General features: G+C 67.0%; 113 protein-coding genes, 2 tRNA genes and 4 pseudogenes (2 of these 119 cut by a window edge). 50 read left to right on the forward strand and 69 right to left on the reverse strand.

Going from position 1 to position 109,698, the window contains the following annotated elements; genetic code table 11:
- A protein-coding gene (locus E8M83_RS03175) for a thioredoxin family protein (protein WP_137171939.1) crosses the window boundary here: on the forward strand, positions 1-48 show its 3' portion. It extends 378 nt beyond the left edge of the window; 48 of the gene's 426 nt are visible here — the last part of the coding sequence; its start codon lies off the left edge, out of view; it ends in the stop codon at positions 46-48.
- Here the strand turns inward: E8M83_RS03175 and E8M83_RS03180 are convergent.
- The 5 genes from E8M83_RS03180 to E8M83_RS03200 form a co-directional block, all read right to left on the reverse strand.
- Entirely contained in the window at positions 45-1,631 is a 1,587-nt protein-coding gene (locus tag E8M83_RS03180; RefSeq protein WP_137171940.1) for a hypothetical protein, read from the reverse strand. The genes E8M83_RS03175 and E8M83_RS03180 overlap by 4 nt on opposite strands.
- A gap of 80 nt (positions 1,632-1,711) precedes the next feature.
- The gene (locus E8M83_RS03185; protein WP_137172066.1) at positions 1,712-3,982 is read right to left on the reverse strand and encodes a molybdopterin cofactor-binding domain-containing protein; all 2,271 of its coding nucleotides are present in this window, start codon (positions 3,980-3,982) and stop codon (positions 1,712-1,714) included.
- A gap of 40 nt (positions 3,983-4,022) precedes the next feature.
- On the reverse strand, positions 4,023-7,166 hold the full coding sequence (locus tag E8M83_RS03190; RefSeq protein ID WP_137171941.1) for an EAL domain-containing protein: 3,144 nt from the start codon (positions 7,164-7,166) through the stop codon (positions 4,023-4,025).
- Positions 7,167-7,339: 173 nt separating this feature from the next.
- Positions 7,340-7,558, reverse strand: a complete 219-nt coding sequence (locus tag E8M83_RS03195) for a DUF1289 domain-containing protein (RefSeq protein WP_137171942.1) — start codon at positions 7,556-7,558, stop codon at positions 7,340-7,342.
- Positions 7,542-8,108 carry a DUF1415 domain-containing protein gene (locus E8M83_RS03200; RefSeq protein ID WP_137171943.1) on the reverse strand — a complete coding sequence of 189 codons (567 nt, stop codon included), beginning with the start codon at positions 8,106-8,108 and terminating at the stop codon, positions 7,542-7,544. The genes E8M83_RS03195 and E8M83_RS03200 overlap by 17 nt, the downstream gene beginning before the upstream one ends.
- 327 nt (positions 8,109-8,435) lie before the next feature.
- Between E8M83_RS03200 and E8M83_RS03205 the strand changes: the two genes are divergently transcribed.
- The 3 genes from E8M83_RS03205 (at position 8,436) to selD (ending at position 12,971) form a co-directional block, all read left to right on the forward strand.
- Positions 8,436-9,788, forward strand: coding sequence for a transglycosylase SLT domain-containing protein (locus E8M83_RS03205; protein ID WP_137171944.1), 1,353 nt, complete (start codon positions 8,436-8,438; stop codon positions 9,786-9,788).
- A 389-nt stretch (positions 9,789-10,177) separates the two neighbouring features.
- Positions 10,178-11,758 (forward strand): DEAD/DEAH box helicase, encoded by a 1,581-nt coding sequence (locus E8M83_RS03210; protein WP_137171945.1) that lies wholly within the window; start codon positions 10,178-10,180, stop codon positions 11,756-11,758.
- 157 nt (positions 11,759-11,915) lie between these two features.
- Entirely contained in the window at positions 11,916-12,971 is a 1,056-nt protein-coding gene (gene selD / locus E8M83_RS03215; protein WP_137171946.1) for a selenide, water dikinase SelD, read from the forward strand.
- 164 nt (positions 12,972-13,135) lie between these two features.
- Here selD and E8M83_RS26180 read toward each other — a convergent pair.
- The 3 genes and pseudogenes from E8M83_RS26180 to nhaR form a co-directional block, all read right to left on the reverse strand.
- Positions 13,136-13,603: pseudogene (locus tag E8M83_RS26180) on the reverse strand (glycoside hydrolase domain-containing protein); the annotation flags it as partial.
- Between the two features lie 14 nt (positions 13,604-13,617).
- Positions 13,618-13,800 (reverse strand): hypothetical protein, encoded by a 183-nt coding sequence (locus tag E8M83_RS03225; protein WP_137171948.1) that lies wholly within the window; start codon positions 13,798-13,800, stop codon positions 13,618-13,620.
- Positions 13,801-13,882: 82 nt separating this feature from the next.
- Complete coding sequence (gene nhaR / locus E8M83_RS03230) at positions 13,883-14,824, reverse strand: transcriptional activator NhaR (RefSeq protein WP_137171949.1); 942 nt, start codon at positions 14,822-14,824, stop codon at positions 13,883-13,885.
- 149 nt (positions 14,825-14,973) lie between these two features.
- On the opposite strand from nhaR, the gene E8M83_RS03235 reads away from it, so the two are divergent.
- Entirely contained in the window at positions 14,974-15,939 is a 966-nt protein-coding gene (locus E8M83_RS03235) for a TerC family protein (RefSeq protein WP_137171950.1), read from the forward strand.
- A 61-nt stretch (positions 15,940-16,000) separates the two neighbouring features.
- Here the strand turns inward: E8M83_RS03235 and E8M83_RS03240 are convergent, their stop codons facing one another.
- Genes E8M83_RS03240 through egtD form a run of 3 tightly spaced genes read right to left on the reverse strand, consistent with a single transcriptional unit; the run spans position 16,001 to position 19,136 of the window.
- Positions 16,001-16,948, reverse strand: coding sequence for a YihY/virulence factor BrkB family protein (locus E8M83_RS03240; RefSeq protein ID WP_137171951.1), 948 nt, complete (start codon positions 16,946-16,948; stop codon positions 16,001-16,003).
- On the reverse strand, positions 16,945-18,171 hold the full coding sequence (egtB, locus tag E8M83_RS03245) for an ergothioneine biosynthesis protein EgtB (RefSeq protein ID WP_137171952.1): 1,227 nt from the start codon (positions 18,169-18,171) through the stop codon (positions 16,945-16,947). Before egtB ends, E8M83_RS03240 begins: the two co-directional genes overlap by 4 nt.
- Positions 18,168-19,136, reverse strand: coding sequence for an L-histidine N(alpha)-methyltransferase (egtD, locus tag E8M83_RS03250; RefSeq protein ID WP_229491403.1), 969 nt, complete (start codon positions 19,134-19,136; stop codon positions 18,168-18,170). Before egtD ends, egtB begins: the two co-directional genes overlap by 4 nt.
- Before the next feature lie 188 nt (positions 19,137-19,324).
- On the opposite strand from egtD, the gene E8M83_RS03255 reads away from it, so the two are divergent.
- The 6 genes from E8M83_RS03255 to E8M83_RS03280 all read left to right on the forward strand — a co-directional run bounded on the left by E8M83_RS03255 (position 19,325) and on the right by E8M83_RS03280 (position 23,818).
- Positions 19,325-20,212, forward strand: a complete 888-nt coding sequence (locus E8M83_RS03255) for a putative selenate ABC transporter substrate-binding protein (RefSeq protein WP_137171954.1) — start codon at positions 19,325-19,327, stop codon at positions 20,210-20,212.
- A gap of 19 nt (positions 20,213-20,231) precedes the next feature.
- Positions 20,232-21,047: a phosphonate ABC transporter ATP-binding protein gene (locus E8M83_RS03260; protein WP_137171955.1), complete on the forward strand. Its 816-nt coding sequence runs from the start codon at positions 20,232-20,234 to the stop codon at positions 21,045-21,047.
- Positions 21,047-21,880, forward strand: coding sequence for an ABC transporter permease (locus tag E8M83_RS03265; RefSeq protein WP_137171956.1), 834 nt, complete (start codon positions 21,047-21,049; stop codon positions 21,878-21,880). The genes E8M83_RS03260 and E8M83_RS03265 overlap by 1 nt, the downstream gene beginning before the upstream one ends.
- Complete coding sequence (gene phnE, locus E8M83_RS03270) at positions 21,877-22,671, forward strand: phosphonate ABC transporter, permease protein PhnE (protein ID WP_137171957.1); 795 nt, start codon at positions 21,877-21,879, stop codon at positions 22,669-22,671. The genes E8M83_RS03265 and phnE overlap by 4 nt, the downstream gene beginning before the upstream one ends.
- Positions 22,672-22,681: 10 nt before the next feature.
- Positions 22,682-23,338, forward strand: a complete 657-nt coding sequence (locus E8M83_RS03275) for an ABC transporter ATP-binding protein (protein ID WP_137171958.1) — start codon at positions 22,682-22,684, stop codon at positions 23,336-23,338.
- Positions 23,339-23,527: 189 nt separating this feature from the next.
- The gene (locus tag E8M83_RS03280) at positions 23,528-23,818 is read left to right on the forward strand and encodes a hypothetical protein (RefSeq protein ID WP_137171959.1); all 291 of its coding nucleotides are present in this window, start codon (positions 23,528-23,530) and stop codon (positions 23,816-23,818) included.
- 16 nt (positions 23,819-23,834) lie between these two features.
- Here the strand turns inward: E8M83_RS03280 and E8M83_RS26515 are convergent, their stop codons facing one another.
- On the reverse strand, positions 23,835-24,332 hold the full coding sequence (locus tag E8M83_RS26515; RefSeq protein WP_170976673.1) for a hypothetical protein: 498 nt from the start codon (positions 24,330-24,332) through the stop codon (positions 23,835-23,837).
- Positions 24,333-24,608: 276 nt separating this feature from the next.
- Here E8M83_RS26515 and E8M83_RS03295 point away from each other — a divergent pair, with 276 nt between their 5' ends.
- The gene (locus E8M83_RS03295) at positions 24,609-25,718 is read left to right on the forward strand and encodes an AI-2E family transporter (protein ID WP_229491404.1); all 1,110 of its coding nucleotides are present in this window, start codon (positions 24,609-24,611) and stop codon (positions 25,716-25,718) included.
- On the opposite strand, the gene E8M83_RS03300 is transcribed toward E8M83_RS03295, so the two are convergent.
- The 6 genes from E8M83_RS03300 to E8M83_RS03325 all read right to left on the reverse strand — a co-directional run bounded on the left by E8M83_RS03300 (position 25,692) and on the right by E8M83_RS03325 (position 31,127).
- A complete protein-coding gene (locus E8M83_RS03300) occupies positions 25,692-26,669 on the reverse strand; it encodes a hypothetical protein (RefSeq protein WP_137171961.1) in 978 nt (325 codons plus the stop codon). The genes E8M83_RS03295 and E8M83_RS03300 overlap by 27 nt on opposite strands.
- A 90-nt stretch (positions 26,670-26,759) precedes the next feature.
- On the reverse strand, positions 26,760-27,944 hold the full coding sequence (locus E8M83_RS03305) for a GGDEF domain-containing protein (protein WP_229491405.1): 1,185 nt from the start codon (positions 27,942-27,944) through the stop codon (positions 26,760-26,762).
- The gene (locus tag E8M83_RS03310) at positions 27,934-28,209 is read right to left on the reverse strand and encodes a hypothetical protein (RefSeq protein WP_137171962.1); all 276 of its coding nucleotides are present in this window, start codon (positions 28,207-28,209) and stop codon (positions 27,934-27,936) included. The genes E8M83_RS03305 and E8M83_RS03310 overlap by 11 nt, the downstream gene beginning before the upstream one ends.
- 90 nt (positions 28,210-28,299) lie before the next feature.
- Positions 28,300-28,932, reverse strand: a complete 633-nt coding sequence (locus E8M83_RS03315) for an exopolysaccharide biosynthesis protein (protein WP_137171963.1) — start codon at positions 28,930-28,932, stop codon at positions 28,300-28,302.
- A gap of 136 nt (positions 28,933-29,068) precedes the next feature.
- A complete protein-coding gene (locus tag E8M83_RS03320) occupies positions 29,069-30,049 on the reverse strand; it encodes a tripartite tricarboxylate transporter substrate-binding protein (RefSeq protein ID WP_137171964.1) in 981 nt (326 codons plus the stop codon).
- A 19-nt stretch (positions 30,050-30,068) separates the two neighbouring features.
- Positions 30,069-31,127 carry a porin gene (locus tag E8M83_RS03325; RefSeq protein WP_137171965.1) on the reverse strand — a complete coding sequence of 353 codons (1,059 nt, stop codon included), beginning with the start codon at positions 31,125-31,127 and terminating at the stop codon, positions 30,069-30,071.
- 124 nt (positions 31,128-31,251) lie between these two features.
- Between E8M83_RS03325 and E8M83_RS03330 the strand changes: the two genes are divergently transcribed.
- From E8M83_RS03330 to E8M83_RS03355, 6 genes are all read left to right on the forward strand, one after another.
- Positions 31,252-31,938, forward strand: coding sequence for a response regulator (locus tag E8M83_RS03330; RefSeq protein WP_137171966.1), 687 nt, complete (start codon positions 31,252-31,254; stop codon positions 31,936-31,938).
- 4 nt (positions 31,939-31,942) lie between these two features.
- Positions 31,943-33,394: a sensor histidine kinase gene (locus tag E8M83_RS03335; RefSeq protein WP_137171967.1), complete on the forward strand. Its 1,452-nt coding sequence runs from the start codon at positions 31,943-31,945 to the stop codon at positions 33,392-33,394.
- Between the two features lie 148 nt (positions 33,395-33,542).
- Positions 33,543-35,078 carry a CitMHS family transporter gene (locus tag E8M83_RS03340; protein ID WP_137171968.1) on the forward strand — a complete coding sequence of 512 codons (1,536 nt, stop codon included), beginning with the start codon at positions 33,543-33,545 and terminating at the stop codon, positions 35,076-35,078.
- A gap of 62 nt (positions 35,079-35,140) precedes the next feature.
- Positions 35,141-35,917, forward strand: coding sequence for a transferase spermidine synthase (locus tag E8M83_RS03345; RefSeq protein WP_137171969.1), 777 nt, complete (start codon positions 35,141-35,143; stop codon positions 35,915-35,917).
- A 154-nt stretch (positions 35,918-36,071) separates the two neighbouring features.
- On the forward strand, positions 36,072-38,876 hold the full coding sequence (locus E8M83_RS03350; protein ID WP_137171970.1) for an EAL domain-containing protein: 2,805 nt from the start codon (positions 36,072-36,074) through the stop codon (positions 38,874-38,876).
- Positions 38,877-39,001: 125 nt separating this feature from the next.
- The gene (locus tag E8M83_RS03355; RefSeq protein ID WP_137171971.1) at positions 39,002-39,223 is read left to right on the forward strand and encodes a hypothetical protein; all 222 of its coding nucleotides are present in this window, start codon (positions 39,002-39,004) and stop codon (positions 39,221-39,223) included.
- Between the two features lie 36 nt (positions 39,224-39,259).
- Here the strand turns inward: E8M83_RS03355 and E8M83_RS03360 are convergent, their stop codons facing one another.
- Positions 39,260-39,631 carry a hypothetical protein gene (locus E8M83_RS03360; protein ID WP_137171972.1) on the reverse strand — a complete coding sequence of 124 codons (372 nt, stop codon included), beginning with the start codon at positions 39,629-39,631 and terminating at the stop codon, positions 39,260-39,262.
- A 59-nt stretch (positions 39,632-39,690) separates the two neighbouring features.
- Positions 39,691-39,831 (reverse strand): hypothetical protein, encoded by a 141-nt coding sequence (locus tag E8M83_RS25865; RefSeq protein ID WP_170976665.1) that lies wholly within the window; start codon positions 39,829-39,831, stop codon positions 39,691-39,693.
- A gap of 186 nt (positions 39,832-40,017) precedes the next feature.
- On the opposite strand from E8M83_RS25865, the gene E8M83_RS03365 reads away from it, so the two are divergent.
- Complete coding sequence (locus E8M83_RS03365; RefSeq protein ID WP_137171973.1) at positions 40,018-40,275, forward strand: hypothetical protein; 258 nt, start codon at positions 40,018-40,020, stop codon at positions 40,273-40,275.
- A 7-nt stretch (positions 40,276-40,282) separates the two neighbouring features.
- On the opposite strand, the gene E8M83_RS03370 is transcribed toward E8M83_RS03365, so the two are convergent.
- Positions 40,283-40,477 (reverse strand): hypothetical protein, encoded by a 195-nt coding sequence (locus tag E8M83_RS03370; protein WP_137171974.1) that lies wholly within the window; start codon positions 40,475-40,477, stop codon positions 40,283-40,285.
- Between the two features lie 150 nt (positions 40,478-40,627).
- Here E8M83_RS03370 and E8M83_RS03375 point away from each other — a divergent pair, with 150 nt between their 5' ends.
- The 3 genes and pseudogenes from E8M83_RS03375 to E8M83_RS26195 all read left to right on the forward strand — a co-directional run bounded on the left by E8M83_RS03375 (position 40,628) and on the right by E8M83_RS26195 (position 42,556).
- Positions 40,628-41,533 (forward strand): alpha/beta hydrolase, encoded by a 906-nt coding sequence (locus E8M83_RS03375; RefSeq protein ID WP_137171975.1) that lies wholly within the window; start codon positions 40,628-40,630, stop codon positions 41,531-41,533.
- A 46-nt stretch (positions 41,534-41,579) separates the two neighbouring features.
- Positions 41,580-41,873 (forward strand): annotated as a pseudogene (locus E8M83_RS26190) (kelch-like protein); the annotation flags it as partial.
- Between the two features lie 89 nt (positions 41,874-41,962).
- Positions 41,963-42,556 (forward strand): kelch repeat-containing protein, encoded by a 594-nt coding sequence (locus E8M83_RS26195; protein ID WP_229491406.1) that lies wholly within the window; start codon positions 41,963-41,965, stop codon positions 42,554-42,556.
- 6 nt (positions 42,557-42,562) lie between these two features.
- Here the strand turns inward: E8M83_RS26195 and E8M83_RS03385 are convergent, their stop codons facing one another.
- Entirely contained in the window at positions 42,563-43,669 is a 1,107-nt protein-coding gene (locus E8M83_RS03385; RefSeq protein WP_137171976.1) for an S-(hydroxymethyl)glutathione dehydrogenase/class III alcohol dehydrogenase, read from the reverse strand.
- Between the two features lie 141 nt (positions 43,670-43,810).
- On the opposite strand from E8M83_RS03385, the gene E8M83_RS03390 reads away from it, so the two are divergent.
- Positions 43,811-44,833 carry a GlxA family transcriptional regulator gene (locus tag E8M83_RS03390; protein WP_137171977.1) on the forward strand — a complete coding sequence of 341 codons (1,023 nt, stop codon included), beginning with the start codon at positions 43,811-43,813 and terminating at the stop codon, positions 44,831-44,833.
- 5 nt (positions 44,834-44,838) lie between these two features.
- On the opposite strand, the gene E8M83_RS03395 is transcribed toward E8M83_RS03390, so the two are convergent.
- The gene (locus E8M83_RS03395; protein WP_137171978.1) at positions 44,839-45,141 is read right to left on the reverse strand and encodes a 2Fe-2S iron-sulfur cluster binding domain-containing protein; all 303 of its coding nucleotides are present in this window, start codon (positions 45,139-45,141) and stop codon (positions 44,839-44,841) included.
- 121 nt (positions 45,142-45,262) lie between these two features.
- Here E8M83_RS03395 and E8M83_RS03400 point away from each other — a divergent pair, with 121 nt between their 5' ends.
- Both E8M83_RS03400 and E8M83_RS03405 read left to right on the forward strand, forming a co-directional pair.
- A complete protein-coding gene (locus E8M83_RS03400) occupies positions 45,263-46,309 on the forward strand; it encodes a L,D-transpeptidase (RefSeq protein ID WP_137171979.1) in 1,047 nt (348 codons plus the stop codon).
- A gap of 42 nt (positions 46,310-46,351) precedes the next feature.
- Complete coding sequence (locus E8M83_RS03405; RefSeq protein ID WP_137171980.1) at positions 46,352-47,047, forward strand: M23 family metallopeptidase; 696 nt, start codon at positions 46,352-46,354, stop codon at positions 47,045-47,047.
- Here E8M83_RS03405 and E8M83_RS03410 read toward each other — a convergent pair.
- From E8M83_RS03410 to E8M83_RS03430, 5 genes are all read right to left on the reverse strand, one after another.
- Positions 47,016-48,854 carry a M4 family metallopeptidase gene (locus tag E8M83_RS03410; protein ID WP_137171981.1) on the reverse strand — a complete coding sequence of 613 codons (1,839 nt, stop codon included), beginning with the start codon at positions 48,852-48,854 and terminating at the stop codon, positions 47,016-47,018. The genes E8M83_RS03405 and E8M83_RS03410 overlap by 32 nt on opposite strands.
- Before the next feature lie 144 nt (positions 48,855-48,998).
- Positions 48,999-49,601 carry a hypothetical protein gene (locus tag E8M83_RS03415; RefSeq protein WP_137171982.1) on the reverse strand — a complete coding sequence of 201 codons (603 nt, stop codon included), beginning with the start codon at positions 49,599-49,601 and terminating at the stop codon, positions 48,999-49,001.
- A 26-nt stretch (positions 49,602-49,627) separates the two neighbouring features.
- Positions 49,628-50,812 carry a zinc-dependent alcohol dehydrogenase gene (locus E8M83_RS03420; protein WP_137171983.1) on the reverse strand — a complete coding sequence of 395 codons (1,185 nt, stop codon included), beginning with the start codon at positions 50,810-50,812 and terminating at the stop codon, positions 49,628-49,630.
- A 177-nt stretch (positions 50,813-50,989) separates the two neighbouring features.
- Entirely contained in the window at positions 50,990-51,871 is an 882-nt protein-coding gene (locus E8M83_RS03425) for a neutral zinc metallopeptidase (protein WP_137171984.1), read from the reverse strand.
- A 26-nt stretch (positions 51,872-51,897) separates the two neighbouring features.
- Positions 51,898-52,080, reverse strand: coding sequence for a hypothetical protein (locus E8M83_RS03430; protein ID WP_137171985.1), 183 nt, complete (start codon positions 52,078-52,080; stop codon positions 51,898-51,900).
- 134 nt (positions 52,081-52,214) lie between these two features.
- On the opposite strand from E8M83_RS03430, the gene E8M83_RS03435 reads away from it, so the two are divergent.
- The gene (locus E8M83_RS03435; RefSeq protein ID WP_137171986.1) at positions 52,215-53,150 is read left to right on the forward strand and encodes a class I SAM-dependent methyltransferase; all 936 of its coding nucleotides are present in this window, start codon (positions 52,215-52,217) and stop codon (positions 53,148-53,150) included.
- Here the strand turns inward: E8M83_RS03435 and E8M83_RS03440 are convergent.
- Together E8M83_RS03440 and E8M83_RS03445 are read right to left on the reverse strand one after the other, a co-directional pair.
- Positions 53,140-54,444, reverse strand: a complete 1,305-nt coding sequence (locus tag E8M83_RS03440) for a winged helix-turn-helix domain-containing protein (RefSeq protein ID WP_170976674.1) — start codon at positions 54,442-54,444, stop codon at positions 53,140-53,142. The two genes, E8M83_RS03435 and E8M83_RS03440, sit on opposite strands and share 11 nt — an antisense overlap.
- A 2-nt stretch (positions 54,445-54,446) precedes the next feature.
- Entirely contained in the window at positions 54,447-54,620 is a 174-nt protein-coding gene (locus tag E8M83_RS03445; protein WP_170976675.1) for a helix-turn-helix domain-containing protein, read from the reverse strand.
- Between E8M83_RS03445 and E8M83_RS03450 the strand changes: the two genes are divergently transcribed.
- A complete protein-coding gene (locus E8M83_RS03450) occupies positions 54,607-54,789 on the forward strand; it encodes a response regulator transcription factor (RefSeq protein ID WP_137171989.1) in 183 nt (60 codons plus the stop codon). The two genes, E8M83_RS03445 and E8M83_RS03450, sit on opposite strands and share 14 nt — an antisense overlap.
- A 19-nt stretch (positions 54,790-54,808) precedes the next feature.
- On the opposite strand, the gene E8M83_RS03455 is transcribed toward E8M83_RS03450, so the two are convergent.
- Together E8M83_RS03455 and E8M83_RS03460 are read right to left on the reverse strand one after the other, a co-directional pair.
- Complete coding sequence (locus tag E8M83_RS03455) at positions 54,809-55,450, reverse strand: N-acetyltransferase (RefSeq protein WP_229491407.1); 642 nt, start codon at positions 55,448-55,450, stop codon at positions 54,809-54,811.
- Entirely contained in the window at positions 55,447-56,307 is an 861-nt protein-coding gene (locus E8M83_RS03460; protein ID WP_137171990.1) for a DUF342 domain-containing protein, read from the reverse strand. Before E8M83_RS03460 ends, E8M83_RS03455 begins: the two co-directional genes overlap by 4 nt.
- Before the next feature lie 200 nt (positions 56,308-56,507).
- On the opposite strand from E8M83_RS03460, the gene E8M83_RS03465 reads away from it, so the two are divergent.
- Together E8M83_RS03465 and E8M83_RS03470 are read left to right on the forward strand one after the other, a co-directional pair.
- The gene (locus E8M83_RS03465; RefSeq protein ID WP_170976676.1) at positions 56,508-58,100 is read left to right on the forward strand and encodes an ATP-binding protein; all 1,593 of its coding nucleotides are present in this window, start codon (positions 56,508-56,510) and stop codon (positions 58,098-58,100) included.
- Positions 58,090-58,698, forward strand: a complete 609-nt coding sequence (locus tag E8M83_RS03470; RefSeq protein ID WP_137171992.1) for a response regulator transcription factor — start codon at positions 58,090-58,092, stop codon at positions 58,696-58,698. The genes E8M83_RS03465 and E8M83_RS03470 overlap by 11 nt, the downstream gene beginning before the upstream one ends.
- A gap of 3 nt (positions 58,699-58,701) precedes the next feature.
- On the opposite strand, the gene rnk is transcribed toward E8M83_RS03470, so the two are convergent.
- From rnk to E8M83_RS03510, 8 genes are all read right to left on the reverse strand, one after another.
- Positions 58,702-59,337, reverse strand: a complete 636-nt coding sequence (rnk, locus tag E8M83_RS26200; protein ID WP_229491408.1) for a nucleoside diphosphate kinase regulator — start codon at positions 59,335-59,337, stop codon at positions 58,702-58,704.
- 367 nt (positions 59,338-59,704) lie between these two features.
- The gene (locus E8M83_RS03480; protein WP_137171993.1) at positions 59,705-59,905 is read right to left on the reverse strand and encodes a hypothetical protein; all 201 of its coding nucleotides are present in this window, start codon (positions 59,903-59,905) and stop codon (positions 59,705-59,707) included.
- A gap of 18 nt (positions 59,906-59,923) precedes the next feature.
- Entirely contained in the window at positions 59,924-61,822 is a 1,899-nt protein-coding gene (locus E8M83_RS03485) for a TonB-dependent siderophore receptor (RefSeq protein WP_170976677.1), read from the reverse strand.
- 172 nt (positions 61,823-61,994) lie between these two features.
- Positions 61,995-62,084: transfer RNA gene (locus tag E8M83_RS03490), tRNA-Ser, on the reverse strand.
- Between the two features lie 86 nt (positions 62,085-62,170).
- Complete coding sequence (locus E8M83_RS03495; RefSeq protein ID WP_137171995.1) at positions 62,171-62,899, reverse strand: MOSC domain-containing protein; 729 nt, start codon at positions 62,897-62,899, stop codon at positions 62,171-62,173.
- Positions 62,900-62,910: 11 nt separating this feature from the next.
- Positions 62,911-63,564, reverse strand: coding sequence for a MarR family winged helix-turn-helix transcriptional regulator (locus E8M83_RS03500; RefSeq protein ID WP_137171996.1), 654 nt, complete (start codon positions 63,562-63,564; stop codon positions 62,911-62,913).
- 45 nt (positions 63,565-63,609) lie between these two features.
- Positions 63,610-65,130 carry a RimK family protein gene (locus tag E8M83_RS03505; protein ID WP_170976678.1) on the reverse strand — a complete coding sequence of 507 codons (1,521 nt, stop codon included), beginning with the start codon at positions 65,128-65,130 and terminating at the stop codon, positions 63,610-63,612.
- A 103-nt stretch (positions 65,131-65,233) separates the two neighbouring features.
- Positions 65,234-65,785, reverse strand: a complete 552-nt coding sequence (locus E8M83_RS03510; RefSeq protein WP_137171998.1) for a GNAT family N-acetyltransferase — start codon at positions 65,783-65,785, stop codon at positions 65,234-65,236.
- A 163-nt stretch (positions 65,786-65,948) separates the two neighbouring features.
- On the opposite strand from E8M83_RS03510, the gene E8M83_RS03515 reads away from it, so the two are divergent.
- Both E8M83_RS03515 and E8M83_RS03520 read left to right on the forward strand, forming a co-directional pair.
- Positions 65,949-66,638, forward strand: coding sequence for a hypothetical protein (locus E8M83_RS03515; RefSeq protein WP_137171999.1), 690 nt, complete (start codon positions 65,949-65,951; stop codon positions 66,636-66,638).
- Positions 66,639-66,643: 5 nt separating this feature from the next.
- Positions 66,644-67,153, forward strand: coding sequence for an N-acetyltransferase (locus E8M83_RS03520; RefSeq protein ID WP_137172000.1), 510 nt, complete (start codon positions 66,644-66,646; stop codon positions 67,151-67,153).
- On the opposite strand, the gene E8M83_RS03525 is transcribed toward E8M83_RS03520, so the two are convergent.
- The 3 genes from E8M83_RS03525 to E8M83_RS03535 all read right to left on the reverse strand — a co-directional run bounded on the left by E8M83_RS03525 (position 67,104) and on the right by E8M83_RS03535 (position 69,024).
- Complete coding sequence (locus tag E8M83_RS03525) at positions 67,104-67,850, reverse strand: hypothetical protein (protein WP_137172001.1); 747 nt, start codon at positions 67,848-67,850, stop codon at positions 67,104-67,106. The two genes, E8M83_RS03520 and E8M83_RS03525, sit on opposite strands and share 50 nt — an antisense overlap.
- 86 nt (positions 67,851-67,936) lie before the next feature.
- Positions 67,937-68,485 (reverse strand): redoxin domain-containing protein, encoded by a 549-nt coding sequence (locus E8M83_RS03530; RefSeq protein WP_137172002.1) that lies wholly within the window; start codon positions 68,483-68,485, stop codon positions 67,937-67,939.
- Entirely contained in the window at positions 68,482-69,024 is a 543-nt protein-coding gene (locus E8M83_RS03535; protein WP_137172003.1) for a carboxymuconolactone decarboxylase family protein, read from the reverse strand. Before E8M83_RS03535 ends, E8M83_RS03530 begins: the two co-directional genes overlap by 4 nt.
- A gap of 389 nt (positions 69,025-69,413) precedes the next feature.
- Here E8M83_RS03535 and E8M83_RS03540 point away from each other — a divergent pair, with 389 nt between their 5' ends.
- Genes E8M83_RS03540 through E8M83_RS03550 form a run of 3 tightly spaced genes read left to right on the forward strand, consistent with a single transcriptional unit; the run spans position 69,414 to position 71,171 of the window.
- Complete coding sequence (locus E8M83_RS03540) at positions 69,414-70,382, forward strand: catalase (protein ID WP_137172004.1); 969 nt, start codon at positions 69,414-69,416, stop codon at positions 70,380-70,382.
- Positions 70,351-70,968: a sigma-70 family RNA polymerase sigma factor gene (locus tag E8M83_RS03545; protein ID WP_170976679.1), complete on the forward strand. Its 618-nt coding sequence runs from the start codon at positions 70,351-70,353 to the stop codon at positions 70,966-70,968. Before E8M83_RS03540 ends, E8M83_RS03545 begins: the two co-directional genes overlap by 32 nt.
- Positions 70,965-71,171: a zf-HC2 domain-containing protein gene (locus E8M83_RS03550; protein ID WP_137172006.1), complete on the forward strand. Its 207-nt coding sequence runs from the start codon at positions 70,965-70,967 to the stop codon at positions 71,169-71,171. The genes E8M83_RS03545 and E8M83_RS03550 overlap by 4 nt, the downstream gene beginning before the upstream one ends.
- On the opposite strand, the gene E8M83_RS03555 is transcribed toward E8M83_RS03550, so the two are convergent.
- Genes E8M83_RS03555 through E8M83_RS03570 form a run of 4 tightly spaced genes read right to left on the reverse strand, consistent with a single transcriptional unit; the run spans position 71,168 to position 74,427 of the window.
- Positions 71,168-71,455: an RNA-binding protein gene (locus tag E8M83_RS03555; protein ID WP_137172007.1), complete on the reverse strand. Its 288-nt coding sequence runs from the start codon at positions 71,453-71,455 to the stop codon at positions 71,168-71,170. The two genes, E8M83_RS03550 and E8M83_RS03555, sit on opposite strands and share 4 nt — an antisense overlap.
- A gap of 14 nt (positions 71,456-71,469) precedes the next feature.
- Positions 71,470-72,243 (reverse strand): enoyl-ACP reductase FabI, encoded by a 774-nt coding sequence (gene fabI, locus E8M83_RS03560; protein WP_137172008.1) that lies wholly within the window; start codon positions 72,241-72,243, stop codon positions 71,470-71,472.
- Positions 72,240-73,436 carry an acetate/propionate family kinase gene (locus tag E8M83_RS03565; RefSeq protein WP_137172009.1) on the reverse strand — a complete coding sequence of 399 codons (1,197 nt, stop codon included), beginning with the start codon at positions 73,434-73,436 and terminating at the stop codon, positions 72,240-72,242. Before E8M83_RS03565 ends, fabI begins: the two co-directional genes overlap by 4 nt.
- 1 nt (position 73,437) lies before the next feature.
- On the reverse strand, positions 73,438-74,427 hold the full coding sequence (locus E8M83_RS03570) for a phosphate acetyltransferase (RefSeq protein WP_373995028.1): 990 nt from the start codon (positions 74,425-74,427) through the stop codon (positions 73,438-73,440).
- A gap of 80 nt (positions 74,428-74,507) precedes the next feature.
- Between E8M83_RS03570 and E8M83_RS03575 the strand changes: the two genes are divergently transcribed.
- Complete coding sequence (locus E8M83_RS03575; RefSeq protein WP_137172011.1) at positions 74,508-75,059, forward strand: isochorismatase family protein; 552 nt, start codon at positions 74,508-74,510, stop codon at positions 75,057-75,059.
- A 36-nt stretch (positions 75,060-75,095) separates the two neighbouring features.
- On the opposite strand, the gene E8M83_RS03580 is transcribed toward E8M83_RS03575, so the two are convergent.
- Positions 75,096-75,467 (reverse strand): helix-turn-helix transcriptional regulator, encoded by a 372-nt coding sequence (locus E8M83_RS03580; RefSeq protein WP_137172070.1) that lies wholly within the window; start codon positions 75,465-75,467, stop codon positions 75,096-75,098.
- 153 nt (positions 75,468-75,620) lie between these two features.
- On the opposite strand from E8M83_RS03580, the pseudogene E8M83_RS26205 reads away from it, so the two are divergent.
- From E8M83_RS26205 to E8M83_RS03605, 6 genes and pseudogenes are all read left to right on the forward strand, one after another.
- Positions 75,621-75,860: pseudogene (locus E8M83_RS26205) on the forward strand (ArsR/SmtB family transcription factor); the annotation flags it as partial.
- A gap of 108 nt (positions 75,861-75,968) precedes the next feature.
- Positions 75,969-76,451 (forward strand): arsenate reductase ArsC, encoded by a 483-nt coding sequence (locus tag E8M83_RS26210; protein WP_267874173.1) that lies wholly within the window; start codon positions 75,969-75,971, stop codon positions 76,449-76,451.
- Positions 76,452-76,480: 29 nt separating this feature from the next.
- Positions 76,481-76,960: an arsenate reductase ArsC gene (locus E8M83_RS03590; protein ID WP_137172013.1), complete on the forward strand. Its 480-nt coding sequence runs from the start codon at positions 76,481-76,483 to the stop codon at positions 76,958-76,960.
- 68 nt (positions 76,961-77,028) lie between these two features.
- Complete coding sequence (locus tag E8M83_RS03595) at positions 77,029-78,309, forward strand: arsenic transporter (RefSeq protein WP_137172014.1); 1,281 nt, start codon at positions 77,029-77,031, stop codon at positions 78,307-78,309.
- Between the two features lie 54 nt (positions 78,310-78,363).
- Positions 78,364-79,080 carry an arsenical resistance protein ArsH gene (arsH, locus tag E8M83_RS03600; RefSeq protein ID WP_137172015.1) on the forward strand — a complete coding sequence of 239 codons (717 nt, stop codon included), beginning with the start codon at positions 78,364-78,366 and terminating at the stop codon, positions 79,078-79,080.
- A gap of 74 nt (positions 79,081-79,154) precedes the next feature.
- Positions 79,155-79,652 carry an arsinothricin resistance N-acetyltransferase ArsN1 family B gene (locus tag E8M83_RS03605; protein ID WP_137172071.1) on the forward strand — a complete coding sequence of 166 codons (498 nt, stop codon included), beginning with the start codon at positions 79,155-79,157 and terminating at the stop codon, positions 79,650-79,652.
- 31 nt (positions 79,653-79,683) lie between these two features.
- Here E8M83_RS03605 and E8M83_RS26420 read toward each other — a convergent pair.
- From E8M83_RS26420 to E8M83_RS03630, 5 genes and pseudogenes are all read right to left on the reverse strand, one after another.
- Positions 79,684-79,929, reverse strand: a pseudogene (locus E8M83_RS26420) (Na+/H+ antiporter NhaA); the annotation flags it as partial.
- A gap of 48 nt (positions 79,930-79,977) precedes the next feature.
- Positions 79,978-80,994: a glycosyltransferase family 9 protein gene (locus E8M83_RS03615; protein ID WP_170976680.1), complete on the reverse strand. Its 1,017-nt coding sequence runs from the start codon at positions 80,992-80,994 to the stop codon at positions 79,978-79,980.
- Between the two features lie 67 nt (positions 80,995-81,061).
- Complete coding sequence (locus E8M83_RS03620; RefSeq protein ID WP_137172018.1) at positions 81,062-82,072, reverse strand: hypothetical protein; 1,011 nt, start codon at positions 82,070-82,072, stop codon at positions 81,062-81,064.
- The gene (locus E8M83_RS03625) at positions 82,069-83,328 is read right to left on the reverse strand and encodes an FAD-dependent oxidoreductase (protein WP_170976681.1); all 1,260 of its coding nucleotides are present in this window, start codon (positions 83,326-83,328) and stop codon (positions 82,069-82,071) included. Before E8M83_RS03625 ends, E8M83_RS03620 begins: the two co-directional genes overlap by 4 nt.
- A 52-nt stretch (positions 83,329-83,380) precedes the next feature.
- Positions 83,381-84,115 (reverse strand): DJ-1/PfpI family protein, encoded by a 735-nt coding sequence (locus tag E8M83_RS03630; RefSeq protein WP_206077423.1) that lies wholly within the window; start codon positions 84,113-84,115, stop codon positions 83,381-83,383.
- Positions 84,116-84,353: 238 nt separating this feature from the next.
- Between E8M83_RS03630 and E8M83_RS03635 the strand changes: the two genes are divergently transcribed.
- Positions 84,354-84,914 (forward strand): Rrf2 family transcriptional regulator, encoded by a 561-nt coding sequence (locus tag E8M83_RS03635; protein WP_137172021.1) that lies wholly within the window; start codon positions 84,354-84,356, stop codon positions 84,912-84,914.
- A 167-nt stretch (positions 84,915-85,081) separates the two neighbouring features.
- Here the strand turns inward: E8M83_RS03635 and E8M83_RS03640 are convergent.
- The 6 genes from E8M83_RS03640 to E8M83_RS03665 all read right to left on the reverse strand — a co-directional run bounded on the left by E8M83_RS03640 (position 85,082) and on the right by E8M83_RS03665 (position 91,629).
- Positions 85,082-85,171: transfer RNA gene (locus tag E8M83_RS03640), tRNA-Ser, on the reverse strand.
- Between the two features lie 110 nt (positions 85,172-85,281).
- The gene (gene serS, locus E8M83_RS03645; protein ID WP_137172022.1) at positions 85,282-86,577 is read right to left on the reverse strand and encodes a serine--tRNA ligase; all 1,296 of its coding nucleotides are present in this window, start codon (positions 86,575-86,577) and stop codon (positions 85,282-85,284) included.
- Positions 86,578-86,704: 127 nt separating this feature from the next.
- The gene (locus tag E8M83_RS03650) at positions 86,705-86,884 is read right to left on the reverse strand and encodes a hypothetical protein (RefSeq protein ID WP_137172023.1); all 180 of its coding nucleotides are present in this window, start codon (positions 86,882-86,884) and stop codon (positions 86,705-86,707) included.
- Between the two features lie 215 nt (positions 86,885-87,099).
- Positions 87,100-88,422 carry a replication-associated recombination protein A gene (locus E8M83_RS03655; RefSeq protein WP_137172024.1) on the reverse strand — a complete coding sequence of 441 codons (1,323 nt, stop codon included), beginning with the start codon at positions 88,420-88,422 and terminating at the stop codon, positions 87,100-87,102.
- Positions 88,423-88,513: 91 nt separating this feature from the next.
- Positions 88,514-89,152, reverse strand: coding sequence for an outer membrane lipoprotein chaperone LolA (gene lolA, locus E8M83_RS03660; protein ID WP_137172025.1), 639 nt, complete (start codon positions 89,150-89,152; stop codon positions 88,514-88,516).
- A gap of 17 nt (positions 89,153-89,169) precedes the next feature.
- Positions 89,170-91,629 carry a DNA translocase FtsK gene (locus tag E8M83_RS03665; protein WP_137172026.1) on the reverse strand — a complete coding sequence of 820 codons (2,460 nt, stop codon included), beginning with the start codon at positions 91,627-91,629 and terminating at the stop codon, positions 89,170-89,172.
- 208 nt (positions 91,630-91,837) lie between these two features.
- On the opposite strand from E8M83_RS03665, the gene trxB reads away from it, so the two are divergent.
- The 3 genes from trxB to E8M83_RS03680 all read left to right on the forward strand — a co-directional run bounded on the left by trxB (position 91,838) and on the right by E8M83_RS03680 (position 95,867).
- A complete protein-coding gene (gene trxB / locus E8M83_RS03670; protein ID WP_137172027.1) occupies positions 91,838-92,806 on the forward strand; it encodes a thioredoxin-disulfide reductase in 969 nt (322 codons plus the stop codon).
- A 24-nt stretch (positions 92,807-92,830) separates the two neighbouring features.
- Positions 92,831-93,511 (forward strand): Smr/MutS family protein, encoded by a 681-nt coding sequence (locus E8M83_RS03675; protein ID WP_137172028.1) that lies wholly within the window; start codon positions 92,831-92,833, stop codon positions 93,509-93,511.
- Between the two features lie 163 nt (positions 93,512-93,674).
- Positions 93,675-95,867 (forward strand): ATP-binding protein, encoded by a 2,193-nt coding sequence (locus E8M83_RS03680; RefSeq protein WP_137172029.1) that lies wholly within the window; start codon positions 93,675-93,677, stop codon positions 95,865-95,867.
- Here E8M83_RS03680 and E8M83_RS03685 read toward each other — a convergent pair.
- The gene (locus tag E8M83_RS03685; RefSeq protein WP_137172030.1) at positions 95,836-96,888 is read right to left on the reverse strand and encodes a DUF1176 domain-containing protein; all 1,053 of its coding nucleotides are present in this window, start codon (positions 96,886-96,888) and stop codon (positions 95,836-95,838) included. The genes E8M83_RS03680 and E8M83_RS03685 overlap by 32 nt on opposite strands.
- A 103-nt stretch (positions 96,889-96,991) precedes the next feature.
- On the opposite strand from E8M83_RS03685, the gene E8M83_RS03690 reads away from it, so the two are divergent.
- Positions 96,992-97,597 (forward strand): trimeric intracellular cation channel family protein, encoded by a 606-nt coding sequence (locus E8M83_RS03690; RefSeq protein WP_137172031.1) that lies wholly within the window; start codon positions 96,992-96,994, stop codon positions 97,595-97,597.
- A 204-nt stretch (positions 97,598-97,801) separates the two neighbouring features.
- Positions 97,802-98,305 carry a hypothetical protein gene (locus tag E8M83_RS03695; RefSeq protein ID WP_137172032.1) on the forward strand — a complete coding sequence of 168 codons (504 nt, stop codon included), beginning with the start codon at positions 97,802-97,804 and terminating at the stop codon, positions 98,303-98,305.
- A 219-nt stretch (positions 98,306-98,524) separates the two neighbouring features.
- Here E8M83_RS03695 and E8M83_RS03700 read toward each other — a convergent pair whose 3' ends face one another.
- Both E8M83_RS03700 and E8M83_RS03705 read right to left on the reverse strand, forming a co-directional pair.
- Positions 98,525-98,863 (reverse strand): P-II family nitrogen regulator, encoded by a 339-nt coding sequence (locus E8M83_RS03700; protein ID WP_078032232.1) that lies wholly within the window; start codon positions 98,861-98,863, stop codon positions 98,525-98,527.
- A 21-nt stretch (positions 98,864-98,884) separates the two neighbouring features.
- Positions 98,885-100,957: an NAD(+) synthase gene (locus tag E8M83_RS03705; protein WP_137172033.1), complete on the reverse strand. Its 2,073-nt coding sequence runs from the start codon at positions 100,955-100,957 to the stop codon at positions 98,885-98,887.
- Between the two features lie 62 nt (positions 100,958-101,019).
- Between E8M83_RS03705 and E8M83_RS03710 the strand changes: the two genes are divergently transcribed.
- The 3 genes from E8M83_RS03710 (at position 101,020) to E8M83_RS03715 (ending at position 105,251) form a co-directional block, all read left to right on the forward strand.
- Complete coding sequence (locus tag E8M83_RS03710) at positions 101,020-102,183, forward strand: GNAT family N-acetyltransferase (RefSeq protein ID WP_137172034.1); 1,164 nt, start codon at positions 101,020-101,022, stop codon at positions 102,181-102,183.
- A 102-nt stretch (positions 102,184-102,285) separates the two neighbouring features.
- The gene (locus E8M83_RS25875; RefSeq protein WP_170976682.1) at positions 102,286-103,122 is read left to right on the forward strand and encodes a hypothetical protein; all 837 of its coding nucleotides are present in this window, start codon (positions 102,286-102,288) and stop codon (positions 103,120-103,122) included.
- Positions 103,119-105,251, forward strand: coding sequence for a triple tyrosine motif-containing protein (locus E8M83_RS03715; protein ID WP_170976683.1), 2,133 nt, complete (start codon positions 103,119-103,121; stop codon positions 105,249-105,251). Before E8M83_RS25875 ends, E8M83_RS03715 begins: the two co-directional genes overlap by 4 nt.
- Here E8M83_RS03715 and E8M83_RS26425 read toward each other — a convergent pair.
- From E8M83_RS26425 to mdcC, 7 genes are all read right to left on the reverse strand, one after another.
- Positions 105,248-105,376, reverse strand: a complete 129-nt coding sequence (locus tag E8M83_RS26425; protein ID WP_267874172.1) for a hypothetical protein — start codon at positions 105,374-105,376, stop codon at positions 105,248-105,250. The genes E8M83_RS03715 and E8M83_RS26425 overlap by 4 nt on opposite strands.
- 129 nt (positions 105,377-105,505) lie before the next feature.
- Positions 105,506-106,435 carry an ACP S-malonyltransferase gene (locus E8M83_RS03720; RefSeq protein ID WP_137172036.1) on the reverse strand — a complete coding sequence of 310 codons (930 nt, stop codon included), beginning with the start codon at positions 106,433-106,435 and terminating at the stop codon, positions 105,506-105,508.
- Position 106,436: 1 nt separating this feature from the next.
- Positions 106,437-107,324 (reverse strand): triphosphoribosyl-dephospho-CoA synthase MdcB, encoded by an 888-nt coding sequence (mdcB, locus tag E8M83_RS03725; protein ID WP_137172037.1) that lies wholly within the window; start codon positions 107,322-107,324, stop codon positions 106,437-106,439.
- On the reverse strand, positions 107,312-107,992 hold the full coding sequence (gene mdcG / locus E8M83_RS03730; RefSeq protein WP_137172038.1) for a malonate decarboxylase holo-[acyl-carrier-protein] synthase: 681 nt from the start codon (positions 107,990-107,992) through the stop codon (positions 107,312-107,314). The genes mdcB and mdcG overlap by 13 nt, the downstream gene beginning before the upstream one ends.
- Entirely contained in the window at positions 107,976-108,692 is a 717-nt protein-coding gene (locus E8M83_RS03735; protein WP_137172072.1) for a biotin-independent malonate decarboxylase subunit gamma, read from the reverse strand. Before E8M83_RS03735 ends, mdcG begins: the two co-directional genes overlap by 17 nt.
- Positions 108,692-109,600 carry a biotin-independent malonate decarboxylase subunit beta gene (locus E8M83_RS03740; protein WP_137172039.1) on the reverse strand — a complete coding sequence of 303 codons (909 nt, stop codon included), beginning with the start codon at positions 109,598-109,600 and terminating at the stop codon, positions 108,692-108,694. The genes E8M83_RS03735 and E8M83_RS03740 overlap by 1 nt, the downstream gene beginning before the upstream one ends.
- On the reverse strand, positions 109,597-109,698 hold the end of the coding sequence (gene mdcC, locus E8M83_RS03745) for a malonate decarboxylase acyl carrier protein (protein WP_137172040.1). Its footprint extends 213 nt past the window's final position; the window shows 102 of its 315 coding nt (coding positions 214-315); the start codon falls outside the window, past its right edge — the gene reads right to left on this strand; it ends in the stop codon at positions 109,597-109,599. The genes E8M83_RS03740 and mdcC overlap by 4 nt, the downstream gene beginning before the upstream one ends.

Consider the following 109,698-nt stretch of genomic DNA (forward strand, 5'->3'; position numbering starts at 1 on the left):
TGGCAGGAGGAGTGCAATCTGCGCGTGTTGTTGCGCGGGCCGGATTAATCGCCCGCCCGGGGTGCGAACGACACCAGCGCCTCGAAGTAGCGATTCAGCGCGTCAAACAGTTTCAACGACACGGCCTCGAAGCGCACCTGCTGCTCCCCCTCGAAGGCCTGGTCGGTCCACCCGTCCACGCCGCCGAACGAGTCGGCGCTCGACACTGCCGCCAGCCCGAATACGCGATCCCCTCCCCATTCGAATGGCGCGAACATCTGCGTGAACAGTTGCAACAAAACCAGCATGTCGGGCTCCCAGTCCACATCTGGCGATTCCAGCACAGTCAGGTCCAGCGGGCCGGGGTCGATGGCATGCATGGCCAGGTGGCGGGCAGCGCCAAGCACACGATCGTAAGGCGAGTCGACACGCCATGCAAAATCGCGCGCTTGCGTCAGTGCGTCGATGAACTGCTGCCGCGCCTGCGCCATCGGCATCGCTGCCGGGGACGGCACCGGGTCAACGGCAGGATCCTGGACGAACAGCGTCCAAGGTACATCGACCTCGCGGATGGTCCAGCCGAGATCGTGCTGCAGCCGTTCATCGAATTCGAGCCAGCGCCGCTCCTTGTCGTTCGGTCCGAAGATGTCGGCCAGGTCGTCGGGAATGCGCGGCTGGATGCCCCGTTCCTCGCACTCCAGGCGCACCAGCTCGATCAGGACCTCGCTCACGCGCGCGACTTCACGATCCGGCAACCTGGACAGGAAGCGCGGCCAGTCATGGGCTGCGATGCGTGGAAAGTCGTCGAGCTCGTCGATGTCACCGAGTTTTTCCACCAGCAGTTTGTGGCTCGCGGCAATCCGCCAGATCCTGCCAGCGAAATCTTGCGCCTTGATCAACCCTAGCAGGGCCGCTGCAGTGACCTCATCTTCGTCATACGCTTCCAGCCATGCTGTAAATTCCAGCTCATCGTCGACCGGCGTCGTTTTTTCGATATGGTGCACGAGTGCCGGGGGAATCACGAAGCTTTTCCCGTGGGTGAGCGCGTCGGCCTGGATACCCCGAAAGACCTGCTGCCCAATGGCGTCCCAGTCCTGCTCCCCCTCGGACGACAATAAATAGGATGGCAGGTCGGACGCCGCGAGTGCAGCCCGATCGCCATCTGCGCGATACGCATCGATCACTTCCAGCACGCCAGGCACGAAAAAACCCGGCTCGCCTTGCCTGTTGAGCAGTTCAAGAAAGATCGATGCGGTAAGCGACAGGCGCGGCCCGGGTACCGTTCCCTGCACATGCACGGAGCCGCCAACCGCGGTATCGATGCGCATCTGGAACGGCAGGCCGTCGGCAAACCCGGTCAGCATCTGCCGCACGCGATCCCCGCCTTCCATGCCGCGTCCCGCCCCGGCTGAACCAGCCTGTACGGCGACCGATACCGATGTCACACCGTTCGCTCGCTGTTCCTGGATCCATTGGCGCAATGCAATCGACTCCCCAGCGCGCCCGGTGCCGGCTGTACCAATGCCGCGCTGGACCTCGATCTGGTCAAGCGCACAAGCCTGCGCCAGCAGCGCGCATGCTTCGTCGAAGCGGCGCTCCTCGACGACCAGCAGCCCTGGCACGAATATGACAAAAAAGCGCTTGGCATTCATGGCGGTCTCCCTGATGGCGATGCCAGAGTGTGGGGCAACGCCGTCACCCACCTGAAGACCTGCCGCAATGGTGCGCTAATTCAGCCCAATTTCAAAGGCAGGCTGCGCAGCCGCTGCCCCGTCAACCTGAACACCGCCGCCGCCACCGCGGGCGCCACCGGCGGCACGGCCGGCTCGCCCACCCCTTCCGGATGCGCGCTGCTCGGCACCACGATGGTTTCCACCACCGGCGCCTGGTTAAACCGCAGCAGCGGATAATCCCCGAAGTTCGACTGCACGATCCTGCAGCCCTCCACCGTGATCTCGCCGGCCAACGCCGCCGACAGCCCGAACACCACGCTCGATTCCACCTGCTGGGCCACGATGTTCGGATTGACGACCAGGCCGCAATCGATCGCACACACCACGCGGTGCACGCGGATCTGGCCGTCCTCGATCGACACTTCCGCCACCTGGGCCACCGTGCTGCCGAAGGAACGGTGCAGCGCCACGCCGTGGGCGCGCCCTTCCGGCGCCTGGCCGGCACGTTCGATCGCCGCATCCAGCACCGCCAGCGCGCGCGGATGCGCCGCCAGCAGCTTGCGCCGCAAAGCCACCGGATCCTGCCCGGCGGCGTGCGCCACCTCGTCCAGGAACGACTCCTTGAAGAAGGCATTGTGCGAATGCCCGACCGAGCGCCAGTAGCCGATCGGCACCGCGCTATCGACAGTCACATGGGCCACGCGCTGGTTGGGGATCGCGTACTGGTGGTCGTACTCGCCCTCGGCGGTGGTCTTGTCCGGCCCCACGCCCGGCAAGCCCAGGCTGCGCTTGAAGTACTGGTGGCCGATGGCGCCGCTGGCCGACTTGTTGTCCCAGGCGAGGAGCTCGCCATCCGCGCCCAACTGCGCCGTGAAGCGCGCCAGCGCGGCCGGCCGGTAGACGTCGTGCATCGTGTCCTGCTCTCGAGTCCAGATCAGCTGCACCGGCTGGCCGTCCAGGGCCTTGGCGACCGCCACCGCCTGCGCCACCATATCGACTTCGAGCCGGCGCCCGAAGCCGCCGCCCAGCAGCATGACGTCGATCGACACGTCCTCGCGCGCCACGCCGGCCACCCGCGCGGCGCAATCGACTGCAATGCTCGGCACCTGGGTCGAGGCCCACAGTGTCACCCTGCCGCGTGCGACCTGGGCGGTGCAATTGATGGGTTCCAGCGCCGCATGCGCCAGGAACGGCGCCCGGTATTCGGCGCGCACGGTGCGCACCGCGCCCTCGACCTCTTGCGTGCCGGTCTCGTGATAGACATGGCCGCGCTCCTCTTCCAGGCTGCGCGCCAGGCCGGCCAGGATCGCGGCGCTCGACAGCGCCGCATGCTCGCCCGGGGTCCAGGCGACCGGCAAGGCATCGGCAGCCTGGCGCGCCTGCCACCAGGTCGAGGCCACCACCGCCACGCCGGCCCCGGCGCCGGTGCGGCCCTCGAGCGCGGACGAGACGTCGACCACCGCCAGCACGCCCGGCATGCGGCGCACAGCGTCGGCATCGAAGGCCGCGACCGTGGCGCCCAGGGTCGGCGCCATCGTCAGCGCCGCGTACACCATCCCGGCCGGCCGCGCATCGATGCCGAAGCGCGCGCTGCCGTCGGCCTTGGCGCGGCTGTCCAGGCGCGGCAAGGGCTTGCCGATCAGGCGGAAGTCCTGCGGCTGTTTGAGATTGACATCGTTCGCGGCGATGCCCGCGCCGGCCTGCGCCGCCAGTCCGGCCAGCGCGCCATAGCCGGCGCGGCGGCCGTCGCGGTGGACAACGAAGCCGTCCTCGGTGCGGCAGTCTTCGACCCGCGCGTCCCACTGCCGGGCCGCGGCCTTGACCAGCATCGCGCGCGCCACCGCGCCGGCTTCGCGCATCGGCAGCCAGGCGTCGCGCACGCTGCTCGAGCCACCGGTGAACATGATGCCCAGCTCGCGCCCGATCTTCGCCATCAGCCACTGGGCGCCTTGCGCCGTGCGGCCGGTGTCGTCCGGGTGGAACGGCAGGTTCTCGCGCAGCACCGTGACGTTGGCATAGATCTTGTCGATCGGCGGAGCGATGACGCGCACCGCATCCAGCCCGATGTCGAGCTCCTCGGCCACCAGCATCGGCAGCGCCGTGTTCACGCCCTGCCCCATCTCGCTGCGCGGCACCACCACCGACACCGTGCCGTCCGGCGCCAGCGCGACCCAGCCATTGAGCGCGACCTCGCCGTCGGCCAGCGCCAGTGGCCGCGTCGGATGCAGGCGCTGGCGCGGCGGCTGCGTGCCCCAGCCGACCAGCAGCGCGCCGCCGGCGGCCAGGCCGGCCAGCAGGTATCTGCGGCGGCGCTTGCCCGCGTCGGTCATGCCTTGCTTGGGCAGGCCGTCCTTCGGCACCAGCGCCGGCTTACGCATCCTGGCGGCTCCCCCAGCGCGCCAGGATCTCTTCGGCTGGCAGCGGCTTGCCATACAAATAGCCCTGGGCCAGGTTGCAGCCGTGGCGCAGCAGGAAAGCCGCCTGGTCTTCGCGCTCGACGCCTTCGGCGATCACCGACAGGTCCATGCTCTTGCCGAGCTGGATGATGGCGATCGCGATCGCCTCGTCGTCGGGGTCTTGCGGGATGTCCTTGATGAAGCTGCGGTCGATCTTGAGGGTCTGCACCGGCAACTGCTTCAGGTAGGCCAGCGACGAGTAGCCGGTGCCGAAATCGTCGATCGCGAGCGCCACGCCGATCGCGTGCAGGTCGTTTACATACTGTAGCGCGTCGCTCGTGTTCATGATCGCCGACTCGGTCACTTCGAGCTGCAGGCGCGCCGGCGCCAGGCCCGCATCCTCGAGCACCGCGGCCACGGTGGCGGCCATGCCGCCGCGCTCGAACTGGCGCACCGACAGGTTGACCGCGATCTTCGGCACTGACAGTCCTTGCGCTTCCCAGGCCACCATCTGGCGGCAGGCGTGCTGCAGCACCCACTGGCCCAGCTGGCCGATGAAGCCGGTGTCCTCGGCCAGCGGGATGAAGCTGCTTGGCGCGACCTGGCCCAGCTCGGGGCTGTTCCAGCGCAGCAGGGCCTCGACCCCGACCAGGCGGCCGCTGTCGATCTCGACTTGCGGCTGGAAGGCCAGGTAGATCTCGCTCTTTTCGATCGCGCGCCGCAGCAGGGCTTCCATGCGCAGGCGCACGGCGCCGTCGCCACTCATCGACGGTGCGTAGAACCGGAAGCCGTTGCGCCCACGCGCCTTGGCCTGGTACATCGCCACGTCGGCGTTCCTGATCAGCATGTGCATATCGCGTCCGTCCTGCGGATACAGGCTGATGCCGACGCTGCCGGTGACGAACAGCTCATGGCCCGAGACCTCGAACGGCTGCTCGAACATCGCCATCAGTTTTTCGGCCACCCGCGTGGCGCCAGGCAGGCCGTCGACGTCTTCGAGCAGCACGATGAATTCGTCGCCGCCCAGTCGCGCCAGGGTGTCGCCCTCGCGCAGGCAGCGTGACAGCGCCTGCGCCGCCTGCTTGAGCAGCTCGTCGCCCACATGGTGGCCAAGCGTGTCGTTGACGTTCTTGAAGCGGTCCAGGTCGATGAACAGCACCGCCAGCTGCTCGCCGTCGCGCTCGGCGCGCGCCATCGCGTGGCGCAGGCGGTCGTGGTACAGCAGGCGATTCGGCAGCGCGGTCAATGCGTCGTGGTGCGCCAGGTGGTCCAACTGGTCTTGCGATTCGCGCTCGCGCGTGATGTCGCTGAACACGCACACGTAATGGGTGGTCGCGCCATCGTCGTCGCGCACCGCCGACACCGTGAGCGCTTCGAGGTAGGCTTCGCCGTCCTTGCGCGTGTCCCAAATCTCGCCGCGCCAGAAGCCCGATGCATCCAGCTGGCGCCACAGCTCGTCGTAGAAGGCCTGGTCGTTGCGGGTGCCGCGGGTCAGACTCGATTCGCGGCCCAGCGCTTCCTGCCCGGCATAGCCGGTGATGCGGCTGAAGGCCGGGTTGGTGGCCACGATGCGGCCATGCACGTCGAGCACCATCACGCCGTCGGCGATATGTTCCAGCACATTGGCCGACAGGCGCAGCTTTTCCTCGGCCAGCTTGCGCTCGGTGATGTCGGCGAAGACCCAGATGCTGCCTTCGTTGGCGCGGTTCGGATCGAGCGCGCAGCCGCTCATCAGGCACCAGAACAGGCTGCCGTCGCTATGGCGCAGCTGACGCTCTTCGCCCAGGTCCATGCTGCGCTCGAGCAGCGGATACTGCTCGATGCCGATGCGCTCGTACTCTGCGTGGGTCGGATACAGGATCTCGGTCGATTGGCCGACCATCTCGCCCTCGGCGTAGCCAAACAGCTCTTCGCAGCGGCGGTTGCTGGAGATGATGCGGCGCTGGCGCACGAACAGCACGCCGAACATGACGTTGTCCAGGATCGCGCCCTGCTCGGCCAGCAGCGCCTCGATGCGCATCTCGTCGTGGCGGCGCTCGCTGATGTCCGAGATGATGCCGTCCACCCGCACGCCTTCGGTTCCGTGCAGCGCCGGGTCGTACGCCGCCTGCGGCTGGCCGTGCTCCTGCACCCAGCGCTCGATGCCGTGGGCATCGATGATCCGGTATTCCATCTCGTAGGCAGCGCCCGAACGGGCCGCGGTCCTGGCGGTGCGGTAGTAATCGCGCCGGTCTTCCGGATGGACGATGGCGGCCCAGTCCTCGGTGGTGGCGCACATGAAGCGCGCCGACGGATAGCCGGTGATGCCTTCGATCGCGTCGCTGACGAATTCGATCGGACCGCCCGCGCGCACGCGGTACACGGCGCCCGGCACCTGGGTCACGATGGTCCGGAACTGTTCCTCGCGCCGCGCCACGTCGGCGAACAGGTCGCGGATCGCCAGCCGCATGCGCTCCATCTGCTCCCCCAGGCGTCCCAGCTCGTCCTGGGCCGACAGCGCCAGCGGGGTCTCGAAGTCGCCGCGCGCCAGGCGGTCGGAGAAGCGCATCAGACTGCGCAGCGGCGACAGCAGGCGGCTGCGCAGCAGCAGCGCGATCAGGAGCAGCGACACCGCCAGTTGCAGCGCCACCACCAGCGCATAGTTGCGCTGTTTGGCACGCAATTCCTGGCCGCTGCGGTAGTCGTCCATCTCGAGCGCGACCTTGCCGATGTTCTTGCCTTCCACCACGATCGGCCGTTCGGCGCGCAATACCTTGCCCAGCGGGCGGCCCGGCGAGCGCAGGTGCAGCACGCTGTTGCCGGCCAGGTCGTGCACCTCGACCCCGGCCACGGCCGGGTCGCGCAGCATCGAGTCGAGCAGCGGGCGCGCCGCCTCCATGTTCAGGTTCCACAACGGTTCCTGCATGCCGAGCGCGAGGATGTCGGCATCGCGCTGCAAGGTATCGTTCAGGCTGGCGGCGGCGGCAGAGCGCTCCTGTACGCCCACCAGCAGGTAGCTGCCGACCACGCTCGGGACCAGCAGGCCGACGAACACCACCAGCAGCAGCGCGCCATACAGGGAGCGGCCGTACAGCAGGCGCAGGCGGGACGGCACGGGGGAGGCAGCGGGACTGGACATGGATGCGGGAAGGAGCGCGGCAAGCCTGGTGCATGAGGATGGCGAGATTATGCACAGTTGCTTGCTGGGAGTCACTAACTATGCGGCCTGCACAGCCGCTGGCCGGCCCCACGGCCCCGCGCCTGTCGGCGCCGCGCGACATGACCAGGCTTGACAAGCCGGCCGGGGATCGGTCAGGTGTTGCGGCGCGGATATCCCTGCGCCAGGATGCGCTGCCACACGACTTCCTTCTCGGGTGCGCTCATCGAGACCCAGTTGGCCACTTCGGCCACGGTGCGCCCGCAACCGCGGCACACCTCGTCGAAGGTGGTCGAGCACACCGCCACGCATGGGGTGTCGGCACGTTCGGGCAGCGGCGCCCCGGCGCCGCCGGCTTCAGGCCGGGCCGACATCGAGCTTGTCCCAGCCTTCATGGCCGAGCTTTTCCATGGTGTCGATATTCTTCTCGAAGATCTCTTCGGCCTGCGGGAAGGCGTCGACCGCGCGCGCGATGCTGTCTTCGCGCAGCAGGTGCAGGATCGGGTACGGCGCGCGGTTGGTGTAGTTCGCGATGTCGTTGGCGTCGGTGTCGGCGAACTGGTAATCCGGGTGGAAGCTGGCCACCTGCAGTTCGCCTTCGAGTTGCATGTCCTCGACCGCGACGTCGGCCACGTCCAGGAACTCGTTGTAGTCCTCGAAATCGTTCAGCACGAACGGGTGGATCAGCAGGGTCGTGTCGACCTGCTCCGGGCTGGTGTCGGACAGGTGCTGCAACTCGTCCATCAAGGTCTCGAGCAATTGCTCGGGCGTCGTGGCAGGCGACACGATATAGCGCACCTGCTCCTTGACATAGACCGACTTGGCGAATGGACAGAGATTGAGGCCAATGACGGCCCGTTCCAGCCACTTGCGGGTGGCTGCGACGATGGCGTCATCGTCGGCGTTCAGATTGGGGGGACTCATGGCGAAACTTTCCATAGCATGGCGAACAGCAAAGACTGGATTGTACGCACTCTTTGCGCCGGCTCATAGATAGTCCCCACGGCGGCGCTAAGGTTTGGCAGACACGGTCGTAGATCGCGCCGGCGCCGGCAAACAGGGCGTCGTTTCGACAAACTACGTGATATACCCGGCATCGTCCGTTTTCATGATGCCAACGTCAGGCTTTCACCTTTCGATTTTAATTGTAACGACAGCGACTTTATTCTTGACTGACTCGACGATTGGTCCGTACACTGCCCTCTTGTCTTGTCCGCTCGTTCCTGGACGCAACACTGGAAAAGTCTTACCATGAAGCCCAAGCACGACACGAAACGTTCCATCTTCACCCTGGCTGCGCTGGCCCTGCTGGCAGCGGCGCCGCTAAGCCAGGCGATGGAAGCCGCCCCGCTACCGTCGGCCCGGGCCGCCCTCGGCGCCGAGCGCCAGGCCCTGTCGCCGGCACTGCCGGGCATCAGGACCGACAAGGGCATCGACAAGCTCGACGACTACCACGAGACCGACGTCTGGGGCCGCATCCGCAGCGGCTATGCGATCCCCGACCTGAACAATGCGCTGGTGACCCGCCATGCCCAGGCCTATGCCAACCACCCGGCCAACCTGTCGCGCATTTCGGGCCGCGCCTCGCCCTATCTGTACCACGTGGTATCCGAACTCGAAAAACGCGGCATGCCGACCGAGCTGGCCCTGCTGCCGGTGATCGAATCGGCCTTCAATCCGCAAGCGATGTCGAGCGCCAACGCGGCCGGCCTGTGGCAATTCGTGCCGGGCACCGGCAAGGACTTCGACCTCAGGCAGAATATGTTCAAGGACGAACGGCGCGGCGTGGTTGCCTCGACCGATGCCGCCCTCTCCTATCTGCAGCGCCTGTACACGATGTTCGGCGACTGGCCGCTGGCCCTCGCCGCGTATAACTGGGGCGAAGGCAATGTTCAGCGCGCCATCAAGAAAAACCAGGAACTGGGCAAGCCGACCGACTTCGAGAGCCTGGCCGAGCTGATGCCGGCCGAGACCCGCAACTACGTGCCCAAGCTGCAGGCGGTCAAGAACGTGGTGGCCAATCCTTCGCAGTACGGCGTGACCCTGCCGGCGATCGACAACCAGCCCTACTTCACGATGGTCGACAAGACCAGCGACATCGACCTGGCCATCGCGGCCCAGCTGGCCGAAATGTCGCTCGACGAATTCAAGGCGCTCAACCCGCAGTTCAAGAAGCCGGTGATCATCGGCGGCGAACGGACCAAGATCCTGCTGCCGACCGAGAACGCCGAGAAATTCCACATCAACCTGGCGCAGTGGGGCAATGCCCTGTCGACCTGGACCACCCACAAGATCACTGGCGCCCGCGTCAGCATCGCCCAGCTGGCCTCGAAATTCGGCACCACGCCCGAAGTCATCCGCCAGGCCAACAATATTCCACCGCAGTCGCGCCTGAAGGCCGGCTCGACGATCCTGGTGCCGAAGACCTCGGCCACGAACCACGGCGACATCGCCGAGAACATCATCGAGAATGCCGTAGTGGCCTTCGAAGCCGACCGCGGCAAGGCCAAGCGCAATGCCTCGCGCTTCAAGGCCAAGGCCGGCGCCAGCAGCAACGGCAAGCGCATCGCACGCAATACTTCGTCCAAGCGCAAGCAGCGCTGATCGCGCGGGCGCCGTGCCCACAGCCTGCCGCGGCGCTGGCGCATATTGCTGTGCAGCATTAGCTGCACAGTTTTGCGTTGTGCCGTGCAGAGATTCGGAAAAACCTGTATAGTACGGTTTGTGCGCTGCGACATGATGGTCGCAACAAACAGACAGTTCAGCAGCGACAGCAGTACAACTAGCAGCTACGCAAACCCCAGGCAGCTCGACATAGAGCGCCTTTCCAAAGCCTCCCGCCTTGCGTGTCGTTTCCAGACACCGTCCCGGCGCAAAGCTTTTGTGCCGAAATTTCTTTCATTACTGAGTCATTTCGTTTGTCGGTTCGCGTTGCATTTTTACGTTCGCGCCACATGTGCGAACGCATGATTTATTCCGAAAGTAAAGAACACATGAGTTTTGAAGCACTTGGCCTGCACGCGTCCATCGTCCAGGCAGTCGTCGACAGCGGCTACACCACCCCGACCCCGGTCCAGGCGCAAGCCGTCCCTGCAGCCATCGCCGGCCGTGACCTGCTGGTATCCTCGCAGACCGGTTCCGGCAAGACCGCGGCCTTCATGCTGCCAGCCCTGCATCGCCTGGCCAACGCCGAGCCGCTGCCAGCCGGCAAGACCCCTGCGCAAGAAGCGCAAGCTGCCAAGGCCCGCGGCGAGCGCGTCCGTTTCAAGCCGGCCCAGCCAAAGATGCTGGTCCTGACCCCGACCCGCGAACTGGCCCTGCAAGTGACCAGCAATACCGACAAGTACACGGCCCATATGCGCCGCGTGCGCTGCGTCTCGATCCTGGGCGGCATGCCATACCCGAAGCAGATGCAACTGCTGGCCAAGAATCCTGAAATCCTGGTCGCCACCCCGGGCCGCCTGATCGACCACATGGAGTCGGGCAAGATTGACTTCTCGCAGCTCGAGATCCTGGTACTGGACGAAGCCGACCGCATGCTCGACATGGGCTTCATCGACGACATCGAGAAAATCGTCGCCGCTACCCCGTCGGCTCGCCAGACCATGCTGTTCTCGGCAACGCTGGATGGCGTCGTGGGCAATATGGCGCGTCGCATCACCACCGATCCAATGACGATCCAGATCGCCAGCGCCGGCAACCGCCATGAGAACATCTCGCAGCGCGTGCACTTTGTGGACGACCTGTCGCACAAGAACCGCCTGCTCGACCACCTGCTGCGCGACGAATCGATGGACCAGGCCGTGGTGTTTACCGCCACCAAGCGTGACGCCGACATGATCGCCGACCGCCTGAACATCGCCGGTTTCGCCGCCGCCGCACTGCATGGCGACATGCACCAGGGCGCCCGTAACCGTACGCTCGACGGCATGCGCCGCGGCAGCGTGCGCGTGCTGGTCGCCACCGACGTCGCCGCGCGCGGCATCGACGTGCCGACCATCACCCACGTGGTCAACTACGACCTGCCGAAGTTCCCCGAAGACTACGTGCACCGTATCGGCCGTACCGGCCGTGCCGGTCGCAACGGTACCGCGATCTCGCTGGTGAACCACGCCGAGAACATGGCCGTGCGCCGTATCGAACGCTTCACCCGCCAGCCGATCCCGGTCAATGTGGTCGAAGGCTTCGAACCGAAGCGCACTGCGGCGCCACGCGCCGCCGCACGCCCGGGCTGGAAGCCGGGCGACGGCCGCAATGCCGGCAAGCCTGCACAGCGCGGCTTCGGCAAGCCATCGGGCCCGCAAGGCGGCTATGCCGACCGCGCACCGCGCGAAGGCTATGCAGCGCGTCCGCAGGGCGATCGTCCGCAAGGCGAGAGCCGCTACGCCGACCGCGGTCCGCGCGAGGGTTATGCACCGCGTCCGCAAGGCGACCGTCCGGCCGCTGACCGTGCGCCGCGCGACGGCAACCGCTTCAGCGCCCCGCGCGAAGGCCAGGGCCAGCGCCGCGAAGGCGGCTACAAGGGCGCCCACCCGCGCTCGATGGACGGCGCCCGCCGTTCGTTCGGCGAATAAGCATGTCCCCGCGCAGGCGGGGATCCTGACCTAGCGTCGGTAAAGAACGGCTGCCACTCGGCAGCCGTTCTTGCATCCAGGCCGCCCATCGAGCGCGGCCACGCGACATGGGGGATAATTGCGCTCGCGTTCCTTTCAACGACTACCGGACAAGCCCATGAGTACCAACGACCAAGCCATCAAACTCACCTCGTTCTCGCACGGCGGCGGCTGCGGCTGCAAGATCGCGCCCGGCGTGCTGGCCGAGATCCTGAAATCGTCCACCGGCTTCCCGGTGCCGAAGGAGCTGATGGTCGGCATCGAGACCTCCGACGACGCCGCGGTCTACCAGCTCAACGACGAACAGGCGCTGGTCGCCACCACCGATTTCTTCATGCCGATCGTCGACGATCCGTTCGACTTCGGCCGCATCGCCGCCACCAATGCGATCTCGGACGTGTATGCGATGGGCGGCACCCCGATCATGGCGCTGGCCCTGGTCGGCATGCCGATCAACAAGCTGCCGCTCGAGACCATCGGCCAGATCCTGGAAGGCGGCGCCACCATCTGCCGCGAAGCCGGCATCCCGATCGCCGGCGGCCACACGATCGATTCGGTCGAGCCGATCTACGGCCTGGTGGTGATGGGCCTGGTGCATCCGTCGAAGGTCAAGAAGAACAGCGCCGCGCGCGCCGGCGACGTGCTGGTGCTGGGCAAACCCCTGGGCGTGGGCGTGCTGTCGGCTGCCCTCAAGAAAGGCGTGCTGGGCGAGGACGGCTATGCCGCCATGATCGCCAATACCACCAAGCTCAATAAACCGGGCCGCCTGCTGGCCGACATGCCGGGCGTGCACGCCATGACCGACGTCACCGGCTTTGGCTTGCTGGGCCATCTGCTGGAACTGGCGCGCGGCGCGCAGCTGCAGGCGCAGCTCGACATGCCGGCGATCCCGCTGCTGCCGGGCGTGCTGCAACTGGCGCACGACGGCTTCTTCACCGGGGCATCGGGCCGCAACTGGGAGGCCTACGGCAAGGACGTGCAGCTCGATGCATCCCTCACCCCCGCCCAGCGCGCGCTGCTGACCGATCCGCAGACCTCGGGCGGCTTGCTGGTCGCTTGCGATCCGGCCGCGGTCGACGAGGTGCTGGCCCTGTTCGCGCGCGAAGGTTTTGGCGATGCGGCCGTGGTCGGGCGCATGGAAGCGGGCGCCGGCGGCGTCGCCGTGCGCGCCTGAGCTCCCCCGAGCGCTGCGCCACGCCCGGCCAGCTGGAACAGGCCGGGATCCTTCCCCAGCTGTCCCAGCACGGGCGACAGGCGCAGCTCGGCGCCATCGAGCACCAGGCGCGCGGCCGGCCATTGCAGCAGCGCGTGGCGCGGCGCCTCGCTATTGGCCGGCATCGACATGAGCCAGGAGAGGGCGGCCAGCCCGCGGTCGACCAGGCCCACGCACCAGGCCTGGCTGCCGCGCACCCCGACCCGATAGCCCGCGGCGCCGCCCAGCGCGCTGCGCACGCCGGCCAGGTAATGTCTCAGGACGCCATCGATGTCGGCGCGCGTCGCCTCCTCGCCCAGCGCGAAATAGATGGCGCTGCCGGGCGGCTGGCCCGCCGCGCGGGCGAGGCGCAAGGCATCGGCGCCATCGAGCAGGCCCTGCTGGCGCGACAGCCGCTCCACGCCCACGCAACTCTCCCATAGCGCGCCGATGCGCAGCCCGGCGCGGGACAGGCGGCGCGCCTCCTCGAGGTCCAGGTTGCGCGTCGGATCGCGGCTGTAGCGCCGCATGACGAAGTCGATGCCGCGCAGGCGCAGCGACGCGGCGTGGGCCGCGATGGCAAACGGCGAATCGCAGCCGCGCAGCGCCGCCATGGCGTGTCAGGCCCTCAACCGCGGTCGGCGACGACGGCATTGTCGCCGCTGCCTGGCTGCGGGCGGGAAGGAAGGCGCACCGGCACCGGCCGGCGCATGGCAAGGGCCACCGCCGCCACCGCCAGCGAAACCAGCAGCGAGGCGCCCAGCGCCAGCAGGACCGGCAGGGGAAGCGTAATGGCGAGGAAGTGGCTCATGGCATCTCTAGTTCAGGACTCTTGCCTGAATTGCGTTCGATTGGTTTCGCGCAAGACCGTACTGTGCCATCCATGGCGTCCGTCAGGATTGACCAGGCGCAACGCCACTGTCGTCACGACTATCGCCGCGGGCAAACAGCTTGTCGCGCGCCAGCCTGCTGATCGCCACCGTGGCCGGATGGCTCATGCGGCGCTCGGTGGTGATCGCATACACCTGCTCGACCACGGCCTCGACCTGGCCCAGCGCGACCAGTCCATACTGGCTGCTGACCTGGGCCGCGATGACGGCCGGCGCGAAGAACACGCCGGCGCCCGAGCGGCCGAAGGCCTGGATCATGGCGCTGTCGTCGAACTCCCCCACCACGCGCGGATGCACGTCGCAACGCTCGAGCCAGCGCAGCAGGCGCTGGTGGATCGCGAAATCCTCGCCCGGCAGCAGCATCGGCGCGTTGTGCAGGCAGGCCGGGAACGGCTGGTCGAAGGTGGCCGCCAGCGCCTCGGTGCAAAAGGCCGTCATCGGGCTCTCGCCAAGCAAGTGGTTGTAGGCGCGCACGCTGAAATGGCCCGGAATCGGGCGGTCGGCGATGACCAGGTCGAGCCGGTGCACGGCCAGGTCGGCGATCAGGCTGTCGAGCCGCCCTTCGCGGCAGATCAGCTTCACGGGCTCCTTGAGCTTGAGGGCCGGCTCGACCAGGTCGACCGCGATCAGCTTGGACACCGAATCGGCGCAGCCGACCCGGTACGAGGTCGTGGCGAAGGCATGGTCGCGCACCAGCTCGAGCAGTTCGTCGCCGGTATTGAAGATGTCTTCGGCATAGCTCACGATGCGGCGCCCGGTATCGGTCAACTCGAGCTTGCGGCCGACCCGGCGAAACAGCTCGACACCCAGGCTCTCGGCGAATTCGGACAGCTGGCCCGAGATCGAGTGCGGCGTCAGATGCAGCTGCTCGGCCGCCCGCGCGATGCTGCCGGTTTTCGCTACCATCCAGAAGTAGCGCAGGTGCTTATAGTTGAGTGTCGACATCGGCCGCTCTCGTAAAGATCGAAAAATTCGATCTTACATCAAATAATATTCGATTTGTACGATGTATCGCTGCATCCTATAGTTGGGTTTTACCCCTATTGGAGGACTGTCATGCCCCCTCGATTCATTGTCAAGACAAGGAGTATCCGATGAACGGATTGGAAACCATCGCAAGCCCCATGATGTGGGGCGGCTTCGTCGCGTTCGTGCTCGTCATGCTCGCGCTCGACCTGTTCGTCTTCGGCGGTAACAAGGCGCACAAGGTCAGCGTCAAGGAAGCCGGCATCTGGTCGCTGGTCTGGGTCAGCCTGGCGCTGATCTTCAATGCCTGCCTGTACTTCTACCTGAAGGACACCGCAGGCGCCGAGATCGCGAGCCAGAAGTCGCTCGAATTCTTCTCGGGCTACCTGATCGAGAAAGCGCTGTCGGTCGACAACGTGTTCGTATTCCTGCTGATCTTTACCGCCTTCCAGGTACCGCAGCAATACCAGCGCCGGGTCCTGATCTATGGCGTGCTGGGTGCGATCATCATGCGTGCCGTCATGATCAGCGCCGGCGCCTGGGTCGTGAGCGAATTCAGCTGGGTCCTGTACCTGTTCGGCGCCTTCCTGCTGTTCACCGGTATCCGCATGCTGGTGGCGGTCGACGAAGAGCCGGACGTGGCCAATAACCCGATCCTGAAGCTGGCGCGCAAGCACCTGCGGGTGGCCGATGGCGACCATGGCGAAAAATTCTTCATCAAGAAGGATGGCCTGCGTTACGTGACGCCGCTGTTCCTGGTGCTGATCCTGATCGAGGTGACCGACCTGATCTTCGCGGTGGACTCGATCCCGGCGATCTTCGCGATCACGACCGACCCGTTCATCGTGTTCACGTCGAATATGTTCGCGATCCTGGGCTTGCGTGCGCTGTACTTCCTGCTGGTCGACGTGGCTGACCGCTTCCACCTGCTCAAGTATGGCCTGGCCATGGTGCTGACCTTCATCGGCGTCAAGATGCTGATCATGCCGTGGTACCACATCCCGGTGCAGGCTTCGCTGACCGTGGTGGCAGTCCTGATCGCCGGTAGCTGCATCGCCAGCCTGATGATCAAGCCGAAGGACGAAGAGAAGTAACGGTATCGCCATGTGGGGTGGGCGGCAAGCCGTCCACCCTGCCTCGTTCCAGCACCTGCGATCATCCCCGCGCCAGCGGCGGAACATCGCAGGTCGGCTTCGACGGCGGCGCCCCGCCGCCGGCCTGCCCCACCCGCTCGTATTCGGCGATCACCTGCGCCCCCAGCAGCAGCAAGGTGGCCGCGATCTCCAGCGAAAACATCACCACGATCGCCGTCGTCATCGAGCCATACACCAGGTTCACCTGCGACAGGGTCGAGAAATACCAGACCAGCACATGGCGCGCGACTTCCCACAGCAGCGCCGCGGTCGCCCCACCGATGAAGGCATGCCAGATCGACAGCCGGCCCACCGGCATCACCAGGTAGATCGAGGTCAGCACCAGGATCTCGCCCGCCAGCCCCAGCAGATACAGCAGTACGCCCGACACCCCGCCCAGCGACCATTTATAGTTGAACAGCCACACGCTTTCGGTGCCCAGCACCTGCAGCGCGCCGGCGACCAGGGTAACGACCATGATCCCGATACCCAGCGCCAGGATATAGCAATACGGCAGCACGGCCGACACCATGAAATGCCGGCGCCGGATCGCGACCCGGTGCACGAAGATCACGCTCATCGCATTCTCGAGCACGGTGAAGGCGAGCGAGCTGAAAAACAGCATGGTGAGCGCCAGCACCCAGGTCAGGATCTGGCGGTCCTGCAAGAAATTGGCGACCTCGGTCACGATCGGCCGCGACTGGCCCGGCACCAGCAGTTCGAGGTAGCGGCGCAGGGTATCGAGCAGTTCGACCGGATCGATGAAGTGCGACAGCACCACCACCACCAGCATCAGGAAGGGCACGATCGACAGCAGCGCGTAATAGGCGACGGCGCCGGCCAGCAGCAGGCCCTGGTTGCCGCGAAAGCCTCTGAGCACCTGCAGGGCGAACTTGAGGGGATGCGACAGGATATAGATATTGGCGCGCTGGTCCTTCAGGCGCGCGCGCCAGTCACGCCGGCGGCTCATCGCGCCAGCCGGATGCCGGTGAACTGCCAGCGCGCGCCGGACGGGAAGAAGTTGCGGTAGCTGGGGCGCGCGTGCCCCTCGGGCGTGGCGCAGGACGAGCCGCGCAGCACGTACTGGTTGACCATGAACTTGCCGTTGTATTCGCCGATGGCGCCCGGCGCCGGCGCATAGCCGGGATACGGGGCGTAGCTGCTGCTGGTCCACTGCCAGCAAGCGCCGAACAATTGCTGCAGGCCGGCGCCGCTGGCCGCTGACGGGTGATTGAGCGGCAAGCCCTTGACATCGGCCTGGCGCGCGGCGAATTCCCATTCGGCTTCAGTCGGCAGGCGCGCGCCGCGCCAACGCGCATAGGCATCGGCTTCGTACAGCGAGACGTGGGTGACGGGCCGCTCGGGGTCGAGCGGCTGCACGCCGTGCAGGGTGAATTCGTGCCAGCCGCCGTCTTGCTCGATCCAGTACAGCGGATGCACGATCTCGCCCGAGGCAACCCGTTCCCAGCCCTCGGCCAGCCACAGCGCGGGGTCGCGGTAGCCGCCGGCTTCGATGAATTCGCGGTATTCGCCATTGGTGACGAGGCGCGAGGCCAGCGCGAACGGCGCCACATAGGTGCGGTGGCGCGGCAGCTCGTTATCGAAGCAAAAGCCGCTGCCGCCATGGCCGATTTCGGCCAGCCCACCGTCGAACGGCAACCATTCGAGCGGCGGCGCCGGCGTCGACGCGTCCAATGGATCGGCCGCATAGGCCGGATACAGGGGATTTTGCGCCAGCAGGTGCTTGACGTCGGTGAGCATCAATTCCTGGTGCTGCTGCTCGTGCTGCAGGCCCAGTTCGACCAGGGCCGCCAGTGCACTGTCGATGCCGCGCGCCAGCAAGGCGTCCATGCGGCGGTCGACGTCGTGGCGGTAGGCTTTTACCTCAGCCAGCGACGGCCGCGTCAACAGGCCGCGGTACGGGCGCGGATGCTTGGCGCCGACGCCGTTGTAGTAGGAATTGAACAGCACCCGGAACGCCGGGTGGAAAGGCGCGAAACCCTGCTCGCGCGGCTCGAGGATGAAGGTCTCGAAGAACCAGGTCGTATGCGCCAGGTGCCACTTGATCGGGCTGGCGTCGGGCATCGACTGCGCGCAACAGTCTTCATCGGACAGCGCCTCTGCCAGGCGCAGCGAACGGCCGCGCACCCTGGCGAAAGTGCGTGGCAGGCCCTCGTCGCGCAGCATGTTCATGGGGCGATCGCCTGGGCGTGGATCACGGCGAACCAGCGCTGCGGATCGGTCCAGACCCGTGTGGCCTCGAAACCGGAACGCTCCAGCAGCTTGATCGCATCCGCCTGCTGGTATTTATAGCTGTTCTCGGTATGGATGCAATCGCCCGCCTCGAAGCGGCGATCGCCGCCGCGCCAGCGCACCTGCTGGGCGCTGCGCGCCTCCAGGTGCATCTCGATCCGTCCGCGCGCCGCATTGTAGAAGCCGTGATGCTTCCATTGGCGGATGTCGAAGTCGGCGTCGACCAGGCCGTTCACGTGGCGCAGGATGTTCAGGTTGAAGGCGGCGGTCACGCCGAGCGCGTCGTCATAGGCGGCGTCGAGCGTGGCTTTATCCTTGGCCAGGTCGATGCCGATCAGGATGCCGCCGTCGGGGCCGCACTGGGCGCGCAGGCGCGCCAGGAAGGCTTGCGCGTCCTCGGGCGTGAAGTTGCCAAGCGACGAACCCGGATAGAAGAACAGGCGGCGCTCGGCGCGCACCAGCTCGGGCAGCTCGAAGCGGTTCGAGAAATCCATGCCCAGCGCTTCCATCTCGACCTTCGGGAAGCGCTGGCGCAGCCGCGCCAGCGCTTCGTGCACGAACTCGCTGGAGATGTCGATCGCCACGTATTGCGAAGGCTGCAGCAGCGGGAACAGGCTCGCGGCCTTGGCGCAGTTGCCGGCGCCGAGGTCGAGCAGGGTAGTCCCGGTGCCGGCCACGCGGGCGATCTCGGCGCCATGGCGCTCGAAGATGGCGGCCTCGGTGCGGGTCGGGTAATACTCGGGAAGTTCGCAGATCGCCTCGAACAGCTTCGAGCCGAGCGCGTCGTACAGGAATTTGGGCGAGATACAGGCCTCTGGAGCCAGCAGGCCGGCGTGGAGCTCTTCGGCGTCGTGGGCATTGACCACGCTTGCCCCGAGCTCTTCCGATGTGCAGGATGTCAGCATAAGGTTTATCATTCGTGCCGCCATGCCGCACCATGCGAAATGGCCAGGCTATTGCCTGATAATGTTGCCGGTTTTGCTATCATAGCGGAATCCCGGGATTCGCCGTGTTCGCGGCCGTTCAACCGTGCTGCCCCATAGGGGTGCCGCGCTTATCGACCTACCTAGCCACTTACCAAGAAAAGCCAACCATGACCATGTCCCTCCGCCGTCAAGTCCTGAAAACCCTCGGTTTCGTCGCCTCTGCCGTCGCCGGCACGATGCTGGTCGCGGGCGCCGCCCAGGCACAAAGCAATGGCGTGCTGCGCGTCTCGGCCATTCCCGACGAATCGCCGACCGAACTGCAGCGCAAGTTCAAGCCGCTGGGCGACTACCTGGCCAAGGCCACCGGCCTCAAGGTCGAGTTCACCCCGGTGACCGACTACGCGGCCTCGGTCGAAGGCCTGGTCAACCGCAAGATCGACATGGTCTGGTTCGGCGGCTTCACCTTCGTCCAGGCCAATGTGCGCAGCAAAGGCCAGGTGACTCCGCTGGTGCAGCGCGAAGAAGACGAGAAATTCCGCTCGGTCTTCATCACCACCGTGCCGGGCATCACCAAGCTGGAAGACCTGAAGGGCAAGACCCTGGCCTTCGGCTCGGAATCGTCGACCTCGGGCCACCTGATGCCGCGTTCCTTCCTGCTGCAAGCCAAGGTCAACCCGGACACCGACCTCAAGCGCATCGCCTTCTCGGGCGCGCATGACGCGACCGTGGCGGCCGTGGCCGGCGGCAAGGTCGATGCGGGCGCGCTGAACATCTCGGTCTGGGAAAAACTGGTCGAGACCAAGAAGGTCGATCCGAAACAGGTGCGCGTGTTCTACACCACCCCGGGCTACTTCGACTACAACTGGACCGTGCGCAGCGATATGGACCCGGCGCTCAAGAAGAAGATCACCGACGCCTTCCTGGCGCTGGACGGCTCGACCGCCGAGGGCAAGCAGATCCTCGAACTGCAGCGCGCCACCAGGTTCGTGCCGACCAAGACCGCCAACTACGGCGCGATCGAAGCCGCCGCGCGTAACGCGGGCCTGCTGAAGTAAGCACGAGGAGAAGTACGGCATGGCGACCTACCGCCTGCGCGGCCTGACCGTGCGCCACCTGGCCGGCAGCCGCGCGCCGGCCCTGCACGCGCTCGACCTCACGATCCGCGCCGGCGAGCAGGTCGCCCTGATCGGCCCTTCCGGGGCCGGCAAGACCACCCTGCTGTCCACCCTCGCCTGCGCCCACCGGCCGGCCGAGGGCGTGCTGGAAATCTTCGGCCAGGATCCCTGGCAACTGGACGGGGCCGAGCGCCACCGCCTGCGCGCGCGCCTGTTCCTGGCGCCGCAGGCGCCGCCGCTGCCGCCGCGCCAGCGCGTGGTGACGGCGGTGCTGGCCGCACGCCTGCCGTACTGGTCGCTGTGGCAGGCGCTGGCCTCGCTGGTGCGTCCGCAGGATCCGGCCGCCGCCCACGCCGCGCTGGCGCGTTTTTCACTGGGCGACAAGCTGTATGCGCGGGTCGACCGCCTGTCGGGCGGTGAACGCCAGCGCTGCGGCCTGGCGCGCCTGCTGCTGTCGAATGCCGAGGCGCTGCTGGTCGACGAGCCGATCTCGGCCCTCGATCCGGCGCTCGCACGCCACACCCTTGCCACCCTGCGCCAGGAAGCGCAGCAACGGAACGCTACCCTGGTCTGCAGCCTGCACCAGGTCGACCTGGCGCGCGAACAGTTCGCTCGCCTGGTGGGCCTGCGCGACGGCCGCATCGTCTTCGACGCGCCGCGCGAAGAGGTCAGCGACGCCATGATCGCCGAGCTGTACGCCAACGAGCAGGTCGAGCCGCCATCGCAAGCGCCGCACGACACCCCGGGCCAGATCGCCGTCGGCGCCTGCTTCTGATGCGTAGCGCCGCCGCAGTCCCCCACCGCGATCCCGCGTGGCGCACCCGCGTTACCTGGGCCGTGGTCTTCATCATCCTGCTGTATCCGCTGCTGGCGGGCGCCGAGTTCAAGCCCTGGCTGCTGTTCGACGCGCAAAGCCTGCGCGCGGCCGGGATGTTCCTGTCCGATTTCCTGGTCCCCGCGGTCGAACCCGAATTTCTTGCCATGGTGCTGCGCGAAACCTGGCAGACGGTGGCCATCGCCACCGCCGGGCTCACACTGGCGCTGCTGGTGGCGATTCCCGCCACCTTCGTCATCACCGAGCGGCTGTCGATCTCGCGCCTGGGCACCGGCCACGTGCATCCGTTCGCGGCCGCCGTGCGCCAGTTGCTGCGCTGGATCCTGATGATCCTGCGCTCGGTGCCCGAACTCGTGTGGGCGCTGCTGTTCGTGCGCATCGTCGGCCTTGGGCCGACCGCCGGCGTGCTGGCGATCGCCCTGTCGTACAGCGGCATGCTGGCGAAGGTGTATGCCGAGATCCTCGAATCGAGCGACGCCCATGCCACCGACGTCTTGCTGGCCAACGGCAGCGGGCGGCTGCCGGCGCTGCTGTACGGCGCCCTGCCCGATTCGAGCGCCGAACTGGTGTCATACACCGTCTACCGTTGGGAATGCGCGATCCGCGGCTCGGCGGTGATGGGCTTCGTCGGCGCCGGCGGCCTGGGCCAGCGCCTGGACGAGTCGACCAAGATGATGGCCGGTAGCGAAGTGGCCACCATGCTGATCATGTTCGTGCTGCTGGTGGCCGGCGCCGACCTGGTCTCGAAGATGCTGCGCCGGAGGCTGGGATGACACCTTCTTCCCTTCCCGCTGCGCCACCGCGCGACATCCGGACCTGGCTGGTGCTGCTTGGCTTACTTGCGCTGGTCGTGGCCAGCTTTGCCTCGCTGCCGCTGCAGTGGAGCGCCTTCTTTACCGCCGAGGCGATCGACTCCGCCGGGGAGTTCCTGTCCGGTTTCGCCCCGCCCGAGACCAGCACGCCGTTCCTGCACAAGACCTTCGGCGCGCTGTGGGAAACGCTGGCCATGTCGGCCGTCGGCACCCTGCTTGCCGCGATCGTCGGCCTGCCGCTGGCGCTGGCCGGCGCCGGGCGCCTGGGCGTCGTGGCGCGCGCCGTCACGCGCCTGGTGCTCAATGTGCTGCGCTCGATTCCCGAACTGGTATGGGCGGCGGTGCTGCTGGTGCTGGCCGGCCTGGGACCGATGGCCGGCACCATGGCGCTGGCCGCGCACACGGCCGGGGTGCTGGGGCGGCTGTTTGCCGACGCCCTCGAAAACGTCGAGCCGCATGCCGAGCAGACGCTGCGCACCAATGGCGCGCGGCCGCTGGCGGCCTTCCTGTACGCTACCCTGCCCCAGGCGCTGCCGCAGATGCTGTCGTATACGCTGTACCGCTGGGAGAACAATATTCGCGCGGCGGCGGTGCTGGGCGTGGTCGGGGCCGGCGGCCTGGGCCAGATGCTCAAGTACCACCTGTCGCTGTTCCAGATGCCCAGCGCCGCCACCGTGGTGATCGCGATGCTGGTGCTGGTGGCGCTGGTCGATGCGGCCAGCTATGCGCTGCGGCGCGCCCTGACCCGTTGATATCGCCACCATGCTCGAACTCGACCAGCTCACCAAATCCTACGGCGGCCGCACCGTGCTCGCGCAGCTGTCGCATGTGTTCAAGGCCGGCGAGTTCGTGGCGATCATGGGCGAGTCGGGCGTGGGCAAGTCCACGCTGTTGAACCTGATCGCGGGCCTGGACGTGCCGGATGGCGGCCAGGTGATCGTCGACGGCACGCCGATTTCGCGCCTGGACGACGATGCCGCCACCCGCCTGCGGCGCTCGCGCATGGGCTTCATCTTCCAGGCCTTCCACGTGCTGCCGCACCTGACCCTGCGCCAGAACGTGGCGTTGCCGCTGCTGCTCAACAAGGCGCCGGGCGACCTCGCCGCGCAACGGGTCGACGCCATGCTTGGCGCCGTGGGGCTGGGTGGACGCGGCGACGATTTCCCGCGCCAGCTCTCGGGCGGCGAAATGCAGCGGGTGGCGATCGCGCGCGCCCTGGTGCACCGTCCGGCCCTGCTGCTGGCGGACGAACCGACCGGCAATCTCGACCCCGAGACGGCCGACGGCGTCCTGCAATTGCTGCGTGCCGAGACCCGCGCCCATGGCGCCGGCGCCATCATGGTCACCCACTCGCATGCGGCCGCCGCCATGGCCGACAAGGTGCTGCTGCTGACGCATTCCGGCCTGAAATTGGCATAAATTCCCAGAAGAAACGCGACATTGCAGCATTATTAGTTAAGTTTCGCGAATCGTGCGCAACATAATCGTAGTAATATAACAACGACCCGCCGCGATAAGCCATCAAGGTGCGCTTAAAAAAACAGGCTGGGCCATTCTTCCAAAACTGTCGATCTGTCTTGAATCATGTTTTCATATTGGAGAAACGACATGAGCGTACGACAGAAAAAACAGGAAATGCTCGACGCGATGCATCGAGCGCGCGCCCTGGAGCCTTCGAGCTTCGTCCCCAACAAATTGCTCGACACCTTGATCGAGCGCCTGCAACTGAAGAACGACGCGGAGCTATGCCGCGTGCTCGAAGTGCAGCCGCCGATCATCAGCAAGATCCGCCACCGCAAACTGAACGTCGGTGCCACCATCCTGCTGCGCATGCACGAGAAATCGAATATCCCGATCCGCGAACTCAAGGAATTGACCAGCGCGTCGGCGATCCATTAGCGCCCGCCCGTTCTTTTCAGTCCTGGGCCGGCGGACGCCCGGTCTTGAGCTGGGGCAGCGCCGCCAGCACGCCCTGCAGGGTGGCCACGTCGAGCTGGCCCAGCAAGGCCACGCCGATGCGCAGCAATTCGCTCTTCTTGACGTCGATGCCGGCCCGCAGGCAGGCCTGCTTGACCTCGAGCAGCACTGCGTATTCCTGCTCGGGCATCGTGAAGCTGTCGCGCACCAGGACCGGACGCGCATCCGGCGCCGGCGGGCGCGCCGCGGCCTTGCTCGCCGCCTTCAAGGCTGGCTTGCGGGCCGGCGGACTCGCGAGCGCCTTCGCGGCCGTCCTGACCGCAGCCTTCAGGCTCCCTTTTGCCGGCGCGGCCCTGCGGGCAGGCTTGGCCGCCGGTTTGGCCGCCGGCTTGGCCGCACCCTTCGCAGCCGCGGTCGGCCTGGCGTTCTTCGCCGCGGGGCGCCGTGCGCGCGCTGCTGCTGTTGGTTCGGGCGCGGACGCGGGCTTGCGTGGCATGGTTGCTCCATCCTTGAAAGGGCAAACAGTATAAACGATTTATCCCAGCCCGGCGATGGCACGTACATACCGCGCGCGTTTGCTGCCGCCCGCGCCAATCGGTGTCACAATGCTATGCTCATAGAAGCGGACTTCTGTTTTTCCGAACAAATCATTCGGCAAACTCCGCTTTTATGGGAATGCATCCTGTTTTATTCTTTCAAGCGGACAACTCTGCTGTAAACTCTGCGCGACCAAGCATTTTTTTGAGGAAATCGTGATTCAACCCGGGCCAGTATGCGCAACAAAGCTCATTTGATCTTGCCGGTGCTGTTCGCCACCGCCCTGGCCTTCCTGTTGCAACACTTCCTCGGCTCGATCGCCTGGGCCGGCCTGCTGGCAGTGATCACCTGGCCGCTGCACCAGCGCCTGCTGCGCCGCGGCTGGGCGCCGCTGGCCAGCGCCAGCTTCATGCTGCTGCTGCTGCTCGTCAGCTTCGTCGGACCGTCAGTGCTGCTGTTCCACACGCTCACCTACGAGCTGGCCAGCCTGCAGCGCATGCTCATCAGTTTCAACCAGACCGGAGTGCCGGTGCCGGACTGGGTCGCCAACCTGCCGGTGGTGGCCGACTCCGCCGTCAAATGGTGGCTCGAGCACCTGGCCGTGCCGGGCGGGCTGAACGCACTGGTGCGCACCACGGTGGGCGACTTCATGCCGCACCTGACCGATACCGCGCGGGTCTGGGGCTCGGCCATCCTGGCCAATGCCTTGTATTTATTCCTGACCCTGCTGACGCTGTTCGTACTCTATCTGCACGGTTCCAGCGTGCTGCACTACCTCGACCGCGCCGGCGCCCGCCTGCTGCCCGACCAGTACGGCAAGCTGCGGCGCGTGCTGCCGCTGTCGGTGCGCGGCACCGCGCTGGGATTGGGTTCGATCGCGATCCTGGAAGGCATCGTGCTGGGCGTGGCCTACTGGGTCGCCGGCGCGCCGGCCCCGGTGCTGCTGGGCGTGATCACCGGCTACCTGGCCCTGATCCCGGGCGGCGCGCCGCTGTCGTTCACGATGGTGTCGCTGCTGCTGTTCGGCCAGGGCCATTCGGCCGAGGCGCTCGGCCTGTTCACCTGGGGCGCGGTCGAGCTGTTCCTGGTCGATAAATTCATCCGCCCGAAACTGATCGGGCAGCGCGTCAACCTGCCCTTCCTGGCGGTGCTGTTCGGCCTGCTGGGCGGCGTATCGACCCTGGGCGTGATCGGGCTGTTCGTCGGTCCGCTGATGATGGCGATCCTGTTCGGCTGGCTGCGCGACGAGCCGCCGGGCACGGCGCTGCTGAACGTGCCGCCGCCCGCCGTGCCACCTGGCTTGCCGGTCGAGAAACCGTCAACCGACGCCGAGCGGACCGGTTAAGGAATCGAGCAAGGCGGCCGATCCCACGGCCGCCGCGCGCTGGTGCAGGTCCCACAGGGCGCCCACGCGCAGGCCGGCGTGCACCGGCGCCAGCTCGGCAATATCGAGTTCTTCCATCAAGCCGATCAGGATCGCCAGCCCGCCCGGCAGGTGCGAAGCCCGTTCGGCCGCCGGATAGGCGAGGCGCACCCGCGCCACATGGCCGATTTCAGTGAAATCCGCGCGCAGGCGCTCCAGGCCGGCGCGACTCAATACCCCTTCCTCGCCGTGCAGCTGCGCGATCTCGGCCAGCGCGCGCACCGTCCCGCAGGCGCCATAGGCCTGCTGCCAGCGCTGCGCGCCCAGCCGGGCCTCGGCGAAGCGGCTGCGGCTCGATCGCACGGCGGCATCGAAAGCGGCGGCATCGAGCCGTCCGTCGGCGAAAAAGGTCAGGCTCTGGCGTACCGCGCCGATCGCAAACGATTCGATGCGCCGGATCGCGGCGCCCTGCCCCAGCACCAGTTCGGTCGAACCGCTGCCGATATCGACCACCAGGCGCGGCGCGCTGTCGTGGGCCCCGAGCGTGGTCGCCACGCCCAGGTAGACCAGGCGGCCGGCTTCGTCGCCGGCGATGAGCTCGATCGGCCGGCCCAGCGCCTTGCCGGCCGCCGGCAGGAATAGCGCCGCGTTGCGCGCCATGCGCAAGGCCGAGGTCGCGACCACGCGCACGGCCTGCGGACGCCAGGCGTCGAGCGCTTGCCGGAATTCGTCCAGGCAGTGCAAGGCGCGGCGCATGGCCGAGGCGCACAGCATGCCGTCTTCGTCGAGGGTCGCGGCCAGCCGCACCGGCTCGGCCATGGTGGCGACCAGGCGCAGCACGCCGTCCTCGAAACGGCCGACGTGCAGGCGGAAGCTGTCGGAGCCTAGCTCGACAGCGGCGTAGATGGGTGAATCGGACTCTGGGGCTTGCATGGCATGTCCATTTGAACAGGCCGCAGGATAAGCCCCGCCCATGACATGCGCGTGACCCGGCAGGAGGATCTACCTCTTACGAGAGACCGTTCACACCTCGGCTACCACCTCGCTGGCATGTGCCACGCGGTTGCGCCCACCCTCCTTCGCCTGCTGCAGGGCCTCGTCGGCGCGCTGGAACAGGGTCGTGGTGCTGTCTTCGGGGCGGATGGTGGTCACCCCAAAGCTCGCGGTCAGCTTGATCATCGCGCGCTCGCTCTTGAGCGGGGTGGACTCGATCGCGGCGCGGATACGCTCGGCCACCAGCGATGCCTCGATGAGATTGGTGCGCGGCAGCAGGATCGCAAACTCGACGCCGACCACGCGCCCCAGCTGGTCGCTGTCGCGCAGCTGGCGCCGGCACAGCTCGACCATCTGACGCAGCACGACGTCGCCAGCCGGGTGGCCATAGCTGTCGTTGACGCGCTTGAAACCATCCGGATCGAACACCACCAGCGCGGTCGGCAGTCCCGGGCGGCGGGCCAGCGCCATCCATGGCGCCAGCAACTGGAAAAAGCCGCGCCGGTTCGGCGCATCGGTCAGCGGATCGACGATCTCGGAACGCTCGAGCGCGTCCTGCAGCCGCTCGCGGGTCAGGAGCAGCACGCCGAAGGCATTGCCGAGCATGAGCAGGTACAGCGCGCCGCTCGACAGCTGGCCCAGCAGGTCGCTGGTCAGCCAGCCCCAGCCGCCCGGCAGCAGCAGCACCGACAGGCCGCGGGACGCCACTACCAGGGCCAGCGCCATGCTGGCCACGGCCAGGAAGCGCTGCAGCAGGCTGGCGTCAAGCCAGCGCCAGGCCAGCGCCAGCGCGCCCGAGAAATAGAAGCCGCCCAGCAGCAGCGACGCGGCCACGGCGCGCAAGCCTTCTTCGTCGATCAGGTAGCACAGGAAGAAGGCGAGGATTGCCAGGCCGCCGACGATCATCGTCGGGGTGCGCCAGGCACGCCGGCGCGCGGCTTCCCACGAGGCGCCGCCTTCGACCGCCACGCCGGCGAACAGCAGCGCATAGCCGCCCGGCATCGCGATCGGGGCCGGCACCACGCCGGCATCGCCCAGGGCCAGCAGCAGCCAGGCGCCGCCCTGGATCTGTTTCGACAGGCTCCACAGCACCAGTGCCGGCGAGCGGGTCGGTCCGTGATTGAAGAAGGTCAGCAGTGCGCACAGGGCGAGGTTGCCCAATGCCAGTACCAGGACCATGGTCGACGCATCCAGTATCATTGTGTCAGTACTCATGTTCAACGTTCAGGGTGCCGTCGCCGACCTTGCTGGCCCAGGCGCGGGTGAAATATTCCCGCTCCTCATCGATGGGCGGTTCGTGCCAGAACACGATCAAGGTGCCCTTGTGATCGTGCAGCTGCGTCACTTTCTCGACGACGTCGCCATTGCCCGCCGCATCCGCCAGCGCCATCGCATAGCCGTAGGCGCGTTGCAGCCGCTCGAGCCGGTCCGGCTCGGCCACGGCATTGGTCGCGGTCATGGTGGGATGGTCCAGGAACATGGGCTCTTTCGTCGCAGCGGCCAGCTTATCAGAAGAAGATGCTTTGCAACAAGCCAACTCTTCCGGCCCGACGTTGCATCATCTGACGGTTCACCCCGCGAAGCGGTTGAACAGCTCGCGCGCGGCCAGGCCGCCGCCGCCGATCAGTACGGCGAAGTACAGGATGGTGACGACATTGCTGATATGGCCCAGCAGGATGCACAAGCCGTCGCGCTGCAACAGGCCGATGGCCAGGAACAGGATGGCCACCGCCGGAAAGGTATTGCTGAAAGGGATCAGGCCGAACGGCATCATCAGCAGCACGGCGCCCAGGATCAGGGCCGCGTTATTGAAGAAAGCGACCGCGCCGCCCGCCACCAGCCACTGGATGCGGTTCGGACGGCTGATGCGCTCGAGCTTCTTGAGCCAGGACAGCGCCTTGCGCAACAGCGGACGCAGCTTGCGGGTACCGATCACGCGGTGCGACAGCTTCGACGGAATCCACAGGTCGCGCCCGAACAGGCGGCTGACGCTGATCAACAGGATGGCGGCGCCGAACACCGTGCTCACGCCCGGGATCGAGATCGGGATCAGGAAGACCAGCGTCAGCAGGGTGACCAGGATCAGCAGGCCGTCGTTGCCGACGCGGTGGATCAATTCGCTGAGCGTGATGCCGGTGCGCGGCATGTCGCGCACCAGCGCGCGCAGGCGCTGGGATACTGGTTCGCTGTAAAAATTGTTCATGTCGTCCTGTGATCGTTAATCGCGAATAATGTCATGGATAGTGCGAACGATGCCTGGGTCATGCCAGGCAACGGAGCGACAGTATAACGGGACGGGGCGCCGTGGGCGCCGCTGGGCCGATGCTCTTTTACAAATATCAGCGCTCGCGCAGGAGCTTGAACTGCCGGGCCTGCCGGTGGTGGCCTGCGACCGACTGCTTGATGTACCGCGTCAGCGCATCGCCGGTGAGCGAAAACGGATACAAGCCGGCCCGTGCGCGCTTCTCGGCGAATTCCGGGCTGGCCTCCATATTGGCGAAGGCCTTCACCCAGCGCCGGTAGTCGGCCTCGCGCACGTCCGGGCCCATCCACACGCCGCGGATTACCGGCCACACCACGTCATAACCCTGCTCGCGCGCGGTCTTGACCCCGGCCAGCGCGCCCGGCAGCCGCTGTTCGGACAATACCGCCAGCACCCTCACCCTGCCGTTGCCCGTGTACAGCAGCGCCTCGGAGGTGTCGCCCGATACCGCCTGCACGTGGTTCTCGTGCATCGCGATGAACTGCTCGCCGCCGCCCTCGAGCGCGACGAAGCGCATCTTGCGCGGATCGATGCCGGCCATTTGCGCCAACAACGCCATCTTGATCCAGTCCTGGCTGCCGACCGTGCCCGACATGCCGATCAAGACTTTCTTGGGATCGCGCTTCAGGGCTTTCAATAGATCGTCGAGCGTCTGCCAGGGCGAATCGGCGCGCACCGCGACCATGCCGTAGTCGGCGCCGAAGGCCGCCACCCAGCGCACGTCGTCGACGTCGGCGTTGCCGAACTTGCCCAGGGCGAGGTTGAGCACCGAGCCGCCGGAGAACGTGACCAGGGTATTCGGCTCGGCGCGGCGCTGCGACACCATCGTGTGCCAGGCCACTGCCCCCACGCCGCCCGGCAGGTAGCCCAGCGCCAGCTCGGGCGCGCCGGGCTGACCGTGCAGGGCCTTCTGGGCCAGCTTGCAGGTCAGGTCCATGCCGCCGCCGGGCTTGGACGGGATCAGGCATTCGGGCCCGCGCGGCTGGGCCGCGGCCGGCTGGCAGGCCAGGGCCACGGCCAGCAAGACCGCATGGAAGAAGACGCGCATGGAACTCATACCGCGCATCATAACGTGACTAGAAGCGGTGCTGCATGCCGGCCGTGATGCCGCTCTGGCGTGAACCGTAGCCAGGATCGTCGCGCGAGAGGCCGACCAGCTGGCCGTGATCCGCTTTCGCATGCGCCAGCGACAGGTACAGGTCGGTGCGCTTGGACAGCGCCAGCATGCCGCGCACCACGAACAGCGTCGGGTCGGCGTCCTCGAGGGCCGGCACATCCCTGGTGTTGACGTGATACACGGCGCCGGTCAGCGTCACATTGTCGATCGTGCGCGTGATCCCGCCCCAATAGGTATCGGCGCGCAGGTCGGCGTCCAGTCGTGCTGCGTCGAGCTTGTAGCCGCGCATGCCCGCGGTATAGCGCCACTTGCCGCTGCGGTAGTCGGCGCCCAGGTGGTAGGCCCTGGTCTCGTCGCGCGTGGGCAGGTCGGCGACCGCGTTGCCGTTGATCTGCTCATACGACGCCATCAGGCCCAGGCCGTCGCCGAACCACGAACCGCCGACGGCAAGCTTGCGGCCCTCGGCCAGGCTGCCCGAGCGCTCGCCCAGGCCGACCGTGGCGCCATAGGTGAAGCCGCCGCGCTTGCCGGTGTACTTGACCAGGTTGTCGAACTGGGTCGTCATGCCGTATTTCGACGGCCCGGTGGCGCTGGCGCCGGTGGCCCAGGAATAATTGGGGGCGAAGCCGAGCGGGTCGAACTTGATCACCAGCTCGTAGGTGGTGGTAAACGAACGGCCGATGACCAGGCGCCCGAGCGAACCGTCCAGGCCGACCCAGGCCTGGCGCTTGAAGATCGCGCCGTCGCTGGCGCCGGTGTCCATCAGGATGCCGCCTTCGAGTTGCCAGATGGCTTTCAGGCCGCCGCCCAGCTCTTCGCTGCCGCGGAAACCCCAGCGCGAGGTGTTCTTGCCGCCCGAGACGACGCGCACCATATTGCCGCCGTTCCCCTGGGCATGGTTGACGTATTCGACGCCGGCGTCGATCAGGCCGTAGACCTGCACATTGCCCTGGGCGAGCGCGGAATGGTTGAGCGAAAGCGCTGCCAGGACGGCGAGCGCGAGGGCCGAGTGCTTCATGGTGTCTCCGAATCTTGTTATGGTTGTGCTGCTTTATTGGCCCGACTATATGCGCGGCTACCTTTCAGTTCGCTTTCATCGCAGGCCCTTTCCGCGGCGCGGACTTTGCGCTTACACTGGCGCGATGAGAATCCTGCTAGTTGAAGACCATGTCGAGCTGTCGCACTGGGTATCGAAAGCCCTGCGCGACGCCAACCTCACCGTCGAATGCGCGGCCACCGGCGCCGATGCCGACGCCCTGCTGCACACGCAAGACTATGCGCTGGTGATCCTGGACCTGACCCTGCCGCGCATGGATGGCCTGGACGTGCTGCGCCGCCTGCGCGCCCGCGGCGGCGCGCGCGGCGGCACGCCGGTGCTGATCCTGACCGCGCGCGGCGGCCTCGAAGACAAGGTGCAGGGCCTGAACCTGGGCGCCGACGACTACCTGGCCAAACCGTTCGAGCTGGCCGAACTCGAAGCGCGCGTCAAGGCGCTGCTGCGCCGGCGCAGCGGCAACGAGGCGCTGGTGCACCGCTGCGGCCAGCTCGCCTTCGATACGGTGTCGCGCATGTTCTCGTATTGCGGCGAGCCGCTGGCGCTCACGCCGCGCGAGCACGCGGTGCTCGAAGCGCTGATCGCCAGGCCGGGCCGCGCGCTGTCGAAAGAGAAGCTGTTCCACGAAGTGTTCGCGCTCGACGACGACGTGAACCTCGACGCCATCGAACTCTATATCCACCGCATCCGCAAGAAACTCGAGCGCCCGGGCGGCGACGCCGCCATCGTCACCCTGCGCGGCATCGGCTACCTGATGCAAGAGAAGCCGGCCTGAGCGAATGCCCGAGCGCGTGCCACTGCTGACCCGCCTCGCGGCCAAGCCGCTGGGCAGCCTGCGCCAGCAGCTGCTGCGCTGGCTGATCCTGCCGCTGGTGGCGCTGGTCGCGCTCAATGCCGTGTCGCTGTACCGCGACGCGCTGGAAGCGGCCGACGTGGCCTATGACCGCTCGCTGCTGTCGTCCACCCGCGCGCTGGCCGAGCGCGTCACGGTGAAAGACGGCAAGGTGGTGGCGAATGTCCCGTATGTGGCGCTGGACAGCTTCGAGACCGATACCCTGGGCCGCATCTACTACAAGGTCACCGGCCTTGCGGGCGAGACCGTCAGCGGCTACGGCGACCTGCCGCCGGTGCCGGCCAATGTGCCGCGCAGCGACCTGTATCCGGCCCTGGTGCGCTTCTACCACGCCAGCTACAACGGCGAGCCGGTGCGCATCGCGGCCCTGCTGCAGCCGGTGTACGACGATTCGATGCGCGGCATCGCCCTGATCCAGGTCGGCGAGACGCTCGATGCGCGCAACGCCCTGTCGCGCGACATCCTGTTCAATACCCTGTGGCGCCAGGCGCTGCTGGTGCTGGCGGTGGCGGCGCTGGTGTGGTTCGCCGTGCGCCTGGTGCTGCGCCCGCTGATGCGCCTCAAGAACGAGGTCGAGACGCGCCCGCTGTCCGACCTGTCGACCATCGACCAGGCCCTGGTGCACAAGGAAGTGCGGCCGCTGGTGGCGGCGATGAACGGCACCATGGCGCGCATGCAAGACCTGGTCGCCAGCCAGCGCCGCTTCATTGCCGACGCCTCGCACCAGTTGCGCACCCCGCTGGCGGTGCTCAAGACCCAGGCCGCGCTGGCCCTGCGCGAAAACGATCCGGCGGCGATGCGCGCCATCGTCGCCTCGATCGCCGGCACCACCGATTCGGCGATCCACCTGGCCAACCGGCTGCTGGTGCTGGCGCGCATCGAGCATGGCGGCGGCGGGGAACAGGCGCGGCCGGTCTGCCTGGGGACGGTGGCGCGCCAGGTCGGGCTGGAGCTGGCGCTGCCGGCGGTCCAGAAAGGCATCGACCTGGCGCTCGAAGCCCAGGACGATGCCGACACGAGCGTCATGGGCCAGGAATTGCTGCTGCACGAAATGGTGTCGAACCTGGTCGACAATGCGATCCGCTACACGCCGGCCGGTGGCAGCGTGCTGCTGCGGGTCGGCCGGCGCGCCGGGCGCATCGCATTGGAAGTGAGCGACAGCGGCCCCGGCATCCTGGAAGCCGAGTATGACAAGGTGCTGATGCCCTTCTACCGTGCCCAGGCCACGCTGGAAGCCAATCCCGGCGGCACCGGCCTGGGACTGGCCATCGTGCGCGACATCGCCAACCTGCATGGCGCTACCCTGGCGCTCGGGCGCGCGGACAGTGGCGGATTGAAAGTCGAGGTGGTGTTCGGGATCGCGCGCGCTGAAAGCTGATTGAAAGCTGGCCGGGCCTATAGTTGGCGAAAACGAGGCAATCCCTCATCACAAACGCTAACCTAAGCGATCGGAGACATCATGAACAAGCCGGCCTTCGTGCGCGCCGTCCTGGCTGCGCCTATATTTACCGTCCGCGGAGCATGACATGCTGACCATCCTCGCCTATTCGATGATCGTCGTCTTCATGTTCCTGATCATGACCAAGCGCCTGCCGGCGCTGGTCGCGCTGATCGTGGTGCCGATCGCCTTTGCCCTGATTGGCGGCTTCGGCGCTGGCTTGGGCCCGATGATGCTGGACGGGATCCGTTCCCTGGCGCCGACCGGCGTCATGCTGATGTTCGCCATCCTGTATTTCGGCATCATGATCGACGCCGGCCTGTTCGATCCGATCGTGCGCGTCATCCTGAAGCTGGTGCAGGGCGACCCGATGAAGATCGTGGTCGGCACCGCCGCGCTGGCGATGTTCATCTCGCTCGACGGCGACGGCGCCACCACCTATATGATCACCGTGTCGGCCATGCTCCCGCTGTACATGCGCCTGGGGATGAGCCGCCTGGTGATGGCGTGCGTGATCATGCTGGCCGGCGGCGTGATGAACATCCTGCCCTGGGGCGGCCCGACGGCGCGCGCCGCCACCGCGCTGGGGGTGGATGTGAGCGACATCTTCGTGCCGATGATCCCGGCAATGGCGGTGACCGCCGTGTGGGTGCTGTTCGTGGCCTATATGCTGGGCATGAAGGAACGCAAGCGCCTGGGCACCGTGAGCCTGCCCGGCCAGGCCAGGGTCAGGAAGCCGGCGCCTGCTTGCACGCCTATCCTGCAGCCGGCATTCCCTGAACTCGCGGTAGCCGGCAGCATGAACGGCACCACCGGCCAGTGGAGCGCAGCCCCCGCGGCCACGACCCGCGAAGGCAATGTGCACGCCTTCTCCGCCGGCCGCATCGAAGCCGATACCGGCGCCATGGGTGGCGCGGGTGGATCGGACGGCGCGGGTGGCGGTGCGGGTGGCGGCAATGAGCCGCCGGCCGGCGTGTCCTCGCGCGACACCGCGCGTCCCAAGCTGATCTGGGTGAATTTCTTGCTGACCGTGGCCCTGCTGGTGCTGCTGGTGCTGGGCGCCCTGCCGCTGCCGGTGCTGTTCATGATCTTCTTCGCGATCGCCATCACCATCAACTACCCGGGCCTGGAAGCGCAGAAGGCGCGCATCGAGGCGCATGCGGCCAATGTGCTGCCGGTGGTCTCGCTGATCTTCGCCGCCGGCATCTTTGTCGGCATCCTGCAGGGCACCAAGATGGTCGACGCCATCGCCCTGAGCGTGATCGCGGCGGTGCCCGAATGGATGGGCCCTTACCTGGCCATCGTCACGGGCCTGCTCAGCATCCCGTTCACCTTCTTCATCTCGAACGACGCCTTTTATTTCGGCGTGGTGCCGGTGCTGGCCAAGGCGGCCGAAGTGTATGGCATCACGGCCGCGGAAATCGGCCGTGCCTCGGTCATCGGCCAGCCGGTCCACCTGTTGAGCCCCCTGGTGGCGTCCACCTACCTGCTGGTCGGCATGTGCAAGATCGAATTCGGCGACCACCAGCGCTACACCCTGATATGGTCGATCACGGCTTCGCTGGTGATGCTGGTCGCCGCCGTCATCTTCGGCGTGGTGCCGCTGATCGGCCGGGGCGCCTGAGGGCTTCCGCGAGCGGCGCCGGCGGGCGCGCCGCTCGCACGCCGCTCGCCTATACTTGCCGCATGCCCGCCCCCCTCGACCGCCCCGCCTCCGTCGACGATCGCCCGCCCCTGGTACGTACCGAGGGCGACCGCCGCACGCTCGAATTCACGCCCGGCGACATCCAGAGCGAGATGCTGGTCTCGCGCCCCGACGCCCTGGTGCTCGACTACACGCGGGCCATGATGTGCTTCGCGCTGTTCGTGCCCGACCCGCGCCACATCGTGATGGTCGGCCTGGGCGGCGGCTCGCTGGCCAAGTTCTGCCACCGCCATTTTCCCGATGCGCGCATCACGGTGCTCGAGATCCGCGACGACGTGATCGCGCTGCGCGACGCCTTCTGCCTGCCGCCCGACGACGCCCGCCTGCGCATCCTGCACTGCGATGCGGCCGACTACCTGGCGCGCACGCCCGGCAGCTGCGACGTGCTGCTGGTCGACGGCTTCGACAGCCGCGGCCTGCCCGCCACCCTGTCGAGCAGCGCCTTCTATTCTGCGTGCCGGCGCGCCCTGCATCCGGGCGGCGTGCTGGTGGCGAATATCTTCACCTACGATCCCCAGTATGCCGGCGCGCTGCAGCGCTTGCGCGCCGGCTTCGACGGCCGCCTGGCCTGGTTCACGCGCATCGCCGGCAATAACCGCATCCTGTTCGCGCTGCGGCCTACCCGGCCCCCGGCGGCACCCGCCCCGGGCGAGCGGCGCCTGGCCCGCCTGGCGCGCAAGGATGGCGTCGGCCTGGGCTGGAGCAACCGCCTGCTGGCGCGACTGCTGGTCGCCTGGCTCGCACGGCGCCGCGCCTGAGTCTGCAAGTTCGCTGTGGACGAATTGTCTCGCGCGACACGAAATGTTTGCGGGCCCATCGCGTTTATGACACACTTGCGCGAATTAATGCCTACCAGCAAGTACAATCCCTAACCGCACGCTCCATCAAACGACTGTCCTGGAACCCGACCCGATGCCGCGCCGACCGCTCCGTTCGCTGACTCTCGCGGCGGCCCTCACGCTGGGCGGCGGCCTGGCCGCCTCTTGCGGCCTGTTCCTGGGCGTCAGCCACCTCGAGTACGACAACCTGGCGCTGGCCTTCGCCCAGCGCGCCGACCAGCGGGTGGCGGCGGTCGGCCAGGGCATGGACCGGGCGCTTGAGGTGCTGGAGGTGACCAACCAGCTGTTTTCGAACGGCGAGCCGGTGAGCCGCGAACGCTTCGCCGACTTCACCTCGCACCTGCTCGAGCGGCATCCCTTCATCCAGGCCTTCAATTACCAGGGCGTGGTCACGGCCGGCGAACGCGCGGCGGTCGTGGCCGAGCTGCAACGGGTGCGGCCGGGCACGATCCTGACCGAGAAGACCGCGCACGGCATCGTGCCGGCGCCGCCGCGCAGCCGTTACCACATCGTCGAATACGTCGAGCCGCTGGCCGGCAACGAGGCCGCCTTCGGCCTGAACCTGGGCCATAACCCGAACATCATGGCCGCCCTCGAACTGGCGCGCAGCAGCGGCCAGCCGGCCGCGACCGGCCTGTTCCCGCTGGCCACGGCGCCGCGCGAGACAGCCGCGTTCAGTATCGTCATGCCGGTGTTCGACCGCCACGGCGAACTGCGCGGCAATACCGCGGTCGTGATCCGCGGCGGGGAGCTGGTGCGGCAGTCGCTGCTCAAGGCCGGTCTTCTCGAACACGACGACATCTTCGTGTCGGTGTACGCGGGCGAGCATGCCGATCCGGCGGCACTGCTGCTGTCGACCGGGCCCGCGGCGCGTGCGACTGCGCCAGGCCATGGCGCCCGCACCGCCATCCTGCAAGCGGGCGCAAGGCCGTGGCGGATCGACATCGCCGCCGCGCCGCGTCCCTTCATGGCCGATCACATGGCTTCGGTGGCGCTGCTGGTGGGCGGCATCCTGGCAACCCTGCTCGGCGCCGCCTTCGTGCAGTCGGCAGGCATGCGCGCGCGCAAGGTCCAGCAACTGGTGCGCCAACGCACGGCGGACCTGCGCCGCAGCAACCGGCGCCTGGTCGAGGACATGGCCGCGCGCAAGCGCGCCGAAAAGGCGCTGGTGCAGAGCGAGCAGCGCTTCCGCCAGCTGGTTGCGATGTCGTCCGACTGGTACTGGGAACAGGATGCGCATTTTCGCTTCACGATGATCGCCGGCGGCTTCACCGAGAAATCCGGGGTCGCGGTGCAGGGCCTGATCGGCAAGACCCGCTGGGAATACGTGCCCGGCCTGCTCGACAGCGAGAGCGGGCGCGAGCACCTGGCCAAGATGCAGGCCCACGAAGCGTTTGCCAACCTCGAATACCAGGTGGTCGACGACGGCGGCGAGACGCGCTGGTTCTGCGTGAACGGCCAACCGGTCTTCGACGAGGCCGGCGTGCTGCAGGGCTACCGCGGCACCGGCAGCGACATCACCGAACGCAAGCTGACCGAACAGCGCGTGCACCACGTGGCCCAGCACGACGTGCTCACCGGCCTGCCCAACCGTTCGCTGCTGCAGGACCGCCTTGGCCAGGCGATTGCCTATGCCAACCGCAGCGGCCGACCGGTATGGGTGATGCTGATCGACCTGGATCGCTTCAAGTTCGTCAACGACAGCATGGGCCACAAGGCCGGCGACGTGCTGCTGGTGACGGTGGCCGCGCGCCTGCGCTCGTCGCTGCGCGACGCCGACACGGTGGCGCGCCTGTCGGGCGACGAATTCGTGGTGATCCTCAACGAGCACGCCGAAGAGCCGCTCAATCCGGCCATCGTGCAGCGCGTGATGGAGGCGGTGGCGCGGCCGGTCATGCTCGGCAATAAGGAGTTCTTCGTCACCTGCTCGATCGGGGTGGCGGTGTACCCGAGCGAGGGCACCTCGAGCGACAACCTGATCGAGCACGCCGACATCGCCATGTACCGCGCCAAGAAGCTGGGCCGCAACAACTTCCAGTTCTATACGCCGGCCATGAACGAGGAATCGCTGGAACGGGTGCGCATCGAGAGCGCGCTGCGAAATGCCCTCGAGCGCGACGAATTCGTGCTGCACTACCAGCCGCAGGTCGATCTCAAGAGCGGCCAGGTCGTGGGCATGGAGGCGCTGATCCGCTGGAACCATCCGGAGCTGGGCATGGTGCCGCCGGTGCGCTTCGTCGGCGTGGCCGAGGAGACCGGCCTGATCGTCCAGATCGGGGCCTGGGTGATGCGCACCGCCTGCGCCCAGAACAAGGCCTGGCAAGATGCGGGTTTCCCCCGCCTGCGGGTGGCGGTGAACCTGTCGGCGCGCCAGTTCGGCGCCCCCGACCTGCTGCACAGCCTGGAGTCGGCCTTGCAGGATACCGGCCTGGATCCGGCCTGCCTCGAGATCGAGCTGACCGAAAGCCTGTTCATGAGCGACGTGACGCCGGCGGTGGAACTGCTGCACCGGATGAAGGCGCTCGGCGTGAACCTGTCGATCGACGACTTCGGCACCGGCTATTCGAGCTTCTCCTACCTGTCGCGCTTCCCGATCGACGTGCTCAAGATCGACCGCTCTTTTGTCGCCGACATCACGCACGACGCCAACGACGCCGCGATCGTTACCTCGATCATCGCGCTGGCCCACAACCTGAAGCTGGCGGTGATCGCCGAGGGCGTGGAGACCCTGGAACAGCTCGACTACCTGCGCAGCCGCGGCTGCGACGAGATGCAGGGCTATTATTTCAGCAAGCCGCTGCCGGCCCACGAATTCGAGCAACTGCTGCGCCAGCGGCGCGCCCTGCCGGCGCTCGAAACCCTGGCGACCGCCACCTGAGCGGCGTGGCGAATCGGCAGCAAGGATGCCTTCCCTGAGAACATTTTTGTAGCTATTCAGACATCAGTGATCGTACAATGACCGTGCCCATATGGCAACCACAGCGATTCCGGAGCACGGACACCATGATGATGAATGAAACGCCTGACGTGACACGCGACGCCGACACGCAGGCAAGCCGCAAGCAGCGCAAGGACGGTCGCACGCGCGACCTGGTCAACCAGGCCGTGGCCTCGATTCCGACGCTCGGCCTGCAGCGCGCGGCCGAGTTCCTCGCCACGATGAACGTGCCGGCCGAAGTGGCGGTGCGGGTGCTGGTGTATCCGAACCGCCGGCGCGCGAACTAAGCCAGCCTGGGCCCCTGCTTTCGCGGGGGCGACGTGCTAGCGGCTTTGTTCCTGCTGCTCGATATCGGCCAGCGACTCGCGGCCCTTGTCGCTCAGCGCATGGCCGCCCGCTTCCAGCGGCAGCAGGTGCGACTTGCGGTTCAGGAAGCGCAGCACGTCGTCGTCGAGCGGCGCCATCGGGTCTTGCGCCACGGCGCGCAGGCCGGTCACGCAACGGCGCAGGAACAGGACTTCTTCGCCTTTTTCGGTCAGGGTCAGCCGCTTGTCGCGGCCGAAGGACATCAGCTTGATGCCGCACAGGCGCTTGGTATTGCGCCCGACGCAGGCCGTCGCCAGGTCTTGCTTGCCACCGCGGCGCACCAGTTCCAGCGCGTCGTATTCGTCCGTCGTCAGCTTTTCGTTTTTCATTACCGCATTCAATTAAGCAAAGGGCGCATGGTACGCGCCCCGGCCCGTGGCGGCAACCTTCAGCGCAGCGAACGCAGCGCGTACCAGCCGATGCCGGCGCCGGCAATCACCCCGAGCAATAGCGCCAGCTGGGCGCGGCGCGAACCCAGCAGCGGGCCACGGCCCAGGTAGATCTTGTTGTACAAGGTCGAACCCATCATCTCCTCCTGATTCTTATTATTACAAGCTCATTATAGAAACCGCATTGTTGCCACTATGTGACAGCAAACACACGCCACGTCACGGACGACGAAAAAGCAACACTTCGAACGCCATCCTGCCGCGCGCCGGGACTGCGGGCGGCCTGTTAGGATCGTACGACATTGACAACTTTAGCGGAGCACAGCATGAATGACCCGACGCCCAATATCGACCCCAAGAACAAGGGCCGCACGATGCTCGACGAAGCGGACATCGGTAGCGGCGAACGCTCCCCTGGCCAGCACGAAACCGATGAGATGATCCGCGGCATCCCGCCGCTGCCATCGAACCGGCAGGCCGACGACCGCAAGCAGGATGCAGGCAAGGAAGGTAACGACGGTAACAAAGGCAACGAAGGCGGCGGAGAGCCGCCCGCCAATCGCCAGGGCACTCCCGGCGTCTGAGCCGCCGTTAACTTGCCCGGATAGGCGGTTCGGGCAGGCGTGGCTCCTCGACCGGGGCATTGACCGGGTCGGGGACGTCGTCCGGCACCGGCGGGGGCGATGGCGGCGCCGGCGGTTCGCCGGGGATTTCCGGATCGGGCGTGGAATGGAAGTGCTGGCCGACGCCCTTGCGCCAGGATTCATACGATTGCAGTTCGCTCATATTCTCCTCTCGGGTTGCCTGTAATGCATTCGTGCGCAGACTAGCACGGATGGCGCGGCGCGGTTTTTCGATTGGCGCGCGGCCGGCGCCAACGCCTGCCACAAGGCAACTCGGCTATAGTGACGCTTTCGCCATTTCCACCCACTTCCCATGCGCCTGTCCAGCCTGCTTCCAGCCCTCCTGCTCGGCGCGCTCCTGAACGCCAACGCCGCCCCGATGAAACTCGACGACTACCTGGCCCTGAACGGCCCCGCTCCTGCCGCGAAACTCGCCTATGGCCCTGCCCCCTCGCAATACGCCGAACTCTTCGTGCCGCAAGGCGCGGGACCGTTCCCGGTGGCCGTGCTGGTGCATGGCGGCTGCTGGACCAGCAAGTTCGGCGGCATCAGGCAGTTCCGCAATATGGCCGGCGCCCTGGCCGCGCGCGGCATCGCGGTGTGGAATGTGGAATACCGGCGGGTGGACGAGGACGGCGGCGGCTATCCCGGCATGTACCTCGACATGCATGCGGCGCTCGACCTGCTCGCGGCCACTGCGTCCGCGCACGAGCTGGACCTGGGACGCATCGTCGCGGTCGGCCATTCGGCCGGCGGGCAGCTGGTGCAGTGGATCGCGGGCCGCGCGCGCATTCCGGCCACCAGCCCCCTCTACCGCCCGGACGGCCTGAAGGTCGACCGCATCGTCAGCCTGGGCGGCCTGGCCGACCTGCGCCACGAGGCGGCGCTGATCAAGTCCAGCTGCGACCGCGATATCGCGCAACTGGCCGGCACGCCGAGCGCCGACCGGCCGGACGTGCTGCTTGACACCAATGCGGCCGACCTGGTGCCCAATGGCAGCCGCACCTGGCTGGTGACCGGCGAACTGGATACGATCTCGCCGCCGCGCGTGGCCCACGATTACGCGGCGCGCGCCAGGGCCGCCGGCGACGTGGCCAAGGTCGTGATCCTGCCGCAGGCGAGCCACTACGATGAAGTGGCCGCGACCTCGCCCGCCTGGCCGCAGGTGCTGCGGGTGATCGAACAGGCGCTCGAGCGCCCGGCCCGCGCCGCCCGATAATCGAAGGAGACATATCTTGAAACCGATCCTGCCAGCGCTGCTGGCAATGAGCCTGCTCGCCACTTCCGGCGCCGTCCTGGCGCAATCCTGGTCGCGCGTCGCCCACGCCTCGCTGGCGCGCCAGGAAATCTACCCCACTGTCCTGGACCGCAAGATCTACGTGGCCGGCGGCATCCTGAGCACGGCGCCGGGCTATACCGACCTGTTCGAAGCCTACGACGCGCAGGCGGACCGTTGGACCACGCTGGCGCCGCTGCCCGAAGGCCGCCACCACATTGCCCTGGCCGCGGCTGGCGGCAGGATCTACGGCATCGGCGGGTTCTCGGGCGCGATTCCCGACTGGCGCGCCCATGCCTCGGTGTTCGTATATGACCCCAGGGCCGACCGCTGGTCGAACGGCCTGCGCTGCCGCAGGCGCGGGCCGAAGGCGTGGTCGCAGCGATCGGCGACAAGGTTTATTTTATCGGCGGACGTATCCCGACCAGCGCACAGGCCAGGCACATCAGCGAACACGCCGACACCGCCCGCGCCGAAGTCCTCGACGTCCGTTCCGGCCAGTGGAGCCGCATCGCGGACGCCCCCAGCGCGCGCAATAGCGCCGCCGGCGCCGTCATCGGCGGCAAGATCCATGTCGTCGGCGGCCGCCAGATGGTCAAGGGGGACGATGGCCGCGCGCGTCCGGTCAATGTGGCGAACCTGGAAGTCTATGACCCGGCCACCGACCGCTGGGAAACCCGTGCGCCCATGCCGCTGGCCCAGGGCGGCCTGGCGGTCGCGGCGCACGACGGCAAGCTGTATGCCTTTGGCGGCGAGCAGTTCGTCCCGCAAGCCAAGGTGTTCCACGAATCCTGGGTCTACGATCCCGCCAGCGACCGCTGGTCGGCGCTGCCGGCCATGCCCACGCCCCGGCACGGCCACGGCGCCGCCGTGGTCGGCGACCGGGTCTACCTGATGGGTGGAGGGGAAAAGGTCGGGGTCGCGGCCAGCAGCGCGCACGAAGCGCTGGAGATACGGACGAAGTAGTCCGGCTCAGTACAGCACCACCGAGCGGATCGACTCGCCCGACTTCATCAGGTCGAAGCCCTCGTTGATGCGCTCGAGCGGCAGGCGATGGGTGATCAGGTCATCGATATTGAGCTTGCCCTCCATATACCAGTCGACGATCTTCGGCACGTCGGTGCGGCCGCGCGCGCCGCCGAAGGCCGAGCCTTTCCATTCGCGGCCCGTCACCAGCTGGAACGGCCGGGTCGCGATTTCCTGGCCGGCCGCCGCTACGCCGATGATGAAGGACTGGCCCCAACCCTTGTGGGTGCACTCGAGCGCCTGGCGCATCAGCGTCACATTGCCGACGCATTCGAAGCTGTAGTCGGCGCCGCCGTCGGTCAGTTGCACGATGTGGTCGACGACGTTCTCCACTTCGTTCGGGTTGATGAAATGGGTCATGCCGAACTTGCGCGCCATGGCCTGGCGCGCCGGGTTGATGTCGACGCCGATGATCTTGTCGGCGCCGACCATCCTGGCCGCCTGGATCACGTTCAGGCCGATGCCGCCCAGGCCGAACACGACCACGTTGGCGCCGGCTTCGACCTTGGCCGAGAACAGCACCGCACCGACGCCGGTGGTGACGCCGCAACCGATGTAGCAGACCTTGTCGAACGGCGCATCCTGGCGGATCTTCGCCAGCGCGATCTCGGGCACGACGATGTAGTTCGAGAAGGTGGACGTACCCATGTAGTGGAACAGCGGCTTGCCGTCCAGCGAAAAGCGCGACGTCGCATCGGGCATCAGCCCGCGGCCCTGGGTCGAGCGGATTGCCTGGCACAGATTGGTTTTTTGCGACAGGCAGAATTTGCACTGGCGGCATTCCGGCGTGTAGAGCGGAATGACGTGGTCATCCTTCGCCAAAGTCGTCACGCCAGGGCCGACGTCGACCACCACGCCGGCGCCTTCATGGCCCAGGATGGCCGGGAACAGGCCTTCCGGATCGGCGCCCGACAGGGTGTAGTAATCGGTATGGCAAATGCCGGTAGCCTTGAGCTCGACCAGCACCTCGCCTTCGCGCGGGCCTTGCAGGTCCACTTCCTCGATCGTCAGCGGCTGGCCTGCCTGCCATGCGACGGCTGCTTTGGTTTTCATGGTGATCCTTGCCTGGTTTGGTGATTGATGGCGGCCAGTATGCGCGCTTGTCCCCCGCGGCGTGCCGCGCGCGGCGCGAGAATGGCAGGATTTTGTTGCACGAGGACTGGATTTTGCCGATCCCGGCGGCGACAATGGCACATGACCAGTACGCCCCACACCGCCACCGCCACGCGCGCCGATCGGACCCGGACCGTCGACATTGTCGTGTACCCGGGCTTCAAGGCGATGGAAGCGATCGGCCCGATGTCGGTGTTCGAGTATGCCAACCTGCACCTGGCGCGGCGCGGTCGCGTTCCCGGCTACGATGTGCGCGTCGCGTCCAGCCGCCTGGGCCCCGTGCCATCGGACACCCTGATGTCGCTCGAGGCGACCAAGGTGCTGAACACGCTGGCGCTGCCCGACAGTGCGATCGTGGTCGGGGCTCGCCACATCGAGGCCGCCCTTGCCGACGGCGCGGCCATCGTCGACTGGATCGCGGCCGCCTGTCCCCGCATCGAACGCCTGGCCTCGCTGTGTTCCGGCGCCTTCTTCCTCGCCGCCGCCGGCGTGCTCGACGGCCGGCGCGCGACCACCCACTGGAGCGTCGCCGAGCGCCTGCAGGCGGCCTATCCCGCCATCGCGGTCGAGGCCGATGCGATCTTCATCCGCGACGGCAAGTTGTGGACCTCGGCCGGCGTCACCGCCGGCATGGACCTGGCGCTGGCGCTGGTCGAGGAAGATTTTGGCCGCGACCTGGCGCTTGAGGTGGCCACCGAGATGGTGGTCTACCTGAAGCGCCCCGGGGGACAATCGCAGTTCAGCTCCTACCTCAGGAGCGAACGCACGGCGCGCCCGAACATCCGCGAACTGCAGGGCTGGATCCTGGACAACCTGCATCTGCGCTTCACGACCGCGCAGCTGGCCGGCAAGGCGATGATGAGCGAGCGCCACTTCGCCCGGGTATTCCAGCAAGAGGTGGGCTTGAGCGCCCAGGAATTCATCGAGGCCAGCCGCTTCGAGCGCGCCACCCAATTGCTGGCCGATCTCGCGCTGCCCTTGAAGAGCGTGGCCGCACGCGCCTGCTTCAACGACGAGGCGCATATGCGGCGGGTGTTCATGAAGAAGCTCGGGATCACGCCCAGGGTGTATCGCGAGCGTTTCGCGACGACCGGGGTCGCCTGAAGGCGTCAGTCGAACCGCAGCCACCGGGCGAGCGGCACATCCACGACAAGCGCGCTGCGCGCCAGCGCCACACAGGGCAGAATATAGCCTTCACGCTTCTCGTCGAGCGACAGTCCCGGCCATTCGATGGTGTAGGCCACCGTGCCTTGCTGCAAGCGGCAGATGCAGGTACGGCAAGTGCCGTTGCGGCAGGAACTCGGCGCATCGAGCCCGGCCGCTTCGAGCGCCTGCAGCAGGGTCGCGTCTTCTGGCGCGGAAAAGCTCGCGCCCAGCGGCAGCAGGGTAATGGTATGGCTGACGGTCGGCATGGGACCGATTGTAGCGCCAGACGAAACAAACCGGGCCTCACTGAAGAGTTCGTTCACGCACAGACCCGATCCGGCCCCGTCACTACGCTGAGGTTTCCAGTAGCAGATCGCAGGAGACCGTATGAAACGAATCACCGCACTGACCATGATCGCCGCCCTCGCAGGCGCCCTTCCCCATGCGTTCGCGCAACAGCCGGCCGGCCAGCAAGCTCCTGTCCAGCAGCAGCAACCGCAGCAGCAATCTCCAGCCCAGAACGTTCCTGCGGGAACGCCGATGCAGGCCGCACCTGGTGCGGTACAAGACCCCGCCATCGCCGAACAAGCCGAATTCGAACGCCTGCTGCGGGCCCAGGTGCTGCTCGAACGCCAATACCTGTCGCCCGGCGAGATCGACGGCGCCTATGGCTCGAACATGCGCCAGGCCCTGAACACCTTCCAGACCCTGCGCAACTTGCCGGTCACCGGCAAGCTCGACGACGCCACCTGGAACGCACTAAATGCCGACAACAGCCCGACCCTGGCCGAATACACGATCGCCGCGGAAGACGTGGCCGGTCCCTTCCAGGCGGTTCCCGACACCATGATGGGCAAGGCCAAATTGCCCGCGCTCGGCTACGCCAATGCCCTCGAGGGCCTGGGCGAGAAATTCCACGCCAGCCCGGCGCTGCTGCAGCGCCTGAATCCCGGCAAGTCGCTGTCGCGCGCCGGCGAAACGATCGCGGTGCCGCATGTGAGCGGCAAGCAACCTTTAGCGCCTGCGGCCAGGGTTGTGGTACGCGATTCCACCAAGACCCTGCAATTGTATGACGCCGGCGGCCAGTTGCTGGCCCAGTATCCGGTCTCGACCGGCAGCAAGCGCGATCCGCTGCCAATTGGAAACTGGAAGATCAATGGCGTACACGCCAACCCGGTCTACAACTACAACCCGAAATTGTTCTGGGACGCCAAGCCGGGCGACAGCAAGACGCAGATCAAGCCGGGCCCGAACAATCCGGTCGGCGTGATGTGGATCGATCTCTCCAAGCCCCACTACGGCATCCACGGCACCCCGGTGCCCGGCCACGTGGGCAAGACCGAGTCGCACGGCTGCATCCGCCTGACCAACTGGAGCGCCGCCGAAGTGGGCGCGCTGGTCAGCGAGGATACCGCCGTCGAACTCGTCAAATAAACAACAACCTACAGGCGCGGGAGGCGCCGGACGGAGGACACCATGAAATGGCTGATGACCTTGATCGTTGGCGCGCTGTTGGGCGCCGGTGTGCTGTTCGTGTTGCTGAGCGACCGGTCGACGGCGCCAGCGCCGGAAGCCGTCGCCACCGCGCCGCCCGGCTCCAGTCCGAGCGGCGTGCCCGCGGCGCAGATCGAGGGCCAGTTGCCGCCCGCCCCGGTGGTCGAGCCGAACCTGGCGGAGCTCGAGCTGCCGCTGCGTCCCGAGCTCGCGGAGGGCGCCGCGCCTTCCGCACCGGCCACCGTCCCGGGCAAGCTGCTGGTGCCGGTCCAGGGCATCAAGTCGGCCGAACTGACCGACACCTTTTACCAACCGCGCGGCGAGCAGCGCCAGCACGAGGCGCTCGACATCATGGCGCCGACCGGCACGCCGGTGCTGGCGGTGGCCGACGGCAAGGTGGTCAAGCTGTTCCAGAGCAAACCCGGCGGCCTGACGGTCTACCAGTTCGATCCGAGCGAGCAATACGCCTATTACTACGCCCACCTCGACCGCTATGCCGACAACATCAAAGAAGGCATGGACGTCAAGCGCGGCGACATCGTGGGCTACGTCGGCGCGACCGGCAATGCCGATCCGACCGCGCCGCACCTGCACTTCGCCGTGGTCGCGCTGACGCCGGAGAAGCAGTGGTGGAAAGGCACGCCGCTCAATCCGTTTCCACTAATGAGCGACCAGTAGTCTCGGCTGGCGACGGCGTCACCGGCTCGTCGACATCCGCGCCCACATTGATCGCGGCATAGGCCCGCTGCACCGCGATCGCTTCGCGTGCGCCGGCGCCATACAGCTCGGTGGCGGCCTCGATCATCTTGGCGCGTGCATCGGCATAATTGGTGCTCGACGTGAACTTGGTCGTATTGGCGCGGAACCAGATGCGGAAGGCCTTGTCGATGCCGATGCCCGTCATCGCCAGCGGCTGCTTCACCAGGTAGCGGCTCCAGGCATCGTTGCCATTCTCCGCACTCGACCCTTTCGCCAGGAAGTAGAACATGCGGTTATTCGGGCCGCTGCTGTAATGGACGTCCAGCCGGCGCAGGCCGGTGCTCCAGGCATCAATGCTGTTGCCGTCGCGGCTAGGCTTGATCATCCAGCGCAGCGGCGTGCCGGTGCGGCTGATCTCGCTGCCCAGCATCCAGTCGTTGCCGCTCTCGGGGATCACGTCTCCCTTGCCGCCGCCGCGCGCATAGGCTTCGACCACCTCGCCCGCGATGTCCGAGCTCGATTCGTTCAGGCCGCCCGGCTCGCCCGAGTACACCAGGTTCGAGGTCGCCGCCGTGATGCCGTGGCCCATCTCGTGGCCGACCACGTCGATCGCGGCCAGGTTGGTGAAGTGCGTGCCGTCGCCGATGAACATGCAGCGGCAGGTATCGCTGTAATACGCGTTGTCGTAGCCGCGGTTGACGTGGACCGCGATATGGGTGGCGGTGTCCTGGCCGTCCAGTGCCAGCCAGCCCAGCACGTTCTTGTGCATATCGTAGGTATTCTTCAGGCCCCACATGGCGTTGACGGCAGCGGTCTGGCCATTCGGTCCCGTGGTGCTGCCGCCCTCGACGAATTGCTTGCCGTCGCCCCAGGTGTTGACCGTGCTGGTGTACACCCGGCCGCTCGCCGTGCCGTGGTTGGCATTGGTGATCGCCATGGCGCCGAACGCGCCCCCCTTGCCGCGCTCGGGGTCGAGCATCTGGTAGGTGTTGTTGGCGAAGGTGGTGCTGAGCGGGACCTCGCCGTTGTACTGGCTCTTGCCGACGCCCTCCACCGTCTGCAGCATATTCCAGCGGTCGATGATCTCGCCGTCGCGGGCATTGACCACCACGTCGTAGTACAGCGGCTGCCGGTCTGGCAGCTGCGTCTGCATACGCAGGCGCACCAGCCAGGCCAGCTCGTAGCGGTCCACCGTTTCGACCAGGTCGACCGCGTTCAGCTCGGATTCGAGCTTGCCCTCGGCGCCAGGCGCGCGTTCGTCGCGTGTCAATGGATAGATCAGGAGTTCGGCGGTCGGCCCGGTCACGTTGACCACGCCTTCCGGCATGTCGCGCAGCGCGGCGTTGATGGCGGCGCGGCGGCTGATGGCCGATTTGACGTTGAAGCCGCCGGTGGCGCCCTGCATGCGGTTGGCCGTGCCGCGGCCCAGGTGCAAGCGGCGCCTGGAAGCACTTTCGGAGACGATCTGGCGCCGCGCGTCGAGCACCACCACGGATTCGGAGCCGAAGATCCTCAAACCCTTGTACAGGTGGGCGGCGCGCACCACGTGGGTGCCCTGCACGCCCGGGTGCTGGGCCACCACCTTGTAGCCGTGGTCGGCGTCCAGGCCCACCGCCGTGCGGCGCGCCGCCAGCTGGTTCACGACCTGGGCCTGGGCCTTGCCGTCCAGCTTGAGCGGCGTACCCATCATCGGCGCCGCCTGGGCGCCAGGTGCGGCAAGCAGGGCCAGGGGCGCGAACAGGACGGCAGCCGCCAGCACGGCTGCCTTGAGCGTTTGCGGGATCATCTCGTCTCCATCCGGTATGCCGGGCCGGGGGGCGCCGGTCATCGACCATGATGGACGAGCTTGTTAAGACGGGTTTGCTCAAGAACAATGACCGCGTTGCCAATGTTGGCAACACGGTCATGGAGGCGAATCAACAGCTTGGGATCAACGGTAGCGGTCGCGCCGTTTCATCAGGTAGCAGGCGGCGCCGACCACGGCCGCGCCGATCGCGACCTTCTTGACCAGCCCGGCCGGGTTGTGCTTGAGCTCGGACTTGATGCCCATCTCGGCCAGGATATTCGGCACCCTGCCCTTGGCCAGGTCGTCACCGATGCCTTCGACCACATTGACCCGGTCGGCCAGCAGCAACAGCAGCCAGTGGCGCAGGTCGTTTTCGGTACGCTTGAAGGCCAGGCGCCGGATCGCGCCCGACAGGCCCGATGGCGGCTGGACGGTGCCGAACAAGGGCGTGCGGCCGGGACGCTCGGTCGAGACCAGCACCTCGACGTGCTGTTGTTGCGGCTCCGGGTCGCCGTCGGGCACGTTGATGAAGCGCGGCGGGGTGCGCTCCATCGGCACGCCGGGACGATTCTTGCGGTCGAGGTCGGCGCCCCAGCCCTGGATGTGCTGCAGCTGGTCGCGGGTCGGGCGGCGCGGGGCGATGGCGCCGTGCACGTGGCCCACGTGGCCGTCGCCGTCATGTTCGCCCGGCGCGTGGTGGCCGTCGTGCTGGTCGTTCGCCGTGACGATATCGTTGCGTGTTTCCATGTTTTCTCCTGTGCTCGATCTGGTGTTCACTGCTGGACGCTGGCCTTGACCGCCTTGACCTCGTTGGCGCGCGGCGGGATCAGGATCGGCTTGATGCACTCATCCAGCTTGCTCGAGAAGATGTGATAGGCATCCGATACTTCTTCGAGCGGGATGCGGTGGGTGATGATCTGCTTCGGGTCGATCCGGCCCGCGCGGATGTGCTCGATCAGGCGCGGCAAGTGGCGCCGCACGCTGGCCTGGTTCATGCGCAGGGTCAAGCCCTTGTTCAGCGCATTGCCGATCGGGACCGCGTTGAAGGTCGGGCCATACACGCCGACGATCGACACATTGCCGCCCTTGCGCACCGAGTTGATGCACCAGTGCAGCACCGTGGCCGCGCCGGCCTGCATCATCGTGTACACGCCAGTAATGGTCTGCATGGTATTGCCGGCCGCTTCGCAGCCGACCGCGTCGATGCAGACGTCGGCGCCCATCCAGTCGGTCATCTTCTTGATGTGCAGCGCCATGTCCTGCACTTCCTTGAAGTTCACGACTTCGCACTGGGCGTAGCGCTTGACGAATTCGAGGCGGTATTCCACATGGTCGACCACGATCACCCGCCCCGCCCCCATCAGCCAGGCCGACTTGGCGGCGAAGATGCCGACCGGGCCCGCGCCGAACACGACCACCGTGTCGCCTTCCTGGATATCGCCCATCTCGGCGGCCTGGTAGCCGGTCGGCAGCGCGTCGGTCAAGAGGACCGCGTCGTCGTCGTGGATATCGTCCGGGATCACCATCGGGCCGACGTCGGCCATCGGCACCCGCACGTATTCGGCCTGGCCGCCATCGTAGCCGCCCGCCGTGTGCGAGTAACCGTAGATGGCGCCCACCGCCGTCGCTTGTGCATTGGTGTTGTGGCAATTACCGTACAGCTCGTGTTGGCAAAAGAAGCAGGAGCCGCAGAATACATTGAACGGTACCAGCACCTTGTCGCCGACCTTCAGCTTCTGCACGCTGGCGCCGACCTCTTCGACCACGCCGATGAATTCGTGGCCGAAGGTATGGCCGACCCGGGTGTCGGGCACCAGGCCGTGGTACAGGTGCAGGTCTGAACCGCAGATGCAGGCGCGGGTAACGCGCACGATGGCGTCGCCGGGATGCTCGATGACGGGGTCAGGCTTGTGATCGGCGCGGACCCGGTATGGCCCGCGGTAATTCATTGCCAGCATGAGTACTCCTTCACAATTCGGTTGGGGACGGCTCGTGCGAGGACGAGCTGATGTGACACAAACTTATGTCAAAACGTCACAAATTGCGATAGGCGCACGGAAACGAACGCCGATTTCAGCCGACTTGATCGAATAAAATCAGGTGTTTGTGTACAACAGGCAATTAATCAATGCCATTTATAGCTGACGGGCATCAAATGTATTGCAAGCCGCGACCTCGCCATGCTCGAGTCCGCGCTGGAACCAGCGCACCCGCTGGGCCGAGCTGCCGTGCGTGAACGAGTCGGGGACGACCACGCCGCGCGACTGTTTTTGCAGCGCATCGTCGCCGATGGCGCTGGCGGCGTTGAGGGCAGTTTCCACATCGCCCTGTTCCAGGATTTTGGCACGCTGGTTGGTGCGCTTGGCCCACACGCCGGCGAAGCAGTCGGCTTGCAGCTCCAGGCGCACCGACAGCGCATTACCCTGGGTCTCGGAAGCGCTTTGCTGGGCCGCATGCACCTTGTTGGAGATGCCCAGCAGGTTTTGCACGTGGTGGCCGACCTCGTGGGCGATCACATAGGCCTGGGCGAACTCGCCTTCGACATTGAAGCGCTGCTGCATGGTGCGGAAGAAACCCAGGTCGATATAGACCTTGCTATCGGCGGGGCAATAAAACGGCCCGGTCGCGCTCTGGCCGACGCCGCAGGCGGTGTTGGTACGACCTTCGAACAGCACCAGCCTGGCCGGCGTGTACTGCGCGCCCTGCTCGCTGAACAGCTGGGCCCAGGCGTCTTCGGTATATGCCAGGGTGGTGCGCACGAAGCGGCTCTCGCGGTCGTCGGCGCGCTCGCCCGGTTGTTGCTCGACCTGGGCCTGCTGCTGCGGCGGCGCGCCGCCCGACAACAGGCCGAGGATGGTCGCAGGCGACACGCCCAGGAAATACGAGGCGACCAGGGCGACGACGATGGTGCCGATGCCGATCGAGCGGCCGCCGAAACCGAAGCCCCCGCCCCCGCCCCCGCCGGCCCCGCGCCGGTCTTCTACATTGTCGCTTTCACGGTCGCCTTCCCAACGCATCGTTTCTCCTTGCCTGGAGCGCCGCGCTAGCGGCCGCCCCGTTTCAAATTACAGGTGTCGGCGCGCTCGCGCGCATCCTTGCCGCGCAAGTCGTCCAGCGTGCCGAAGCGCGCGCGCAGTTCGTCGTGCAGCGCGCGCTCGCGGCGTTCGCGTGCGATCTCGCGCGCCATGCGACCGCGCGGGATGTCGTCAAGTTCCAGGCTCGTCATGATTTCTCTCTCTGCCGTGTTTTCCGGTGTATCCCGGTTGACTGCAATAATGCACTAAATCCGGCGCGCGCACGAACACATCCTGCGTGCGCGTGCGCACAGAGAAGCCGTGGCGCGCGTGCCACGCTGGCGCCATGAACCCATCCAACGCCAACGCCCTGCTCGCCCTCGGCACTGCCCTGCACCAGGCCGGCTACCGCTTCATGACGGTCACGCCGTCGACCCACCGCCGCATCAACAACCGCGCCGGCAACGAACGCGCGCACGACCTGCGCGGCGTGTTCGGCTGGAGCCGGCCGTTCGACCCCGGCCTGCTGCCGGCCAGCGTGGTCGACCTGATGCGCGAGGGCGGCGTGCTGGCCGAGAACGACGACGGCCTGCGCTCCACGGTCCGGGTATCGACCCTGGACGAGTTGCTGCTGTTCCATTCGGCCTGGCCGACGCGCGACGACGACGCCGTGTTCTTCGGCCCCGACACCTACCGCTTCGTGCACGCCATGCGGCGCGGCTTCGCCTTCGTCGGCGCCGGTCCCGAGCGTGCGGTGGACATCGGCTGCGGCGGCGGCGCCGGCGCGCTCACCATCGCCCGCAAGTTTCCACACGCCGAGGTGATCGGCGCCGACATCAATCCGAAGGCCCTGGAGCTGGCGATGGTCAACGGCCGGCTGGCCCAGGCGCATAACGTCGCGCTATGCCAGAGCGACCTGTTCGACGGCTTGCAGGGCGACTTCGACCTGGTGGTCTCGAACCCGCCCTTCGTGGTCGATCCGGATGCGCGCCGCTACCGCCACGGCGGCGGCGAACGCGGCGCCGAACTGTCGCGCCGCATCGTCGAACAGGGTCTCGGGCGCCTGCGCCGCGGCGGCAGCCTGATGCTGTATACCGGCGTGGCCCTGTGCGGCCAGCACGACCACTTCCTGGAAAGCCTGCGCCCGACCCTGGCGGCGCAGTGCGACACCTGGACGTATGAAGAACTCGATCCGGACATCTTCGGCGGCCAGCTGGGCGAGCCGGGCTACGAGGATGTGGAGCGGATCGCGGCCGTATGGCTGCACGCGGTCAAGCGCTGAGCAGATACGTCCTGGCCAGGCCGCCGATGCGCATGTGCGGCGCGACGCCGCCCGGCGCGGCATCGATCAGCGACTTCGCCACCAGCGCCTGCAAGCAGCGGGCGGCGTGCACCGCGTCGACGGCGCCCGCCGCGGCCTCGATCGCCTCGTCCAGGCCGAACACACCGTCAAGGCGCGCGCAAGAGCGCAGCACCTGGCGCTCGCCCGGCGTCAACAGGCGCACGCTCCAGTCGAACGACGCGCGCAGGCTGCGCTGGCGGGCCAGCGCGGTGCGCCAGCCGCTGTCGAGCAGGCGTTCGCCGTCGCCAAACAGCGCCACGGCGCCGTGCAGGCCGAGCGCGCGCACGTGCGTCGCAGCGAAGTCCAGCGCCAGCGGCAAGCCCTCCATGCGGCGGCACAGCGGCGCCGCCAGCGGCAACTGCCGCGCGCACGGCGCCAGCCCGGCGCGCTCGACCAGCAGGCGCAGCGCCGGATACGCCAGCGCCTCTTCAACACCCAGCGCCGGATCGTCGGGCGGACAGGTGAGCGGCGCCAGGCGGTGCACCCACTCGCCGTGCGCGCACAAGGATTCGCGGCTGGTGGCGATCGCGTCGACACGGTCGTCCGCGCGCAGCAGCGCCTCGATCGTCCTGGCCGCGGTCGCGATCACGTGCTCGCAGTTGTCGAGCACCAGCAGCATGCGGCGCGGCGCCCGAGCGCCCAGCCTTGCCGCCAGCGCGCCTTGGGCCAGGCCCGGGTCGGTGCAGCACCCGAGGTCGACGAAGCAGGCGCCGCCCGGATGATCCGCTTGGCGCTCGTGGGCCAGGGCCAGCGCCAATGCGGTCTTGCCGACGCCACCCGGCCCGACGATGGTGCGCAAGCGCCGCCGCGGCGCGCGCAGCAGGCGCAGGTCGTCGTCGCGGCCCAGCAAGCGCCAGGCCAGCGGCGGCAAGGCCTGCGGGACGGCGTCCGGCGCGGGCATCGGCACTGCATCCGCGGGCAACGCGACCACCGGCGCGACGAAACTGTAGCCGCGCCCCGGCACATTGGCAATGTAGCGCGCCGCGCCGGCCGCGTCGTCCAGCGCGCGGCGCAGGGCGCGCACGTGCACGCGCAGGCAACTGTCGTCGACCAGGCAGCCCGGCCACACCGCCTGTTCCAGCTCGGCGTGGCTGAGCACCTCGCCCGGGCGCGCGGCCAGGGCGCACAGCAGGTCGATCGCGCGGCCGCCCAGCGGCACCGCGGCCGGCCCGCGCCGCAGCAGTCGGGCGTGGCGGTGCAGCCGGAACGGCCCGAACGCCAGCACGGCGGCCATGCTCAAGCGCTCCCGACGGTGTCGTCCGCCGCCGGCGCGCTCGCCAGCCGGCGCACGGGCGCAGTCAGGCAATAGCCCTGGCCGGCCAGGTTGACCAGGTGCGGGCAATCGGCGCCGCCGCCCAGCAGCCGGCGCAGGTTCCCGACCTGGGCCCGCAGGTTGATGTCTTCGACCACGGTGTCCGGCCACACGCCCTGCATCAGCGGCAACCGCGAGGTGGCGCGCGAGCTGGGCATCGCCGAAGAAACAGTCAAAGGCTATATGAGCAATGTGCTGCAGAAGCTCCAGGCCAGCGACCGCACGCATGCGGTGGTGATCGCGCTGCGGCGCGGGATGCTGGACTGAGGGCGCAGGCCTGCCAGCGCTAGGTCGATACCGCGCCAAGCCCCGGCATGCCGGTCTGCGCGCACCAGCGTTCGAGATCCCAGCCGGCGCCGAGCAGCAGCATGCGGGTGCCAAGGTCGTCGAGACTGCCTGCCAACCGTCCGGGCGGCACCAGGCTCAGCTTGCGCCGATCCAGGTTCGCATGCACCAGGCAATAGCGGCGCGCCAGCGACTTCCACAGCGCGTGCGCGCCGGGCGACTGGCGCGCGCCGCTGAGCAGGCAGTTGCCGCCATCGAGCCACCAGCGATAGATGGCGGTCGCGATGCCGGCGCGCCGGTAGGCTCTTCCGAACTTCGAATGCGGCGCGCGCGCATGGCGGTCGGTGCGCCGGTCGACCTCGACCAGCCGGTTGAATACCGTGTAGCCGGCCATGCGGCCGCGCACGGCGTCGATCGCATAGACATAGTGCTCGCCGTCGGCCACCCGATAGCGGAACGCAAAGCCGGGAACAACGATGCCCGCCGCCGCCATCCCGTACAGGCTGTCGCCGGGGCGCGCCATGCGCTGGTAGAGGGTGTCCAGGTCACGCTCGATGCCGTCGTCGCAATGGTCGACATCGATGCGCAGCGCGAGCGGCCGTGCGGCCGGGGCCAGGACGCTGGGCCAGGCCAGCGCGTTCACGGCTGCTCCCAGTGCCCGCTGAACAGCCGCGCGGGGCGTTCGAACGCGCGCACCTGGGCGCACGCTGCCCAGCTGTCCTGGCGCACCGCCAGGCCGGCATACACGCCATAGCCTTCGCCGGCCTCGATGCGCCGCGCCTGCAGGCTTTCGCCGGCCCGGATCGCGCCGGCGGCGCGCATGTCGCCGCCGGCGCGGATGCCCCATTGCGCCTCCAGGTGGTCGCGGCAGGCGATGTCGCCCCCAGCCTCGATGCCGTGGCCGGCGCGGATCGCCGCCTCGCCCGCGATGTCCTGGCCAGCGCGCAGGCCGTGGCCGCAGCGCGCGTCGGCGCCGAACGCGACGCCATGCCCGGCGATGCAGTTGCCGTCGATGACGCCCGCCGCGCCGCCTGCGATGTCCCAGCCGGCGCGCACATTGCCGGCCACGCGCAGCGCCCCGGCGACCGCGATATTCCATTGCGCGCCAACGTCGCCGCCCGCCGTCAGGTCGGCGCCGCAGCGGATCGCGCCGCCGGCGCGTATCTCGCCGCCGCTCGACAGCTTCTGTCCGCTGCGGATGCCGCCGCCGGCGCGGATGCTGCCGCCGGCCACCAGCACGGTGTCGATCTCGATGCCGTCGCGTACCCGCAGCGAGCCGGCGAACACGATAGCTTCGGCATCGACCGCGTCGACCTCGAGCACCGCATCGCTTGGCCCGAACTGCTCCAGCAACCAGCAGGCGTCGCCGATGCGCCCGGCCCGCACCAGCGCATCGAGCAGCGGCTGGTAATCGGCGCCCGCCTGATGGTGCTTGAGAAACCAGCGAAAGCCGTCGGCGCAGGGTCGCTTGGTCTTGATGAATTTCTTGTTCAGGTCCATGGCAAAAACGAGTGGAAGAATGGGCTTGTGCCCCCGGGCCGGCTACCGGCCAGCGAGCGGGCGGCGGCAGTATAATGAGCGGCATGGGCGCACACATCAGGGCCGCCCCTAAGGGTTTCTCTTATGGACCAGGCGCGGCAAACGGTGCAGGATGGCGCTCTTTCATCCTGCCGACGGCCCCTACGCCGGGAAAGCACACCATGATCGACTTGCGTGCCGCACGGGCTGCCTGGCTCGGCGGCGCTTTTGCCATCGCCTACATCGTCCTCGACATGCTCAGTGGCCCCGAGGCGCGCTACCAGGCCATGGCGCCGGTGTGGCATCCAGCCGCCGGCCTGGCCCTCTACCTGGTGCTGGCCGCCGGCTACAAGGGCGTGCCGTTGCTGGTCGCCGCCGTGCTGGTCGCCGCCGCCATCACCCCGGCCCTGCCGGCCCGGCCCCTGCTGTCGCTCGCGGTCGGCCTGCTGCCGGTGCCGATGTACCTGGCGGTGGGCGCCGTCATGCGGCGCCACCTGGCGGGCCACGCCTTCTTTGCGAGCCATCGCGGCCTGCTGGCGTGGGCCGGCCTCGTCACCCTCGGCAGCCTGCTCAGCGCCAGTGCCTATGCGCTGATGCTGCTGGGCGCCGATGCCTTCGCCGGCCGCGCATGGTTCCAGCTGGTGACGCGCTACACGATCGCCGAGACGGCGGGCATGCTGGTGATCGTGCCTGCCCTGCACTACCTGCTCGACGCCGGGCTGCGCGCCGACGTCGTGGGCCGCATCGCCAGCTGGGAAACGCTGGCTTATGTCGCGCTGATCGCACTGGTGCTGGCGCTCGGGCTGCAGCGGCCGGCGCCCGAGTCGCTGATCTACTACCTGCTGTTCCTGCCCCTGGCCTGGTCGGCCGCACGCCACGGCATGGCCGGCGCGGTCACGGCCGCCATCGTGCTCGAGGCGGGCGTGACCATCGCCGCCCTGCGCCCGATCGCCTACCCGGCGCAGATGCCGAACGTGCAGATGCTGGTGCTGACGCTGACCCTGTCCGGCTTCCTGATCGGGATCGCGGTCGACGTCGCGCGCCGCGCCAGCCACGACCTGCGCCACTCGCTGCGCCTGGCCGCGGCCGGCGAGATGGCGGGGGCGGTCGCGCATGAACTGAACCAGCCGCTCACGGCGCTGTCGATGTATGGCAGCGCCTGCGAGCGGCTGATGGCGCGCGGCGGCAACGAAGCACTGCTGCAGTCCACGATCAGGTCGATGGTGGCCGAATCGCAGCGCGCGTCCGACGTGCTCAAGCGCCTGCGCGATTTCTTCCGCACCGGGACCACGGCGCTGGAACCGCTGTCGCTGGCTGAACTCATCCACGGCGCCGTGACGCCGTTCGCGGCCCAGGCCAGCGCCCAGGGCATCGCCCTCGATGTCGCCCCTGCCCCACCGGCCGAGGTGCTGGGCGACCGCATCCAGCTCGAGATCGTGCTGCGCAACCTGCTGTCGAACGCGATCCAGGCGCTGGCCCAGATGCCGGCAGGCGCCGAGCGCCGCATCGCGGTACGGGCCGGGGTCGATGGCGCCACGGTATGGATCCGGATCGCCGACAATGGCCCCGGCATCGACGACAAGATCCGGGCCCGCCTGTTCGAACCGTTCATCTCGCTCAAGTCGAGCGGCCTGGGACTGGGCCTGGCCATCAGCCGCGCCATCGTCGAGACCCACGGCGGCACGCTGGCGGTCGAACCGGGCCGCCATGCGATACTCAGGATCACCCTGCCCTTTCATGACGGCGCGGACGAAGGACCAGGCCATGCACAGTGAACAAACCGTCTTCATCGTCGACGACGATGCGGCCGTGCGCGACGCGCTCGGCCTTCTCCTGAGCCTGCACGGCTACCGCACCGCCTTCTTCGCCGACGCCGCGACCTTCCTGGCCGCCTGGAACGAGGAACTGCGCGGCTGCCTGCTGCTGGACATCCGCATGCCCGGCATGGACGGATTGGCCCTGCAAAAGAAGCTGGTGGAACTGGGCAGCCGGCTGCCGGTGCTGATCATCACCGGGCACGGCGACGTCGGCTCGGCACGCGAGGCGTTCCGCTCGCAGGCGGTGGATTTCCTGGAAAAGCCCCTGCAAGAGGCGCAACTGGTGCAAGCGGTCGAAGAGGCGCTGGCGCGCCAGCGCAGCGATACGCGCGTGCATGCGTCGCACGACTATGCACGGCGCGAGGCCAGCCTCACGCCACGCGAGCGCGAGGTGATGGCGCTGGTGGTCGACGGCCGCCACAACCGCGAGATCGCGGAACTGCTGGCGATCAGCGTGAGGACCGTCGAAGTACACAAGGCGCGCGTGATGGACAAGCTCGATGCCGGCTCGGTCGCCGATCTGGTGCGCCAGTATTTGCAGAACCACCCGCAGTAGGCCTCAGCCGACTTCCTTGATCGTGATCACCTGCGTGGCGCCATCCGGGCGCGGCCACTCGATGCGCGCGCCGACGGACAGGCCGAGCAAGGCGCTGCCGACCGGGGCGAACACGGAAATCCGTCCCGGCTGGCCTTCGACCTCGTCAGGATAGACCAGCGTCAGTGTCAGGTCCTGGTTCGCCGGCTCGATCGCGAACCTGACGCTCGAACCCATGACGACGACGCCGGACGGCATGTCGCCGGGGGTGCGCACGTCGGCCCGGTCCAGCTCATCGGCAAGCCTTTGCAGGCGCTCGGCATCCACGGCCGACAGTGCGTCGAGGCAGGCCGTGATGCGCGCGAAGTCGATGTTCGATACGTAGATGCGGGGAAGTTCTTTCGTCATTGTGTTCCTGGTCTGTAGTGTATGAACGGACGCCGGCGCCGCCGTCTGGCGGCCCAGCGCGAACTGCGCTGCCGCCAGCACCGCCACGCCCGACAGCATTGCGCCGAGCACGCAGCGCCGCCAGCGGGCGCTACGTATCGGGGCCAGCTTGCCCAGCCGCCGCTTGCCCCGGTCGGCGAGCCGCGCCCGGGCCTGGCGTGCCGGGTCATGGACCTGCCCGCCATCGCGATAAAACCTGGTTCGATCGACCATTCTTGCCTCCTGTTTGAGATACCTGGAAAGGCGGCGCCGCGCCCGCTGGCGCGGCACCGGTGCGCATCAGGTTGCTCGGCGGGCATCGGCTTGGCGGAACGACCCGCCAGGCATGCGCCCGCCGAGCTCAACAGAGCCGGGCGCGGCCTCCATGCAGGAAAGGCCGAGAGAACCTGTCTATCGGAGAAGGCAACATTGGGTGAGTCATTCCATGGAAGCGAACCGGGCGGTGCCGATGGCACCAACAGGCTTTTACTGTCGGGCCCGGAACGGGGCATGATGGCGCCCGTCGGCCCATTGTCGCAAAGGGACTGGACCTCCGCATCAGTGAAACACGTAGGTGTGTCACGGTAGACCAGGCACAGGATCAGAACTTGTGCTCGTACTGAAGGCGCCAGCCGAGATAGCCTTCGGTGAACATGCGGCTTTCGAGTACGCTGGCCGGATCGGCATAGGCATTCGCCCGCTCGCCATCGTTCTTGAGGACGTTGAAAAGCGAGAATCGCAGCCGCCGTCTGGCGTCGATCCTGTAGAGCGCATACGCCTGCAGATCGCGTTTTTGCGACACGAAGCTGGATTCTTCACGTCACAACCGGGTCCAGCCGCCCGCCACCATCGACAGGCTTGCGCCGACCGTCATATTGCCGCGCTTGTAGTCTGCGCCGAGATTGGCCGACCATTCCGGCTGGCGATCGAGACGGTTATCCGGCCCGGGAACCGCATCGACTTGCGACCAGTTGCGCGCGAGATTGGCGCGCAGCTGGATCGCCGGCGCCGCAGAGAGTAGTGCGGTGATCGGGAACTTCGTTTCAAGCTCGAGCGAGCGCACGGTCGCCTTGCCGGAATTGACCGGATAGGCGAGCCAGCGTTCGCCGTCATACCTGATCGCATTCCTGATCAAGCCATCGACCTTGCGCTCGCCGACGCTGACAGATGCCATCGCATTATTCGTCCAGTAATGCTCGAATGCCGCGTCGATGCCGGTGGCAAGTTCGGGTTCCAGTTGCGGGTTGCCGCTCTGGTCCGGCGATACGGCAAAATTGTACGAGGTGTAGAAATGCCGTGGAATCAGCTGCCGCAATTCCGGGGCTTTATAGGTCCGCGTCACGGCGAGCCGGATCTGGTCGTTTTTACTGCCCGGGATTTTCCATAAGGTCTGGATCAAGGGACTCAATACGCTGGAGCGGCGCTTGAAGCCTTCGGCATCGCCACCGGTCCGCGTTTCCAGCCCTTCCCAGCGCATGCCCAGGTAGATGGACCAGCCGGGCGCGATATCCCACTCATCCTGCACGTACAGGGCCAGCCGGGTTATCCTGGCGCGATAGGTATTGTTGAAGTTGATCGGGGCGGATCCGGTCGACGCAACGGCTTCGCGCTGGACCTCGTTTTCACGGTAATCACTGTAACCGGCGTCCCAGCCGACAGCGATGGCGTGGCGCGTGGCCCAGGCCGCCGATACTTTTCCGGTCCACGAACCGCCCTTGTCGTCGACGCCGGTTTCATAACGACGGTCGAGCGCGGCGGACGACGCGCCGTCCAGGCCCAACCGGGACATGCCCCGGTCCGAACCGGAGCGATAAAGCCCCAGCCTGGTGTCGAGCTTGCCCTCCTCGCCCAGGTTCCTGGCCCAGCTCAGGTCGGATCGGATATTTTCGTTCTTTCCATCGTAATCCAGCAGCAGTAACGGATAAGGATAACGGGGGCCGGATTCGACGACGGTCGCCTGCTCGCTGGTACCTGCCGACCGCGCTGCATTGACGAAGGTTTGCCACGCAAACTTGTCACCTTCCCCGGATTCCCATTGGAGACGCGAATTCGCATTCAGGCTCGTGAATCGGTTGGCGTTCCGGCTGTCGGTGGCGCGCAGATGGTCCGGGCTTTCATCGAAACGGCGCTCCTGCACCCGCTCGTGCATGCCCTGGCCATTGTCGCTGTGATTGAGGGTCGCCCCGACGGTATAAGCATATTTTTCAAGCCTGTCGGACGCATTTACCGTCAAGGCGGGATAGCGTGCGCTGGCCGCGCCGCCGACACCGGCAATGATCTCGCGGGTCGCTCTCGATGCGCTTCTCTTGAGGATGATGTTAATCGTCCCTGCAATGCCCTGCGTGCTCAATTCGGCCGTTGCCGCGCGCATGATCTCGATCCTGGCAATCGACTCCGGCGCCAGCGTGTCCAATGAAAATCCGGCGGGCGGCCGATCGCCGTTGACCAGCACCTGGGTATAGCCGCCACCCAGGCCCCGCATCCGTATGTCATTGTTCGCGACCGTCACGCCGGGCTGGCGCTTCAATACGTCGAGTATGCTCCGGTCCCCATATTTATCGAGGTCGTCGCGGTCCACGACTATGCGCGTCGTGGCTTCGTTGCGGCGTTCCGAATCGGCGCTCCCGCGGACCGCAACCTTTGCCATTTGATCGGTCGGCGCATCTTCTTGTTTCGCATGCGCCGGGAACGCCGACAGAATACCCAGGGAAAAAACCACATTTCGACATCTCATCACACGACACCTCGCTTATCTCTCCGAAGTAGACTATTTGATCTAGATCATATTGTCTACGGATTTCCGTGAGTGGCCGCGTTTCATGCTCAGCGCATGCGGCTTGCGAGAGTCGGAAAAGAAAAAGCCACCTTGCGGTGGCTTTTTCCATGCTACTTGGCGGAGAGGGTGGGATTCGAACCCACGGTACGGTCACCCGTACGCCTGATTTCGAGTCAGGTACATTCGACCACTCTGCCACCTCTCCTGAATCGGTGCTGCGTGGTCGCGTAAGCGAGGCCGCATTATAGCGGAGGCCTGGCGAAAACTGCAAGGCATGCGCCGTAACTAGTTTCAGACGCCCGCAGGCGGGCCGTCCAGGCGCATGCTCCAGTCCTCGATCTGTCCGCTGGCCAGGCGCCGCTCGAAGGTCGTGCGCCAGCGCTGCGCCAGCGGCGCCAGCTTCGAGGCCGCCAGCCATTCGTCGCGCAGGCCCGGCGCCAGGGGCTGGTCCGGGAACATGGCCGCGATCGCCCGCGCCAGCGGCCAGTCCGGGCACGGCCGGTCGACCAGCTCGAACACATCGCCCGCGGCCAGCCAGCCTTCGCGCAGCACGCGGTAATACCAACCCGTGTACCCGCTGGCCTGCAGCGCCAGCGCCGCATCAGGCCGTCCGAAGCGCAGGTTCACGCGAAAGCACGGCTGCCGCCCCTGCGACACCTGCACCAGCGTCGCGCCGACCCGGAACACGTCGCCCACATGCACCTCGCGCTCGCTCATGCCAAGCGTCGACACGTTTTCGCCGAAAGCGCCGGCGACATAAGGCACGGCGCTGTCGGGATACAGCTCGCGCCAGTACGGATAATGTTCGGCGGCGTAGTGGTGCAGCGCCTTCTCGGGGCCGCCGTGGTAGACGCGGTCGCCCTGCTCGTCGCCCTCGAGGCCAGCGAGCCCCAGCCACAGCGCGCCCTGGCGCGCCTCCTTGCCGATGCCGCTCAGGACTTCGGGGGCGCCGGGCGCGCCGATCGCGCGCGCGCGACCGGTCAGCAGCGCCGCGACCGGGCGCACATGGAATGCATCCATATATGTCCTCGTCAGGCGAAGATGGCCCAGTTGCGCTGCTCGGTTACCAGGTCGGTCGGCTCGTGCTCGGCGCAGTCGATGCGCAGGAAGGAGATCGGCAGCGGCGCGTCGACCAGTGCGCAGTGGTGCGGCACCTCGGCGCCAGGGTATTTGTTGGCTTCAAAATGGCGGCACGACAGGCAGGCGCGCAGCTCGGGGAAACGGTCGGTCTTTTGCAGCTCGGCGATCAGCTTGAACAGGCCCGTGAGCATCTGCACCTGCTGGCCGGGCGGCAGCCGCGATGCGGCATTGTCGGCGAACGACAGCGCATGGCCCAGGCGCTCGGCGACACGTTCGCCCTCCGGCGTCAGGTGCAGCGCAGTGGCGCGGCCATCGTCCTCGGCGCGCGCCTTGCGCACCAGGCCCTTGCCCACCAACGCAGCCACCGAATCGCTGGCGCTTGCCGCCGAGATCGACAACTGCCTGGCCAGCCACGACAGGCGCACGCCGCGCGTACGGTGCTGCAGCAGGTGCAGGATCTCGGCCTGGGCCGGGTTGAGCCCTTCGCTGGTCGAGACTTCCCACATGCCGGCGCGCAGCACGGTCGCGATGCGGCCGATGGCGGTGACGATGCGCGCCGAGACGTCGGGCGTGCTGTCCCAGGGGGTTTCGGGTTGGATGTCCATGGGCTTCAGCATAGCAAAGCCCGCACGCTTGTCAAGGACTCCTAATTAGATAGGCAGGCTTTCCCGGTGCAGCAGGTCGAGACGGCGCACGAAATCGCGCAGTACGATCCGGTACAACTCGTCGCCGAGCACGCTGTCTTCGGCGCCGGCGTCGATATTCGGGTTGTCGTTCACTTCGATCACCACGGGCCCGCCCGGCGTCATCTTCATGTCCACGCCATACAGGCCGTCGCCCATCAGCCGCGCCGCCTGTAGCGCATAGTCCAGCAGCGCGGGCGGCACTTCGCCCAGCGGCACCGCGGCCGCCATCCCGAATTCAGCCTTGCCGAAGGCGTCACGCTTGGCCACCTGCCAGTGGCCTTTGGACATGAAGTATTTGCTGGCGAAGATCGGTTCTCGGTTCAGCACCCCGATGCGCCAGTCGAACTCGGTGTACAGGTATTCCTGCACCAGGATCAGGGCCGACTGCTGCAACAGCTCGCGCGCCACGCGCCGCAGTTCGTCGGCATCGCGCACTTTCACGACCCCGCGCGAGAAAGCGCCGTCCGGAATCTTGAGCACCATCGGGTAGGCGATCCTAGCCTCGATGGCCGCCAGCGTCCCGGCATCGGCATCCTGCAGCGTGATGGTCAGCGGCGTGGGGATATCGTGCAGGCGCAGCAGGTCGGCCAGGTAGACCTTGTTGGTGCAGCGCAGGATCGAGGACGGATCGTCGATCACCACCAGCCCTTCGCTCTCGGCCTTCTTCGCGAACAGATAGGTGTGGTGGTTGATGGCCGTGGTCTCGCGGATGAACAGCGCATCGAATTCGGCCAGCCGCGAAAAATCCTGGCGCCCGATCGGCGCCACGCCGACGCCCAGTTCGCGACCCACGGCGCCCAGCCGCGCCAGGGCGCCGGGATTGCTCGGCGCCAGCTCCTCGTGCGCGTCGTGCAGCACCGCGATCCGGTAGCGGTAGCGGCGTGCGGCCGGCGCGCGCTGCGGCAAGCCCGCGTAATCGCGCAGCGCCGCGCGGCAGGCCGGGCGCTCGCGCTCGCCCAGCGCATTCGGCCCCTGCAGCCGGATCGCGGCGATATGCCATTCTTCGCCGCGTGCGAACTCGACCCGCATCAGCGGCGCCGGGAACGTGTCGAAGATGCTGCGCGCCAGGCCCGCCAGCGGCGCATAGTCGGTCGTCCCGAAACGGATGTCGAGCGCGAACGCGGCCGGCATCGGCATGCCGCCGGCGGCGCCGAGCGCCTCATCGAGCGCGCGGTCGAGTTCACCCGTGTCGAGCGTGTAGATCGCCTTGCGCGACAGGTCGTTGATGGTTTTCACCGATGGCAGCACCTGCTGGCCCCGGGCCTCGGCCATCAGCGAGCAGTAGTAGCCCACCGACAGGTATTTGTAGCTGCGGCACAGGTTGATCACCAGCGCCCCGTCGTCGGGCGCATGCGCCGCCAGGAACTCGCCGGCCCCGATCACGGTGCAATCGCCGTCCAGTGCGCTCCAGTCCTGGACATGGTCGACGATCACCAGGCGGGGCGTTCGCGGCGTATCGGAAGAAATCGTGGGAAGCGTGGTCATGGTGCGATGCCAGAGTTGGGTTGACCGAGACTCTATCGACCCGGCCATAAAAACCGTATAAAGAACGCCCGCCGCGACGGCAAGCCGGTGTAAACGCCGCGCTTCACCCCTGCCAGTCGTGGCGCAGCAGCGCCCACAGGTCGACGTCGCGTGTCATGCCGCCAACCCGCCAGCGCGCATGCAGGCGTCCTTCGCGGCGAAAGCCGAGCCGCGCCAGTACGGACTGCGACGCAAAATTATGCGGCGTGACTTCGGCCTCGATGCGGTCCAGTCCGAGCGTGTCGATCCCATGACCGAGCAGCACGGCCAGCGCCTCGCGCGCCATGCCTCTCCCCCAGTAAGGTTCGGCCAGCAGGTAGCCGACCGTGGCGCGGCGGTGCCCGGGCGCGATGTCGTACAGTGCGCAGCTGCCGGCAAGCAGGCCGTCACCGCGCGTCTCGAGCGCCAGGTGCAGCGCGCGTCCGCTGGCAAGGTCGCGGCGCGCCTCCTCGATCGCCGCCTGTGCCTGCGACAAAGCGGCCCATGGTGGATGGATCCAGTGGCGCATCACCTCGGCGTCGGCATACAGCGCCAGCAGCGCCGGCGCATCGTCGGCGCGCAGCGCGCGCAGGCGCAGGCGTTCGGTGGCAAGTTCAGTGAAATCGGCATCCAGCATGGCAGCTCCAGTGTTACGCAAGGACCGGCACCATATCGCGGCGCAGCGGTTCGCGAAAGCGCACGTTTACACGGCATTGATCTTCCCTGCCCTGTCTTTTTCCCTGTTTTTACGGCCGCGCCGCTACGCTTCCATGCCATCGAACCTGCACCTGGAGGCAACCATGATCGTCGCCATCGTCAACCAGCACGGCAACCCGGACCGTGCGGTCATCGCACGCAATCTGGCAGTGCTGCGCGCCCGCAGTGGACGCCGCGTCTGCCTGATGAACACCGCCCGCGACAGCGACTGGGGAGCAGAGCGCAGCGCATGCGCGGCGCGGCCCTGGATCGATACGCGCCAGGTCGGCAGCCGCGCGGTCAAGACACGCCTGGCCGCCCTGCGCCCACTGTTCAACGACATCCTGATCGACGCCGGCACGCGCGATACCGACGAATGCCGCTGCGTGCTTGCCTCGGCGCGCCTGGTCGTGGTGCCGGTGCGCGGCGGCGAGATCGATCTCGATTGCCAGTATCGCCTGCTGGCGCGCCTGAATGCGGCGCGCGCGTTCAACCCCGGCATGCGGGTGCTGTTCGTCGCCGTCTGCGGCGCCGAAGGTCCTGGGGTGGAAGAACGCGCCGCCGTGCTGGCCCACATGGCGCGGGTGCAGGATGCAAGCCTGGCCAATGTCGTGCTGCACCAGCCGGCTGCCCACGACTACGGTCCCGGGCGCTGCGTGAGCGATGCCGAGACCTGCGACCCGCAAGCCGCCGGCGAAATGCATGCGCTGTACGACGAGGTGTACGCCACCTTGCCGAAGCTGTCGACGCTGCCCATGGCGCAACTCGGCGCGGCGCACGCCTTGTGGGGCTGAGCGCCATGCCGATCCGGCGCGCCACCCTGGATGATGTCGCGGCTCTGGTCGGCATCGAGGACGCCAGCTTTCCCGGCGACCGGCTCGACCGGCGGCGCTTTCGCTATCTGCTCGCTCATGCGCACTGCGCGCTGCTGGTCGATGCCCGAGACGACACGCTGCGCGGTTATGTGCTGCTGCTGTTTCGCGCCAACTCGACGATCGCGCGCCTGTATTCGATCGCGACCCATCCCGGCCAATCGGGGCGCGGGGTCGGCGCGGCACTCGTCGACGCCGCCGAGACGCAGGCGCGCATGCGTGGCTACACCTGCCTGCGGCTCGAGATCCGCGCCGACAACGCGGCCTCGCTGGCGCTGTTTCGCGGGCGCGGCTACCGCGAGTTCGGTCGCTACGCCGCCTATTACCACGACCGCATGGATGCACTGCGGCTGCAGAAGCAGCTGTCGCACATCCATGTTTGTGGCCTTAACGGTCGACCTTGCCCGGCAGGCTCAGGTTGCCGGACGCCACCTTGAACACGTTGGCCACGCACACCAGCGGGCTGTGCACGCTCTCGTTGATGCGCAGCGCCGCGGTCACGCCATCGAAGCTGGCGTTGTCCAGCACCGCGATGTCGTCGAACGGCACCTTCACTTCGAGCGTATCGCCCTTGAAGATCGGGCTGTAGGCCGGGCTGTCGATCAGGATCCGCAGGCCGGGCCAGGTCTTGGGCAGCTTCGGCTTGGCGCCTTCCGGAATGTCGACGATCTTCAATGCGTCCTTGCCGCAGGCGGCGTCCTTGCTCAGCACCACCCAATGCGAGTGCCACAGGTCGCCGTCGTTATCCAGCTTGCCGTCTCCGTTCTCGTCGTATAGCGGCGTGTCGTCAAAGTCGGGGTGCGACGTTACGGCGAAGGCCAGGATGCCGGCGCCGCGTTCGAAACCGACGGTCGACGGATCAATGGTCGTCGGCCAGACATAGGAAAACACCTGGCTGCCGGCCAGCTTGCCGGTCCTGGCCGGCTTGGAGGCGCCGGCCTTGCCCGAGACCGCGATATGGAAGGTCGCGATATTGCCCTCGGTCGTGATCTTGGTGTGGTGGATGTCGTACGGCGCGCTCACGCCCTTGGTCAGCGCGCTCTTGATGCCGCCCTTGTGTTCTCCCTGGTGGGCGAAGGCGCCGAGCATGGTCAGCGACAGGGCGGCAGCGATGGCGGTCTGGATCGGTTTCATATCAGGTTCTCTTTCTTTTTTTGCGAGTGAGTCGAATCGTTGGAGGCCGGCGGCGTCCCCTCCCCGGGGACGCGCCGCCGGTATTGCTAGCGCACGCTGCAAGCGTCGTCGTCGCAATGCGGCGCTGCATCGGACGCCAACGGCGCGGGTTCGGCCAGCAGGCGGCCGATCAGCGCGCCGACCTGCATGTCCTCCGCCCGCCCGAACAGGCTGTGGCGCAGCACGCCCTGGCGGTCGAACAGCAGCAAGGTCGGCGTGCCGCGCAAGCCATAGCGCTCCATCGTGCTCGGCACCGGACCGGGGTCGCCGGCGCGGTCGATGCCGACCGGGAAGCCGATGCGGTACTCATGGACGAAGGCCTTCAGCGCGCCTTCGTTCATGGCGTCGTGGTGTTCGAACACGGTGTGCAGGCCCAGCACCGCGACTTCGTCGTGCCCGAACAGCTGGCGGATGCCCTTGGCCTGCGGGATGCCGTGCGAGACGCAGCCCGGGCACAGCATCTGGAAGGCGTACACCGCCACCACCCGGCCGCGCAGCGAGGCCAGGGTCGGCGCCTGGGTGGCGTTCAGCCAGCCGCTGACCTCGAACTCGGGCGCGGGAGTGCGTGCATATGGCACGTTCAGTGGCGCGTTCATTTTGCGCGCAGCTTCACGCCAGGGAAATCGACCGGCACGTCCAAGGCCACGTTCACGTAGTTGGTGAACAGGTTCAGGGCGACGTGGGCCATGATCTCGACGATCGCGCCATCGTCGAAACCGGCGGTGCGCAGGGCCTGCACCTCGGCCGCATCGACGTGGCCGCGCTTCTCGACCACGGCCAGCGCGAAGCGCAGGGCGGCGGCGGTCTGCGGATCGCTCGACTGGCCGGCCTGGGCCTGGGCCATCTCGTCGGCAGTCGCGCCGGCCTTCCGGCCCAGCGCGGTGTGGGCCGCGAGGCAGTAATTGCAGTCATTGCGGTCGGCGATCGCGACGGCGATCTGCTCACCCAGGCGGGCGCCGATGGCGCCGCCGCCGAGCGCGCCGAACGCGCCCCACATACTGGCCAGCGCCGCCGGCGAATTGGCCACGCCGCGGAACATGTTCGGCACGACGCCGAACGCACCCTTGATCTGTTGCAGCAGTTCGGCGCTGGGGCCCTGGGTGGTGGCCGGGTTCACGAGTTCGATGCGGGACATGATGTTTCCTTTCAGTCGGTTGGCCAGGTCGGTGAACGCGGCCGATATTAAGTAGGAATCCTAATTATCAGGATCGTAAAAAGGAGCAGTCATGCATTCGGCGCCACGACGGCCCGGCATGCGGCGGCATGCACGGTAGGTCTTTCCCTGGGTGGCAGCGGTGTCGCCTGCCTGACTGCCCATGGACAGCAGAATACCAGCTTCCGATTAAATGTAAAGGAGTCCTAATTAAAATTATTTCTATCGCTCCGATAGCAGAGGGCCGCCTCCTCCCCTTTCGACGGGCTTGCGCCGGTGCACGCGGGTAGCATCGCGAAATTCTCGACATGGCTGTAACGAAACCGGTGCAAGGCCGACTTAACAGCACCCACCATTGAACAGGACCCATCATGAACAAACATCTCGCTCCCGCCGTGCTGGCCATCTGCGCCACCGCCGCCCAGGCCCAGACCCCGCCCGACACCAGCCCGGCGGCGCTGGTCGACGCCCTCAACGGCACCTTCGGCTCGCACGGCATGCGCGCCTCGCATGCCAAGGGCTTTTGCGCGACCGGCGAATTCGTCCCCGCCAAGGGCGCCGCCGACATCGTGCACGGCCCGATGTTCTCCCAGGCGCGCCTGCCCGCCAACGTCCGCTTCTCGGTCGGCGGCGGCAATCCGAAAGCGTCGGACAAGAGCCGCAGCGTGCGCGGCCTGTCGATGCGCATCAATGCCCAGGGCGAAAACTGGGACCTGCTCCTGATCTCGGAACCGGCCTTCTTCGCCGCCACCCCGGCTTCGTTCGTGAGCTTCCTGCAGGCGCGCGTGGCCGATCCGGCCACCGGCAAGCCCGACCCGGCGCGTATCGCGGCCCATAACGCCGCCCATCCGGACGGCACGCGCCAGCCGGCGCTGCTGGCGGCCCACGCGGCCCCGGCCTCGTATGCCAGCACGCCCTACTTCTCGAACAACGCCTTCGTGTTCCGCGACCGCCGCGACAAGCTGCGCCATGCGCGCATCGTGGCCGAGCCGGTCGCCGGCGTGCAGTACCTCAGTGCCGAAGAAGAAAAGAACCTGCCCGACCTGTTCCTGCACGACGAACTGGCGCGGCGCCTGGCCGACGGCGGCGCGGCCTTCACGCTGTACGCCCAGCTGCCCGCCGCCGGCGATTCGCTGGTCGACCCCAGCACCGTGTGGCAAGGCGCGGACAAGGTCGAGCTGGGACGCCTGACGATCGGCGCGCTGGCGGCGCCGGATGCCTGCGATAGCGTGGTGTATATGCCGTTGTCCCTGCCGACCGGGATCGCGCCGAGCGACGATCCGATCCTGCATGCACGCAATGCCGCCTATGCCGTCTCGCTCTCGCGCCGCAGCAAGTAACGCGCCGGAGGCCGGGCCCGATGCCGGCCCGTGGCAGGCCCTGGCGCAGGAGCGGCCCTTCCTGCTGCGCCTCGCGCGGCTGCAGCTGGCGTCGACGGCCGATGCCGAGGACGCGGTCCAGGAAACCCTGGTCGGCGCGGCGCGCGGCTGGCACGGCTTTGCCGGCCGCTCGGGCCTGCGCAGCTGGCTGACCGGCATCCTGCGCCACAAGATCGTCGACCTGCTGCGCAGCCGGCGCATGCTGGCCTGGGTGGACGTGGACGATGTCGTCGATGCGGCCGATGGCGGCGACTTCGACGCCCTGTTCACGGCGGGCGGCGCCTGGCATCCCGACACCTTCGTCGACACGCTGTGCGGCGCGACCGCGCTGGCCCAGCGCCAGCTGCTCGACATCGTTGAACTGTGCATGCGCAGGCTGCCCGAAGACACGGCGCGGCTATTCCTGATGCGCGAATACCTCGGCATGGAATTGAAGGAAATCGAGGAGCACTGCATGCTGTCCAACGCCAACCTGCGCGTGGTGCTCTACCGCGCGCGCATGCGGCTGCGCGAATGCGCGGTGCGCAGCTGGGGAGAACCCGAATGAGCGAGCAACCCACCCCGATCACCTGCCGCGACAGCACCTGGCTGGTGTCCTGCGCCCGCGACGGCGCGCTCACGCCGGCCGAGGCCGGCCAGCTCGCCGCCCACCTGGCCGGCTGCGCCGCCTGCCGGGTGGCGTCGCGCCAGTTCGCCCAGCTGTTCGCGCAGCTCGATACGCTGCTCGCGCGCGAGGATCCTTCCGCCTAGCGGATATCGACCCGCTGGTGTGGTTCGAACTCGTGATAGATGTCGGGCTGGTGCAGCGGGATGTACATGTGCAGGCGCTTGCCGCGATGGAAGACCCCGCGCAGGGTATTGCACGCTTCCCAGGCGCGCTCATAGGAATCGGCGATGTGCAGCACCGCCCAGGGACTGTCGGGCGAGCCTTCGCGGATCATCTCGACGTGGCGAATGTGGAAGAACGGCGCGAAGCTCTCGACGATGGCGCTTTCGCAGGCGTCGCCGTGCAGGCCGGACAAAATGACTTTCATGATGCGCTCCTGGTTCAGGCGATGATGTTCAGGCCGCCGTCGACGTAGACGGTGCTGCCCGTCAGGCGGCGCGCGAAGCTCGAGGCGAGATAGGCGCACACCTGGCCGACGTCGTCGATGTCGACCAGTTCGCCCAGCGGCGAGCGGGTCACCGCATCGCGCAGCAGCAGGTCGAAATCCTTCAGGCCCGATGCTGCGCGCGTCTTGAGCGGCCCCGGCGAAATGGCATGCACGCGGATATCGCGCGCGCCGAGTTCATAGGCCAGGTAGCGGCAGCACGATTCCAGCGCCGCCTTGACCGGGCCCATGACGTTATAGTTCGGCACCACCTTGTCGGCGCCGTGGTAGCTCATCGCGAACATGCTGCCGCCCGCCGTCATGAGCGGTGCGGCCAGCTTGGCCATGCGCACGAAGGAGTGGCACGAGACGTCCATCGCCTGCAGGAAGCCGTCCAGCGAACAGTCGAGCAGGCCGCCCTGCAGGTCGGCCTTGGGCGCGAAGGCGATCGAGTGCACCAGGATGTCGAGCCGGCCATGCAGGGCGAGCTGCGCGAACAGCGCCTCCATCTGCGCCGGCTCGCGCACGTCGAGCGGCAGCAGCTGCGCGCCGAGCTGCGCGGCCAGCGGCTCGACGTGCGGCAGCGCCTTGTCGTTCAGGTAAGTAAGCACGAGGTCGGCGCCGAGCGCATGGAAGGCCCTGGCGCAGCCCCAGGCGATCGAGTGCTCGTTGGCGACGCCGACCACCAGCGCGCGCTGGCCGGCCAGGATGGGGTGAATGGATTCGGTCATGCTTGCTCCAGCAAATCGAGGGTGTGGCGGGCGATCATGTGTTCTTCGTTGGCCGGCACCAGCCACACCGCGGTGCGGCTGGCGGCCGTACTGATGCGGGCGACGCCGGCTGGCGGCGCGGCGTTCAGGCCGGGATCGAGCTCGACGCCGAGCCAGGCGGCGTCGCGGCAGACGGCGGCCCGCAACCGGGTGCTGTTCTCGCCGATCCCGCCCGAAAACACCAGCGCATCCAGGCCGCCCAGCGAAGCGGCCAGCGAACCGAGCTCGCGCCCTATCCGGTAGACCAGCAGGTCGATCGCCAGTTGCGCGCGCGGGTCCGTGCTCGCCTCCAGCGTACGCATATCCGACGACAGGCCGGATACGCCCAACAGGCCCGATTCCTGGTACATCAGGCGCTGCACGCTCGCCACCTTCATGCCCAGCTCTTCGATCAGGTAGATCACCACGCCCGGATCGAGGGCGCCGCAGCGCGTCCCCATCGGCAGGCCGTCGACGGCGGTGAATCCCATCGTGCTGGCCACGCTGCGTCCGCCGCGCATGGCGCACATGCTGGCGCCGTTGCCGAGATGGGCTGCCACCACCCGCGCCCCGGCCAGCGCCGGATCGTGGCCGGGCAAGGTAGCGGCGATGTATTCATAGGACAGGCCATGGAAACCGTAGCGGCGGATGCCGAGACCGGTGATCTCGGGCGGCAGCGCGAAGGCCTGGGCCAGGGCCGGCTGCGCCGTGTGGAAGGCGGTGTCGAAGCAGCCGACCTGCGGCAGGCCGGGCGCCAGCGCCATCAGGGCGCGCACCGGCGCCAGGTTGTGCGGCAGGTGCAGCGGCGCCAGCGGCACCAGTTGCTCGAGCTGCTCCAACACCACCTCATCGAGCCGCTGCGGGCCGCTGTAATGCACGCCGCCGTGCACGATGCGATGGCCCACCGCGCGCACGCGGTAGCCGTCCAGGGCGCGTCCGGCGAAGTCGATCAGGAAGGCCATGCCGGCGTGGTGGTCGAGCGCGTCCGGCCAGGCCTCTTCGCCGACCGTGGCGCCGCCCGCATCCTGGGCGCTGAAACGGGTGGCGCCGCGGTACAGGTTCTCGATCTTGCCCTTGAAGGCCAGCGCCAGGTCGGGCAGGCGGTGGACCGAGAACTTGATGCTGGACGAGCCGGCGTTGATGACGGCGATGCAGTCTTGCGTGGCGTGGTTCACGTCAGCGCCCCGCCACTTGCGCGTTCGCCAACTGGTGGCGCGCCAGCAGCACCGCCACCGCGCACGAGGCCAGGCGGGCCGCGACGGTATCGGCGCGGCTGGTCAGGATCAGGGGCACGCGCGCGCCGACCACGATACCGGCCGCCGCCGCGCCGGCCATGAAGGAGAGGCTCTTGGCCAGCATATTGCCGGCCTCCAGGTCGGGCGCCACCAGCACGTTGGCGCGGCCCGCGACCGGCGACACCAGGCCCTTGACGGCGGCTGCTTGCAGGTCGATCGCATTGTCCATCGCCAGCGGGCCATCGAGGATGCCGCCCACGATCTGGCCGCGGTCGGCCATCTTGCACAGGGCGGCGGCGTCGATCGTCGACGGCATCTTGTCGCTCACGGTTTCCACCGCCGCCAGGATCGCCACCCGCACGCCCTCGAAGCCCAGCACCCGGGCCAGGTCGATCGCGTTCTGCACGATGTCGCGCTTGGCCGCCAGGTCGGGGATGATGTTGACGGCGGCGTCGGTGATGATCAAAGGCTCGCCGCGGCCCGGCACGTCCATCACGAAGCAGTGCGACAGGCGGCGCGCGGTGCGCAGGCCGGTGATGCCCGACACCACCGCGCCCATCAATTCGTCGGTATGCAGGCTGCCCTTCATCAGGACCGCCGCCCTGCCCTCGCGCACCAGTTCGACCGCGCGCGCGGCCGAGGCGTGACTATGTTCGGTGTCGACCAGGGGCAGCGCGCCGATATCCAGCCCGGCGGCTTCGGCCGCGGCGTGGATACGCGCCCGCGGCCCGACCAGCAGGGGCGCGACCAGGCCGATGCGGGCCGCGTCGAGCGCCGCCTCGATCGCATAGCGGTCGCAGGCATGCGCCACCGCCACCGTGACCGGGCCCTGCGCGCGCGCGGCGGCGATCAGGCGGTCGTAATAGGGATGCGTCGTGTTCACTGATTCCACTAGCTGTCTCCTCGCACTGTGACCGGTCGATGGTAGCATCGCTTGCTTACAGCGCAATCATTTTATGTTGCGTCGCAACAAAACTTAATCTGGTTTAAGAAGTTGAGGAGCCGCCCACCATGAATGCAATCGACCCACACGCGAGCAGCCTGGTGCTGGTCGACTACCAGGCCCGGCTGATGCCGTCGATCCACGGCGCCGACGAGGCCGTCGCCAGGGCGCTGGTGCTGGCGCGCGCGGCCGCGCTCTTGGAACTGCCGGTGCTGGGGACCGAAGAGAACCCCGAACGGCTCGGCCCGAATGTCGACGGGCTCGCGCAGCTGTGCGTGCAAACGGTGCCGAAGACGCATTTCGACGCCTGCGCCGATGACTTGCTGGCGGCGCTGGACGCGCAGGCGCCTGGCCGCCGGCAAGTGGTGATCGCCGGCTGCGAAGCCCATGTCTGCATGCTGCAGACGGCGCTCGGCCTGCTGCGCGCGGGCCGCGAGGTCTATGTGGTGGAAAACGCGAGCGGCTCGCGCCGGCCGTCGGACCATGCCGCCGCCATGCGCCGCCTGGCGCAGGCCGGGGCGACGATCGTGACCCACGAGATGGTGCTGTTCGAGTGGCTGCGCGATTGCCGGCACCCGCGCTTTCGCGAGGTGCTGGCGCTGGTCAAGGCCGCGACGTAAACGGCTGCCGGCAAGGCGGCTGGACGGCTACCTTGGCTAACAGATGTCGTGCGGGCCGGTATCGCCTGCAGCGGGTCGTGCCGTGGCGGCAGGTGCGCACCCCTGGGCCGGCAGGTCGCAGGTCTCGCCAGCACAGCAGTTCTCGGTCAAGAAGCCCATGAGTTCGCTCATGGTGTCGAATCTGGCGGTATAGACCACGAACCGACCCTCCTGTCGGGCGACCACCAGCTTGGCGTGGCTGAGTTCTTTCAGATGGAACGACAAGGCGGATGACGAAATATGCAATGCTTCGCCAATCTTGCTCGCATAAAGACCGGCTGGCCCGGTCTGGATCAGCAGGCGAAAAATGGCCAGGCGAGAGTCTTGCGCCAGCGCGGCCAGGGCTTTCAGTACGTGTTTGGTGTCCATATGCAGCGCATGATAAACGATCGATTGTAACTCCACTCGCGCCGCCCCGTCTGCGGCCACCATGAAGACTCAATAGTCATTGAACTATTAAACAAATGCTGCTACAGTCGCATCATCTCAATATCTATTGAACTATTAAGTTCATCTGTCATCATGCAGACCGCAGCAACCGTCGCCGCACTGGCGGCTCTCGCGCAGGAAAGCAGGTTGTCCGTCTACCGACTGCTGGTCAAAGGAGGGGCGGATGGACTGGCGGGACGCGAGATCGCGCAAGCGCTTGGCATCACGCCATCGGCGTTGTCGTTCCATCTAAAGGAATTGGCGCATGCCAGCCTCGTCACGCCGCGCCAGGCGGGACGCTCGATCATTTACTCCGCCAACCTCGAGACGATGAAGGACTTGATGGCCTACCTGATGGAAAATTGCTGCCAGTCCCATCCGGCCGCACCCCCTCCAGCGGCCCAGGGCGGCCAGGTCGCCGGCGCGCCGGCCGACGACAGAGTGTATAACGTGCTGTTCCTGTGCACCGGCAATTCGGCGCGCAGCATCATGGCCGAAGCGCTGGTGTCGACCATCGGCCGCGGGCGATTCCGAGGCTTCTCGGCCGGCAGCCGGCCGACCGGCGTCGTCAATCCCCTGGCCGTCGAGCAGATCGCCGGCACCGGCTACCCGCCGGCGAAGCTGCGCAGCAAGGGCTGGGACGAATTCAGCGCGCCCGATGCGCAGCATATGGATTTCGTGATCACCGTATGCGACAGCGCGGCCGGCGAGGTCTGCCCACTCTGGCCCGGCCATCCCGTTTCGGCGCATTGGGGTTTCGAGGATCCGGCTCTGGTCACCGGCACCCAGGAGGTGCGGCGAGCCGCATTCCGCCGGGTTTACCGCCAGTTGGTCGCGCGCATGAACCTGTTCACCAGCCTGCCGCTGCAGATGCTTGAAAAGAACGCCATCAGGGCCGAACTGACCCGTATCGGCGACGCCTGACTCCACCTTCATCCACTGACGACCATACCATGAACGTATTATTCCTCTGCACCGGAAATTCCTGCCGCTCCGTCCTCAGCGAGGGCGTATTCAACCATCTCGCGCCGGAGGGCTGGCGCGCGCTCAGCGCCGGCAGCCAGCCGGCCGGACAGCTGCATCCGCGCGCCGTGGCCCTGCTGCACTGCAAGGGCATCTCTACCGAAGGTTACTACAGCAAGTCGTGGGACGACCTGCCCATGACGCCCGACATCGTGGTCACCGTGTGCAGCAGCGCGGCCGGCGAGACCTGCCCGGCCTACCTGGGCAATGTTCTGCGCACACACTGGGGACTGGACGATCCGGGCCACATGGTAGGGACGGAGCAAGAAATCGAGGCGGCGTTCGAACGCACCTACGCCATCATCGTCGAACGGATTCGTGCGTTCCTGGCGCTGCCCCTGGCCGAACTGGCCGGCGACCGGGTCGCGTTCAAGGCCGAACTCGACCGTATCGGCACGCTGGCTGCCTGACCGCCCTCCACATCGCATCCTGGCGCCGCGCCCTTGCGCGCGGCGCGCGTATTCCAACAAGGACCACCGTGCTCACCGCATCGCTCATCTTCCTCACGACCCTCGTTTTCGTCATCTGGCAGCCCCGCGGCCTGGGCATCGGCTGGAGCGCCGCCGGCGGGGCCCTGCTCGCCCTCATGGCGGGCGTCATTAGCCTGTCCGACATTCCCGTGGTCTGGCATATCGTCTGGAACGCGACGGCGACCTTCGTGGCGGTCATCATCATCAGCCTTCTGCTGGACAAGGCCGGTTTTTTCGAATGGGCCGCGCTGCATGTCGCGCGCTGGGGCAAGGGCAGCGGCAAGCGCCTGTTCGTGCTGCTGGTCCTGCTGGGCGCCGCGGTCGCGGCCGTATTCGCCAACGATGGCGCGGCGCTGATCCTGACCCCGATCGTGATCGCCATGCTGGCCGCCCTGCGCTTCTCGCCCAGGGCCACGCTGGCCTATGTGATGGCGGCCGGCTTCATCGCCGACACCGCCAGCCTGCCGCTGGTGGTGTCGAACCTGGTCAACATCGTGTCGGCGGACTACTTCGACATCGGCTTTGCGCGCTATGCAGCGGTGATGGCGCCGGTCAACCTGGTGTCGGTCGGCGCCACGCTGGCGGTGCTGCTGCTGTTCTTCCGCAAGGACATCCCGGCCGACTACGATGTGGCGCAATTGCGTCAACCTGGCGCGGCGATCCACGACCGCGCCACCTTCATCAGCGGATGGTGGGTACTGGGCCTTCTCTTGGCCGGCTTTTTCTGGCTGGACGAGATCGGCGTGCCGATCAGCGCCGTCGCCGCAGCGGGCGCCGCGCTGCTGCTCGCGGTCGCCGCCCGCGGCCACCGGATCGCCACCCGCGCCGTCCTGCGCGATGCGCCGTGGCAAGTCGTCATCTTCTCGCTCGGCATGTACCTGGTCGTCTACGGCCTGCGCAACGCCGGCCTGACCGTCTACCTGACCGCCGTGCTCGAACGCTGCGCCGAATACGGGGTATGGGGCGCAGCGCTGGGCACCGGCTTCATCACCGCGATCCTGTCGTCGATCATGAACAATATGCCGACCGTGCTGATCGGCGCGCTGGCCATCGACGACACCGCCACCCAGGGCGTCGTGCGCGAAGCCATGATCTACGCCAACGTCATCGGCAGCGACCTCGGACCGAAGATCACGCCGATCGGCAGTCTCGCGACCCTGCTCTGGCTGCACGTGCTGGCGTCGAAAGACATCCGCATCTCGTGGGGATATTATTTCCGGGTCGGCCTGGTGCTGACGCTGCCGATCCTGCTCGTGACCCTGGCCGCGCTTGCGCTGCGCCTGGGCTGAACCGGCGCCGTACGAGACGGCGCGCCCGCTGGACCATTTCGAAGGAACGCCCGCATGACCCGCATCGCCGAATTGCCGAACATCGACCCCGCACGCCTGGACATTCCCACCTCCGACCGGCTTGCCGCGGCCGCCGAGATCGCCCACCCGCCGCGCATCCTGCTGTTGTATGGCTCCCTGCGCGAGCGCTCGTTCAGCCGCCTGCTGACCGAAGAAGCGGCGCGTATCCTGCGCCAGTTCGGCGCCGAGGCCAGGATCTTCGACCCGTCCGGACTGCCGATGACCGGCAGCGTACCCGAGACCCATCCGAAGGTGGTCGAGCTGCGCGAGCTGTGCATCTGGTCCGAAGGCCAGGTGTGGTGCAGCCCCGAACGCCACGGGGCGGTGACCGCGGTCTTCAAGAACCAGATCGACTGGATCCCGCTGGAGCAGGGATCGGTGCGGCCGAGCCAGGGAAAGACCCTGGCCGTGATGCAGGTGTGCGGCGGTTCGCAGTCCTTCAATGTGGTCAACACGCTGCGCCTGCTGGGACGCTGGATGCGCATGTTCACCATCCCGAACCAGTCGTCGGTGCCGATGGCCTACCAGGAATTCGGCGAGGACGACCGCATGCGCCCGTCCGCCTACTATGAGCGGGTGGTCGACGTCATGGAAGAACTGGTCAAGATCACGCTGCTGATGCGCGGCAGCAGCAGCTACCTGACGGACCGCTACAGCGAGCGCAGCGAACGCGCCAACCGCGCGATCGATCGGCAGATCGCGCGGCTGTGAGCTGCTGCGCGCCAATTTCGCCGCCACGCGCCCGATTTTGTATGATGTGAGGTTTCGTTCGAGACAGCATGCCGATGACCGATATCCGCCCCGCTTCCCACCTCGACGCTGCGCGCATCAGCGCCATCTATAACCATTACGTCGCCGGGACGACGATCTCGTTCGAAGAAGCGCCGGTTTCCGCGGTCGCGATGGTCGAGCGCATCGCGGACGTCATGAACGATGGCCTGCCCTGGCTGGTGCTTGAGGTGGAAGGAGAAACGGTGGGCTATGCCTACGCCACCAAGTGGCGCGCCCGGCCGGCCTATCGGCACGCCGTGGAAAGTACGATCTATCTCGATCATGCGCTGACCGGCCGCGGGCACGGCAGGCGCCTGTATGCCCGCCTGCTCGACGAACTGCGCAGGTGCGGACTGCATACGGTCATCGCCGGCATCGCGCAGCCAAACGAACCCAGTGTCAGGCTGCATGAATGCATGGGGTTTCGCAAGGTTGCCCACTTCAGGGAAGTAGGGTTCAAGTTCGACCGTTGGGTCGATGTCGGTTATTGGCAGCTGTTGCTGGAACCATGATCCGCCACCCAATTGGAGCGACCGGCCAGGCGCGCCACCACGCCCCCAGGGTCACGTAGCCGCTGCCGAAGATGATCGGTGAGGTGCCGGTGGCGTAATGGGTGAGCGTCATCATGATGGCCGAGGCGGCGTTCCCGCTGGACGGGATATTCGGAATCAGGAAGGCGCCGACGACGCCGGCGATGGTGGCATGCACGCCGGACAGGAGGGTCGCGTACCACGGCAGGGCCAGGCCGATCAGCGGCGCGTGCCGTCCGAGCAGGGCCAGCGCGCCCATGGCGAAGGCGATGTCGGTTTCCGACGGGATCGCCCGGCCATTGGCCGGTTACGAGCCGACGCCGTTCGAGGCGCGTGCCATATGACCGACGCACTTTTTCTTGTGCCTGCCCGCACTGCGCCGCAGCGCCAGTACGTGTCCGACGACCTCGTCGACGTCGAAGCCGTGGACGTCCTGCGCCGATGCCGACAGGACGACGGCAGTGGCCGTGCCGCACGGCCCCCACTGCAGCGGCTTGACGCCATCGTTCTGGTAGATCCCGACCACTGGCGTGGTGAAAGCCCCGGCGATATGCACGACTGCGGTGTCCGTGCTCACCACGGCATCGGCGAACCGGCACACGCCGAACAGGTGAGCAAGCTCGCCTTCGCAATTGACGATGTCGCCAATGTCGGCTGCGTCGACCACGGCGCGCGCACGTTCCACCGAGGCTGCGCTGCACAACACCCGTAGCGCTGCGTCGGGGATGGCCGCGTGTAACTTCCGTAGCAGGCGCACCGCTGCTTCATGCTCGATATTGCGCTCGCTGTCCGCCGCGAACAGGTTGACCAGGATGTAGGGGCTGTCCTCCGAATTGCCGGCATCGCTACCCAGGCCCAGGAAGGACAGGTGCACATCGTAGGCGAGCGATGTGGGCGGCACGCCGATCTGCGCGAGCGCAGCGCTGCAGGCATCGATTTTTGGCCGCACCGGGCCGGCATTGAAATCACGCAGGTCAACCACCTGCTTCGGCGCGGCCAGCGCAAGCAGGACCCGATTCTTTTCGCTGCGCGGACGCAGCCAGGTCACGATATGGCCGAGGCGCTCCCGGCGCAGGGCCAGTCCAAGACGAATGATGTTCCCCCAGCCGCGCTTCGGTAGCGGCCAGACCTTCGCGATACGCTGGTCGGCCGTCCAGAACGCAAGCGTCGCACCGGCTGCGGTGACATGGATCTCGCAATGTGGATTCCAGCGCTTCAAGGCGGCGACGAACGCCGTGTTGACCACCGCGTCGCCAAGCTTGCCATCATGGGAAAAGAACAGGATTTTCACGGGCTGCGTGGGGTGCGAATCAAGGGTGGCCATGGGTTTTCCGATTGTTGTCTTTTTAATTGTTGAATGGCTGGCCGGTTGCCGGTCGCAGCCCGCCGGCTCAGATCCTGAGACCGCACATGCCGGCAATGATGGCCACGGCGATGACGGCGCTGCCCGCCACGCCTGCACCCCAGAGGCGATTCGCGGCACGCCGCCCCATGCCATGCGCCTCGAGCACGACCCGCAGGCCGGCGACCAGGTGGCCGAGCCCGAAGAAGACACCGAGCGCGTAGTGCGGCAGCAGGCGGACATTCCACGGATCGTGGATCAGGCCTGCCGGCGCGCCGGTGGCGAAATCCCAGTCGGTCGGAATGCCCAGGTAGGTGCGCGCATAGATGAACACCGAGTTCATGTGGCCGACAATGAATATCGACAGGAAGACGCCCGACGCAATCTGGAATGTGCGCAAGAAGCCATGGCGCGCCGCGCTCCAGTGCCAGGCCAGGTACAGGCCGCTGCCCACCTGGAACAGGAAGGCGAGCACCAGGATCGGCTCGACGATGCGCGCGCGATAGACCGTCCGGCCCGTCTCCATGACCACCGCATGCGCCTCGGGTCCGCCCAGGCCCATCAAGTGATTCCCGAGGTGGAACAGGACATACAGGCAGACGATGACGGCGCTGGCGCCATGGGCCAGGCGCCAGCGACCCAGGCCGGGGCGCGCCGGCGGCGCCGCGTCCTGGCTGGCGCCACGGGACGCCCACAGGGCCGCGGCCAGCCAGAGCGCGCACCAGACCCATGGATCCGGAATCGGGCTGCCGACCAGGGCCTGGACCACGCCCAGGAAGACATACAGGCTCGGCGCCGCGACGGTGGCGTAGGCAAGGCGGCGCATGGCGGGCGTGAGGCGCGAGCGCCATGCCACGACGATCCCGAGCGCGGGGATCGCGCACGCGCACGCCAGCACAAGGGTGGCGCCGAGGACGGCAGCGCCGGACACCGCCGTTCCCGGCGCGCCGACCAGCGCATGGAACAACATCAACAGGAAAGGATAGGTCACGGCGGCCAGCGGTGGCGCGAACACGAACGGATCCACGCCGCGGCTGGCGGAATAAGTTGCGGCCTTCATTGCGCGCCCTCCAGCCAGTGCAGCGCCGCCTGCGCGGCCTCGCTGGCGCTGGCCGCGGCGGCATCGCCCAGCATTCCGTGCTCGCCCACCCAGTCGCCTGCCACGAACAGGCCGGGTTCTTCCGCCACCCGAACCGCCGCGCGCGGCCGGTCCCAGCGCGGCAACGCGTTCGAGACCACCATGCCGCGCAAGGCTTGGCGCGAGACGACCTCGGTCCGCCAGCCGGGCATGACCAGGTCGGCCACGGCCTCCAGCTCCGTGACGCTGTCGGCCGCCGACGTATCGCCGGGCGCCAGGTATCTGGCGATGTGCACCAGCGCGCCGCCGTCGGGCGCCAGCCGGGCCGACCCGGAATGCACCGAAAAATAGACCGGCGCATCGATGCCGAGGGCGAAGTCGTGTGCGCCCGGCGGCAGGCGCCGCAGCGCGAGGTCGAGGGTATTCGCGCGCACGGCGCGGGCCAGCTCCGCTTCGTCGGCCAGCGAAGCGGCTTGCGGCGCCAGCGCCGCCGCTTCGCGCGGGCCGAGCGCCAGGATCGCGGCGTCGGCATGCCGGGTGTCGCCATTCGCCAGGGTCAGCGCAAGCGCGCCGTCCACCCGGCGAACACCGCGTACGACCGTATTTCCCGCGAGGTCGACACCCAGGCCGCGCGCGGTCTCGGCCAGGCCGTGCACCAGGGTGCCCCACCCGCCATCGACATACAGCGTGCCGCCCGTCGCCAGGCGCATCTGGTCCAGCATCGCACGCGCCGAGATGTCGGCAGCAGCGTTGGCATAGCTCGCGAGACGCGCCATCGCCTCGACGGTCGCGCGCACCATGGGCGTGAGCTGCTGGTCGTCGAGCCAGCGCGCGAACGAGGCCGTGCCGGTCGCGCCATCCATCACCGCCTTGAATACCCGCACGTAGCCGGCCTTGTCGCGCAGGCCGAACAGCGAGGTGCCGAGGATGGCGCCGAACGAGGCCGGCAAAGGATGCAGCGTCCCTCCTGCGATCGCCTTGCGCGCTCCCGACAGCGAGCGGCCGCCGGAATAGCGGATGTCCAGGCTGTCGAGCGCGCGCTTCAGGGCGCCGTCGCGGTACAGCGCATGGGGACCGCGGTTGAACAGGAAGCCGTCGACCTCGCGCGTGCGGGCCCGCCCCCCGAATTCGCCCGCCGCCTCCAGCACCGTGACCCGCGCACCTGCCTGCGCCAGTTCGATTGCCGCCAGCAGGCCTGCCAGCCCGCCGCCCACGATATCAACCTGCCTTCTTGTCACTGGTATCACCTGCCATCATCGGATTGAAAGAAAATCTGTGCGCCGGGATCATCTATTCCAGTCCATTCAGCCTGGCGAACGGATCGACGTGCGGATCCCGGTTCCAGTGGTATTCCGCGCGATTGGCGATCCGTTCGGCGCGGTCGCTGCCGGACAGCTTCGCGATCAGCGCCAGCGACATGTCCATGCCGGCCGAGATGCCGGACGAGGTGAAGTACTTGCCGTCTTCCACCCAGCGCGCCTGCCTGACCCAGTCGACCTTCGGCCCCTGCGTGCCAACCCATTTGAATGCCCGCTTGTTGGTGGTCGCCTTGAGGCCATCGAGCAGGCCCGTGCGGGCCAGGAGCGCGGCGCCGGTGCAGATGCTGGCGACGTGCGGCGCGGCAGCCGACAGGGCCTTGATTGCCTCGATCATCCTGGGATTGTCGACCTCGCGCCGCGTCCCGCCGCCACCCGGGATGAGAAGGATGTCGAGCTTCGGCGCGTCGGCAAAGGTGTGGTCGGCATTGACGGCAGGACCGGCGCTGCTGGCGATCGGGCCGGTGCGTTCGGCGATCATGACGATCCGGACCTCATCCAGCCAGCCGAACATTTCCAGTGGTCCGAAGGTGTCGAGCAGCTGGAAGTCATCGAAGACGACCATCCCGACCATCATGCCGCGAGCGTTGGCCGGCCGGGCACGGGCTTCGCCTCGCGCCGGCGCGGCAAGGCTGCGCCCCATCGGCAGGGCGGCCAGCGCCGCCCCCAGCTTGACCATGACGGATCGCCTCGACTTCAGTACTTTCATGTTCACCTCGCTCATTGGATGGACTGCCGCGCCGCCGACGACAAGCTTGCCGCCGCGCGGCGCCCGTTCATCGCGGTCGCCTGCCGGGGCTGCAAAAATTAACGGCGACTATAACAGTCGCCTTTATAATCAACAAGCGCTCTCCCTGGCGCTATCTCGTTCGCCATAGGCCACATTCTTGCCATCGCCGATTGGTCCCTCTATAGTCCGTGCTGTCCGTTTTTGTGAAAGTACTGCGATGGCCTACATCGGAACCGGCGTCGAATACGCCCTGCATTGCCTGCTCTTCCTGGTCGCCCCTCCCGAGCAGCCGCCAAGCAGCCGCGACCTGGCCGACATCCAGGGTGTGCCTGCCGCTTTTGTGGCGAAGATTTTTTCGAAGCTCGAGAAAGCCGGCATCGTCGAGGCGAGCGGCGGGATTCGCGGCGGCTACCGCCTGGCCAGGCCGGCCAAGGACATCAGCGTGCTCGACGTGGTCGATGCGGTAGAGGGGCGCAAGGCGCTGTTCGACTGCCAGGAGGTCAGGGGCCGTTGCCCACTGCTCGACGACGAGACGGCACGGTTGGCGACCAGCGGCGTGTGCGGCATCCATGCGGTGATGCTCAATGCGCAAAAGGTCATGCGCGAGGAGCTGGCCAGGTCCAGCCTGGCCTCGCTCTCGGCCGGGGTGCTGGGCAGGGGCCTGCCCGCAAGATTCGCGGGCGAAGTGAAGGTGTGGTTTGCCGAACGGCAGGCGGCGCGCGAGGATGCCCGGATCGGCGGCATGCGGGCGCGCTCGGCGGTACGCGAGGACGATTGAAGCACACTTCGCGTCGATCCATCCGGGTGACGATCACACGAAGGTCGCCGCCGCCCAGTCGATGAAGGGTCTTAGCCTCCCATTCGGTGTCCGGTGGCCTGATCAAGATTGTCGGGCACGCCGCGAAATGAAAAAAGCCACCCTGCGGTGGCTTTTTTCATGATACTTGGCGGAGAGGGTGGGATTCGAACCCACGGTACGGTCACCCGTACGCCTGATTTCGAGTCAGGTACATTCGACCACTCTGCCACCTCTCCGGCTTTGGTCGATCCTTGCAGTGGTCTGCAAGAGACCGCCATTATAGACGTATTCGAGAAAAATGGAAGGAGAAAATGTGCGTGGAAGCACCATTCTCCTACTCCACCGTTCAGGCAGCCGGAACCAGGCGCTCCAGTCCCCCCATATACGGACGCAGAACTTCCGGCACGACCACGCTGCCGTCGGCCTGCTGGTAGTTCTCCAGCACCGCGACCAAGGTGCGGCCCACGGCCAGGCCCGAGCCGTTCAGCGTGTGCACGAGTTCCGGCTTGCCGGCGGCGTTGCGAAAGCGCGCCTGCATGCGGCGCGCCTGGAAGGCGTCGCAGTTCGACAGCGACGAGATCTCGCGGTAGGTGTTCTGCGCCGGCAGCCAGACTTCGAGGTCATAGGTCTTGGCGGCCGAAAAGCCCATGTCGCCGGTGCATAGCTGCATCACGCGGTATGGCAGGCCGAGCGAGGTCAGCACGAACTCGGCGTGGCCGACCATCTCTTCCAGCGCTGCGTACGATTGCTCGGGGTGCACCACCTGGACCAGCTCGACCTTGTCGAACTGGTGCTGGCGGATCATGCCGCGGGTGTCGCGGCCATAGGCGCCGGCTTCGGAGCGGAAGCACGGGGTGTGCGCGGTCATCTTGAGCGGCAGTTCTTCCAGCGCCACGATCTCGTCGCGCACGACGTTGGTCAGCGACACTTCCGAGGTCGGGATCAGGTAGAAGTTCTCGCCCTCGCCTTCGGCGCCACCTTTCTTGACCGAGAACAGGTCGGCCTCGAACTTCGGCAGCTGGCCGGTGCCGCGCAGCGAATCGGCATTGACCATATACGGGGTGTAGCACTCGGTATAGCCGTGCTGGCCGGTATGGGTGTCGAGCATGAATTGCGCCAGTGCGCGGTGCAGGCGGGCCATGCCGCCCTTCATCATCGAGAAGCGCGATCCGGTGAGCTTGGTCGCGGTCTCGAAATCGAGGCCCAGGCGCTCGCCGATGTCGACGTGGTCGCGCACCTCGAAATCGAATGCCGAAGGCAGGCCGACCTTGCGCACTTCGACATTGCCGCTTTCGTCGATACCTTCGGGCGTGCTCTCGTGCGGCAGGTTGGGGATCGCTTCGACGAAGGTCGACAGCTTGGCCTGGACCGCGGCCAGCGCGGCTTCATTCGCCTTGAGCTCGTCGCCCAGTCCGGCGACTTCAGCCATCACGGCGCTCGTGTCTTCGCCCTTGCCCTTCAGCATGCCGATCTGCTTCGACAGCGCATTGCGCTTGCCTTGCAGTTCTTCGGTGCGCGTCTGGATCGCCTTGCGTTCGGCCTCCAGCGCATTGAAACTGGCCACATCGAGCTGGTACTTGCGGGTCGCCAGGCGGGCGGCGACGTTGTCGATGTCTTTGCGGAGAAGTTGGATATCAATCATGTCGGGTTGGACTGGGCTGTGTATCGAAAACACAATTGTACCAAGCCGCCCAACTTTATTTGCGAGATTCGGCAACCCTGCTGCCGGGGCCTCGCCAGGCTGCCCCTAAAACCGGCTTGCGCCGGTGTTAGCGGGCTGCCAGGCGCGGGGCGCTGACGACCACGGTCTGGATGCTGGCCATGTCGATGGTTGGGGCGGCGCTTTCCGCGATCTCGATCGGACGCGCATTGGCGGTAGCGAAGCTGGCAACCAGGCCCAGGGCGGCGACGGCGAGGAACAGGGCTTCGAAGTTTTTGCGGATGTTCATGATGGCTCCTTCAGGGGTGGGTTCAAGGTTCATTAAGTGCTGCGGTATGGTGGTACTTTATCCACCACGCCCCTTGATCGCCATCGACTTGCGACGAAGCGCCTGAAATGCGGTGCAGAATGCGTGAATGCGGGACCGGGCGCAAAAAGCCGGCGCGTTGCGCGCCGTTGAAGGAAGAACAGCAGCCGCCGGGCCCGCCGGCGGCGACAACAAGGTCAGGCAGCGTCGCCGCTCGATCGCGCCTCGTCGTCCAGGCTGCGCAGCCACGCCATCTTCTCGGCGATCTTGGCCTCGATCCCGCGCGGCACCGGCTGGTACCAGCCGGGCTCGCCGATCCCATCGGGCAGATAGGTCTCGCCGGCCGCATAGGCGTGCGGTTCGTCGTGCGCGTAACGGTATTCGTGACCATAGCCGAGCTCTTTCATGAGCTTGGTCGGCGCATTGCGGAGATGCACCGGCACCTCGCGCGACTTGTCTTTGCGTACGAACGCCATCGCCGCATTGAAGGCGTTGTAGCCGGCATTGCTCTTGGCCGCGATGGCGAGATAGATCACGGCCTGGCCCAGCGCCAGCTCGCCTTCTGGGGAACCCAGTCGTTCGTAGGTCGCGGCGGCGTCATTGGCCAGCTGGATCGCGCGCGGGTCGGCGATGCCGATGTCTTCCCAGGCCATGCGCACGATGCGGCGCGACAGGTATTTGGCGTCGGCGCCGCCGTCGAGCATGCGGCACAGCCAATACAAAGCGGCGTCCGGATGCGAGCCGCGCACCGATTTGTGCAGGGCCGAGATCTGGTCATAGAAATTGTCGCCGCCCTTGTCGAAGCGGCGCGCATTGAGCGTCAGCGCGTTTTCGACGAACTCGGCGGTGATGCGATTGGTGCCAGCCGTGTTGGCCGAGGTGCTGGTCTGCTCGAGCAGGTTCAGGAAGCGCCGCGCATCGCCATCGGCATAACCGATGAGGGTGTCGATCGCCAGTTCATCGAACTCGAGATGCCCGAGCGCCTCTTGCCGTGCACGCGCCAGCAACTGGCGCATCTCGACGTCGCTCAACGCCTTCAATACATAGACCTGCGAGCGCGATAGCAGCGCCGAGTTGACCTCGAACGACGGGTTTTCGGTAGTGGCGCCGATCAGCGTCACCAGGCCGCTCTCGACGAAGGGCAGCAAGGCATCCTGCTGCGATTTGTTGAAGCGGTGGATCTCGTCGATGAACAGGATCGTGTGCTTGCCGCGCGCCAGGTACTGCTCGGCCTGCTCAATGGAGGCACGGATATCCTTGACGCCCGACAGCACCGCCGACAGCGCGATGAATTCGCAATCGAAGGCATAGGCGGTCAGGCGCGCCAGCGTGGTCTTGCCGACGCCCGGCGGGCCCCACAGGATCATCGAATGCGGCTTGCCGGATTTGAAGACCAGGTTCAGCGGCTTGCCGGGACCCAGCAGATGGCTCTGGCCGACGACCTCGTCGATGGTGCGCGGGCGCAGGGCTTCGGCCAGCGGCGCGGCCGGCTCGGTCTTGAAGAGATCATCCGTGGACATGGATGCAGGAAAGCGAATGGTTGTGCATGGGCGTAGTGTATCCGATGCATGAAAGGCTCGCGAGGCGCGTACGCCCCGCCTTGACGCTGGTTTACTGCTTGACGACGTCGGCGCCCTGCGGCACCTCGAACTTGAACTGCTGGGCGCCCAGCTGCGGATTGCGCTGGAAGTTGGTGAAGGTCAGGCGCGAGGTCTGCCCAAAAGTATCCTTCAATTCCATCGCCATGGGCACGCCGCCCTTCAGGCCGATGCTGATCTGCTCGAACGAGGTGTCCCTGGTCTTGGGTGTGGCGTTCAGCCATTCCATGCCGTCGCGTGCGCCGGCTTCGCTGAGGGTAAAGTTCTCCTCGAGCTTGTTGCTGCCGAACAGGATCGCGGCCGGCGAGCTGCCCAGTGCATTGCCCAGCTTGCGGGTGGTGACCTGGTTCAGGTCCTTGTCGTAGATGTACAGGGTTTCGCCGTCGGCCTGCAGCACTTGTTCGTAGGGCTTCTGGTAGGTCCAGATGAACTTGCCGGGGCGGGCGAAGACGAAGCTGCCGCTCGACGCCGGGGCGGCCTTGCCGCTTTTCGATTTGCCCAGTTGTTGCTGGGTGAATTCGCCCTTCGCGGACTGGGTCGAGGCGACGAAGGATTTGAACTGGTCGAGGGCGGCGGCGCTCGCCATGCCCGGGAGGGCGAAGGCGCCCGCGGCCACCAACGCGGCGACAGTAAATTTGGTCATTGCTTGCATCCAGGGTTCCTTTGTTGTCATTCGGCGCTGGCGGTCGGCACCAGGATGTCGCGGTTGCCGTTCGACTGCATCGGCGACACCATGCCGTTCTGTTCCATCTGCTCGATGAGGCGGGCGGCGCGGTTGTAGCCGATGCGCAGGTGGCGCTGCACCAGCGAGATCGAGGCCTTGCGGTTCTTGAGCACGACCTGCACCGCCTGGTCGTACATGGCGTCGGATTCGCCGCCGCCCTCGCCCGCCACCGCGCCATCGGCGCCGCCGCCTTCTTCCAGCGTACCGCCTTCGAGGATGCCTTCAATATAATTCGGCTCGCCCAGCGACTGCAGATGTTTTACAACTCGATGCACTTCGTCGTCCGACACGAAGGCGCCGTGCACGCGCACCGGCAGGCCGGTGCCTGGCGGCATGTACAGCATATCGCCCATGCCCAGCAGGGTCTCGGCGCCCATCTGGTCGAGAATGGTGCGCGAGTCGATCTTGGACGAGACCTGGAAGGCAATGCGGGTCGGGATGTTGGCCTTGATCAGGCCGGTAATCACGTCGACCGACGGCCGCTGGGTCGCCAGGATCAGGTGGATGCCGGCCGCGCGCGCCTTCTGGGCGATGCGGGCGATCAGCTCCTCCACCTTTTTACCGACGACCATCATCAGGTCGGCCAGTTCGTCGATGATGATGACGATGGTCGGCAGCTTCTCGAGCGGCTCGGGATTATCGGGCATGATCGAGAACGGATTCGGAATGTGCTCCTCGCGCTTGGCCGCATCGGCGATCTTGGTGTTGTAGCCGGCCAGGTTGCGCACGCCCAGCTTACTCATGAGCTTGTAGCGGCGCTCCATCTCGTTCACCGCCCAGTTCAGCGCATGGCCGGCCTGGCGCATATCGGTCACGACCGGCGCCAGCAGGTGCGGGATGCCTTCGTAGACCGACATCTCCAGCATCTTGGGGTCGATCAGGATCAGGCGCACGTCGGCCGGATCTGATTTGTACAGCAGCGACAGGATGGTGGCATTGATGCCGACCGATTTACCCGAGCCTGTTGTACCCGCCACCAGCAGGTGCGGCATCTTGGCCAGGTCGGCCACCACCGGCTTGCCGGCGATGTCCTTGCCCAGCGCCACGGTCAGGCTCGACGGGCTGTCGCCATAGACCTTGGAGCCGACGATCTCGGTCAGGCGCACGATCTGGCGCTTCGGATTCGGCAACTCCAGCGCCATATAGTTCTTGCCGGGGATGGTCTCGACCACGCGGATCGAGGTCAGCGACAGCGACCGCGCCAGGTCGCGCGCGAGGTTGACGATCTGGCTGCCTTTGACGCCGGTGGCCGGCTCGATCTCGTAGCGGGTGACCACCGGGCCCGGATAGGCGGCCACGACCTTGGCTTCGACGCCGAAATCGGACAGCTTCTTCTCGATCAGGCGGCTGGTGAATTCGAGCGTCTCGACCGACACGGTCTCTTGCGCCGGCGGCGCATCGTCCAGCAGGCCCAGCGGCGGCAGGCCGGAGTCGCCATGCAAATCGCCGAATAGCGGTGTCTGGCGCTCTTTCTCGGCGCGCTCGGACTTGGGCACGCTGACCATCTGCGGCTCGATCTTGATCGTCGATGCGGCGGCCTGGGCCGGCGTCAACGGCGCGGACGCAGCAGCAGCCGGCTTGGCCGGCGCCTGGGTCTCGAGCGAGGGCTCGTTCTTGACGACCGGGATCGGCTTGTCGGCATGCTTTTCGGTGAACTTGGCGCGCTCGTTGACCACCACTTCGTCGCGCTTGACGGCGGCGACCTCGCCCTGGCGGCGGTCTTCGATGTCTTCCATGCGCATGCGGAACCAGTCGAAGGTGCCGTCGACCACCGCGCCGATGCGCTCGGCCACGGCCAGCCACGAGACCTGGAAGAACAGCGAGAAACCCAGGAAGAACAGCAGCAGCAGGAGCAGGGTCGCGCCGGTCGAACCGAAGGCGACATGGCTCGAATGACCGATCAGCTGGCCCAGCACCCCGCCCGGGGCGCGCGGCAGCTCGACGTCCCACGACCACATGCGCAGGTATTCCAGGCCCACGCTGCCGGCGAACATCAGGGCGAAGCCGATCCAGCGCACATACATCTCGCCGTGGTGCGGTTCCTCGACCTTGGTGCCGAGCTTGTCGGTGAGCCGGCGCCAGCCGCGCCAGACCTGGCGCAGGAAGATCACGCCCCACCACCAGGCCGAGAAGCCGAAGATGAACAGCAGCAGGTCGGACAGCCAGGCGCCGGCCTGTCCGCCCAGGTTGGCGATCCGCGGCACCACATTGGCGTGCGACCAGCCCGGGTCGGCCTTGCTGTAGCTGAGCAGGATCAGGACGAAATACAGGAAGGCGACCGCGCCGGCGATCCAGCGCGCCTCGGACAGCAGGCGCGCAAGGCGGCCGGGCAGCGGCCGGCGGGCGGCGGTGGTTGCCTGCGTACGGGTATATCCAGAGGTGCTGGCTTGGCTATTCTTGCTCATTACAGGTACTGCGGAAGTAAGTACGATCGACGATCCGCCCATTCTAAGCGATATACGGCCGCGTTGGCCCCACGATTCATGCACATCTGCATCATCGTCTATAATCTGCGCTCTCAACACGCCCCGTTCGGCGCCTGTCCGGACCTTGATTCCTGCCAGGCCGCCCCCAATTGCCGTGTGTCCACATAACAATCATTGAAGCGCCGCCATGACTACTACCAAACACGCCAAAGTCCTCATCCTCGGTTCCGGGCCAGCCGGTTATAGTGCCGCCGTCTATGCCGCGCGCGCCAACCTGAAGCCGATGCTGGTGACCGGCGTCGAGCAGGGCGGCCAGCTGATGACCACCACCGACGTCGAGAACTGGCCAGGCGATCCGCTGGGCGTGCAGGGTCCGGAGCTGATGCAGCGCCTGCTGCAGCATGCCGAGCGCTTCAATACCGAGATCGTCTTTGATCATATCCACACGACGTACTTGAACGAAAAACCGATCCGCCTGGTGGGCGACAGCCATACCTTTACCTGCGACGCCCTGATCATCGCCACCGGCGCCTCGGCCCAGTACCTCGGCCTGCCGTCGGAACAGGCTTTCATGGGCCGCGGCGTGTCGGCCTGCGCCACCTGCGACGGCTTCTTCTACCGCAACCAGGAAGTGGCGGTCATCGGCGGCGGCAATACCGCGGTCGAGGAAGCGCTGTACCTGGCCGGCATCGCCTCGAAAGTCACCCTGATCCACCGCCGCGACAAGTTCCGCGCCGAGCCGATCCTGGTCGACCGCCTGATGCATAAAGTCAGCGAAGGCAAGATCGTGCTCGAATTGAACCAGACCCTGGACGAAGTGCTGGGCGACCAGAGCGGCGTCACCGCGCTGCGCCTCAAATCGGCGAACAGCGACGCGACCAAGGAACTGACCGTGCACGGCCTGTTCGTGGCGATCGGCCACAAGCCGAACACAGGCATCTTCGAAGGCCAGCTCGAGATGCACAGCGGCGGCTACCTGGTGACCAAGTCGGGCCTGGAAGGCATGGCGACCGCCACCAGCGTGCCGGGCGTGTTCGCCGCCGGCGACGTGCAGGATCACATCTATCGCCAGGCGATCACCAGCTCGGGCACCGGTTGCATGGCGGCGCTCGACGCCCAGCGCTACCTGGAAGCGCTGGAAGACGATCCGAAATAATCAGGCAATAAAGGGCAGCAAACGATGGCGGGCATGAAGGAATTCGCTGACCTCAAGGGCTTGCGCGACCGGCTCAAGGAAGACGAGCGCGTGCGCGCCATCGAACAGGCCGAACGCGAGAAGCGCGAACGCATCGCGCGCGAGCGGGCGGTCGAGTTCCGCACCTCGATGGAAGGCATCACCAAGATGCCCGAGTCGGACCGTTACGTGCACCGCCCGGTGTACGTGGCGCCGAACCGCACCGCGCAGGAACGCGCCCAGTTGAGCGCCGAGGAAGAAACAGCGGACGTGCTGCGCGCCTCGATGTCCGATGAATTGTCGGACCTGTTCGACGTCGAGGGCATGCTCGACGAAGACCCCTCCATGAGCTATGCCCGCGACGGCGTCGGCCCCGACGTCGTGAAAAAGCTGCGCAAGCGCCATTGGCCGATCCAGGACGAACTCGACCTGCATGGCCTGACGCGCGACGGCGCGCGCGACGCCCTCACCGATTTCCTCCATCGCGCCAACCGGCGCGGGGTTCGCTGCGTGCGCATCATCCACGGCATTGGCTACGGCTCGCCCAAGGGCGAACCGGTGCTGCGCAGCATCGTGCACAGCTGGCTGGTGCAGAAGAACGAAGTCATCGCCTTTTGCGCCGCCGGCCGTTCGGACGGCGGCCATGGCGCCCTGATCGCCCTGCTGCGGCCCGCACTCCACGATTGATGCTGCATCGGGTAGACGCCGCATGCAATGTCGTGTGACAATGATCCGTTTCACAGTTGCAATTCCGCCAAAACTCGTCCGTTGACGGTAGAATGCCTCGACACCGGACGTTTCCGGCCAATCGACAAGGGGATGCGTATTGAAGGCTAGGCAAGCAGTTCCGATGGAACACGGGCGGCAGGTCGACCTGCTGTCGTGCGCCGACGAGCCTATCCATATTCCCGGCTCGATCCAGCCGCATGGCGCGCTATTGTTCTTCCAGGACGATGGCCAACTCCTGGGCTGGAGCGAAAACGCGCCGGCCATGTTCGGCATCGCGCCCGAGCTGGGTCAGCCGTATGCCGACCTGCCGCTGCCGCAAGCTGCCCTCGACGCCATCGCCGACGGCATCGCCACGCGTGACGACGAAAATGCTGGGCCGCTGGTGGCGGGCCTGTCGATCGGCGCGGCCGACTACGATTGCGTGGTACACGCCGCCGACGGCCGCATCGTGGCCGAATTCGAGCGCCGCGAGACCTCGAGCGAACAAGTATCGCGCTTCGCGATCAAGGCGCACGGCTCGATCGACCGCCTGCGCCGCCAGAAGACCATCGACGCCCTGCTCGCCTCGGCGGTGCAGCAGGTGCGCGAATTCACCGGTTTCGACCGCGTGATGGCCTACCGCTTCCGTTCCGACGACAGCGGCGACGTGGTGGCCGAGAGCCGGCGCGACGACCTGGTGCCCTACCTGGGACAAAGATACCCTGCAGGAGATATCCCGGCCCAGGCGCGCCGCCTGTACACGCTCAACACCCTGCGCATGATCGCCGACATGGACTACGCCGCCGTGCCCCTGTACGGCGCGCCGGGCGCCGCGCCGCTGGACATGAGCTTCGCGGTGCTGCGCAGCGTCTCGCCGGTGCACGTCGAATACCTCAAGAACATGCAGGTGCGCGCCTCGATGAGCGTGTCGATCGTGATCAACGGCCGCCTGTGGGGCCTGATCGCCTGCCATCACATGGCGCCCAAGCTGGTGCCGCATGCGATCCGCATGGCGGCCGACGTGCTGGCCCAGGTGATGGCCTCGACCATCCACAGCATCGAATCGCGCGAGGACGCGACCCTGGCCGAGCAGTCGGCGCGGGTGCGCACGGCCATGGTCGAGTCGCTGCTGCTCGACGACGATCCGCTCGACGCCCTCGGCCAGCATGCGGCGGCGCTGATGGCCGCGTCCGGCGCGCAGGCCATGGTGGCCACCCAGCACGGCAAGATCGTCGCCTATTGCGATGGTCCCGGCGACCTGCCCGAAGGGCTGGCCGAGGTCATCGTGGGTTCCCTGCCCGAGAACGAGCACGACCTGGTGGTGCGCGAGATGGCGGCCGACTGGCCGCCGGCGCTGCTGGGCCGGCTCGGCAAATGGGTCGGCATGCTGGCCCTGCCCTTCGACCCGCTGGGCCAGGGCTGGTGCGTCATGCTGCGCGTCGAACAGATCGACACCGTGGCCTGGGGCGGCCGCCCCGGCAAGATCCCCGCGCTGGGGCCCCTGGGCGAGCGCCTGACGCCGCGCGGCTCGTTCGACGCCTGGCACGAGACCGTGCGCGGCTGCGCCCATCCCTGGGAAGCGAACGTGCTGGCCAATGCCCGCCTGACCCTGGCCGAGCTGGTGCGCGCGGTGAACGCGCACCGCTCGCAGACCGAGGCCACCCGCGCCCAGCTGCTGGCCATGCTCGGCCACGACCTGCGCGACCCGCTGCACTCGATCAATATGGCCGGCATGGTGCTCGAGCGTACCGGCAATGCCGGCGGCAGCGGCCAGCCCACCCTGGGCAAGCGCATCCAGTCGTCCACCAACCGCATGCAGCGCATGATCGGCCAGGTGCTGGACATGAGCCGCATCGACCGCGGCATGGGCCTGGGCGTGAGCCTCGAGCCGGTCGACGTCAAGGCGCTGCTGGAAGACCTGATCGACGAGGCGCGCATGGCCTATCCGGGCATCCCGATCGAACTCAGGTGCGACGAAGCGGCGACCGTCAAGGCCGACCAGGGCCGCCTGGGCCAGGTGCTGTCGAACCTGCTGAGCAATGCGCGCCACCATGGCGAGCTGGGCAAGCCGGTCAGCGTGTGCCTGACGACGCACGACGGCCACGCCGTGCTCGACGTGGCCAACGCGGGCCAGCCGATCCCGCCCGAGCTGGTGACGACGCTGTTCAATCCCTTCAAGCGCGCCTCGCTGAACAATCCGCGCAACCGCACCGGCATGGGCCTGGGCTTGTACATCGCGCAGCAGATCGTGCGCGAGCACAGCGGCGAGATCGCCTACCGCCACGAAGGCCAGCAGGTCGTCTTTACCTTGCGCCTGCCGCTGGTCGAAGGCTGACCAGCGTCGGCAGGTTCCAGCCGCCGCCCGCTGCGATGCCGCGGCACATGCCGGTCGTACCCGACGCCGTGTGCACGAAGCGGCGGCCATCCCAGGTCCACTCGTCGTGGCCCCAGCAGTCGCCGATGCCGCGGCCCTTGTGCGCCGCGCCGATGATGCCTTTGTCGTAATCGGTGCCCGATTGCGTCACCAGTTGCGGCGCAAATGGCGGTTTGCGGTTCGCGACCCAGTAGCCATGGCCTTCGTTGTAGGCGCCGCGCCAGCAGCGGGCCGAGACCAGCATCTTGTCCTTCGCGAGCGGCGCATAGGCGAATCGGCTTTCCCCTAGCGCGATCGCCTCCAGGTCGTCGCACCCCTCGTTACCGGCTGTCTTGCGCAGGGTCGCCAGCAAGATCCGTTCTTCGTCCTTGCCCAGGCGCGGCAGCTCGCCGGGCGGTACGGCGGCCGCTACCACCACTGGGGCCGGCAAGGCTGGCGGCACATCCTGCTCCGGCTTGCCGCCCTTGCGGATCGCTGCGCCCGGGGTGCCAAGGCGGCCCTGGAATTCGTCCATCTTGAGCAGGACCGCCGAGGCGCCCTTGCCGGATAAAGTCCAGCTGCGGCCGCCCGCGCGCCAGGCGACCTTGCCGGTGCCGGCCACCGCGCGCAGCAGCGCCTGGGCTTGCGCAGCGGACAGGCTGCCGGTCGCTTCTTCGCCTGCCAGCCTGACCGTGCCGAACGCGCGGCCGTCGACCTGCATCGCCACCGAGGCCGGCAAGTCGATGCCGTCGTCGGCGTCGCCCAGGCGCAGTTGGGCGGTGAAGGCCTGGCCGGGGCCGGCCTGGCGCTCGAGGAGGACCGACAGCGCGAGGTTGCTGCCGTCCTCCGCATGGTAGCCGGCGGCGCGGCAAGTGCGGGTATTGTCGCAGGCGAGTTCCCAGTCGTGGTGCTGGAAAGACAGCTTGGGGAGTTCGGCAGCATGCAGCGCAATGGCGGGGTTGGCGGCGGCCAGGGCGGCGGTCAGGATCGTGGCAATACGCATGCGGTGGCGGTCTTTCTGTCGTCGGTGGCTGGGGCGCAGAATTACCTTCGTAAGTCTACGGGCTCATGGTAGTCTAGCAACACTTTACGCTCCCTGCTGCTGCATGACCCTCATCAAGTTCATCGAAATCATGGCGATCCTGGTCGGCGCGTTTTCCGGCTTCATCGAGGCGCGGCGCAAGCGCATGGATCTGGTCGGGGTGTTCACGGTAGCTTTCATCACCGCATTCGGCGGCGGCACACTGCGCGACATCCTGCTCGACAAGCGTCCGCTGTTCTGGGTCACGCACCAGGAATACGCGATCGCGATCTTCGTGCTGGCCCTGGTGGCCTCGCCGCTGATCCGCACGCTGCGCCAGATCGTGTCCGAACGCCTGATCGTGATTGCCGACGCGGTGGGGCTGGGGTTGTTTTCGATCGCCGGGACCTCGGCGGCGCTGGCGGCCGACATGCCGATCTTTATTGCCTCGATGATGGGCGTGATCACCGGGATCTTCGGCGGCGTGCTGCGCGATATCGTCTGTAACGAGGTGCCGATGGTGTTCAGGGACGGCAAGCCGTATGCGATCTGCGCTTTTCTCGGCAACTGGCTGTTCCTGTTGATGGGCAAGTACGGCGTGTCGCACGATTTTGCGTTGTGGTCGAGCTGCCTGTTCATCAGTGGACTCAGGCTGTTGACGTGGAAGTTCGATATGCGGATGGGGCGCTGAATACAATGATGCTGCAAGCACTTTCGCCTGGCGCAGCGACTATCTGCGCAATTAACTCACCTCAATAGCAAGGAGTGACAATACCCGACAAAGGAAAACGAAGAGACGTAGTTGCCCCAGGCCTGATCAAGCGTCGCGCCGAAGAAAGCGCGCCGTTCCGAATAAATGCAACGTCCGTAGCCAGATGAAAAGTGCGCAAACATTATGATGAGCCACGCTTCTACTCAACATCACTTCCTTTGTCTCTTGCTCGCACTCGGAATCCTGCTGTGCGTTAGACCTGCCATGGGGACCGAGGCGCCAGAATCAGGTAAAGGCACCAGTATTATTGGCGATTGGAAGATAAGGTCCGTACTGGACTATGCAGCCATCTCAATCGGTTCGGATCAGGCCAAGCCGTTGATCGGAAAGGACCTGATCATCAGCAAAGAGGAAATCCGATTCGGCGATCAGGTTTGCTCTCAGTCGAATTTCCTTGCCGAAAGCGTGGAAACAAATATCGAACTTGGAGAGAACGCACGTGTGAGCAACGATCTCCTGCGCTTGCCCAACCCGGTCACCGTTGTGGAGCTCAGCTGCGCTTACGCCTACATCAAGGACAGCAACCAAATCGTGCTGGCCTGGAACGGGGGTTTTTTCGACGCTGTCCGCAAAACAAGAAGTGCAGCGGTCCGACATGCCCGACGTGATAGCGCCATCGAGAAGTAATCGCCCACCCAGGTCCGGCGTTTGACTTGCCGGCCTTTACCGTGAAGCGCGCAGGATCGCAGCCCGCAGCTCGTCACCCCATGTTGGTTAGTTACAAAATTTTGGTTTCGTTTCGGCGCTTATGAAGTGCTCCCGCACTTTCATGAGGAAGAGATCGGCTAGCACCGGCTGGCGCCCCCCTTCCCCTCATGTCGACCGAGACAGCGGTCGAAGCCGCACTTACACCGCGTCCGCGCCAGTCTCGCCGGTACGAATCCGAATCACCTGCTCCACGTTCTGCACGAAGATCTTGCCGTCGCCGATCTTGCCGGTGCGCGCGGCCTTGATGATGGCGTCGACCACCTGCTCGGCCATCGAATCGTCCACCACCACCTCGATCTTCACCTTCGGCAGGAAGTCGACCACGTATTCCGCGCCGCGATACAGCTCGGTATGGCCCTTCTGGCGGCCGAAGCCCTTCACTTCGGTCACGGTCAGGCCGGTCACGTTCACTTCGGCCAGCGCTTCGCGCACTTCGTCGAGCTTGAACGGCTTGATCACACAGGTAATCTGTTTCATGGGATTGGTCCTCTCTACTTTCTAAATACCGGGTTGATCGGGAATGTTTGCCAGGTCGTCCAGCCACACGGTGGCTTCGGAGTCGGACGGCGCGCGCCAGTCGCCGCGCGGCGACAGCGAACCGCCATTGCCGACCTTCGGTCCGTTGGGTACGCAGGAACGCTTGAACTGGCTGGTCTTGAAGAAGCGGAACAGGAAGATCGACAGGTTGCGCTTGATGGCGCCCAGGTCATACTGGTTGCGCGTGCCGAGTTCCTCGGGCCAGCGGCCAAGTTCGCGATCCTGCCAGGCCGAATACGCCAGGAAGGCCGTCTTGCTCGGCTTGTAGCCGTAACGCAGCGTATAGAACAGGTTGAAGTCCTGCAGCTCGTAGGGCCCGATTCTATCCTGCGTGCTTTGCGCCGGCTTGTCGTCGTGTCCTCCCCCTTGGGGGCCGCCCGGCACCAGCTCGGGGCTGATCTCGGTATCGAGGATGTCGATCAGCACCTGCGCATCGCCGCCCACCACGGCGCCGGTCTCGGCCACCCAGCGCACCAGGTAGGAAATCAGGGTCTTGGGCACGCTGGCATTCACATTGTAGTGCGACATATGGTCGCCCACGCCGTAGGTACACCAGCCCAGCGCCAGCTCGGACAGGTCGCCGGTGCCGATCACGATCCCGTTATGGAAGTTCGCCAGCCGGAACAGGTGATTGGTGCGCTCGCCCGCCTGCACGTTTTCGAACGTGATGTCGTATTCGGCCTTGCCCTCGATGTAGGGGTGGCCCAGGTCCTTGAGCATCTGGATGCAGCTCGGGCGGATGTCGATCTCCTGCGCACTGCAGCCGACCGCCGCCATCAGGTCGCGCGCCTGCTTCAGCGTGCGGCCGCTGGTGGCAAAGCCAGGCATCGTATAGGCCAGGATGTTGGTACGCGGCAGGCCGAGGCGGTCCATGGCCCTGGCGCACACCAGCAGCGCATGGGTCGAATCGAGGCCGCCCGACACGCCGATCACCACCTTCTGGATGCCGCTCGAGGACAGGCGCTGGATCAGGGCTTGCACCTGGATGTTGTAGACCTCCGTGCAGCGCTCGTCGCGCCGCGCACGGTCGGCCGGCACATACGGGAACCTTTCGATGGCTCGTTCGAGCGGCAGGGTGCGATCGAGCGGCAAATCGAGCTCGAACCCGATCACGCGAAAGTTCGCCACTTCACCGGCATGGCGCCGCACCGACTGGGCGAAGGTGGTCGCCTTCATGCGCTCGGTCGACAGGCGATCGAGGTCGACGTCGGCGTAGATGATGTGCGAGTCGTCGGAAAAGCGCTCGGACTCGGCCAGGAGCTCGCCCTTCTCGTAGATCAGCGACTGGCCGTCCCAGGCCATGTCGGTGGTCGATTCGCCGCGCCCGGCCGAGGTGTACAGATAGGCCGCCATGCAGCGCGCCGACTGCTGGCCGACCAGCTGGTGGCGGTATCCGCTCTTGCCCACCACGACATTCGAGGCCGACAGGTTGACCAGCACCGTGGCGCCGGCCAGCGCGGCGAACGAGGACGGCGGCACCGGCACCCAGACGTCCTCGCAGATCTCCACGTGGAAGCGCAAGAGCGGCAGGTTGGCGACCTCGAACAGCAGGTTCGGGCCGAACGGCACGGGCGCGCCGAACAGGTCGACTTGGTCCACCGCCGCGCAATCGGCGGGGGTGAACTGCCGGGATTCGTAAAACTCGCCATAATTAGGCAAGAAACTCTTTGGCACCACGCCCAGCACCTTGCCGCCCGCGACCACGACGCCGCAATTGAACAGCATGTGGTTCACGCGCAGCGGCATGCCGATGACCATGGCCAGCGACAGCGTTCTTGACTCCGCAATGATGGCGTTCAAGCCGTCGAGGCAGGCGTCGAGCAGCGCGCGCTGGTGGAACAGGTCGTCGCAGGTATAGGCGGACAGGCCCAGTTCCGGGAAAGCGACCAGGGCCGCGCCCTTGTCGTTAGCCTGGCGCGCGAGCAGGATGGTCTGCTCGACGTTATAGGCCGGGTCGGCGATGCGCACGCGCGGAATGGCCACCGCGACGCGGGCGAAGTGGTGCGAATAGAGATTGAAGAATCGGCTGTTCATGGTGGTATCGTTCGCAATATGGCAAGCGCCTGGCTCCGCCCGCCGGCATGCACTTCGTCTTAATGGAAGCAATTTTGAATTATCGCACGCATATCGTTTCCGACTTGTCCGAAGTCGGCCAATCCAGCTGGGACGCACTGGTGCTGGCACAGTCGGCGCCGACACCTTTCCTCTCCTATGCTTTCCTGCATGCCCTGCACGCCTCGGGCAGCGCCTCTCCCGAGACGGGCTGGCAGCCGCAATTCGTGCTGCTGTACGACGATCAGGATGCGCTGGCGGCCGCCCTGCCCCTGTACGTCAAGGGCCACTCGTATGGCGAGTACGTGTTCGACTGGGCCTGGGCCGACGCCTACGGGCGCCATGGGCTCGCCTACTACCCCAAGCTCCTGAGCGCCATCCCGTTCACGCCGGTGGCAGGCGGCCGCCTGCTGGCGCGCGATGCGCAGGCGCGCGCGGCCCTGGTCGACGTGCTGCGCGCCACCCAGCAGGCGACCGAGGTCTCCTCGACCCATGTGCTGTTCCCGCCCGAGGAAGAAGCCGCGCTGCTGGCCGACGCCGGCTTCCTGCTGCGCAGCGGCGTGCAATTCCACTGGCTGAACCAGGGCTACCGCAGCTTCGACGAGTTTCTCGCCACGCTCGAGCAAAAGAAGCGCAAGAACATCCGCGCCGAGCGGCGCAAGGTGGCCGGTGCCGGCGTGACCATGCGCCGGGTACGCGGCATCGAGGCCACGCGCGAGGACTGGGTACTGTTCAACCGCTGCTACCGCAACACCTACCGCGAGCACCACTCCACGCCCTATCTCAACCTCGATTTCTTCCTGCGCATCGGCGCGGCGATGCCCGACAATATCCTGCTCGTGATCGCCGAGAAGGAAGGCCGGCCGATCGCCGCATCGCTGGTGATCCACGACCGGGACACGCTGTATGGCCGTTACTGGGGCGCGCTCGAACACGTGCCCTGCCTGCACTTCGAGGCCGCCTATTATCAACCGCTGGAGTTCTGCATCGAACAGGGCATCGCGACCTTCGAAGGCGGCGCCCAGGGCGAGCACAAGATGGCGCGCGGATTCCTGCCGACCCGCACCTGGTCGGCGCACTGGCTGGCGCATCCGTCGTTCGCGGATGCGGTCGAGCGCTTCCTGGAGCGCGAAGCGGGCGGGATCGACGACTATATGGACGAGCTGAACGAACGGAATCCGTTTCGCGAGCGCAGCGGAGGCAAATAATCCCTGAAGCCGGGATTTGACTGGCAGGTCAGCCGCATGATGTAGTATTTACATTTCTATTTAGATACAAGTCGTGCGCCCATCCGATCGGCCAGCCAGCCCATGAATCCACTTACTATCCTGCTGCGCCTGTTGGCTGCCCTGGCGATGGCGGCCGCCTTGCTCGCGCAACCGGCGAGCGCACGCGGCTTGAAGGACTATCTGCATACTGTCTGGACCCCGCAAAACGGCGCGCCGGCCGACATCATGAGCATGGCGCAAACCACGGACGGCTGGCTGTGGCTAGGCAGCAGCGATGGCCTGGTCCGTTTCGACGGCGTGAATTTCGAAGCGTACGCGCCGCCAGGGCATCCCGAACTCGCGCACATGCGGGTGGTCGAAATGCACGCTGCCGATAATGGCGACCTGTACGTTTCCTATTTTCCGACCGAGGTTGTCATACTGCGTCGCGACGGCAGCGTCGATCGGCTTCCGGCCCCAGCCGAACACCGGCGAATTCCGCCGCTGGCAATGGTCGTCGACCACGACGGCAGCCTGTGGACGATCGGCCATGGCATCCGCCATTTTTCTAAAGGAAAGTGGACCACGGTCGAAGACGGTGCAGCATGGATCGAAGACGACTTCTACAGCATGCTGCTCGACCAGGAGGGACGGCTGTGGGCGGCTGCGCCAACCGGCATCTGGCTCCTGGACCGTGGTCGTGGCCGCTTCAACAAGGTGTCCGACCAGCGCGGCGGGCTGGCCACCACGCCCGTCGGCGAGGTGTGGCTGCTCGGCGCCGGCGGTTCCCGCTCGCAGCGCCTGGCCAGGGCCGGGTCCAACAAGGCAAGGCCGGCGCGCGCTGGCGCGGTCGTCTCCCGCCTCGCCGGACAGATTTCCGCGGATGGCACGCTGTGGTCGCTGGCTTGCCCCGATTTGTGTGCCTGGTCCACGATGTGAGCGACCATCCCGGTGGGGTGGTCCCGGCGAGCGATGCCGACGAACGGGTCGCCGGCGCGGACGGGGCCGCTGGGCAGGAATACGTTGGCATCCTCGAGGACCGCGAGGGCAATATCTGGATTCACGCGCAGAATGGCTTGAACCAGTTCCGCCCCAAGCGCTTCCTGGTGCCGGCGCCCAGGCTGGACCTTACCAATTACTTCTACAGTGCGGCGGCCGATGGTGGAGACAACGTCTGGGTTGCCGAGAGGAAGAGCGGCAGATTGTGGCGCCTGGGCCCGGATGGCGAGCCGGTCGTGGTTCCCGGGAAGCCGGTCCATATGCTGGCAAGTGGCCGCGACGGCAGCCTGTTAAAGGCGGACACACGCAGCATCACGCGTGTGCTTGGCGACGCGATCGAGACGATCCCCCTGCCGCCGGGACCGGACGGAAAACCTGTCGACCGTGAGCTGTTCGGACTACTCGACGATGGCAAGCGAATCTGGACCGCGGCGGCCGATGTCGGCGCGATCGCCTGGTCGGATGGCGCCTGGCGCGCTAGCGCCGACCTCGGGCTGCCCAAAGGGATCTATTTTTCCCAGGCGGCCGGACCAGGGCAGTTGTGGCTAGTGCTCTACACCGGCGAGTTGCTATTCCATGACGGCGTCACGCGCGCCCGTTACGCCACCACGCCGGTCGGCACCGTGACCGGCATCTTCCCCGGCCGGCAACTGGTCGTCGCCGGTTCCGATGGTTTGGCGGTTCTCAAGGACGGCAGGCTGCAGCGCGTAGGCGCCGCCGATCCCAATGCGCTGCGCGGGATCTCGGGCATTGCCGTCACCGCCGACGGCGACCGCTGGCTCAATGGTGTCGGCGGCGTGGTAAGGGTGCGCGCGTCGGACTGGCAACAGGCGCTCGAGTATCCCGATCGCCTGCTGCGCCATGAGCTGTTCGGCACCAGCGATGGCTATCCCGGCCGCGCCAGCATCGTCTGGCGCAGCCCGACTGCGATCAGCGCCGACGGCCGCCGCATCTGGTTCGTCGGGACCGGCGGCATCGTCGGCCTGGACAGCGCCGACCTGCGCCGCAACGGCGCGCCGCCGCGACCAGTGGTGCTCGACGTCAGCACCGACGGCACCCGCTTCGACGTCTCCGGCCACCTGCAACTGCCGCCGGGATCGCAGAACTTCCGGGTGCGCTTTACCGCGCCGTCGCTGCGCCATCCCGAGCGCACCCGTTTCGAGTTCCGTCTCGATGGCGTCGAGAATGGCTGGCGCGACGCCGGGCACCTGCGCACCACGTCGTACACCAACGTCGGTCCAGGCTCCTACGTGTTCCGGGTGCGTGCATTCAATGAAGATGGCGTGGCTAGCAAGCAAGACGCCGCCGTCAGCATCGACATCGAACCGACACTGGTGCAAAGCCTTCCGTTCAGGCTCGCCATGGCTGCCTGCCTTGCTACCCTGCTCGTCATGCTGTACCGGCTGCGCGTGCGCTACCTGACGCGCCGGATCGTCGAGCGGGTCGGGATCAAGACCGCCGAGCGCGAACGCATCGCGCGCACCCTGCACGACAGCTTCCTGCAATCGATCTACGTGCTCATGCTGCGCCTCAGGAAATTCACGACGAAGCTACCCGAGCAGGATGGCACGCGCCAGGAACTGCAGGCGATACTCGATGACGCCAGGAAGGCCATCGACGAAGGACGGGACGAGGTGCACGAGCTGCGCGCCGTGCGAACCGTGGAAGAGATCGTGCGCGAATGTGCAGAAGGCCTGCGCCTGCTGCACCCGCAGGTCGACGTCGAACTACGCGCCGATGGCGCGCCGCCTGGCCTCGACCAGCGCCTGGTCGACGAGGCCGGCGCCATCGCCTGCGAAGCGCTGCGCAACGCCTTCACGCATGCGCAGGCAAGCCGCATCGTCGTGACGATCGGTCATGGCAAACACGCGTTATCGGTGGTCGTGGAAGACGACGGCCGGGGAATCGAGCGGGAAGTGATTGATGCCGGGCGCCGCGACGGCCACTGGGGCCTGGTGGGGATGAGGGAGCGTGCTACGCGCATCGGTGCGCGACTGGACCTGCGCAGCGATACCGGCAATGGCACGGCGGTGAAACTCAGCGTGCCCTTGCCGCAGATGGCTGCTTAGTTCCAGCCGCCGGCGTTCAACCGGTATTCCACTTGGTAAGGCTGGGCAACTTGCGCTTGCTTGCGCATGACGTTCCTGGCGCGGCTGCCGGCGGCAGCGACGAGGGCATTGATGATCTTGTTCACGTTCGACTCCTTGATTGCACCGCCGACAATGGCGGCCCTATGATTACGACTGCTATGCAACCGTTATATAGGCGACCCAGGTGAACTTCCAATTCTGAGTGGCAATATCAGACATCAGCCTCGTGAATATTAATCGAGCTGCCTCCCTAGCCAGCTATGGATCCCGTCAAGCGAACGGAATTCGGATACCGAACGGCAGGCGATTCCAGGGTGGCGCGATTGCAACATGCGCGCCAGCGCGGCGCCTGGCCCGAGCTCGAGCGCGACCGTGACGCCGGCCTCGACGCAGGCATCCATGCACTCGCGCCAGAGAATCGGTTCAGCGATCTGTCGCGGCAGGTCGCGCATTGCCTGCTTGGCATCGTGGACCGGTTCGGCCGAGATGCCGGACAAGACCGGGAACGCCGGGTTCGACCAGCGCTGGCCTTCGAGCACTGCGGCAAACGCCGCCACCGCGCCCTGCAACAGCGGTGTGTGCGAGGCCACGGCGACCGGCAGCAAGGTCGAGCGTCCGCCCGCCGCCAGGGCCGCCTCGGCCAATGCCTCACCTTGGGCGGCCGGACCGCCAGCCACCAGCGCATCGTCGCCGGTCACGATCGCGGCATGAAAGCCGAAACGGGCCAGCAGCGCATCGACGCTCCCATCGGGCATGCCGGACAGCGCGACCATCGCCTGCGCCGGCCCGCCCTCCAGGCAGGCATCCATCAATCGCGCGCGCTCGATGGCCAGCTTGACCGCATCGCCAGCATCGAGTGCCCCGGCGACGCCATAGGCCGTCACCTCGCCAATGCTGTAGCCGGCGACCAGCGCCGGTTCAGGGAGCGATGCACGCAGCGCGGTCCACGTCGCCAGGCTGGCCGCCACGATCGACGGCTGGGCAATGCGGTTGGCGAAACGCTCCTCGCCCTCGACCGACGCGCGCAGCGGCGGGCCGATGACCGGATCGCCGAACCAGTCGTCCAGCAGCCGGCTGGTGCCAGGGTCGAGGCGCGCCAGCTCGAACATGCCGGCATGCTGGGCGCCCTGGCCCGGGCACAGGATGGCAAGTCGGCCCGCCATGCTAGCTGACGGTCGCGGCCTGCAGCAGGCAGGCCGCGCCCAGGAGGTCGGCCGCGCCGCCCGGCGACAGGCGCGCCGCGACGAAGGTCCGGTGGCAGGCCAGCGCCCGCGCTTCCCAGTCCGGACAGGCGCTGCCGCCGCGGGCGACGAAGGCACGCGCCTGGCGCCGCACGGTCTGCGCACCGTCGGCTCCACCGCGGTGGTAGACATTGGTGTCGCTGATGTGAGCCATCAGCGCGAACAGCGCATCGATGCGCGCCTCGCGCATGCCGCGGCCAGCAGCCAGGGTGCGGCGCAGCGCCGGCAGGCCGATGTGGAAGACCGACGGGAAGCCGAGCGCGCCTTCGTCGCGCGCGCCGCTGGCGGCGTAGCGGCGCAGGGCCTGGGCGCCGTGCGAGCAGGCGCCGGCATCCACGCTATGCGCGCCCAGCTCGCGGCCCCAGCACTGGCGCAGCATGGCCTGCACCGCATGCGCCGTCAGCGCCATGCCGCTGGCCTGGCAGCGCCCGATCGCCGCGCACAGCATGCCGAGGCAGAAAATGGCGCCGCGATGGGTGTTGATGCCGGCGGTGGCGCGCAGCATGCGGGCCTCGGCCTCGATGCCCAGCCGCTTGAGCACGTGGAATGGTGCATCCGCCATGCCGGCCTGCGTGATCTCCGAAAAAAAGCGGCGCAGCGTGAACAGGCTGCGGATAAAAGTTTCGGCCGTCATGTCGGCGTGGCTGCCGTTGTCTACCAGCGAGACCAGGCCCGGCTTCGGATACAGCGCCAGTTCTGCGTACAGGCTGCGCACGGCCAGGCGCGCGATGCGCCCGGCGAAGGCGCGCTCGCTCGTCTTTGCGGCGCGGCGCACCACCGGCGTCGGTTGCAGGGCAATCAGTTCGGGCACGTTTCTTCCTCCAGCGTCGCGATCAGTTCTTCGGGCAGCACCAGCGCGATCCGGGTCAGCCCCTTGGTCAGCACGCGCGTGCCCGGCGCGCCGGCATAGGCCGCGCGCAGCTCCTTCCACGCGACAGCACGGCCGTCGGGGAATACCACCTCGCCATCGAGCGGCAAGATGCCCGCGTGCCAGGCCAGCAAGTCCAGTCCCTTCATCAACTGGCGGCGGCTGGTCGGTTGCAGCAGCACGTCGATATCGGAATGCGGGGTCAGGTAGTACTGGCCGGTCAGCGCCGCCAGCGCCACCGAGCCGTAGACCGCCAGGCCCACGCCGGCTTCCGCGGCCTGGCGCTCCAGCAGGGCCAGGCTGTCGCGCCACTGCTCCGGCACCGCGTCCAGCGCCGCGACCAGCGGCAAGGCACGCGTGCGGCGCTTGACGTCGGACAGCTCGACCCGGCAGCCCACCTTCAGCTTGCCGCCGTCCTCGATCCGCGGCGGCAACGGAAAGCCGATCGCGACCTCGTTAGGCGCCAGGTCGACTTCGGCGCGCCGCACGATGGCCGGCCAGCCGTTGTCGCGCCAGCGGTCGAGCGCCGCCAGCGCCGCCGGCGGCGCATGCGCGCGCACCTGTTGCCAGCCGCGGCTCGTCAGCCAGACCAGGTCATGCCGCGCGAACATGGCCGCCTGCCCTCACTGCGTCGGCCACCGGCTGCGCCAGCATGCGTCCGCCGCGCTCGCGTCCCAGCGCCATGCGCCGGTCTTCGTCGCGGGCTTCACCCAACGCGCGCACCAGCTGGCCGGCGAGGTCGTCTTCCCAGATGCCGTGCAGGCCGCCCATGCGCAGGTAGTTCTCGGGCCCTGGCGCGAATACCGGATTGTCCCTGGCCAGCTCGGTCAGGCGCTCCTCGGGCACCTTGGTGATGCGCGCCATCGCCGGGAGCCCCATCACGCGGATGGTCGACTGCGGCAGCGCATAGCAGGCGCTCGCGATCAGGCCACTGGTGATGAAGCCGCCCGACAGCGCCTGGTCGTACACCAGGCCGATCACCGTATGCCCGTGGCGCCGCGCCAGGTCGACGCACTTGCCCAGGTGGGCCATATAGCTGTTGATGCCCAACATCTCGTCGCGGTGGCGCAGGCGCTGGCCTTGCGTGTCGACCAGGATCAGGATCGGCCGGCCGGGATGCTCCTGCACGGTCTTGAGGATCGCCTGCGCCTGGGCCAGCGCGATCTCGATGCCGATCGGTGTGTGGCCGGTGGTGCCGATCACGGCGACCGGCTTGCCGTCGACCTGCGCGCTGCCGGACAAGAAATTATCGCGTTCGACGATGTCGTGACCGCCGGGGAACAGCTGGGTTGCCAATAACTGCCAGTCCATCATCTTGCTCCCGTGTTGGCTGCCACGCGGTGCCGCGCCGCCAGTTCGAGGAAAGCGTCGGCCTCCAGCATCGGCACCTTTGCCGGTTCCGGTATGCCGAGTTTTTTCCAGACGTCCATCGGTTCCGCCAATCCTTCGGCGTCCGACAGGCGCCGCGCCAGCATGGCCTGCTCGGCCAGCAGCCCATCCAGGGTCAGGCGCACTTCGCCGCCACGCGCATCAAAGATGGCGTCGATCGCCGCCTGGCGGAAGGCGCTCGACTCGTCCGCCACCAGCACCTGGCAATCGCCCAGCAGGTAGCGGTGCTTGCCGCCCGTGGTGCGCCAGACCAGCGCGCGGTCGCGCGAGTCGAATTCTTCGACGCCGTTGGCGGTCTCGATCACCTCGGGGCCGGACATGGCCAAGCGCCCTTCTTCGGACATGATGACGGTATTGGCGCAGCGCGCCGCGATGCCCATGCCGCCGAAGCAGCCGTTGGCGCCGCCCACCACCGCCACCACCGGGATCCCGGCGGCGCGCACGTCGAGCATGGCGCGCATCACCTCGGACACCGCGATCAGGCCGGCGTTGGCCTCGTGCAGGCGCACGCCCCCCGATTCCAGCAGCAGCAGCACCGCGTGCGCGTTCTCGTCGATCGCGCGGCGCAGCATGCCCACCAGCTTGGCGCCGTGGACCTCGCCCACCGCGCCGCCCATGAAGCCGCCCTCTTGCGCGGCGCCGAACACCAGCTTGCCATCGAGCTGGCCGCGACCGACGACGACGCCGTCGTCGAACGACACCGGCGCATCGAGCTGGGCCAGGTGCGGGCTTGCCACGCGTTCGCTCGGCGGCAAGAATTCTTCAAAACTGCCGGCGTCGAAGATGGCCGGGATGCGCTGGCGCGCCGTCAATTCCTGGTAGCTGCTCATGGTTGTCCTCCGGTGAGCGACTCTACCGCCTGGTCCAGCCGCAGGCTGACCACGGCCGGCGTGGCGCCCATGTCGTTGATGCTGATGCGCGCGTCGGC

This window comes from Massilia sp. HP4, assembly GCF_005222695.1.
Classification (GTDB): Bacteria; Pseudomonadota; Gammaproteobacteria; order Burkholderiales; family Burkholderiaceae_D; genus Telluria.

Coding starts and splice junctions, on each gene's coding strand:
- E8M83_RS03345 (WP_137171969.1), top strand. CDS start 35,141: ATGCCCGCCCCCCTCGACCGCCCCGCCTCCGTCGACGATCGCCCGCCC.
- E8M83_RS03495 (WP_137171995.1), bottom strand. CDS start 62,899: ATGGATGCATTCCATGTGCGCCCGGTCGCGGCGCTGCTGACCGGTCGC.
- E8M83_RS03325 (WP_137171965.1), bottom strand. CDS start 31,127: ATGAAGCACTCGGCCCTCGCGCTCGCCGTCCTGGCAGCGCTTTCGCTC.
- E8M83_RS03540 (WP_137172004.1), top strand. CDS start 69,414: ATGAACAAACATCTCGCTCCCGCCGTGCTGGCCATCTGCGCCACCGCC.
- E8M83_RS03385 (WP_137171976.1), bottom strand. CDS start 43,669: ATGAAAACCAAAGCAGCCGTCGCATGGCAGGCAGGCCAGCCGCTGACG.
- E8M83_RS03315 (WP_137171963.1), bottom strand. CDS start 28,932: ATGAACAATTTTTACAGCGAACCAGTATCCCAGCGCCTGCGCGCGCTG.
- E8M83_RS03365 (WP_137171973.1), top strand. CDS start 40,018: ATGAATGACCCGACGCCCAATATCGACCCCAAGAACAAGGGCCGCACG.
- E8M83_RS03740 (WP_137172039.1), bottom strand. CDS start 109,600: ATGAGCAGCTACCAGGAATTGACGGCGCGCCAGCGCATCCCGGCCATC.
- E8M83_RS03620 (WP_137172018.1), bottom strand. CDS start 82,072: ATGAAGGCCGCAACTTATTCCGCCAGCCGCGGCGTGGATCCGTTCGTG.
- E8M83_RS03665 (WP_137172026.1), bottom strand. CDS start 91,629: ATGAGCAAGAATAGCCAAGCCAGCACCTCTGGATATACCCGTACGCAG.
- E8M83_RS03535 (WP_137172003.1), bottom strand. CDS start 69,024: ATGTCCCGCATCGAACTCGTGAACCCGGCCACCACCCAGGGCCCCAGC.
- E8M83_RS03295 (WP_229491404.1), top strand. CDS start 24,609: ATGCGCAACAAAGCTCATTTGATCTTGCCGGTGCTGTTCGCCACCGCC.
- E8M83_RS03390 (WP_137171977.1), top strand. CDS start 43,811: ATGACCAGTACGCCCCACACCGCCACCGCCACGCGCGCCGATCGGACC.
- rnk (WP_229491408.1), bottom strand. CDS start 59,337: ATGGTCGATCGAACCAGGTTTTATCGCGATGGCGGGCAGGTCCATGAC.
- E8M83_RS03460 (WP_137171990.1), bottom strand. CDS start 56,307: ATGGACCTGAACAAGAAATTCATCAAGACCAAGCGACCCTGCGCCGAC.
- E8M83_RS03425 (WP_137171984.1), bottom strand. CDS start 51,871: ATGCGTTGGGAAGGCGACCGTGAAAGCGACAATGTAGAAGACCGGCGC.
- E8M83_RS03335 (WP_137171967.1), top strand. CDS start 31,943: ATGCCCGAGCGCGTGCCACTGCTGACCCGCCTCGCGGCCAAGCCGCTG.
- E8M83_RS03280 (WP_137171959.1), top strand. CDS start 23,528: ATGAGCGTACGACAGAAAAAACAGGAAATGCTCGACGCGATGCATCGA.
- E8M83_RS03185 (WP_137172066.1), bottom strand. CDS start 3,982: ATGACCGACGCGGGCAAGCGCCGCCGCAGATACCTGCTGGCCGGCCTG.
- E8M83_RS03710 (WP_137172034.1), top strand. CDS start 101,020: ATGGAAGCAATTTTGAATTATCGCACGCATATCGTTTCCGACTTGTCC.
- E8M83_RS03570 (WP_373995028.1), bottom strand. CDS start 74,427: ATGCTACCATCGACCGGTCACAGTGCGAGGAGACAGCTAGTGGAATCA.
- E8M83_RS03370 (WP_137171974.1), bottom strand. CDS start 40,477: ATGAGCGAACTGCAATCGTATGAATCCTGGCGCAAGGGCGTCGGCCAG.
- E8M83_RS03700 (WP_078032232.1), bottom strand. CDS start 98,863: ATGAAACAGATTACCTGTGTGATCAAGCCGTTCAAGCTCGACGAAGTG.
- egtD (WP_229491403.1), bottom strand. CDS start 19,136: ATGCTGACATCCTGCACATCGGAAGAGCTCGGGGCAAGCGTGGTCAAT.
- E8M83_RS03205 (WP_137171944.1), top strand. CDS start 8,436: ATGAAGCCCAAGCACGACACGAAACGTTCCATCTTCACCCTGGCTGCG.
- E8M83_RS03350 (WP_137171970.1), top strand. CDS start 36,072: ATGCCGCGCCGACCGCTCCGTTCGCTGACTCTCGCGGCGGCCCTCACG.
- nhaR (WP_137171949.1), bottom strand. CDS start 14,824: ATGTCGACACTCAACTATAAGCACCTGCGCTACTTCTGGATGGTAGCG.
- E8M83_RS03265 (WP_137171956.1), top strand. CDS start 21,047: ATGCGTAGCGCCGCCGCAGTCCCCCACCGCGATCCCGCGTGGCGCACC.
- E8M83_RS03400 (WP_137171979.1), top strand. CDS start 45,263: ATGAAACGAATCACCGCACTGACCATGATCGCCGCCCTCGCAGGCGCC.
- phnE (WP_137171957.1), top strand. CDS start 21,877: ATGACACCTTCTTCCCTTCCCGCTGCGCCACCGCGCGACATCCGGACC.
- E8M83_RS03320 (WP_137171964.1), bottom strand. CDS start 30,049: ATGAGTTCCATGCGCGTCTTCTTCCATGCGGTCTTGCTGGCCGTGGCC.
- E8M83_RS03395 (WP_137171978.1), bottom strand. CDS start 45,141: ATGCCGACCGTCAGCCATACCATTACCCTGCTGCCGCTGGGCGCGAGC.
- E8M83_RS26515 (WP_170976673.1), bottom strand. CDS start 24,332: ATGCCACGCAAGCCCGCGTCCGCGCCCGAACCAACAGCAGCAGCGCGC.
- E8M83_RS03415 (WP_137171982.1), bottom strand. CDS start 49,601: ATGGAAACACGCAACGATATCGTCACGGCGAACGACCAGCACGACGGC.
- E8M83_RS03255 (WP_137171954.1), top strand. CDS start 19,325: ATGACCATGTCCCTCCGCCGTCAAGTCCTGAAAACCCTCGGTTTCGTC.
- E8M83_RS03520 (WP_137172000.1), top strand. CDS start 66,644: ATGCCGATCCGGCGCGCCACCCTGGATGATGTCGCGGCTCTGGTCGGC.
- E8M83_RS03530 (WP_137172002.1), bottom strand. CDS start 68,485: ATGAACGCGCCACTGAACGTGCCATATGCACGCACTCCCGCGCCCGAG.
- mdcG (WP_137172038.1), bottom strand. CDS start 107,992: ATGTTCGCGCGGCATGACCTGGTCTGGCTGACGAGCCGCGGCTGGCAA.
- serS (WP_137172022.1), bottom strand. CDS start 86,577: ATGATTGATATCCAACTTCTCCGCAAAGACATCGACAACGTCGCCGCC.
- E8M83_RS03580 (WP_137172070.1), bottom strand. CDS start 75,467: ATGGACACCAAACACGTACTGAAAGCCCTGGCCGCGCTGGCGCAAGAC.
- E8M83_RS25865 (WP_170976665.1), bottom strand. CDS start 39,831: ATGATGGGTTCGACCTTGTACAACAAGATCTACCTGGGCCGTGGCCCG.
- selD (WP_137171946.1), top strand. CDS start 11,916: ATGAGTACCAACGACCAAGCCATCAAACTCACCTCGTTCTCGCACGGC.
- lolA (WP_137172025.1), bottom strand. CDS start 89,152: ATGCAAGCAATGACCAAATTTACTGTCGCCGCGTTGGTGGCCGCGGGC.
- E8M83_RS03240 (WP_137171951.1), bottom strand. CDS start 16,948: ATGAGCCGCCGGCGTGACTGGCGCGCGCGCCTGAAGGACCAGCGCGCC.
- E8M83_RS03190 (WP_137171941.1), bottom strand. CDS start 7,166: ATGTCCAGTCCCGCTGCCTCCCCCGTGCCGTCCCGCCTGCGCCTGCTG.
- E8M83_RS03330 (WP_137171966.1), top strand. CDS start 31,252: ATGAGAATCCTGCTAGTTGAAGACCATGTCGAGCTGTCGCACTGGGTA.
- arsH (WP_137172015.1), top strand. CDS start 78,364: ATGACCCGCATCGCCGAATTGCCGAACATCGACCCCGCACGCCTGGAC.
- E8M83_RS03630 (WP_206077423.1), bottom strand. CDS start 84,115: ATGAAAGTACTGAAGTCGAGGCGATCCGTCATGGTCAAGCTGGGGGCG.
- E8M83_RS03195 (WP_137171942.1), bottom strand. CDS start 7,558: ATGTCGGCCCGGCCTGAAGCCGGCGGCGCCGGGGCGCCGCTGCCCGAA.
- E8M83_RS03210 (WP_137171945.1), top strand. CDS start 10,178: ATGAGTTTTGAAGCACTTGGCCTGCACGCGTCCATCGTCCAGGCAGTC.
- E8M83_RS03655 (WP_137172024.1), bottom strand. CDS start 88,422: ATGTCCACGGATGATCTCTTCAAGACCGAGCCGGCCGCGCCGCTGGCC.
- E8M83_RS03515 (WP_137171999.1), top strand. CDS start 65,949: ATGATCGTCGCCATCGTCAACCAGCACGGCAACCCGGACCGTGCGGTC.
- fabI (WP_137172008.1), bottom strand. CDS start 72,243: ATGACCGAATCCATTCACCCCATCCTGGCCGGCCAGCGCGCGCTGGTG.
- E8M83_RS03470 (WP_137171992.1), top strand. CDS start 58,090: ATGCACAGTGAACAAACCGTCTTCATCGTCGACGACGATGCGGCCGTG.
- E8M83_RS03340 (WP_137171968.1), top strand. CDS start 33,543: ATGCTGACCATCCTCGCCTATTCGATGATCGTCGTCTTCATGTTCCTG.
- E8M83_RS03735 (WP_137172072.1), bottom strand. CDS start 108,692: ATGGACTGGCAGTTATTGGCAACCCAGCTGTTCCCCGGCGGTCACGAC.
- E8M83_RS03300 (WP_137171961.1), bottom strand. CDS start 26,669: ATGCAAGCCCCAGAGTCCGATTCACCCATCTACGCCGCTGTCGAGCTA.
- E8M83_RS03505 (WP_170976678.1), bottom strand. CDS start 65,130: ATGACCACGCTTCCCACGATTTCTTCCGATACGCCGCGAACGCCCCGC.
- E8M83_RS03465 (WP_170976676.1), top strand. CDS start 56,508: ATGATCGACTTGCGTGCCGCACGGGCTGCCTGGCTCGGCGGCGCTTTT.
- E8M83_RS03690 (WP_137172031.1), top strand. CDS start 96,992: ATGACCCTCATCAAGTTCATCGAAATCATGGCGATCCTGGTCGGCGCG.
- E8M83_RS03510 (WP_137171998.1), bottom strand. CDS start 65,785: ATGCTGGATGCCGATTTCACTGAACTTGCCACCGAACGCCTGCGCCTG.
- E8M83_RS03605 (WP_137172071.1), top strand. CDS start 79,155: ATGACCGATATCCGCCCCGCTTCCCACCTCGACGCTGCGCGCATCAGC.
- E8M83_RS03720 (WP_137172036.1), bottom strand. CDS start 106,435: ATGGCGGGCCGACTTGCCATCCTGTGCCCGGGCCAGGGCGCCCAGCAT.
- E8M83_RS03410 (WP_137171981.1), bottom strand. CDS start 48,854: ATGATCCCGCAAACGCTCAAGGCAGCCGTGCTGGCGGCTGCCGTCCTG.
- E8M83_RS03305 (WP_229491405.1), bottom strand. CDS start 27,944: ATGAGTACTGACACAATGATACTGGATGCGTCGACCATGGTCCTGGTA.
- E8M83_RS03680 (WP_137172029.1), top strand. CDS start 93,675: ATGGAACACGGGCGGCAGGTCGACCTGCTGTCGTGCGCCGACGAGCCT.
- E8M83_RS03375 (WP_137171975.1), top strand. CDS start 40,628: ATGCGCCTGTCCAGCCTGCTTCCAGCCCTCCTGCTCGGCGCGCTCCTG.
- E8M83_RS03450 (WP_137171989.1), top strand. CDS start 54,607: ATGTCTTCGACCACGGTGTCCGGCCACACGCCCTGCATCAGCGGCAAC.
- E8M83_RS03525 (WP_137172001.1), bottom strand. CDS start 67,850: ATGAAACCGATCCAGACCGCCATCGCTGCCGCCCTGTCGCTGACCATG.
- E8M83_RS03355 (WP_137171971.1), top strand. CDS start 39,002: ATGATGATGAATGAAACGCCTGACGTGACACGCGACGCCGACACGCAG.
- E8M83_RS03275 (WP_137171958.1), top strand. CDS start 22,682: ATGCTCGAACTCGACCAGCTCACCAAATCCTACGGCGGCCGCACCGTG.
- E8M83_RS03545 (WP_170976679.1), top strand. CDS start 70,351: ATGCCGTCTCGCTCTCGCGCCGCAGCAAGTAACGCGCCGGAGGCCGGG.
- E8M83_RS03650 (WP_137172023.1), bottom strand. CDS start 86,884: ATGAACATCCGCAAAAACTTCGAAGCCCTGTTCCTCGCCGTCGCCGCC.
- E8M83_RS03200 (WP_137171943.1), bottom strand. CDS start 8,108: ATGAGTCCCCCCAATCTGAACGCCGACGATGACGCCATCGTCGCAGCC.
- E8M83_RS03310 (WP_137171962.1), bottom strand. CDS start 28,209: ATGTTCCTGGACCATCCCACCATGACCGCGACCAATGCCGTGGCCGAG.
- E8M83_RS03685 (WP_137172030.1), bottom strand. CDS start 96,888: ATGCGTATTGCCACGATCCTGACCGCCGCCCTGGCCGCCGCCAACCCC.
- E8M83_RS03405 (WP_137171980.1), top strand. CDS start 46,352: ATGAAATGGCTGATGACCTTGATCGTTGGCGCGCTGTTGGGCGCCGGT.
- E8M83_RS03695 (WP_137172032.1), top strand. CDS start 97,802: ATGATGAGCCACGCTTCTACTCAACATCACTTCCTTTGTCTCTTGCTC.
- E8M83_RS03360 (WP_137171972.1), bottom strand. CDS start 39,631: ATGAAAAACGAAAAGCTGACGACGGACGAATACGACGCGCTGGAACTG.
- E8M83_RS03260 (WP_137171955.1), top strand. CDS start 20,232: ATGGCGACCTACCGCCTGCGCGGCCTGACCGTGCGCCACCTGGCCGGC.
- E8M83_RS03420 (WP_137171983.1), bottom strand. CDS start 50,812: ATGCTGGCAATGAATTACCGCGGGCCATACCGGGTCCGCGCCGATCAC.
- E8M83_RS03705 (WP_137172033.1), bottom strand. CDS start 100,957: ATGAACAGCCGATTCTTCAATCTCTATTCGCACCACTTCGCCCGCGTC.
- E8M83_RS03500 (WP_137171996.1), bottom strand. CDS start 63,564: ATGGACATCCAACCCGAAACCCCCTGGGACAGCACGCCCGACGTCTCG.
- E8M83_RS03430 (WP_137171985.1), bottom strand. CDS start 52,080: ATGACGAGCCTGGAACTTGACGACATCCCGCGCGGTCGCATGGCGCGC.
- E8M83_RS03225 (WP_137171948.1), bottom strand. CDS start 13,800: ATGAGCCACTTCCTCGCCATTACGCTTCCCCTGCCGGTCCTGCTGGCG.
- trxB (WP_137172027.1), top strand. CDS start 91,838: ATGACTACTACCAAACACGCCAAAGTCCTCATCCTCGGTTCCGGGCCA.
- E8M83_RS03615 (WP_170976680.1), bottom strand. CDS start 80,994: ATGGCCACCCTTGATTCGCACCCCACGCAGCCCGTGAAAATCCTGTTC.
- E8M83_RS03555 (WP_137172007.1), bottom strand. CDS start 71,455: ATGAAAGTCATTTTGTCCGGCCTGCACGGCGACGCCTGCGAAAGCGCC.
- E8M83_RS03435 (WP_137171986.1), top strand. CDS start 52,215: ATGAACCCATCCAACGCCAACGCCCTGCTCGCCCTCGGCACTGCCCTG.
- E8M83_RS03635 (WP_137172021.1), top strand. CDS start 84,354: ATGGCCTACATCGGAACCGGCGTCGAATACGCCCTGCATTGCCTGCTC.
- E8M83_RS03590 (WP_137172013.1), top strand. CDS start 76,481: ATGAACGTATTATTCCTCTGCACCGGAAATTCCTGCCGCTCCGTCCTC.
- E8M83_RS03180 (WP_137171940.1), bottom strand. CDS start 1,631: ATGAATGCCAAGCGCTTTTTTGTCATATTCGTGCCAGGGCTGCTGGTC.
- E8M83_RS03575 (WP_137172011.1), top strand. CDS start 74,508: ATGAATGCAATCGACCCACACGCGAGCAGCCTGGTGCTGGTCGACTAC.
- E8M83_RS03675 (WP_137172028.1), top strand. CDS start 92,831: ATGGCGGGCATGAAGGAATTCGCTGACCTCAAGGGCTTGCGCGACCGG.
- E8M83_RS03550 (WP_137172006.1), top strand. CDS start 70,965: ATGAGCGAGCAACCCACCCCGATCACCTGCCGCGACAGCACCTGGCTG.
- E8M83_RS03235 (WP_137171950.1), top strand. CDS start 14,974: ATGAACGGATTGGAAACCATCGCAAGCCCCATGATGTGGGGCGGCTTC.
- egtB (WP_137171952.1), bottom strand. CDS start 18,171: ATGAACATGCTGCGCGACGAGGGCCTGCCACGCACTTTCGCCAGGGTG.
- E8M83_RS25875 (WP_170976682.1), top strand. CDS start 102,286: ATGAATCCACTTACTATCCTGCTGCGCCTGTTGGCTGCCCTGGCGATG.
- E8M83_RS03440 (WP_170976674.1), bottom strand. CDS start 54,444: ATGGCCGCCGTGCTGGCGTTCGGGCCGTTCCGGCTGCACCGCCACGCC.